At 57.3% G+C, this 115,343-nt stretch carries 102 protein-coding genes (1 of these 102 running past the window's edge); 45 read left to right on the top strand and 57 right to left on the bottom strand.

The annotated features are described in order from the left end of the window. The 3 genes in view from xylH to xylF are tightly spaced (at most 29 nt apart) and all read right to left on the bottom strand, a layout consistent with a single transcriptional unit that may run on beyond the window. On the bottom strand, nucleotides 1-471 hold the 5' end (the start) of the coding sequence (gene xylH / locus V2S86_RS21760; protein WP_330764092.1) for a xylose ABC transporter permease XylH. 714 nt of this gene lie to the left of the window's left edge; the window shows 471 of its 1,185 coding nt (coding positions 1-471); the start codon lies at nucleotides 469-471; its stop codon lies beyond the left edge, outside the window. Beyond that, complete coding sequence (locus V2S86_RS21755) at nucleotides 449-1,990, bottom strand: xylose ABC transporter ATP-binding protein (protein WP_330764091.1); 1,542 nt, start codon at nucleotides 1,988-1,990, stop codon at nucleotides 449-451. The genes xylH and V2S86_RS21755 overlap by 23 nt, the downstream gene beginning before the upstream one ends. A gap of 29 nt (nucleotides 1,991-2,019) precedes the next feature. Continuing rightward, a complete protein-coding gene (gene xylF / locus V2S86_RS21750; RefSeq protein ID WP_330764090.1) occupies nucleotides 2,020-3,015 on the bottom strand; it encodes a D-xylose ABC transporter substrate-binding protein in 996 nt (331 codons plus the stop codon). A 343-nt stretch (nucleotides 3,016-3,358) separates the two neighbouring features. On the opposite strand from xylF, the gene xylA reads away from it, so the two are divergent. The 5 genes from xylA to V2S86_RS21725 all read left to right on the top strand — a co-directional run bounded on the left by xylA (nucleotide 3,359) and on the right by V2S86_RS21725 (nucleotide 9,418). Next, nucleotides 3,359-4,678 (top strand): xylose isomerase, encoded by a 1,320-nt coding sequence (gene xylA / locus V2S86_RS21745; protein WP_330764089.1) that lies wholly within the window; start codon nucleotides 3,359-3,361, stop codon nucleotides 4,676-4,678. 172 nt (nucleotides 4,679-4,850) lie between these two features. Next, entirely contained in the window at nucleotides 4,851-6,302 is a 1,452-nt protein-coding gene (gene xylB / locus V2S86_RS21740) for a xylulokinase (protein ID WP_330764088.1), read from the top strand. 144 nt (nucleotides 6,303-6,446) lie between these two features. After that, entirely contained in the window at nucleotides 6,447-7,841 is a 1,395-nt protein-coding gene (locus V2S86_RS21735) for an amidohydrolase family protein (RefSeq protein ID WP_330764087.1), read from the top strand. 99 nt (nucleotides 7,842-7,940) lie between these two features. Further along, the gene (locus tag V2S86_RS21730) at nucleotides 7,941-8,495 is read left to right on the top strand and encodes a cysteine hydrolase family protein (RefSeq protein ID WP_330764086.1); all 555 of its coding nucleotides are present in this window, start codon (nucleotides 7,941-7,943) and stop codon (nucleotides 8,493-8,495) included. Beyond that, nucleotides 8,495-9,418, top strand: coding sequence for a GlxA family transcriptional regulator (locus tag V2S86_RS21725; RefSeq protein WP_330764085.1), 924 nt, complete (start codon nucleotides 8,495-8,497; stop codon nucleotides 9,416-9,418). The genes V2S86_RS21730 and V2S86_RS21725 overlap by 1 nt, the downstream gene beginning before the upstream one ends. Here the strand turns inward: V2S86_RS21725 and V2S86_RS21720 are convergent. After that, on the bottom strand, nucleotides 9,413-10,405 hold the full coding sequence (locus tag V2S86_RS21720; RefSeq protein ID WP_330764084.1) for an acyltransferase: 993 nt from the start codon (nucleotides 10,403-10,405) through the stop codon (nucleotides 9,413-9,415). The genes V2S86_RS21725 and V2S86_RS21720 overlap by 6 nt on opposite strands. A gap of 344 nt (nucleotides 10,406-10,749) precedes the next feature. On the opposite strand from V2S86_RS21720, the gene V2S86_RS21715 reads away from it, so the two are divergent. Next, nucleotides 10,750-11,997: an MFS transporter gene (locus tag V2S86_RS21715; RefSeq protein WP_330764083.1), complete on the top strand. Its 1,248-nt coding sequence runs from the start codon at nucleotides 10,750-10,752 to the stop codon at nucleotides 11,995-11,997. Between the two features lie 743 nt (nucleotides 11,998-12,740). On the opposite strand, the gene selB is transcribed toward V2S86_RS21715, so the two are convergent. From selB to fdnG, 8 genes are all read right to left on the bottom strand, one after another. Beyond that, the gene (gene selB / locus V2S86_RS21710; protein WP_330764082.1) at nucleotides 12,741-14,582 is read right to left on the bottom strand and encodes a selenocysteine-specific translation elongation factor; all 1,842 of its coding nucleotides are present in this window, start codon (nucleotides 14,580-14,582) and stop codon (nucleotides 12,741-12,743) included. Further along, nucleotides 14,579-15,970 (bottom strand): L-seryl-tRNA(Sec) selenium transferase, encoded by a 1,392-nt coding sequence (gene selA, locus V2S86_RS21705; RefSeq protein ID WP_330764081.1) that lies wholly within the window; start codon nucleotides 15,968-15,970, stop codon nucleotides 14,579-14,581. Before selA ends, selB begins: the two co-directional genes overlap by 4 nt. A 70-nt stretch (nucleotides 15,971-16,040) precedes the next feature. Then, nucleotides 16,041-16,646, bottom strand: coding sequence for a glutathione S-transferase (locus tag V2S86_RS21700; protein WP_330764080.1), 606 nt, complete (start codon nucleotides 16,644-16,646; stop codon nucleotides 16,041-16,043). Between the two features lie 35 nt (nucleotides 16,647-16,681). After that, entirely contained in the window at nucleotides 16,682-17,323 is a 642-nt protein-coding gene (locus V2S86_RS21695; protein WP_330764079.1) for a DcrB-related protein, read from the bottom strand. A 131-nt stretch (nucleotides 17,324-17,454) separates the two neighbouring features. Beyond that, entirely contained in the window at nucleotides 17,455-18,384 is a 930-nt protein-coding gene (fdhE, locus tag V2S86_RS21690; RefSeq protein WP_330764078.1) for a formate dehydrogenase accessory protein FdhE, read from the bottom strand. After that, nucleotides 18,384-19,019, bottom strand: coding sequence for a formate dehydrogenase cytochrome b556 subunit (gene fdoI, locus V2S86_RS21685; RefSeq protein WP_330764077.1), 636 nt, complete (start codon nucleotides 19,017-19,019; stop codon nucleotides 18,384-18,386). Before fdoI ends, fdhE begins: the two co-directional genes overlap by 1 nt. Beyond that, the gene (gene fdxH, locus V2S86_RS21680; protein WP_330764076.1) at nucleotides 19,016-19,915 is read right to left on the bottom strand and encodes a formate dehydrogenase subunit beta; all 900 of its coding nucleotides are present in this window, start codon (nucleotides 19,913-19,915) and stop codon (nucleotides 19,016-19,018) included. Before fdxH ends, fdoI begins: the two co-directional genes overlap by 4 nt. Nucleotides 19,916-19,927: 12 nt before the next feature. Further along, nucleotides 19,928-22,975: a formate dehydrogenase-N subunit alpha gene (fdnG, locus tag V2S86_RS21675; protein ID WP_330764075.1), complete on the bottom strand. Its 3,048-nt coding sequence runs from the start codon at nucleotides 22,973-22,975 to the stop codon at nucleotides 19,928-19,930. A 144-nt stretch (nucleotides 22,976-23,119) separates the two neighbouring features. Here fdnG and fdhD point away from each other — a divergent pair, with 144 nt between their 5' ends. From fdhD to V2S86_RS21650, 5 genes are all read left to right on the top strand, one after another. Next, nucleotides 23,120-23,947, top strand: a complete 828-nt coding sequence (gene fdhD, locus V2S86_RS21670) for a formate dehydrogenase accessory sulfurtransferase FdhD (RefSeq protein WP_330764074.1) — start codon at nucleotides 23,120-23,122, stop codon at nucleotides 23,945-23,947. Nucleotides 23,948-24,074: 127 nt separating this feature from the next. Next, nucleotides 24,075-24,695 carry a superoxide dismutase [Mn] gene (gene sodA, locus V2S86_RS21665; RefSeq protein ID WP_004950661.1) on the top strand — a complete coding sequence of 207 codons (621 nt, stop codon included), beginning with the start codon at nucleotides 24,075-24,077 and terminating at the stop codon, nucleotides 24,693-24,695. Nucleotides 24,696-24,819: 124 nt separating this feature from the next. Continuing rightward, nucleotides 24,820-26,745: a methyl-accepting chemotaxis protein gene (locus V2S86_RS21660; RefSeq protein ID WP_330764073.1), complete on the top strand. Its 1,926-nt coding sequence runs from the start codon at nucleotides 24,820-24,822 to the stop codon at nucleotides 26,743-26,745. Nucleotides 26,746-26,842: 97 nt separating this feature from the next. After that, nucleotides 26,843-27,514: a 6-hydroxyaminopurine reductase gene (yiiM, locus tag V2S86_RS21655; RefSeq protein WP_330764072.1), complete on the top strand. Its 672-nt coding sequence runs from the start codon at nucleotides 26,843-26,845 to the stop codon at nucleotides 27,512-27,514. A gap of 52 nt (nucleotides 27,515-27,566) precedes the next feature. Beyond that, complete coding sequence (locus V2S86_RS21650) at nucleotides 27,567-28,346, top strand: class I SAM-dependent methyltransferase (RefSeq protein ID WP_330764071.1); 780 nt, start codon at nucleotides 27,567-27,569, stop codon at nucleotides 28,344-28,346. A gap of 34 nt (nucleotides 28,347-28,380) precedes the next feature. Here V2S86_RS21650 and V2S86_RS21645 read toward each other — a convergent pair whose 3' ends face one another. Together V2S86_RS21645 and V2S86_RS21640 are read right to left on the bottom strand one after the other, a co-directional pair. Next, entirely contained in the window at nucleotides 28,381-28,743 is a 363-nt protein-coding gene (locus V2S86_RS21645) for a YibL family ribosome-associated protein (RefSeq protein ID WP_064799599.1), read from the bottom strand. 73 nt (nucleotides 28,744-28,816) lie between these two features. Further along, complete coding sequence (locus V2S86_RS21640; protein ID WP_330764070.1) at nucleotides 28,817-30,283, bottom strand: aminotransferase-like domain-containing protein; 1,467 nt, start codon at nucleotides 30,281-30,283, stop codon at nucleotides 28,817-28,819. A gap of 139 nt (nucleotides 30,284-30,422) precedes the next feature. On the opposite strand from V2S86_RS21640, the gene V2S86_RS21635 reads away from it, so the two are divergent. Then, the gene (locus tag V2S86_RS21635) at nucleotides 30,423-31,031 is read left to right on the top strand and encodes a LysE family translocator (RefSeq protein ID WP_330764069.1); all 609 of its coding nucleotides are present in this window, start codon (nucleotides 30,423-30,425) and stop codon (nucleotides 31,029-31,031) included. Here the strand turns inward: V2S86_RS21635 and V2S86_RS21630 are convergent. The 4 genes from V2S86_RS21630 to V2S86_RS21615 form a co-directional block, all read right to left on the bottom strand. Then, a complete protein-coding gene (locus V2S86_RS21630) occupies nucleotides 31,028-31,579 on the bottom strand; it encodes an MltR family transcriptional regulator (protein WP_330764068.1) in 552 nt (183 codons plus the stop codon). The genes V2S86_RS21635 and V2S86_RS21630 overlap by 4 nt on opposite strands. Before the next feature lie 173 nt (nucleotides 31,580-31,752). After that, on the bottom strand, nucleotides 31,753-32,907 hold the full coding sequence (locus tag V2S86_RS21625) for a mannitol-1-phosphate 5-dehydrogenase (protein ID WP_330764067.1): 1,155 nt from the start codon (nucleotides 32,905-32,907) through the stop codon (nucleotides 31,753-31,755). A gap of 58 nt (nucleotides 32,908-32,965) precedes the next feature. After that, nucleotides 32,966-34,885: a PTS mannitol transporter subunit IICBA gene (locus tag V2S86_RS21620; protein WP_330764065.1), complete on the bottom strand. Its 1,920-nt coding sequence runs from the start codon at nucleotides 34,883-34,885 to the stop codon at nucleotides 32,966-32,968. Nucleotides 34,886-35,417: 532 nt separating this feature from the next. Continuing rightward, nucleotides 35,418-36,137, bottom strand: a complete 720-nt coding sequence (locus V2S86_RS21615; protein WP_004950637.1) for a DUF3053 domain-containing protein — start codon at nucleotides 36,135-36,137, stop codon at nucleotides 35,418-35,420. 203 nt (nucleotides 36,138-36,340) lie between these two features. Here V2S86_RS21615 and V2S86_RS21610 point away from each other — a divergent pair, with 203 nt between their 5' ends. Continuing rightward, nucleotides 36,341-36,595: a Fic family protein gene (locus V2S86_RS21610; RefSeq protein ID WP_330764064.1), complete on the top strand. Its 255-nt coding sequence runs from the start codon at nucleotides 36,341-36,343 to the stop codon at nucleotides 36,593-36,595. A gap of 39 nt (nucleotides 36,596-36,634) precedes the next feature. On the opposite strand, the gene glyS is transcribed toward V2S86_RS21610, so the two are convergent. Next, on the bottom strand, nucleotides 36,635-38,704 hold the full coding sequence (gene glyS, locus V2S86_RS21605; protein WP_330764063.1) for a glycine--tRNA ligase subunit beta: 2,070 nt from the start codon (nucleotides 38,702-38,704) through the stop codon (nucleotides 36,635-36,637). Nucleotides 38,705-38,713: 9 nt separating this feature from the next. Continuing rightward, on the bottom strand, nucleotides 38,714-39,628 hold the full coding sequence (gene glyQ / locus V2S86_RS21600) for a glycine--tRNA ligase subunit alpha (RefSeq protein ID WP_006321728.1): 915 nt from the start codon (nucleotides 39,626-39,628) through the stop codon (nucleotides 38,714-38,716). Nucleotides 39,629-39,890: 262 nt separating this feature from the next. Between glyQ and V2S86_RS21595 the strand changes: the two genes are divergently transcribed. After that, nucleotides 39,891-41,234, top strand: coding sequence for an MFS transporter (locus V2S86_RS21595; protein ID WP_330764062.1), 1,344 nt, complete (start codon nucleotides 39,891-39,893; stop codon nucleotides 41,232-41,234). Here V2S86_RS21595 and V2S86_RS21590 read toward each other — a convergent pair. Further along, entirely contained in the window at nucleotides 41,218-43,206 is a 1,989-nt protein-coding gene (locus tag V2S86_RS21590; protein ID WP_330764061.1) for an autotransporter outer membrane beta-barrel domain-containing protein, read from the bottom strand. The two genes, V2S86_RS21595 and V2S86_RS21590, sit on opposite strands and share 17 nt — an antisense overlap. A 197-nt stretch (nucleotides 43,207-43,403) precedes the next feature. Here V2S86_RS21590 and V2S86_RS21585 point away from each other — a divergent pair, with 197 nt between their 5' ends. From V2S86_RS21585 to V2S86_RS21540, 10 genes are all read left to right on the top strand, one after another. Beyond that, nucleotides 43,404-43,970, top strand: coding sequence for a DNA-3-methyladenine glycosylase I (locus tag V2S86_RS21585; RefSeq protein WP_330764060.1), 567 nt, complete (start codon nucleotides 43,404-43,406; stop codon nucleotides 43,968-43,970). Then, entirely contained in the window at nucleotides 43,967-44,401 is a 435-nt protein-coding gene (locus V2S86_RS21580) for an N-acetyltransferase (RefSeq protein WP_330764059.1), read from the top strand. Before V2S86_RS21585 ends, V2S86_RS21580 begins: the two co-directional genes overlap by 4 nt. A 132-nt stretch (nucleotides 44,402-44,533) precedes the next feature. Then, the gene (locus V2S86_RS21575; RefSeq protein ID WP_119804733.1) at nucleotides 44,534-45,193 is read left to right on the top strand and encodes an OmpA family lipoprotein; all 660 of its coding nucleotides are present in this window, start codon (nucleotides 44,534-44,536) and stop codon (nucleotides 45,191-45,193) included. A gap of 156 nt (nucleotides 45,194-45,349) precedes the next feature. Further along, a complete protein-coding gene (locus V2S86_RS21570) occupies nucleotides 45,350-46,366 on the top strand; it encodes a LacI family DNA-binding transcriptional regulator (protein ID WP_330764231.1) in 1,017 nt (338 codons plus the stop codon). A 183-nt stretch (nucleotides 46,367-46,549) separates the two neighbouring features. Further along, nucleotides 46,550-47,302: a sugar phosphate isomerase/epimerase family protein gene (locus V2S86_RS21565; protein ID WP_330764058.1), complete on the top strand. Its 753-nt coding sequence runs from the start codon at nucleotides 46,550-46,552 to the stop codon at nucleotides 47,300-47,302. Between the two features lie 5 nt (nucleotides 47,303-47,307). Next, nucleotides 47,308-48,267 carry a sugar kinase gene (locus V2S86_RS21560; RefSeq protein WP_126527299.1) on the top strand — a complete coding sequence of 320 codons (960 nt, stop codon included), beginning with the start codon at nucleotides 47,308-47,310 and terminating at the stop codon, nucleotides 48,265-48,267. Between the two features lie 108 nt (nucleotides 48,268-48,375). After that, on the top strand, nucleotides 48,376-49,644 hold the full coding sequence (locus V2S86_RS21555) for an MFS transporter (RefSeq protein ID WP_330764056.1): 1,269 nt from the start codon (nucleotides 48,376-48,378) through the stop codon (nucleotides 49,642-49,644). 101 nt (nucleotides 49,645-49,745) lie between these two features. Continuing rightward, nucleotides 49,746-50,723, top strand: coding sequence for a glyoxylate/hydroxypyruvate reductase GhrB (ghrB, locus tag V2S86_RS21550; RefSeq protein WP_330764055.1), 978 nt, complete (start codon nucleotides 49,746-49,748; stop codon nucleotides 50,721-50,723). A 160-nt stretch (nucleotides 50,724-50,883) separates the two neighbouring features. Next, the gene (locus V2S86_RS21545; protein WP_330764054.1) at nucleotides 50,884-52,950 is read left to right on the top strand and encodes an alpha-amylase; all 2,067 of its coding nucleotides are present in this window, start codon (nucleotides 50,884-50,886) and stop codon (nucleotides 52,948-52,950) included. A gap of 134 nt (nucleotides 52,951-53,084) precedes the next feature. After that, nucleotides 53,085-54,338, top strand: coding sequence for a valine--pyruvate transaminase (locus V2S86_RS21540; protein ID WP_006321740.1), 1,254 nt, complete (start codon nucleotides 53,085-53,087; stop codon nucleotides 54,336-54,338). Between the two features lie 177 nt (nucleotides 54,339-54,515). On the opposite strand, the gene ibpB is transcribed toward V2S86_RS21540, so the two are convergent. Both ibpB and ibpA read right to left on the bottom strand, forming a co-directional pair. Then, nucleotides 54,516-54,944 (bottom strand): small heat shock chaperone IbpB, encoded by a 429-nt coding sequence (gene ibpB, locus V2S86_RS21535; protein WP_013810933.1) that lies wholly within the window; start codon nucleotides 54,942-54,944, stop codon nucleotides 54,516-54,518. Between the two features lie 213 nt (nucleotides 54,945-55,157). Then, the gene (gene ibpA, locus V2S86_RS21530) at nucleotides 55,158-55,571 is read right to left on the bottom strand and encodes a small heat shock chaperone IbpA (protein WP_037421174.1); all 414 of its coding nucleotides are present in this window, start codon (nucleotides 55,569-55,571) and stop codon (nucleotides 55,158-55,160) included. A gap of 303 nt (nucleotides 55,572-55,874) precedes the next feature. Here ibpA and V2S86_RS21525 point away from each other — a divergent pair, with 303 nt between their 5' ends. Next, nucleotides 55,875-56,219 carry a YceK/YidQ family lipoprotein gene (locus V2S86_RS21525; protein WP_330764053.1) on the top strand — a complete coding sequence of 115 codons (345 nt, stop codon included), beginning with the start codon at nucleotides 55,875-55,877 and terminating at the stop codon, nucleotides 56,217-56,219. A gap of 35 nt (nucleotides 56,220-56,254) precedes the next feature. Here the strand turns inward: V2S86_RS21525 and V2S86_RS21520 are convergent, their stop codons facing one another. Next, nucleotides 56,255-57,535, bottom strand: coding sequence for a DUF3748 domain-containing protein (locus tag V2S86_RS21520; RefSeq protein ID WP_330764052.1), 1,281 nt, complete (start codon nucleotides 57,533-57,535; stop codon nucleotides 56,255-56,257). A gap of 217 nt (nucleotides 57,536-57,752) precedes the next feature. On the opposite strand from V2S86_RS21520, the gene V2S86_RS21515 reads away from it, so the two are divergent. Both V2S86_RS21515 and V2S86_RS21510 read left to right on the top strand, forming a co-directional pair. Then, nucleotides 57,753-58,721 (top strand): threonine/serine dehydratase, encoded by a 969-nt coding sequence (locus V2S86_RS21515; RefSeq protein WP_330764051.1) that lies wholly within the window; start codon nucleotides 57,753-57,755, stop codon nucleotides 58,719-58,721. Continuing rightward, entirely contained in the window at nucleotides 58,708-59,649 is a 942-nt protein-coding gene (locus V2S86_RS21510) for an ornithine cyclodeaminase family protein (protein WP_330764050.1), read from the top strand. Before V2S86_RS21515 ends, V2S86_RS21510 begins: the two co-directional genes overlap by 14 nt. 44 nt (nucleotides 59,650-59,693) lie before the next feature. Here V2S86_RS21510 and yidA read toward each other — a convergent pair whose 3' ends face one another. From yidA to dnaA, 5 genes are all read right to left on the bottom strand, one after another. After that, nucleotides 59,694-60,509, bottom strand: a complete 816-nt coding sequence (gene yidA / locus V2S86_RS21505) for a sugar-phosphatase (protein ID WP_330764049.1) — start codon at nucleotides 60,507-60,509, stop codon at nucleotides 59,694-59,696. A 123-nt stretch (nucleotides 60,510-60,632) separates the two neighbouring features. Continuing rightward, nucleotides 60,633-63,047, bottom strand: a complete 2,415-nt coding sequence (gene gyrB / locus V2S86_RS21500) for a DNA topoisomerase (ATP-hydrolyzing) subunit B (RefSeq protein WP_330764048.1) — start codon at nucleotides 63,045-63,047, stop codon at nucleotides 60,633-60,635. An 18-nt stretch (nucleotides 63,048-63,065) separates the two neighbouring features. Beyond that, nucleotides 63,066-64,151 carry a DNA replication/repair protein RecF gene (gene recF, locus V2S86_RS21495; protein WP_330764047.1) on the bottom strand — a complete coding sequence of 362 codons (1,086 nt, stop codon included), beginning with the start codon at nucleotides 64,149-64,151 and terminating at the stop codon, nucleotides 63,066-63,068. 145 nt (nucleotides 64,152-64,296) lie between these two features. Then, nucleotides 64,297-65,397: a DNA polymerase III subunit beta gene (gene dnaN / locus V2S86_RS21490; RefSeq protein ID WP_006321766.1), complete on the bottom strand. Its 1,101-nt coding sequence runs from the start codon at nucleotides 65,395-65,397 to the stop codon at nucleotides 64,297-64,299. 4 nt (nucleotides 65,398-65,401) lie between these two features. Then, complete coding sequence (dnaA, locus tag V2S86_RS21485; protein WP_006321767.1) at nucleotides 65,402-66,793, bottom strand: chromosomal replication initiator protein DnaA; 1,392 nt, start codon at nucleotides 66,791-66,793, stop codon at nucleotides 65,402-65,404. 680 nt (nucleotides 66,794-67,473) lie between these two features. Between dnaA and rpmH the strand changes: the two genes are divergently transcribed. From rpmH to V2S86_RS21440, 9 genes are all read left to right on the top strand, one after another. Then, nucleotides 67,474-67,614, top strand: coding sequence for a 50S ribosomal protein L34 (rpmH, locus tag V2S86_RS21480; protein WP_005976668.1), 141 nt, complete (start codon nucleotides 67,474-67,476; stop codon nucleotides 67,612-67,614). 18 nt (nucleotides 67,615-67,632) lie between these two features. Further along, the gene (rnpA, locus tag V2S86_RS21475; RefSeq protein ID WP_004950547.1) at nucleotides 67,633-67,992 is read left to right on the top strand and encodes a ribonuclease P protein component; all 360 of its coding nucleotides are present in this window, start codon (nucleotides 67,633-67,635) and stop codon (nucleotides 67,990-67,992) included. Continuing rightward, nucleotides 67,956-68,213 (top strand): membrane protein insertion efficiency factor YidD, encoded by a 258-nt coding sequence (yidD, locus tag V2S86_RS21470; RefSeq protein ID WP_004933881.1) that lies wholly within the window; start codon nucleotides 67,956-67,958, stop codon nucleotides 68,211-68,213. The genes rnpA and yidD overlap by 37 nt, the downstream gene beginning before the upstream one ends. 2 nt (nucleotides 68,214-68,215) lie before the next feature. After that, complete coding sequence (gene yidC / locus V2S86_RS21465; RefSeq protein WP_311994826.1) at nucleotides 68,216-69,853, top strand: membrane protein insertase YidC; 1,638 nt, start codon at nucleotides 68,216-68,218, stop codon at nucleotides 69,851-69,853. Between the two features lie 101 nt (nucleotides 69,854-69,954). Beyond that, the gene (gene mnmE / locus V2S86_RS21460; RefSeq protein ID WP_330764046.1) at nucleotides 69,955-71,322 is read left to right on the top strand and encodes a tRNA uridine-5-carboxymethylaminomethyl(34) synthesis GTPase MnmE; all 1,368 of its coding nucleotides are present in this window, start codon (nucleotides 69,955-69,957) and stop codon (nucleotides 71,320-71,322) included. A gap of 120 nt (nucleotides 71,323-71,442) precedes the next feature. Beyond that, the gene (locus V2S86_RS21455) at nucleotides 71,443-72,756 is read left to right on the top strand and encodes a lysine N(6)-hydroxylase/L-ornithine N(5)-oxygenase family protein (protein WP_330764045.1); all 1,314 of its coding nucleotides are present in this window, start codon (nucleotides 71,443-71,445) and stop codon (nucleotides 72,754-72,756) included. A gap of 96 nt (nucleotides 72,757-72,852) precedes the next feature. Beyond that, on the top strand, nucleotides 72,853-73,578 hold the full coding sequence (locus V2S86_RS21450; protein ID WP_330764044.1) for a 4'-phosphopantetheinyl transferase family protein: 726 nt from the start codon (nucleotides 72,853-72,855) through the stop codon (nucleotides 73,576-73,578). A gap of 175 nt (nucleotides 73,579-73,753) precedes the next feature. After that, nucleotides 73,754-74,320, top strand: a complete 567-nt coding sequence (locus tag V2S86_RS21445; protein ID WP_330764043.1) for an NADPH-dependent FMN reductase — start codon at nucleotides 73,754-73,756, stop codon at nucleotides 74,318-74,320. 96 nt (nucleotides 74,321-74,416) lie between these two features. Then, nucleotides 74,417-75,466: an alpha/beta hydrolase gene (locus V2S86_RS21440; protein WP_330764042.1), complete on the top strand. Its 1,050-nt coding sequence runs from the start codon at nucleotides 74,417-74,419 to the stop codon at nucleotides 75,464-75,466. Between the two features lie 34 nt (nucleotides 75,467-75,500). Here V2S86_RS21440 and V2S86_RS21435 read toward each other — a convergent pair whose 3' ends face one another. Further along, nucleotides 75,501-76,838, bottom strand: coding sequence for an NCS2 family permease (locus V2S86_RS21435; RefSeq protein WP_330764041.1), 1,338 nt, complete (start codon nucleotides 76,836-76,838; stop codon nucleotides 75,501-75,503). Between the two features lie 223 nt (nucleotides 76,839-77,061). Between V2S86_RS21435 and yieH the strand changes: the two genes are divergently transcribed. Next, nucleotides 77,062-77,727 carry a 6-phosphogluconate phosphatase gene (gene yieH / locus V2S86_RS21430; RefSeq protein ID WP_330764040.1) on the top strand — a complete coding sequence of 222 codons (666 nt, stop codon included), beginning with the start codon at nucleotides 77,062-77,064 and terminating at the stop codon, nucleotides 77,725-77,727. A 10-nt stretch (nucleotides 77,728-77,737) separates the two neighbouring features. On the opposite strand, the gene V2S86_RS21425 is transcribed toward yieH, so the two are convergent. The 23 genes from V2S86_RS21425 to asnC form a co-directional block, all read right to left on the bottom strand. Then, complete coding sequence (locus tag V2S86_RS21425) at nucleotides 77,738-78,478, bottom strand: amino acid ABC transporter permease (RefSeq protein ID WP_330764039.1); 741 nt, start codon at nucleotides 78,476-78,478, stop codon at nucleotides 77,738-77,740. Between the two features lies 1 nt (nucleotide 78,479). Next, nucleotides 78,480-79,193, bottom strand: coding sequence for an amino acid ABC transporter permease (locus tag V2S86_RS21420; protein ID WP_330764038.1), 714 nt, complete (start codon nucleotides 79,191-79,193; stop codon nucleotides 78,480-78,482). 78 nt (nucleotides 79,194-79,271) lie between these two features. Beyond that, nucleotides 79,272-80,111 (bottom strand): ABC transporter substrate-binding protein, encoded by an 840-nt coding sequence (locus tag V2S86_RS21415; protein WP_004950512.1) that lies wholly within the window; start codon nucleotides 80,109-80,111, stop codon nucleotides 79,272-79,274. Nucleotides 80,112-80,280: 169 nt separating this feature from the next. Continuing rightward, entirely contained in the window at nucleotides 80,281-81,015 is a 735-nt protein-coding gene (gene phoU, locus V2S86_RS21410) for a phosphate signaling complex protein PhoU (protein ID WP_006321786.1), read from the bottom strand. 14 nt (nucleotides 81,016-81,029) lie between these two features. Next, complete coding sequence (pstB, locus tag V2S86_RS21405; RefSeq protein WP_369982368.1) at nucleotides 81,030-81,800, bottom strand: phosphate ABC transporter ATP-binding protein PstB; 771 nt, start codon at nucleotides 81,798-81,800, stop codon at nucleotides 81,030-81,032. 54 nt (nucleotides 81,801-81,854) lie between these two features. Then, nucleotides 81,855-82,745: a phosphate ABC transporter permease PstA gene (gene pstA / locus V2S86_RS21400; protein WP_330764037.1), complete on the bottom strand. Its 891-nt coding sequence runs from the start codon at nucleotides 82,743-82,745 to the stop codon at nucleotides 81,855-81,857. A gap of 1 nt (nucleotide 82,746) precedes the next feature. Next, the gene (gene pstC / locus V2S86_RS21395) at nucleotides 82,747-83,703 is read right to left on the bottom strand and encodes a phosphate ABC transporter permease PstC (RefSeq protein WP_330764036.1); all 957 of its coding nucleotides are present in this window, start codon (nucleotides 83,701-83,703) and stop codon (nucleotides 82,747-82,749) included. Between the two features lie 90 nt (nucleotides 83,704-83,793). Continuing rightward, the gene (gene pstS / locus V2S86_RS21390) at nucleotides 83,794-84,834 is read right to left on the bottom strand and encodes a phosphate ABC transporter substrate-binding protein PstS (protein WP_006321789.1); all 1,041 of its coding nucleotides are present in this window, start codon (nucleotides 84,832-84,834) and stop codon (nucleotides 83,794-83,796) included. Nucleotides 84,835-85,168: 334 nt separating this feature from the next. Continuing rightward, nucleotides 85,169-86,998, bottom strand: a complete 1,830-nt coding sequence (gene glmS / locus V2S86_RS21385; protein ID WP_330764035.1) for a glutamine--fructose-6-phosphate transaminase (isomerizing) — start codon at nucleotides 86,996-86,998, stop codon at nucleotides 85,169-85,171. A 280-nt stretch (nucleotides 86,999-87,278) separates the two neighbouring features. After that, on the bottom strand, nucleotides 87,279-88,649 hold the full coding sequence (glmU, locus tag V2S86_RS21380) for a bifunctional UDP-N-acetylglucosamine diphosphorylase/glucosamine-1-phosphate N-acetyltransferase GlmU (protein ID WP_330764034.1): 1,371 nt from the start codon (nucleotides 88,647-88,649) through the stop codon (nucleotides 87,279-87,281). Nucleotides 88,650-88,945: 296 nt separating this feature from the next. Further along, entirely contained in the window at nucleotides 88,946-89,365 is a 420-nt protein-coding gene (locus V2S86_RS21375; protein WP_004950490.1) for a F0F1 ATP synthase subunit epsilon, read from the bottom strand. Between the two features lie 20 nt (nucleotides 89,366-89,385). Further along, nucleotides 89,386-90,768: a F0F1 ATP synthase subunit beta gene (atpD, locus tag V2S86_RS21370; protein WP_311994811.1), complete on the bottom strand. Its 1,383-nt coding sequence runs from the start codon at nucleotides 90,766-90,768 to the stop codon at nucleotides 89,386-89,388. 32 nt (nucleotides 90,769-90,800) lie between these two features. After that, nucleotides 90,801-91,664 (bottom strand): F0F1 ATP synthase subunit gamma, encoded by an 864-nt coding sequence (atpG, locus tag V2S86_RS21365; RefSeq protein WP_006321796.1) that lies wholly within the window; start codon nucleotides 91,662-91,664, stop codon nucleotides 90,801-90,803. Between the two features lie 59 nt (nucleotides 91,665-91,723). Beyond that, nucleotides 91,724-93,265, bottom strand: a complete 1,542-nt coding sequence (gene atpA / locus V2S86_RS21360) for a F0F1 ATP synthase subunit alpha (protein ID WP_004950482.1) — start codon at nucleotides 93,263-93,265, stop codon at nucleotides 91,724-91,726. Between the two features lie 12 nt (nucleotides 93,266-93,277). Beyond that, complete coding sequence (gene atpH, locus V2S86_RS21355) at nucleotides 93,278-93,811, bottom strand: F0F1 ATP synthase subunit delta (RefSeq protein ID WP_004950480.1); 534 nt, start codon at nucleotides 93,809-93,811, stop codon at nucleotides 93,278-93,280. A gap of 14 nt (nucleotides 93,812-93,825) precedes the next feature. Beyond that, nucleotides 93,826-94,296, bottom strand: coding sequence for a F0F1 ATP synthase subunit B (gene atpF / locus V2S86_RS21350; RefSeq protein WP_004950476.1), 471 nt, complete (start codon nucleotides 94,294-94,296; stop codon nucleotides 93,826-93,828). A gap of 55 nt (nucleotides 94,297-94,351) precedes the next feature. Further along, on the bottom strand, nucleotides 94,352-94,591 hold the full coding sequence (atpE, locus tag V2S86_RS21345) for a F0F1 ATP synthase subunit C (protein ID WP_004093904.1): 240 nt from the start codon (nucleotides 94,589-94,591) through the stop codon (nucleotides 94,352-94,354). Between the two features lie 49 nt (nucleotides 94,592-94,640). Then, complete coding sequence (gene atpB, locus V2S86_RS21340; protein WP_119804752.1) at nucleotides 94,641-95,417, bottom strand: F0F1 ATP synthase subunit A; 777 nt, start codon at nucleotides 95,415-95,417, stop codon at nucleotides 94,641-94,643. Between the two features lie 21 nt (nucleotides 95,418-95,438). After that, nucleotides 95,439-95,822 (bottom strand): F0F1 ATP synthase subunit I, encoded by a 384-nt coding sequence (atpI, locus tag V2S86_RS21335; RefSeq protein WP_006321811.1) that lies wholly within the window; start codon nucleotides 95,820-95,822, stop codon nucleotides 95,439-95,441. A 639-nt stretch (nucleotides 95,823-96,461) separates the two neighbouring features. Beyond that, on the bottom strand, nucleotides 96,462-97,082 hold the full coding sequence (gene rsmG / locus V2S86_RS21330; protein WP_330764033.1) for a 16S rRNA (guanine(527)-N(7))-methyltransferase RsmG: 621 nt from the start codon (nucleotides 97,080-97,082) through the stop codon (nucleotides 96,462-96,464). A 137-nt stretch (nucleotides 97,083-97,219) separates the two neighbouring features. Then, entirely contained in the window at nucleotides 97,220-99,109 is a 1,890-nt protein-coding gene (mnmG, locus tag V2S86_RS21325; RefSeq protein WP_330764032.1) for a tRNA uridine-5-carboxymethylaminomethyl(34) synthesis enzyme MnmG, read from the bottom strand. Nucleotides 99,110-99,490: 381 nt separating this feature from the next. Continuing rightward, entirely contained in the window at nucleotides 99,491-99,931 is a 441-nt protein-coding gene (mioC, locus tag V2S86_RS21320) for an FMN-binding protein MioC (protein ID WP_311994808.1), read from the bottom strand. Between the two features lie 96 nt (nucleotides 99,932-100,027). Beyond that, nucleotides 100,028-100,489 carry a transcriptional regulator AsnC gene (gene asnC / locus V2S86_RS21315; protein ID WP_004950461.1) on the bottom strand — a complete coding sequence of 154 codons (462 nt, stop codon included), beginning with the start codon at nucleotides 100,487-100,489 and terminating at the stop codon, nucleotides 100,028-100,030. 155 nt (nucleotides 100,490-100,644) lie between these two features. Between asnC and asnA the strand changes: the two genes are divergently transcribed. Next, entirely contained in the window at nucleotides 100,645-101,637 is a 993-nt protein-coding gene (asnA, locus tag V2S86_RS21310) for an aspartate--ammonia ligase (RefSeq protein WP_330764031.1), read from the top strand. Nucleotides 101,638-101,640: 3 nt separating this feature from the next. On the opposite strand, the gene viaA is transcribed toward asnA, so the two are convergent. Beyond that, entirely contained in the window at nucleotides 101,641-103,104 is a 1,464-nt protein-coding gene (viaA, locus tag V2S86_RS21305; protein WP_006321831.1) for an ATPase RavA stimulator ViaA, read from the bottom strand. A 2-nt stretch (nucleotides 103,105-103,106) separates the two neighbouring features. Next, nucleotides 103,107-104,615 (bottom strand): ATPase RavA, encoded by a 1,509-nt coding sequence (ravA, locus tag V2S86_RS21300; protein ID WP_330764030.1) that lies wholly within the window; start codon nucleotides 104,613-104,615, stop codon nucleotides 103,107-103,109. 283 nt (nucleotides 104,616-104,898) lie between these two features. On the opposite strand from ravA, the gene kup reads away from it, so the two are divergent. From kup to rbsR, 7 genes are all read left to right on the top strand, one after another. After that, nucleotides 104,899-106,767: a low affinity potassium transporter Kup gene (gene kup, locus V2S86_RS21295; protein WP_311994804.1), complete on the top strand. Its 1,869-nt coding sequence runs from the start codon at nucleotides 104,899-104,901 to the stop codon at nucleotides 106,765-106,767. Nucleotides 106,768-106,935: 168 nt separating this feature from the next. Further along, entirely contained in the window at nucleotides 106,936-107,355 is a 420-nt protein-coding gene (rbsD, locus tag V2S86_RS21290) for a D-ribose pyranase (RefSeq protein WP_330764029.1), read from the top strand. Between the two features lie 7 nt (nucleotides 107,356-107,362). Next, nucleotides 107,363-108,868: a ribose ABC transporter ATP-binding protein RbsA gene (gene rbsA / locus V2S86_RS21285; RefSeq protein WP_330764028.1), complete on the top strand. Its 1,506-nt coding sequence runs from the start codon at nucleotides 107,363-107,365 to the stop codon at nucleotides 108,866-108,868. Nucleotides 108,869-108,874: 6 nt separating this feature from the next. Then, a complete protein-coding gene (gene rbsC, locus V2S86_RS21280; protein ID WP_004950441.1) occupies nucleotides 108,875-109,840 on the top strand; it encodes a ribose ABC transporter permease in 966 nt (321 codons plus the stop codon). Between the two features lie 23 nt (nucleotides 109,841-109,863). After that, nucleotides 109,864-110,751 (top strand): ribose ABC transporter substrate-binding protein RbsB, encoded by an 888-nt coding sequence (gene rbsB / locus V2S86_RS21275; protein ID WP_330764230.1) that lies wholly within the window; start codon nucleotides 109,864-109,866, stop codon nucleotides 110,749-110,751. Between the two features lie 61 nt (nucleotides 110,752-110,812). Then, on the top strand, nucleotides 110,813-111,739 hold the full coding sequence (gene rbsK, locus V2S86_RS21270; protein ID WP_330764027.1) for a ribokinase: 927 nt from the start codon (nucleotides 110,813-110,815) through the stop codon (nucleotides 111,737-111,739). A gap of 5 nt (nucleotides 111,740-111,744) precedes the next feature. Further along, nucleotides 111,745-112,746: a ribose operon transcriptional repressor RbsR gene (rbsR, locus tag V2S86_RS21265; RefSeq protein WP_004950431.1), complete on the top strand. Its 1,002-nt coding sequence runs from the start codon at nucleotides 111,745-111,747 to the stop codon at nucleotides 112,744-112,746. Here rbsR and mdtD read toward each other — a convergent pair. Next, entirely contained in the window at nucleotides 112,743-114,158 is a 1,416-nt protein-coding gene (mdtD, locus tag V2S86_RS21260; RefSeq protein ID WP_330764026.1) for a multidrug transporter subunit MdtD, read from the bottom strand. The genes rbsR and mdtD overlap by 4 nt on opposite strands. Before the next feature lie 61 nt (nucleotides 114,159-114,219). Beyond that, complete coding sequence (locus V2S86_RS21255; protein ID WP_330764025.1) at nucleotides 114,220-114,909, bottom strand: FadR/GntR family transcriptional regulator; 690 nt, start codon at nucleotides 114,907-114,909, stop codon at nucleotides 114,220-114,222. Nucleotides 114,910-115,343 lie beyond the last annotated feature (434 nt).

Raw genomic sequence — 115,343 nt, 5'->3', positions numbered from 1 at the left:
GATGCCGATCAGAATGCCGCGAAAGGCCAGCATGCCCGCCAGCGTGACGATAAACGACGGCACCTTGCGGTACGCCACCCACCAGCCGTTCCAGGCGCCCAGCAGCAAGCCGGCCAGCAGTGTAACCACAATGGTCAGCGGCAGCGGCCAGCCGAGCCAGACGTCAAAAATCGCCGCCGCGCCGCCCAATAGCCCCATCATGGAACCGACCGACAAGTCGATCTCCGCCGAAATAATCACGAACACCATGCCCACCGCCAAAATGCCGGTAATCGCCGTCTGGCGCAGCAGGTTGGAGACATTGCGCGCGCTGAGATAGGCACCCTCGGTGGTAAAGGTAAAGAACAGCATAATGACGGCGATCGCCGCCAGCATCACCAGCACCTGAAAATTGATGGATTTCAGCTTCAGGATGGGCTTTTTCTCGGTAATTTCCTGCGCTATCGCGTCAGACTGCGTGCTTTTCGACATCGGTTTCACTCCTCAATGCGGCTTCCATCACCTGTTCCTGAGTCAACCCCCGGTTCTCCAGCGACGCCTTGATACGCCCCTGATGCATCACCAACACGCGGTCACTGAGGCCCAGCACTTCCGGCAGTTCCGAAGACACCACGATCACCGCGATACCCTGCTGTACCAGCTGATTGATCAATTTATAGATTTCCTGTTTTGCGCCGATATCGATACCGCGGGTCGGCTCATCCAGAATGAGGATTTTCGGCTTCAGCAACAGGCATTTGGCCAAAATCGCCTTCTGCTGGTTACCGCCGCTCAGCCTGGCGATCGCCAGCTCGGGCGACGACGTTTTCACCTTCAGCTGCGCCAGCGACTGGCGAATGGTCGCCTGCTCCTGCGCGTCGTCGATCACCGTCAATGCGCCGCTGAAATCGCTCAGCGCCGCCAGCGTCATATTCGCCCCGACGCCCATCACCGGCACAATGCCGTCGCGCTTGCGGTCTTCCGGCACCATGGCGATGCCGTGGCGCATCGCCTGTCGGCAATTGTCGATCACGGCCGGCTGGCCGTTAATGCGGATGCTGCCCTGCCAGCGGCCGGCATAGACGCCGAACAGGCACTGCATGGTCTCGGTACGGCCGGAGCCGACCAACCCGGCGACGCCAAGAATTTCGCCGCGCCGCAGGCTGAACGACACCTCATCCACCCGGCGGACGTGGCGGTTCACCGGGTGCCAGGCGGTCAGGTTATCCACCTGCAAAATCACGTCGCCGATCGTATGTTCCTGCTGCGGATACAGCTCGGTCAGTTCGCGCCCCACCATCATGGCGATAATGTCTTTTTCGCTCATCTCCGCCGCCGGCCGCGTGCCGATAGGCTTGCCGTCGCGGATCACGCAGATCAGATCCGAGATCGCCTTCACCTCGTTCAGCTTGTGCGAAATGTAAATGCAGGCGATGCCGTGATCGCGCAGATCCTGAATGATCGCCAACAGCGTGGCAGTTTCGCTTTCGGTCAGCGACGCCGTCGGTTCATCCAGCACCAGCAGCCGTACCTGCTTGTTGAGCGCCTTGGCGATCTCCACCAGTTGCTGCTGCCCCAACCCCAACTCGCCGACGCGGGTATTGGGATCCACCTCCAGCTTGACCTGCGCCAGCATGCGCCGGCAGCGCAGGTACATGGCGTCGTAATCCATCACCCCACGGCGACACTGTTCGTTGCCGAGAAACATGTTTTCCAGCACCGTCATCTGCTTCACCAACGCCAATTCCTGATGAATGATGGCAATGCCTTTTTTCTCGGTGTCGCGGATATTTTTTGCCGCCAACACATCGTCGGAAAAATAAATATCGCCCTGATAACTGCCGTGCGGATATATTCCGCACAGCACTTTCATCAGCGTGGATTTTCCCGACCCGTTTTCACCGCATAAGGATAATACCTGGCCGGCCTCCAGTTGCAGGCTGACATTATCCACGGCCTTGACTGCGCCGAATTGCATGGTGATATTTTTCATTTCCAATAGGCAGGGCATTATTCCCTCCGCGTCACCGGATATCGGCATTAATTAAGATCGGCTTTTTTATGGAAACCGTCGGCAATAATAGTGCTGTCGATATTTGATTTATCCACCGGGATCGGCGTCAATAACCAGGCCGGCACCGGTTTGACGCCGTTATTCAGGGTCGCGTTGGATTTGGGGTTTTCGCCCTTGCCCAGTTGCACGGCAATGCTCGCCGCCTCATCGGCCAGCTTGCTGATCGGCTTGTAGACCGTCATGGTCTGGGTGCCGGCCATGATGCGCTTCACCGCCGCCAGATCGGCGTCCTGACCGGTAATGCCCACCTTGCCCGCCAATCCCTGTGCAGCCAGCGCCTGGATCGCCCCGCCGGCGGTCGCGTCGTTGGAGGCCACCACGGCGTCGATATGATTGCTGTTGGCGGTCAGCGCATTTTCCATGATTTTCAATGCGTTTTCCGGCAGCCAGCCATCAACCCACTGATCGCCCACCACCTTGATTTTCCCACTGTCGATCAAGGGTTGCAGCACCTTCATCTGGCCCTGACGGAACAGTTTGGCGTTGTTATCCACCGGTGAACCGCCCATCAGGAAATAATTCCCCTGCGGCACCCGCTGCACCAGGCTTTGCGCCTGCAGTTCACCGACCTTTTCGTTATCGAAGGAGATATAGAAATCGATATCGGCGTTATTGATCATGCGATCGTAGGCCAATACCTTAATGCCTTCCCGTTTGGCCTCGCTGATGACGTTGCTCAGCACCTGGCCGTTATAAGGAATGATCACCAACACGTCGACGCCGCGGTTGATCATGTTTTCTATCTGCGCCATCTGGGTTTCTTCATTGCCGTTGGCCGATTGCACGAAAACGTCCGCCCCCAATGCCTTGGCTTTGCCGACGAAAATATCGCGGTCTTTTTGCCAGCGCTCCAGGCGCAGATCGTCGATCGCCATGCCGATTTTGATTTCTTTGCTCAGTGCAGGTTGGCTGGCCAGCGCCAGCAGCGCACAGACCGAAAGGAACAGGGGTTTTAATTTCATCTTATATACCTTTGTTATTTAATGTGTAAGGGTAATAATTGAAACGAACTGGTTAAGGATTGTTGTCGGTTATTTACTCTTCGGCAATTACAGATTTTTACCGGCGAATTATGATTTTTGGTTTAATGTTATTTTTATGATGGCGGTCATGCTTTCACCCTGAAAAGCACTGTCGTGCGCCATAAAATTCAAATGAAACGCGCTTAAATGCCTATTATGAGATCTGCCGCACATTTAATAATTCTGTGAATTTAAGAGTGAAATAACGTAATTGAGCCGCAGGGATCTAACTCCGAAGATAAATGCATCCCGTAAACCGGGCATCGCTACCCAGGAGTCGAAAATGCAATCCTATTTTGATCAGCTTGAGCAAGTTCGCTACGAAGGCCCCGACAGCAATAACCCGCTGGCTTTCCGCCACTATAATCCCGATGAGTTGGTGCTCGGCAAACGCATGGCCGACCACCTGCGCTTCGCCGCCTGTTACTGGCACACCTTCTGCTGGAACGGCGCGGACATGTTCGGCGTCGGGGCCTTCGATCGCCCCTGGCAGCAACCGGGCGATGCGCTGGCGCTGGCAAAACGCAAGGCCGACGTGGCGTTCGAATTCTTCCACAAGCTGAACGTACCTTACTATTGCTTCCACGACGTCGACGTGTCGCCGGAAGGCGCTTCGCTGAAAGAGTATCTGAATAACTTTGCGGTAATGACCGACGTGCTGGCGGAAAAGCAGCAAAGCAGCGGCGTGAAGCTGTTGTGGGGCACCGCCAACTGCTTTACCCATCCGCGCTATGGCGCAGGCGCGGCCACCAGCCCGGATCCGGAAGTGTTCAGTTGGGCAGCCACGCAGGTATTCACCGCCATGAACGCCACTCATCGACTGGGCGGCGAGAACTACGTGCTGTGGGGCGGACGCGAAGGTTACGAAACCCTGCTGAATACCGATCTGCGCCAGGAGCGCGAGCAGATTGGCCGCTTTATGCAAATGGTGGTGGAGCACAAACACAAAACCGGTTTCCAGGGCACGCTGTTGATCGAACCCAAACCGCAGGAACCCACCAAGCACCAGTACGACTACGATGTCGCCACGGTGTACGGCTTCCTGAAGCAGTTCGGGCTGGAGAAGGAGATCAAGGTCAATATCGAGGCCAACCACGCCACCCTGGCCGGGCACTCCTTCCACCATGAAATCGCCACCGCCATCGCGCTCGGCATCTTCGGCTCGGTCGACGCCAACCGCGGCGATCCGCAGCTGGGCTGGGATACCGACCAGTTCCCCAACAGCGTGGAGGAGAACGCCCTGGTGATGTTCGAAATCCTCAAGGCCGGCGGTTTCACCACCGGTGGCCTGAACTTCGACGCCAAGGTCCGCCGCCAAAGCACCGACAAATACGATCTGTTCTACGGCCATATCGGTGCGATGGACACGATGGCGCTGGCACTGAAAGTGGCGGCCAGGATGACGGCCGACGGCCAACTTCCTCAGCAGGTCGCCCGACGTTACGCCGGCTGGAACGGTGAGCTGGGCCAGCAAATTTTGCAGGGCAAACTGTCGCTGGAAGCCCTGGCGCAGTACGCTGAACAACATGCACTGGCGCCGCAGCACGCCAGCGGCCGTCAGGAACAGCTTGAGAACCTGATGAACCGCTACCTGTTCGGCTAACTATGCCCAAAATAATTCGAGTTGCATCATGGCGGCAACGAAGCGCATCCCCGGGAGCGTACAGCCAGTACGTGACAGGGGTGGGCGCAGGTAGCCAACACAGATGCAGCTTGAAGAATGAAGGGCATACCCGCGCGGCGCACCGTCCGCCGCGTTTTAAAGGATCTCAATCATGTACATCGGCATCGATCTCGGCACCTCCGGCGTAAAAATCATTTTGCTCGATGAGCAGGGCCAACTGCTTGCCAGCCAGAGTGAACCGCTGCCCATCTCCCGCCCCCATCCCTTGTGGTCAGAACAGGCGCCGCAGGACTGGTGGCACGCCACCGATCGCGCCATGCTGGCGCTGGGCAAGCAGCACAGTCTGCAACAGGTGAAGGCCATTGGCCTCAGCGGCCAGATGCACGGCGCCACGCTGCTGGATGACCGCCAACAGGTGCTGCGCCCGGCCATCTTGTGGAACGACGGCAGAAGCGCCGCGCAGTGCCAGGCGCTGGAGCGGGCGGTGCCGCAATCGCGGCACATTACCGGCAACCTGATGATGCCCGGCTTTACCGCCCCCAAGCTGCTGTGGGTGCAACAGCATGAACCGCACCTGTTCAGCCAGATCGATAAGGTGCTGTTACCCAAAGATTATCTGCGCTGGTGCATGACCGGCGAGTTCGCAAGCGATATGTCGGACGCCGCAGGCACCGGGTGGCTGAACGTAGCGCTGCGCGACTGGAGCGACGAGATGCTGGCCGCCTGCGGCCTGTCGCGCCGCCACATGCCGCAGCTGTTCGAAGGCAATCAAATCACCGGTCAGACCCACACCGAGCTGGCCAGGCGCTGGGGCATGCCGCCGGTGCCGGTGGTGGCCGGCGGCGGCGACAATGCCGCCGGGGCGATCGGCGTTGGGCTGTATCAGGCCGGGCAAGCCATGCTGTCGCTCGGCACCTCGGGCGTTTACTTTGCGGTCAGCGACGGCTTTCTCAGCAACCCGGCCAGCGCGGTGCACAGTTTCTGCCATGCGCTGCCCGACACCTGGCACCTGATGTCGGTGACGCTCAGCGCCGCCTCCTGCCTGGACTGGGTCTGCAAGCTGACCAATGTCGACAGCGTCGCCACCCTGCTGCGCAACGTCGAACAGGCTCCCCCGGCGGAAGCCCCGCTGTGGTTTCTGCCTTACCTTTCCGGCGAACGCACGCCGCACAACAATCCCACCGCCAAAGGAGCGTTCTGGGGCCTCACCCACCAGCACGGGCCGAACGATCTGGCGCGCGCGGTGCTGGAAGGCGTCGGTTTTGCCCTGGCGGACGGCATGGACGTGCTGCACGCCAGCGGCCTGCAGCCTTCGAGCATCACCTTGATCGGCGGCGGCGCACGCAGCCCGTTCTGGCGGCAGATGCTGGCGGATATCAGCGGCCAACGGCTGGAATACCGCACCGGCGGCGACGTCGGCCCGGCGCTGGGGGCAGCGCGCCTGGCGCAGATCGCCCTGAATCCGCAGCGCCCGCTGAGCGACCTGCTGCCCGAATTGCCGCGGGAACAGCTGCACGAACCGGATGCCGAGCGCCATCGGCACTACGCCGCGCGCCGCAGCACCTTCCGCGAGCTGTATAGCTGTTTGTTGCCGCTGATGTGAGGCCCTGGGGGCAGTAAACCTGCCCCGCATTATTACCAAATCGAATAGTCGCCAGTGGTAAATGTCGCTGCCAACCTGCGGGTTCCTCTCCTAAATTGGTGGATGTTTTTTGACGCACCTCACCTCTGGATTAAGGAACTGAACGTGGAAAAAACCCAACAACAAAGCCGCAGAGCTTTCCTCAGCCAAACCGGCAAGCTAACCACCGCCTGCGCGGTGATCGGGCTGACCGGCGGCGTGGCGCAGGCCGCACCGCAGGCTGGCGGCCACTGTGCGCCGGAGGCCAAACCCATGACCCTGACCGACAATCACTACGTGCTGAGCGACGTGCGGCTGGAGGAGGGTTTCGAATACGATGGCGATACGGTGATCGGCACCCGCACCGCGCTCTACCAGTTGGAAATCAAAGACGGCAACATTGCCGCCATCCACCCGGCGGATGCAGCGCCGATCGCCGGCGTGCCGCGCTATCAGGCCCAGGGCCAGTTGCTGCTGCCGGCGTTTCGCGACATGCACATCCATTTGGACAAAACCTTCTACAGCGGCCCGTGGCAGGCGCCGCGCCCACGTCAGGGCAAAACCATCATGGACATGATCGCGCTGGAACAAACGCTGATCCCCAAGCTGCTGCCGACCTCGCAGCAGCGCGCGGAAAACCTGATCGCCCTGTTGCAATCCAAAGGCAGCACCGTGGCGCGCAGCCACTGCAATATCGATCCGGTCAGCGGGCTGAAAAGCCTGGAGCACCTGCAACGCGCGCTGGAAAATCACCGGGCCGATTTCAGCTGCGAAATCGTCGCCTTCCCGCAGCACGGTCTGTTGCATTCTAAGGTCGACGGCTTGATGCGCGAAGCTATGCAAATGGGCGTGCAATACGTCGGCGGGCTGGATCCGACCAACGTCGACGGTGCGATGGAGGCGTCGCTGGACGCGATGTTCCAGATTGCGCTCGACACCGGTAAAGGCGTCGACATTCACCTGCATGAAACCAGCCCGGCCGGGGTAGCGGCAATTAACTACATGCTCGCCACCGTCGAAAACAACCCGGCGCTGCGCGGTAAAGTCACCATCAGCCACGCGTTCGCCCTGACCTCGCTGAACCCGAATGAGCTGGCGGAAACCGCCACCCGCCTGGCGGCGCAGCAAATCACCATCGCCTCCACGGTGCCGATCGGCGGGCTGATGATGCCGCTGCCGCAGCTCAGTGAAAAAGGGGTATTTGTGATGACCGGAACCGACAGCGTGATCGATCATTGGTCGCCGTTCGGTACCGGCGACATTCTGGAAAAAGCCAATCTCTACGCCCAGCTGTATCGTGGTTCGGATGAGTTCCATCTGTCGCGCGCCCTGTCCATTTCCACCGGCGGCGTACTGCCGCTGAACGACAAAGGCCAACGCGCGTGGCCCAACGCCGGTGACAGCGCGGAGTTCGTGTTGATCGACGCCAGTTGCTCCGCCGAGGCGGTGGCCCGCCTGCCCGCACGCAGCGCCACCTTCCATCGGGGGCGTCTGGTCGCCGGCCAGGTCGGCAAAGCCTGATGCTGGTCCGCTGATGCCATCATGATGGCCGTTTTTGGCCTTCTTCCCTGCAGGATAACGGCGCAGTATGGCGTCATACCCCACAGGCGGAGGCCGAAAATGTCACACAGCGCATTATTGATCATTGATGTTCAGCAATCCTTCCAGCATCGCCCTTTCTGGCAAGAAGACGATCTGCCCGCTTTCCAGCAGGCGCTCACAAGATTAATTGCAGGCTGCCGCCGGCAGGGCGTGGCGCTGGTCGACGTGTTACACGTTTCCCCGCAGGGGCCCTTCTCGCTGGCATCCGGCTTTGTGCAGCGCCTGCCGTTCCTCAGCCACCAGGCGGACGTAACCGTACACAAGCATGTGCACAATGCGCTGACCGAATCCGGGTTGGATGCCTGGCTACGTGAACGGGAGATCAATCACCTGATTATCTCCGGCATTCGTACCGAGCAGTGCTGCGAAACCACCACCCGCGTGGCAAGCGATCTCGGCTATCGGGTAACCTTCGTCACCGAGGCGACCCTGACGTTCCCGATGCAACACCCCGACGGCCAGATCTTTACCACCGAACAGCTCAAGCGGCATACTGAGACGGTGCTGGTCGACCGTTTCGCCCAGCTCGCCAGCGTGGATGAGGTGCTGGCGCAACTGTCACAGGAGTCATAATGCCGCAGGCCGTCTACTTTCTGATGCTGCCCCAGGTGCTGTCGCTGGACGTCAGCGGCCCGGCCGAAACCCTGCGCCTGGCCGGAACGTTCAGCCTGCATTACATCGGCCCGGAGCCGCAGGTAACCTGCTCCATCGGCATGACGCTGAGCCGGCTGGAACCGCTGCCCGCCAGGCTGGAAGACGACGCGATTTTGGTGGTGCCGGGGGTCAGCGATTCGGCGCGCTACTTTGCCAATCCGCAAGCCGAGCAGGCTCGCCGCTGGCTGGCGGCGCTGCAACCCGATCTGCAAAGCCGGCGCATCACGCTGGTCTGCGTGTGTTCCGGCGCGCTGCTGGCGGCGCAGGCCGGCTTGCTCGACGGCTACCAGTGCACCACTCACCATGACGTGCTCGAACGCATGCGCCTGCAGGCACCGGCGGCGCTGGTGAAAGAAAACCGCATTTTTGTCGAAGACCGCAGCGTCTACACCAGCGCCGGCATTACCGCCGGTATCGATCTGGCGCTGCACCTGATCAACCGCCACTGCGGCGCAAACCGGGCGACGGAAGTCGCCCGCGAAATGGTGGTGTATTTCCGCCGTTCCGGCGACGACCCGCAGCTTTCGCCGTGGCTGCGCTACCGCAATCATCTGCACCCGGCGGTCCACCGCGCCCAGGACGTGATGGCCGCCGAACCTGAGGCCGAATGGTCAGTGCCGCAGGTGGCGGAAAAAGCCCACGTCAGCAGCCGCCATCTGGCGCGGCTGTTCCGCAGCCATATCGGCATCAGCGTGCGGGAATATCATGAACAGCTGCGGCTGGCCGTGGCGCAACAGCGGCTGCAACAAGGCTACGGGCTTGAGAAAGCGGCGCTGGCGGCAGGGTTTTCGTCCGGCCGCCAGCTGCGGCGTGCGCAACAGCGCGGGCAAAACCCGCTATGACACCAGCCTTCGAACATCCAGCTTCTGTAGCCCCATCGACAGCAGCAGGCTGAGCGCCAGCGCCACACCGAATACCCAGAAGATATCCAGCAGCGGATAAGCGCTGAGCTCAAGATGCCGGTTGCGCATAAAGTTGACGATAATGGCGTGAAAACCGTAGATCGCCAGCGAATGGCGGGAAAAAATGCCCAGCCAGCCGATCGGATCAGGCAGGCAGTTTTTAAACCACACCAGCAGCGACACCGCCGCGATAAACACCAGCGGGCCGCAGTAGATGTAAAAGGTATCGGCAAAGCTGCCGTTGATGAACATCTGGCTTTTGGTGCCGCGAACAATCAGCGCCACGCTGAGTGCAAAACCCAGCGCCGCCAGCCAGCTGATGCCGCGCCGCCCGGTGTCCATCATGCCAATCGCCCGCCCGGCCAGCGCATACAGCAGGTAATAGAAGGTATCGCCGTAGATATACAGATTGACCGGCAGCAGGTGAGCGTTGCCGACGGTCACCGCACCGGTATTGGGGTTGGCGATCACCGCCAGGATCACCAACACCCCGGCCAGATAACGGCGCGAGACCGGTTTGACGCTGATCAGCGGCGAGAGCAGGTAAATCACCGCAATCGCATAGAAGAACCACAGGTGATAAAACACCGGTTTTTGCAGCATGCCGCGCAGCGACGGCCAGAAGCCGATTTTGGTGAAGGCCGCGATATAGACCAGCGCAATGAGGCTGTAGAACAGGATGCAGCAGCCGATACGGATGAAATGTTTTTTGCCGGCGCTTTTCTCGCCGAAAAACAGATAGCCGGAAATCATGAAAAACAGCGGCACCGAAACGCGCGACATGCCGTTCAGCACGTTGGCGATGTCCCAGTTATGTTCCCCCACCGCCATGCCGTTGGTGACGTAATAGGTGGTGGCGTGGATCATCACCACCATCATGCACGCCACCGCGCGCAGGTTATCTATCCAGCCAATTTTAGTGCTCAAAACGGTGCCCGACGTTGTGTCATATTTTTATGTTAATAAGAGGTTATATACCCGTCATACTTGAAGCTGCATCTGTGTTGGCCGCACCCGCACACCCCAGTCACTTAGTTTACTAAGCTCCTGAGGATGAGCGTGCTTGCCGCCTGGATGCAACGCCAATTATTTAGGGTATAGAGCGCGGGACGCGGCGACAACCCAAAAGCGAAATATCAGAATGTGCTGAAACAACACCTTATCGTTGCTAAGGTGAACAATTGGCGGCAAAATAGCCGCCATAACTCGCTCAGTTTGCGCTTCCCGCCCTGGCAGTTCCTTTTTTCTTCTTCACTATCAGTACTATAAATATGAAAACGACATTACCACCTGCGGCACGCTTGGGCCGACAGGCGCTTTTATTCCCTCTTTGTCTGGTGCTGTTCGAATTTGCCACCTATATCGCCAACGATATGATCCAGCCCGGTATGCTGGCGGTGGTGGCGGAGTTCAACGCCGGCGAAGAGTGGGTGCCGACATCCATGACCGCCTATCTGGCCGGCGGCATTTTCTTGCAATGGCTGCTCGGCCCGCTGTCGGACCGACGTGGCCGCCGCCCGGTGATGCTGGCCGGCGTGGCGTTCTTTATCGTCGCCTGTCTGGCCATTTTGCTGGTGACCAACATTGAGCAGTTTATCTTTATGCGTTTCCTGCAGGGCATTGGCCTGTGCTTTATCGGCGCGGTCGGCTACGCCACGATACAGGAATCCTTCGAGGAATCGGTGTGCATAAAAATCACCGCGCTGATGGCCAACGTGGCGCTGATTGCCCCGCTGCTCGGGCCGCTGGCCGGGGCTGCGCTGATCCACGTCGCGCCGTGGCAGAGCATGTTCGTGCTGTTCGCGGCGCTGGCGGCGATTGCCTTTTACGGCCTGTGGAAGGCGATGCCGGAAACCGCCTCGCTGCAGGGCGATAAATTCTCGGCCGCCAACCTGTGGCGCGACTATCGCCAGGTGCTGGCCAACCGCCGCTTTGTCTGCGGCGCGCTGGCCATCGGCTTCGCCAGCCTGCCGTTGCTGGCCTGGATTGCCCAGTCGCCGGTGATCCTGATCAGCGGCGAATCGCTGTCGACGCTGGATTACGGCCTGTTGCAGATCCCGGTGTTCGGTGCGCTGATCCTCGGCAACCTGACGCTGGCGCGCCTGACCGGCAAAAACAGCGTAGAACGCCTGATCAAGCTGGGCGCGCTACCCATGATGCTGGGGCTGTTGGTCGCGGCGCTGGCTACGCTGTTCTCCAGCCACGCCTATCTGTGGATGACCGCCGGGCTGAGCCTGTACGCCTTCGGTATCGGGCTGGCCAACGCCGGGCTGTACCGCCTGACGCTGTTCTCGAGCTCCGTCAGCAAAGGGACGGTCTCCGCCACCATGGGCATGTTGAGCATGCTGGTGTTTACCGTCGGCATCGAGCTGGCGAAAGTGGCCTATGTCTGGGGCGGCAGCGGGTTGTTCAACCTGTTTAACCTGATCAGCGGCCTGTGCTGGCTGGCGCTGGTGGCGCTGTTCCTCGGCAAACGCCGCAGCGGAGACGCAACGCCTGCGCCTAACGAAGCGCTGTAACGACAAACGGGGCTAACGCCCTAATGCTTGTCAGTTAGCGTTTTTCTGATGGTGTGGTGAAGTTTTCGGTCGATAAAGGTGAAATGCACCATGAAGCTCACTCGTCTCGACCGAGCAATGGGCCGTAGGCGCGGCCCCTTGCAACCCGCGCCTTTGCCCTGTCAGACGGTTGGCTACGCCAACGCCCCTCCCTCCGTCACAGCGCATCACGGCCGGCTACGACAGGCGTCCCTGCCTGTCTCGCCTGAAACCGCCGTCCATGGCGGTTTCACCTATGCGCCGCTCCTGCGTTCGGCGTCTTCAAGGGCGCCCAACACCCTGCTCATCTCATCATTTTCACTGTCTTTCATAACGCAATATCCAACGTTGCCCGGTGGCAGCCGATTCGGGTGTTGACCCTGGCGCGCATCACCGGCTGCCGAGCAAGACGGCGTTGTCAGGGGCAACCCGGCCAGGGAAGGCCGGTTGAGGCGAGACAAACAGGGACGTTTGTCGTAGCCGACCCGCCCGACAACGCAGGTGCAGCGAGGGTATCCGCGTAGCGGACAGACGGTGTTAAGCGAGGGCGCGGGTGGAGGGGCCGCGCCTTCGGCCCCTCCAATTGCCGTTCATGGCGGTAGCAGAGAAATGCGGGATATTTACGGCAATTCCTCCTGCACGGAGCGCACAGAGATTGGATAAAAAATGCCAGTCAGACTTAACTGACAAGCATTAGTCTAACGCCCCGCTTTAGCGTATCACCATCAACGGCCAAACAGCCCGCCATCGCGCAGCAGGTGCTGGTTGCCCTTGCGGCGGGTAAAGCCGCTGCGATCGAAAAATTCCAGCACCTGAATCGCCAGTTTGCGGCCGACGCCGAGCCTGTCGCGGAAATCCGCGGCGTTGGTGCTGCCCTGCGTTGCATCCAGCTCCCGGATCAGTGCGGCGAACTGTTCGATACGCCGGCTGAGATAATAACGGTCCACCACCACCGCCGTGATGTGCCCCAACTGCGCCGCTTTACGCAGCGTCGTCCGCACGACGGCCTCTTCCTCGCCCAATTCGGCGGCCAAATCGCGCACCCACCAAGCTTCGTCACCGAACAGCGGCTCAATACGGCGCCACAGAATCTGTTCTTCAGCGCTGAACGCCAGGCCATGCTCCGGCAAGTGCAGCCAGCCGCGCGTATTGCGCACGCTGCCGGCGGCCAGCAACCGATCGATCATCATAAATACCAGCGTTTCAGGCAACGAAGGCAATGCCATGCGCCGCAGGCGCGCTCTTCCCAACCCAAGCTGATCGGCATGCTGGTGGTGGTACTCGAACAGGACTTGCAGCAAGCGCTGTTCGCTCTGCCGCACGTTATCCTGCGCCAGCGCCCACTCGCCGGCAATCAGCAATTCATGGTCCGCCAACAGCTCGGCCAGACCGCCTTCGGTCAGTTGCCGCGCCCAGGCGAACATCGCCAGATCCAGCGGCCCGTTGGGCAGGTGCAGCGCCAGCGCCTGACGATCGTCGCCGGCCTGCGCCAATGCCGCCAACCAGGCAAGGTAGTCCGGCTGGCGTTTACCGCGTTTCGGCGTCGTCAAACTCAGCACCCGTGCGCCGCCCAGGGTCTGACGCGCGCCGATATCGCGCAGCACCAAACGATCGTTGTCCGCCAGCCACAACGGGCGATCGAGGATCAGTTCCGCCAGGTGTTCATTCAATAACGCAATCCGGCCGGTGATATGGCTGGCGGCATGATGCAGATGCAGCGGTTGCCAATGCTTTATCGGCTGGTCGGCATCCAGCGCCACCAGAATGCGTTCTGCCGCCTGCAACGGTTTTTTCGCCAACAGCCAGTCACCGCGAGCCACCAGCTCTTTGCTGACGTCACCGCTGATATTCAGTGCGATGCGCTGCCCGGCCTGCGCTTGCTCAACCTGTTGATTCTGCGCGTGCAGACCGCGTACCCGCACCGGGGCGTCCGCACCGGTCAGCCACAGCGTATCCCCTACCGCCACCTGCCCACCCAGCGCGGTGCCTGTTACCACCAAACCTGCCCCTTTCACGCTGAAGGCGCGGTCTACCGCCAACCGGAAACGGCGCGACAGCGCATGTTCATCAGGCCGTAACGCCAGCAGATGCGCACGCAGCGCGTCAATCCCCCGATCCCGCACCGCAGCGGTGACAAACTGCGGCGCATCGGGCCAGCCCTGCCGCGCCAGTTCATCGCCAACCTGCCGCCGCACCTCGTCAACCCGCGCTTCGTCCACCCGATCGGCCTTGGTCAATGCCACCGTGAGCGCCGGACGCCCGCTCAGCCGCAGGATCGCCAGGTGCTCACGGGTTTGCGCCATCACACCGTCGTCACAGGCCACCACCAGCAGCGCATGATCGATACCGCCGATGCCCGCCAGCATATTGGCGAGGAATTTTTCATGGCCGGGCACGTCGATAAAACCCAGCACCCGGCCGTCGGGCTGCGGCCAGTAGGCATAGCCCAGATCGATGGTCATGCCACGGCGTTTTTCTTCCGGCAGGCGATCGGCGTTGATCCCGGAGATCGCCTGCAACAGGGTGGTTTTGCCATGATCGACATGGCCGGCGGTGGCGATAATCATGCGTTTAACGCCTCAATCAGCGCCTGTTCCTGCTCCAGGCAGCGCAGATCCAGCCACAGCCGGCCGTCGTTAATTCGGCCGATCACCGGCTGCGGCAGGCGGCGCCAGCGTTCTGCCAGCGCTTCCAGCGTCGCCCCACGGCCGTCGAGCGGCGTAAAGGTCAATGCGTAGCTGGGTAACCTGTCCACCGGCAGCGAGCCGCTGCCAATCTGCGACCAGCACGGCTCGGCGCGCAGTTGGAAGCGTTCGCCAAACTGCGGTTCCAGCGCGTGCAGCAAGCGTTCGGCTGCGGCCTGCATCGCCTGCTGCGGGCGGATCAGCAGCCGCAGCGTCGGCAGTCGCTCCGCCAACAACTCAGGCTGTTGATAGAGGCGCAGCGTAGCTTCCAACGCCGCCAGCGTCAGCTTGCCGACACGCAGCGCGCGTTTAAGCGGATGCTGTTGCAACCGGGCGATCAGCGCCTTTTTGCCGACGATAATCCCGGCCTGCGGGCCACCCAGCAGCTTGTCGCCGGAGAAAGTCACCAGATCCACCCCGGCGGCCAGCAGCCGCTGCGGCATCGGCTCGGCCGGCAGGCCGTACTGCGCCATATCAATCAGCGAGCCGCTGCCCAGATCGGTGACGGTCGGCACGCCATATTCGGCGCCGAGCTGCGCCAGTTCGGCTTCATCCACCGCAGCGGTAAAGCCCTGAATGCTGTAGTTGCTGGTATGCACCTTCATCAGCAACCCGGTCTGTTCGTTGATGGCATTGCGGTAATCTTTCAGGTGGGTGCGGTTGGTGGTACCGACTTCAACCAGCCGGCAGCCCGCCTGGCGCATCACGTCGGGGATGCGGAACGCGCCGCCGATCTCCACCAGCTCACCGCGCGACACCACCACGTCCTTGCCGGGCGCAATCGCCGCCAGCATCAGCAACACGGCCGCCGCATTGTTATTGACGATGCAGGCATCTTCCGCGCCGGTCAGTCGGCACAGTAAATCCGCCACGGCGCGGTCGCGATGCCCGCGCCCGGCGCCGTCCAGATCGTATTCCAGCGTCACCGCCGCCCCCATCGAGTGCGTTACCGCTTCGATAGCCGGTTGCGCCAACAGGGCGCGGCCAAGGTTGGTGTGCAGCACGGTACCGCTCAGATTGAAGACCGGCGTCAGCGCCGAACGCTGCCGTTGCGCCAATCCGGCGCTGAGCGCCTGCGACCAGTCGCTGCACCAGTCGGGCAACCGCTGCTGCAGCTTGATCGTCTCACGCGCCTGCAACTGCAGCTCGCGCAGCAGGTCGCCAATCAGCGTCTGGCCATGCCGGGCCACCAGGGGTTCGATAGCGGGATCGCGCAGCAGGCGGTCGATGGCGGGTAACTGGCTGTAAAGACGGTGGGATTCAGTGCTCATGGTCGCTCGGTTTTTTTGTGTGATGATGTCGGCATAAAACAAAACCCCCGCCAAAGCGGGGTGAGGGAATTCAGGGGGGTGAAGTGCGGGCAAAACTTTCGCGGGCAAACAGCCGCTCGGCCAGTTTGATCAACGCAGGCCGTTCGACGCACCAGTTGGGCAGGATGCGGCGGAAATTAAGGTAGCCCAACGCGCAGCCGGTAGCGATGTCCGCCAACGTCAGCTCGGCGGCGTTCAGCAGCGTCTTTTCCTGTGCCAGCTTCTCCAGCGCGTCCAGCCCGTGCGTCAGCTTGTCGCGCTGGCGCAGTATCCAGGTTTCATCCTGTTTTTCCGGCGCGCGCTTGCTCTCGCGAAACAGCGTAGCGGCGGCTTCGGTTACGCCGTCGGCCAGCGCTTCAACCTGGCGTATACGCAGTGCCGCCGCGCGATCGGCGGGCAAAAATACCGGGGCGGCGGGAAGCAGTTCGAGGTATTCGGCAATGACGCGCGAGTCGTAATACACCGCGCCGTCATCGGCCACCAGCACCGGCACCTTGGCGAGCGGATTCAGCTCCACCACCCGGCTCCCCGGCTCATACGGCGGATCGTTAACGAATTCGAACGCGATCCCCTTTTCCAGCAGCAGCACGGAAATCTTGCGTACAAAAGGGCTGGTATAGCTGCCTATCAGCTTCATTCGTCTTCCCCCCGTGCTGTCGAATCACAGCGTTGTTATTTCACCACCAGCGTGTCGATAATCCGCTGAACCAGCGCCTGGTGCGCCTCGGGCGTTTTGGCCGGTGACAGCATTTGCAACGTCACCACCCTTTTATTCAATACCGTCAACACAAAGGTGGAAATCACCTTTTGCCCATTGACGCTTTGTTCGGTATCCAGCCGATGGAACTTCTGCTTACCGACGACGAAGTTCTCTTCTTTGGTCGTCTTGATATTCTGATAGCGGTCGGCCAGCTCGGTGATGATGCTTTGCGTCAGATCTTTCAGCATTTTATCGCTGGTATTGAGCTTCATGTCGTCGGGCGGGACCACTTCAGAAGAGACGGTGCTCTGGCGTGTCTTGCCGTCGAGGAAACGCTGAATGGTGGATTTGCTGTCGTTGACGATGCCGCTGTTCTGGGTCTGATCGCTGAACCCCGCCGGCAGTAAAAAGGTCACGTTACCCCTTTGCAGCGATACCTTCAGCCCCACAGGCTCGCTTTCCACCGGTGGCGGTGGCGGCGCAATGGGCTGCGTCACGATCGGCTTGGGGTCCGGCTTAGGTACGGCCGGTTTGGTGTCTTCCTTGTTGTCACAGGCCGACAGCCCGATCGCCAGAACGGCGACCGCCGTGAGTTTCGCAATGGTCTTCAACATCGTCCGTCCCTTTTCTTGCGCGTTGCGCGTCATTGCGTAAACGTAGCAACTCGCCCCTGCGAATGCCAGATGCGCAGTCTGAAATTAATCATCTGAGCTCTCGTAAGGGGCAAATACCGGCGTTTTGCGATTTACTCCCCCGGGAACAGGAACGGGTTGATGCTGCTGCGGGCAAAACCTTCATCTTCCAGTTTGGCGTCGAGCACCAGCGAGGCCAGATCGTCGGCCACCGCCTCAACCTGCGGGTCCTTTTCCTGATATAAAATCTTCAGGTAAGTGCCACAGTCACCACAGCTTTCCGCTTTCACCGCCGCCAGCTCGCTGTCCAGCGACCAGTAATTCAGATCGCGGGTTTGCTCGCAGTTGCTGCATTTTATCCGCACCACGTGCCACTCGCTTTCGCACAGGTTGCAGTGCAAATAGCGCAGGCCGCTGACGGTGCCGATATGCACCACGCTGGAGACCGGAATGCTGCCGCATACCGGGCAGAACTGACGGTGCTCGCCATATTCCGCACGCGCCTTGCCGGGGATCAGGCTTGCCATCTGCGCCCAGTAAAGCGACAGCGCGGCCCAGATGAACGGCGCTTTCTCGCTGCCGATCTTGCCGAACTCGCGGTTGAGCAAGGCGTCGGCCATCAGCTCCAGCTCATGCGCCGACGCTTTTTCCAGGTTATCCAGCACCGCCAGAATGTGTTCCGGCGCCAGTGGACGCAGCTCGGCGATCAACGAGCCCAACAGCCGGTGCCAGTGTTCGCTGCGCGGATAGACGCTCAAATCCAGCGGCGGCTTGCCGCTGGCCGCCCCCTGCTGCAGCGCTTCGGTCAGATCCAGCTGCAACGGGTTGTCGTGCAGCGCGTGATGCTGCGCCTCGGCCAGTTGGGCGGCGAAGTTCAGGTAGTCGCCCAGCGGGTTGTCCGTCGCCAGCTTGCGCAGGCGTTCGGCGCGGCGGCTGTAGAGGCTTTTCAAATTGGCGAAAAGTAACGGCGGAATCGTCTCCGCCGTTGTGGACTTCTCGCGCTGTGCCCCTAACTGCTCTTTAGGAACGATGCGGATACTCATCAGGGTTTGTCTTCCTGTTGTTTCTCGCGGACCTCTCGGTACCAGCGCGGATGATGTTTTTTAGCCCAGGCCGCAGGCACCCAGCCTTCGACCATCGCGGTGATGGTGCCTTTTACCCACAGCGCGGCGTAAATGTGCACCATTATCACGATGATCAGGCCGACCGCCGCCAGCGAATGCACCAGCAGCGCGATGCGGATCAGCGGTATCGGGAACGACGGCGCAAAGTACGGCCGCCAGATCACCACACCGCTGGCCAACAGCAGCACCAGGCTGACGATAGCTGCCCAGAATACGCACTTCTGACCGAAATTATAACGCCCAGTGTCGCCCACTTCCTCGTTCATGGCGATTTTGTGGATATTTTTGGCCCAGACGATGTCTTCCCGGTTGATCAGATTATGCTTCCAGTAGCGCAGGAACATCAGCAGGAAGGCCGCAAACATGAAAGCGCCGACAAAGGGGTGCAGGATGCGCGCCAGCTGCGGCGTACCGAAAATATTCATCAGCCAATTGAAGGAGGGGAAAAAGAACCCCAGCCCACTGATGGCGGCGAACACGAAGCAGAACGCCACAATCCAGTGGTTAATCCGCTCCGGTGCGCTGTAGCGCTGAATCCGCTTTTCCTTCTTCATTTGCGCGTCTCCTCATCGTGCAGCTCGTCGTTGTCTTCCTCTTCGACGCGGTTTGGCCCGACGCCGACATAGTGGAACACGCTGGCTGCAAAGGTGGCGGCAAAGCCGATGGCCGCCAGGGGTTTCCACACGCCCTTCCAGAACGTGATCGCCGGGCTGATGGTCGGATTATCCGGCAAACCGTGATACAGCTGCGGTTTGTCGGCGTGGTGCAGCACGTACATCACATGGGTGCCGCCCACGCCCGCCGGATCGTACAGACCGGCGTTCTGATAACCCCGAGAGTTCAGCTCGCCGACGCGCTCGGCGGCAATCTGCTTCATCGCGTCCTTGGTGCCGAAGTGGATGGCGCCGGTCGGGCAGGTCTTCACGCAGGCCGGTTCCTGGCCGACATCGACGCGGTCGACGCACAGGGTGCATTTGTACACCCGGTTGTCGTCCTTGTTCATGCGCGGCACGTCGAACGGGCAGCCGGCGATGCAGTAACCGCAGCCGATGCAGTGCTCGGACTGGAAGTCGACGATGCCGTTGGCGTACTGAATGATCGCGCCTTCCGATGGGCAGGCCTTCAGGCAGCCCGGGTCGGCGCAGTGCATGCAGCCGTCCTTGCGGATCAGCCATTCCAGCTTGCCGTTTTCCTCCACTTCGGAGAAGCGCATGACCGTCCACGACTTGGCGGTCAGATCGGCGGGGTTATCGTACACCCCGACGTTGCTGCCGATTTCATCGCGAATGTCGTTCCATTCGGAACAGGCCACCTGACAGGCCTTGCAGCCGATACAGGTGGTGACATCGATAAGTTTGGCCACTTCTTCCTGATGGTCACGGGCGCGCGGGGCCGGCGTGAAACCATTGGTGGCGGATTTACGAATGATGTCCTGAGATTGCATTGCCATAATTCGTCTCCGTTACACCTTTTCCACGTTAACCAGGAACGCCTTGAACTCCGGCGTTTGCGTGTTGGCATCGCCGACAAACGGCGTCAGCGTGTTGGCGATAAAGCCTTTCTTCGCCACCCCTTCGTAACCCCAGTGAATCGGGATACCGATGGTGTCGACGTCCTGGCCGTTCACCTGCAATGTGCGGATACGCTTGGTCACCACCGCCTTGGCCTTGATATAGCCGCGGTTGGAGCTGACTTTCACCGTATCGCCGTGCTTGATGCCTTTTTTCTCCGCCAGCTTCTCGCCGATCTCCACAAACTGTTCCGGCTGCGCGATGGCATTGAGCTGCGCGTGCTTGGTCCAGTAGTGGAAGTGCTCGGTCAGACGATAGGTGGTGCCGACATACGGGAACTTGTCGGAAGTGCCCATCGCCGCCAGATCGTCCTTGAACACGCGCGCCGCCGGGTTGGAGACCACGTTCGGATGCAGCGGGTTGGTGCCGAGCGGCGTTTCGAACGGCTCGTAGTGCTCAGGGAACGGCCCTTCCGCCATTTTGTCGGTGGCGAACAGGCGGCCCATGCCTTCCGGCTGCATGATAAACGGCCCGACGTCGCTGCCCGGTGCGGCGGCGCTGTAGTCCGGGATATCCACCCCGCCCCACTTGGCGCCGTCCCACTCCAGCAACTGACGTTTCGGATCCCAGGGTTTCCCCTGCGGGTCGGCCGACGCGCGGTTATACAGAATGCGGCGGTTGAGCGGCCAGGCCCAGGCCCAACCCAGCGTGTTGCCGAGGCCGGACGGATCGGCGTTGTCGCGCCGCGCCATCTGGTTGCCGGCCGGCGTCCAGCTGCCGGCGAAGATCCAACAGCCGCTGGCGGTGGTGCCGTCGTCGCGCAGGTGAGCGAAGGTGCTGAGCTGTTCGCCCTTTTTCGCCAGCACTTTGCCGTCGGCGTCGAGAATGTCCGCCAGCGCCTTGCCGTTGCTTTCCATCGCCACTTCTTCCGAAGCCGGGTTTTCCGGCGTCAGGTAATCCCAGGTCATGTTCAGCACCTGTTCAGGCACCGCACCGCCGTCACGCGCGTACATCTCGCGCAGACGGATGAAAATGCCCGCCAGGATTTCCCCGTCGTTCATCGCCTCACCCGGGGCATCCGCGCCTTTCCAGTGCCACTGCAGCCAGCGGCCGGAGTTGACGATCGAGCCGTTTTCTTCGGCAAAGCAGCTGGACGGCAGGCGGAACACCTCGGTCTGAATCTTCGACGGATCGACGTCGTTGAACTCGCCGTGGTTCTGCCAGAAGTTGGACGTCTCGGTGTTGAGCGGATCTATGGTCACCAGGAACTTCAGTTTCGACAGCGAGGCCACGACCTTGTTTTTGTTCGGGAACGACGCGACCGGATTAAAGCCCTGGCAGAGATAGCCGTTGACCTTCCCTTGCGACATCATCTCGAAGTACTGCAGTACGTCGTAGCCTTTGTCCCACTTCGGCAACCAGTCAAAGCCCCAGCCGTTGTCCTTCTGCGCCTTGTCGCCGTAGAAACTCTTCATCATGCTGACGAAGAATTTCGGGTAGTTGCTCCAGTAGTTCACCTGGCCCGGCAGCAGCGCCTTCGGCGTGTTGGCCTTCAGGTAGGTGTCGATATCCGTCTGTTTCTCCGACGGCAGCGTCATATAGCCCGGCAGGCTTTGCGACAGCAGGCCCAGATCGGTCAGGCCCTGGATATTGGAGTGGCCGCGCAGCGCGTTGACGCCGCCGCCCGCCATGCCCATGTTGCCGAGCAGCAGCTGGATCATCGCCATGGTGCGGATGTTCTGCGCACCGACCGAGTGTTGGGTCCAGCCCAGGGCGTACAGGAACGACGCGGTTTTATCCGCCACGCAGGTTTCGGCGATGTATTCGCAGACCTTGATGAAATCCTCGGTCGGCGTGCCGCAGATATTGTTCACCACCTCCGGCGTATAGCGGCTGACGTGCTGTTTGAGCATGTTCCACACGCAACGCGGATCTTGCAGCGTGACGTCGCGCTTGGCGAAGCCGTTCTCGTCGAGCTGATAATTCCAGGTGGTTTTGTCGTATTTGCGGTTTTCCGCGTCGTAGCCGCTGAACAGGCCGTCTTCGAAGGTAAAGTCTTCCCGCACCAGCAGGCTGGCGTTGGTGTAGGCCTCGACGTATTCGCGGTTGATTTTGTTGTTGGTGATCAGGTACAGCAACACGCCCGACAGAAAAGCGATGTCGGTCCCGGAACGGATCGGCGTGTAGAAATCCGCCACCGATGCGGTACGGGTAAAGCGCGGATCGATGACGATCAGCTTGGCTTTATTGTGAATTTTGGCTTCCATCGCCCAGCGGAACCCCACCGGATGCGCTTCCGCCGCATTACCGCCCATGACGATAATCAGATTCGCGTTCTTGATATCAACCCAGTGGTTGGTCATCGCACCGCGACCAAATGTTGGAGCAAGACTTGCTACCGTTGGTCCGTGTCAGACACGCGCCTGGTTGTCTACGGCAAGCATGCCGAGAGCGCGACTAAATTTTTGGGTTAAATATCCGGTTTCGTTGCTGGACGCGGAGGCACACAGCATGCCGGTGCTCAGCCAGCGGTTGACGGTAACGCCCTGTTCGTTGGTTTTCACGAAGTTGGCGTCGCGGTCTTCCTTCATCAGTTTGGCGATGCGGGTAAAGGCATCGTCCCAGGTAATGCGCTGCCATTTATCTGAACCCGGCGCACGGTACTCCGGGAACTGGAGACGGCTTGCACTGTGGATGAAGTCGACCAGCCCCGCGCCTTTCGGGCAAAGCGCGCCGCGGTTTACCGGGTGATCCGGGTCCCCTTCAATGTGGAATATGCTTTCTTTGGCGTTTTTGGCGCCATCACCAAGGCTGTACATCAACAGCCCGCAGCCGACGGAACAATACGTACAGGTATTACGGGTTTCACGGGCGCGCAGCAGTTTGTACTGCCGGGTCTCCGCTAACGCCACGTCCGGGGCAAAGCCCAGTGCAGCTACCGTCGTTCCTGCCATACCGCCAGCGCAGATCTTAAAGAACTGCCTTCTGCTGACCTGCATGGGGATCTCCTTTCACTCTCGATTGTCACATTGTTTCAAATGGCGCTTTCCCCCTTGAAGCGGGAAGCGCTAAAATTGATCTTGTTTTTACGCGGCAATATTACCACAGCGTATATGGGGTTGTTACAAACAGGTGCCAGTTAAGTGAATACTATAAACCCAGAGCAGCACATAAATGAGACCCCGCTCACAGGGGTGACCCAGGCCCAGGTTTATCAGCGCGGGCAACTCGCCACCGCACAGCCGGACTGGCTGGCGGAAGAAGTGCCGGTCGCCCTGGTCTATAACGGCATCTCTCACGTAGTGATGATGTGCACGCCAAAAGATCTGGAGGCGTTCGCCCTCGGCTTTTCGCTGTCCGAAGGCATTATCGAGTCACCGCGCGATATTTACAGTATAGAGATTAACCAAACCTGCAACGGGCTGGAGGTGCAAATAGAGCTCTCCAGCCGCCGCTTTGCCGGGTTGAAGGAACGCCGCCGCGCCATGGCGGGCCGTACCGGCTGCGGCGTGTGCGGCATCGAACAGTTAGCGGACATCTTCCGCCCGCTGCCTGCGCTGCCGTTCACCCAACGCTTTTCTCTCGCCAACCTCGACCACGCGCTGAGGCAGCTCAAGCAGGTACAGAGCGTCGGGCAGCTCACCGGCTGCACCCACGCCGCCAGCTGGATTTCGCCGCAGGGTGAATTGCTGGGCGGCTGCGAAGACGTCGGCCGCCACGTCGCGCTCGACAAGTTGCTCGGCGTGCGCGCAAAGCAAGATTGGCAACAGGGCGCGATTCTGGTCTCCAGCCGCGCCAGCTATGAAATGGTGCAAAAATCCGCGATGTGCGGCGTCGAGATCCTGTTCGTGGTTTCCGCTGCCACCTCGTTGGCGGTGGAAATCGCCGAGCGCAGCAACCTGACGCTGGTCGGCTTCAGCAAACCCGGCCGCGCCACGGTGTTTACTCACCCGCAGCGCATTGTGGATTGATTTAATCCCTTACACTAAGTAGGGCATTGATAATCATTTTCAAGATCATTTAATTAACTATAATGATCCGACTGCTTACGCGGTGCTCGCACCTTGCGCCGCCCATACACCACTGGAGATGATGATTATGAGTTATTCACTGCCATCCCTGCCGTACGCCTACGACGCACTGGAACCGCATTTCGACAAGCAGACGATGGAAATCCATCACACCAAACACCACCAGACTTACGTCAACAACGCGAACACCGTGCTGGAAGCGTACCCTGAGCTGGCTTCGCTGAGCGTTGAAGCGCTGATCCAGGATCTGGATAAAGTGCCAGCCGACAAGCGCACTTTCATGCGTAACAACGCCGGCGGCCACGCTAACCACAGCCTGTTCTGGAAAGGCCTGAAAATCGGCACCACGCTGGGTGGCGATCTGAAAGCCGCTATCGAGCGCGATTTCGGCAGCGTCGAGAAATTCCAGGAAGAGTTCGAGAAAGCCGCAGCGACCCGCTTCGGTTCAGGTTGGGCCTGGCTGGTGCTGAAAGGCGACAAACTGGCCGTGGTGTCTACCGCTAACCAGGACAGCCCGCTGATGGGCGAAGCCGTTGCCGGCGCTTCAGGCTTCCCAATCCTGGGCCTGGACGTGTGGGAACACGCTTACTACCTGAAATATCAGAACAAACGCCCAGACTACATCAAGGCATTCTGGAACGTGGTTAACTGGGATGAAGCGGCAGCACGCTTCGCTGCGAAGAAGTAATTCGCCCCCAGCACTGATGATGCCCGCGTGAAGCGGGCATTTTTTTGCCCAAAATCCGCTAAAGTTTGACCGCCCTTTGCCGATGATTTGTTCAATCGACGTTCGCCCGCAAAGGAAAAATAATATGGCGGCATTGCAAACATTGGCAGGAAAGTTCGTTCATCTTACCGTGGGTAAAAAGCTCGGCCTCGGGTTTGGCCTGATGCTGCTGCTGACGGCGATCATCGCCGGCACCGGCGCACAGTACCTGCATATCATCGAATCCCGCGCCGACCGCATCGATTTCAGCAATCGGCTGAATGACGAAATCAATCAGGCCAAATATAACCGCGCGCTGTTCGGCCAGACCTACCGGCCCGAGTACCTGAAGAATAACCGCGCCAATATCGAAAACGCGGTGCGGTTGATCAACCAGGGCCAGGCGTTAGACTGGGATGCCCAAAGTCGGCAAGACTTGCAGCGCCTGGTGGTATTGATCGGCCAATACCAGCAACAGCAAAACGCCTTCGAAAAGGCGGTAGCGGCGAAAGACGCGGTACGCCAAAGCTGGAACATGTCGGAAGTGCAAGACAGCCTGAATCAGGTAGAGCGCCAACTGACCAATGGCGACCTGCAACTGGCTTTTGTTCAACTGAATCAGAAGTTGACCCTGGTGCGTTACGGCGCACGCGGCCTGTTGCTGAGCCTGAACCGCGAATCTGAAGCGCCGCTGGTAGCGGCAATTGATGACGCACGCAACGCGGCAAACGCCCTCAGCCGACGGCTCAGCGATGCCCAGCGCCCCCTGCTGCAACCGCTGTTGAGCGCGCTCGACGACTACAAAAACCGAATCGAAGCTTACCTGCCGGCCTATGAACAGGAACAGCAGATCAGCCAGCGGCTGGGGGACAGCGCCCAGGAGGTCGGTACGCTGGTCAACGCCTTTATGCAGGACGAACTGGCGCAAACCCATAACGATATTAATGCGGCGCAGCTGCAGATGGGCATCACCACGCTGGTTGCCATTATCGCCGGGTTGCTGATTGCCTGGCGCATCACGCTGCAGATCACCCGGCCGCTGCGCAGCACTCTGGCGCTGGCGGAACGCATCGCCAACGGCGATCTACGCCAGGCGCAAACCAGCACCCGCCGCGACGAACTGGGCCAATTGCTGAATGCGGTGGCGGCGATGAGCCAAAACCTGCGCGATATGATCGAGAAAATCCAAATGGGGGTCAGCCAGGTATCCACCGCCGCGGCAGAGATTGCCGCAGGCAACACCGATTTGTCCTCTCGTACCGAACAACAGGCGGCGGCGGTAGAAGAGACCGCCGCCAGCATGGAACAGCTGACCGCCACGGTAAAACAGAACGCCGAAAACGCCCACCACGCCAACCAACTGGCTACCGACGCTTCGCAAACCGCCCAACAGGGCGGCAAGCTGGTAGAGAGCGTCGTCAGCACCATGCGTGATATTTCCAGCAGTTCGCAGAGAATCGCCGAAATTACCACCTTGATTAATGGCATTGCTTTCCAGACCAATATTCTGGCGCTCAATGCCGCCGTAGAAGCGGCGCGCGCCGGCGAACAGGGGCGCGGCTTTTCGGTGGTGGCCAGCGAAGTACGCAATCTGGCGCAACGCAGTGCCCAGGCGGCCAAAGAGATCGAAGGGCTGATCGCCGAATCGGTCAGCCGGGTGCAAACCGGCACCACCTTGGTGGAGAACACCGGCAGCACCATGGAGCAAATTGTCCTGTCGGTGACCCACGTGCGCGATATCATGGCCGAGATCGCTGCCGCCTCCGACGAGCAAACGCGCGGCATCGCCCAGATCGGCCAGGCGATTGTCGAAATGGACCATACCACCCAGCAGAACGCCGCCCTGGTGGAGGAATCCGCCGCCGCCGCCGACTCGCTGGAAGAGCAGGCTGACATGCTGCTGCAAAGCGTCTCGGTATTCCGCCTGGCGGAGCAGAAAACCCCCGCCGCAGTGCCGACAACCGCTGCGTCAAAGGTTCCGGCGGTTAAAGCGGTTGCCGCAACAGCGCAAGACAACTGGACCAGTTTCTGATGCTTCCTCCCGCCCGGTTATTTTCGGGCGGGATATTCTGTTCCCGCCGATCAACTCAGGCTATGCTGAACCTCTGACGCAAAGAACGGAGGCGTATATGCATCACCCAGAGGTTTACATCGGCAGCATCCAGCCTTATGAAGGCGGGCGGCCCAGCGGCATCGCCAAACGCCTGGTGGACGGCGCCATCAAGCTGACCCCGCTCGGCCTGGAAGGCGACGAGCAAGCGGAAAAAAGCTATCACGGCGGGCCGGACCGCGCGCTGTGCCACTATCCGCGCGAACATTACGCTCACTGGCGCGAACAGTTTCCTGCGCAAACGGAACAGTTCAGCGCGCCGGCCTTCGGCGAGAATATTTCCACTCTGGGGCTGACCGAGCACAATGTGTTTATGGGCGATATCTTCCGCTGGGGAGAAGCCTTGATTCAGGTCACCCAACCGCGATCTCCCTGCTTCAAGCTCAATTACCACTTCGCGATCGACGACATCTCGGTGCTGATGCAACAGAGCGGCCGCTGCGGCTGGCTGTACCGGGTGGTGTCCGTCGGCACCGTCAGCGGCGATCGTCCGCTGGAGCTGGTGACGCGCAACAGCGACGTCTCGGTGGCCGAAGCCATCGGCATTGCCTGGCATATGCCGTTCGATGAAGAGCAGTATCGCCGACTGCTGGCGGTCGCCGGGCTATCCGCAAGCTGGAGCAAAACCATGCTGACGCGCATCACTACCGGCCGTATCGAAAACCTTAACCGCCGTCTGTTGGGGCGTTGAAACAGACCCCAGGCATACTGTTGTGCAAACTCTTCAGGCAGGAGCAGAAGCTATGACCACTCCCTCTCATTCGATCCACCACACCGCAGCCGTTGGCTATCAGGCCAATGCCGACCGCTACGTGAAAGGGCGACCGGATTATCCGCCGGAGATCGCCACCTGGCTGCGTGAGGTTATCGGCCTGCATGCCGGAATGACGGTTGTCGACCTCGGCGCCGGTACCGGCAAGTTCACCCCACGCCTGCTCGAAACCGGTGCGCAGGCGATCGCCGTCGAACCGATAGCGCAGATGCTGGAGAAACTCTCGGCCGCACTGCCGCAGGTGAAAACGCTGGCGGCCACCGCCGAGTCGATCCCGTTGCCGGACGAATCGGTCGACGCCGTGGTCTGCGCGCAGTCCTTCCACTGGTTCGCCACGCCGCAGGCGCTGGCTGAAATTCAGCGCATCCTCAAGCCCGGCGGCAAACTGGGTCTGGTATGGAACATGCGCGATGCGCGAGTGAGTTGGGTACGCAAGCTGAATCAGATTGTGGATCGACACGAAGGCGACGCGCCGCGTTTCTACACTGGCGAATGGCGCAAACTGTTTCCGCTCAAAGGGTTCGAAGCGTTGCAGGAGCAGGTGTTTATGTTCGGCCACCAGGGCGCAGCAGAAGATGTGATTTACAACCGGGTGCGCTCAACCAGCTTTATCGCCGCCTTGCCGCCGCAACGGCAGGAAGAGGTGATCGATCAGATTCGCCAGTTGGTGGCGGAGGAAGGGGAATTGCAGGGCAAGGAAACAGTGACCGTGCCCTATCAAACCAAGGCGTATTTCACGACCAAGCGATGAAATACCGGGCGTCGCAGGGCGGCGCCCGGGTGAATCAGAAGGCTTTTTTGGCATAGCCGGTGACCACTTTCAGGCCCATCTCACGGCCCAGCGCGGTCATCGGGTGCACCACGATCAGGCCGCGCGCACTTTTCTTCAACGAGCCCATATCCGCCTGCTCTTTCTTGGTGATTTCGCGGCTGAAGGGCAATTGGCTCAGCTTCTGCGCTTCCGCGCTCAGCTTCTCGACGCGTACGCCTTTCAGACGTTCGATTTCCGTCGCCAGCTTCTCTTTTTCTTTGGTGTGCTGGGCAATCAGCTCGACGTTGCCCTGTTGGATCACCGCCGTGTCTTTGTGGTTCAGTGCGTCCAGCAGGTCGCTAAGGCGCTTAATCTCTGCCTTTTCTTTCTCTTTCATGGTTTATGGCCTGTTTGTGCCTGTGCGGCACGCTAATCAACGATGCCCACATTGTAGCAAAATGCGCGCACAGTTACTCGCCTTGCTCGATTCCCGGCGGCAACCCACTCATCTCGCAGGCTTTCGCCCCCACGCGCGCCAACGCCTGGGTATAACGTGCATTAAACGGATAACAGCAAGAGAGCCGCAACCCGTTGCGGTAGCGACCGCTGGGGGAATATAAGGTGCCCGGCGTCAGGCAGATTTGTTCCTCCAGCAGCTGATGGAACAGCGCCACGCTGTCGACCCCACCCGGCAACTCAACCCAGAACACAAAACCGCCCGCCGGTTGCGTCGCCCGCGTGCCGCGCGGGAAATGGCGGGCAATCAAGGCCCGTGCCGCCTCCACCTGAGCGGCATAGCGTTTACGCAGGTTACGCAAATGGTGATCGTAGCCGCCGGTTTCCAGGAACATCGCCAGCGTTTCCGACAACAGCTGTGATTCCGCCATCGATGACACCGCCTTCAGCTTGCGCAGCGCTTCGTTAAAGCGCCCGCCGCTGACCCAACCGATGCGGAAATCCGGCGCCAGCGTCTTGGTAAAGCTGGAGCAAAACAGCACCCAGCCGTCGCGATCGAAAGATTTCACCGCCGGCGACAGCGCGCCGCCGAACTGAATCTCGGCGTACAGCCCATCTTCAATCAGCGGTACCCGATGATCGTTCATCAGCCGCGCCAGCCGTTTCTTGGCCGCCAGCGGCATGGTGCAACCCAGCGGATTCTGCACCGTCGGCATGGCGATCACCGCATCCAGCCGCTTCTCATTCAACAACAATTCCAACGCGTCCAGCGACAGGCCATGCTGCGGATCGGTCGGGATTTCCAGCGCCTTCAGCCCCAGGCTGGCCAGCAGCGGTAGCAGATAAAAATAGGTCGGCGACTCCAGCCCGATACAGTCGCCCGGCTTGGTGGTCACGCGCAGCGCCAGCTGCAGCGCCTCCATGCAGCCGTGGGTCAGGGTGATATCGCCAGGCTCCAGCAGCATGCCCAGCGTCATCGAGCGGCGAGCGATCTGCTGGCGCAGCCGCAAACTCCCGGGCGGTAATGCGTACTTGCCGATCAGATCGGGCTGGCGACGCAGCTGCGACGACAGCATCCGCCCCAGCTTGCCGCCGGGATAAAAATCGGAGGTTTGCGGGCAGGCCAACGACAGGTTGGTGAACGCCGGGTTCTGCTGGGCGGCAAACACCCTGTCGATCAGCGCCAGCACGTCATCCGCCGGCGGTTCTATCCGGCTACTGGGCTGCGAGGCGGTTTTCAGAGCCGGCAGCGTGCTGCGCACATAAAAACCGGACTGCGGCCGTGCTTCGATCAGCCCACGGTCTTCCAACGCACGGTAGGCCGCCACCACGGTATTGATGCTGACGCTGTGGGTCTGCGCGCAGCGGCGCACCGAAGGCAAACGGCTGCCGGGCAGCAGCGTGCCGCGGCGAATGGCCTGCGCCAGGGTATCCGCCAGTTGCTGATAACGCGTTTCCGGCATTTCATCGAGCAGGGTCACAGTTTCTCTCCAGGTAATGGGTACAGTTTACGTCTTATAAAACTGTACCCATAACAATAGCGTGTTTCTGGTTCTGTCACCATCCGTCCGCAGGTTTTATGCTGGTTCCCTTGCTACTCTGTCGTTTAAGGAACCCGTTATGCTGGACTCCGCCTTTATCAGTTATGTCACGGTGATGTCGATCACCCCCGGGCCCAACAACCTGCTGCTGGCCTCTTCCGGGGTCAACTTCGGCCTGCGTCGCACCCTGCCGATGGTGTTCGGCATCAGCCTCGGTTGCGGGGTACAGCTGGCCCTGACCACCAGCCTGCTGGCGCTGGTGCTCAGTTGGGCCGGGGCGATACGTTTCCCGCTGGCGGTGATTGGCTGCGCCTATTTACTGTGGTTGTCATGGAAGCTGTTCCAGGCGACCTCGCCGGATGCCAAACAGCAGGCGCAGCCGATGCGCTTGCTCAACGGCGCGCTGTTCCAGGCGGTTAATCCCAAAGCCTGGTTGATGGCCATTAACATCGCGATCCTGTTCACCCCGCGCGAAGGGACCAGCCTTAGCCACACGCTAATGCTCGTTGCCGGTTTTACCGCATTGAATATCCCTTGCGTGCTGGTGTGGGCGGCGCTGGGCGATCGCCTACGCGATGCGCTGCGCGTCACCTGGAAGCTGCGGCTGTTTAACGCGACGATGGCGGGTTTGATGGCGGTAACGGCGCTGTGGCTGTTATTCGATGAGTGGCGCGCGGCCTTTGCTTAACCGCGGCCGAGAGGAGAAAGCCGGGACGGCTGTTTGGCGCCGATACCGGCGATCAGATCGGTAATCGACAGCACCATGGTGGAGCGCACCACCTGCTGGTAACGCTGACGCTGCATGGCGATCAGCGATTCTTCCGCTTCGCCGGGCTGCAGAAAAGTCGGCACCGGCGGCAGCGCGGCCACGCAGTGCAGTTCGCCGAACGGGCCGAGGATTTCATCGTCGACAAAACGGTATTCCGATCCGTCGTGATTGAGCTCTTCGCGCATCGCCATCAGCAGTTCGGCGTCTTCGTATTCGTGACGCGAGATCACGCCCAGCCCGTACATCAGCTTAAGGCGCACCGACAGCTCACCCAAGGGGCCGGCACCGGACAATAGCGGTTCAACGGCATACTTCACCGCATAGTCGTCCTTGCGGAACACCTGCACCACCAGCACGTTGAGCGCTTCCGCCAGCAGCTCTACCGCTGCGATCAGAAAACTGCGCACCGTCTTGCCTGCGTTCAGCTTTTCCAGAACCTGGTTTTCAAATGCCTGTGCTTCTTCCATCGTCGCTTTTCGAATGGCGTGGGAGGGGTGTGCTGTATCGGCCACTAATTTAATACCATAGGCGTTATTGTCGCAGCCAGTTTGCGGGCAGACAGCGCGCAGAACCCGGAGCGTACACGTAGTACGTGAGGAGTTCGAGCACTGCCCAACCGTAAAATGGCAAGTAAAATAGCCTATTGGCGCTGCATGGCGTTATACACAGCAATGGCCTGTTCTACAACCTCACTTTCAACCGGCAGACCGGAAATTTGCGCCAGAGCCGCTTTTGGCCCCAATTTGGCCAGCAACGCCACCAGCTCTTGCGCCTGCGGATCCTGCTCGCTGCGGTAGCTCATGGCGGCGGCAATGCCCTGGATCAGGTTGGCGTGCGGCAGGCCATATTCCAGCGTGCCCAGCAGCGGTTTGATCAAACGGTCACCGGCACTCAGTTTGCGCAGCGGCTGGCGGCCCACGCGCTCTACATCATCGTGCAGGTACGGGTTTTCAAAGCGGCTGAGGATTTTGTCGATATAGGCGGCGTGCTTGTCGGCGTCAAAGCCGTAGCGTTTGATCAGCACCGCACCGCTCTCTTCCATCGCGCCTTTCACCACCCGGCGGATAGCAGGATCGAGGATCGCATCACGGATGGTCAGCAGACCGGCCTGTTGACCAAGGTAAGCGGTGATGGCGTGGCCGGTATTGAGCGTAAACAGCTTGCGTTCGACAAACGCCATCAGATTATCGGTCAATTCCATGCCGGCGATCGCCGGTGGTTGGCCCTTGAACTGGGTCTGATCGACAATCCACTCGCTGAAGGTTTCTACCGTCACTTCCAGCGGATCGCTGCTGCCCGCTTCCGCCGGCGGCACGATGCGGTCCACCGCCGAATCGACAAAGCCGACGTGCTGTTCGACCCACGCCTGCTCGTCTTGCGGCAACGCGTCGAACACGTGCTGTTTTAACTGGCTAGTGCCGCGCACCATGTTCTCGCAGGCAATGATGTTCAGCGGCCGGCTGTTGCCCTGCTGATGGCGTTTGATCAGCCCTTTGGCGATTGTACCGGCAATTTTAGCCAGGATCTGCGGGCCGACGGCGGTGGTCACGATGTCCGCTTCGGCGATCAGCGCCACGGCCTCTTCGCTGCCGCTGTTAACCGCACTGACGTCATTCACGCTCTCAACCCGCGCCTGCTCGCCCACGACGTGAACCTGATAGCTTTTGCGGCTGTTCAGCAGGTCCAGTACGCTTTGGTTAACGTCGGCAAAGGTCAGTTCGGCGTGCGCGTCCGCCAGCAGCTTGCCGATAAAGCCACGCCCAATATTCCCTGCACCGAAATGTAATGCTTTCATATTCCTACCTTTCCAATGTCGAAGGGTGCAGCAAGCTGCACCCCTTAAAATGATTCTGTTATCCGGCTTTTTTGCCACCCAGCAGATCCAACACTTCCTGCACACTGGTGGTATTCGCCAACCGCTCGATGACGCCTTCGTCATCCAACGCGTTGGTCAGGCTGGTGATCACCTGGATATGTTCGTTGTTGCGGGCGGCGATACCGATAACCAGTCGCGCCACTTCATCCTCTTCATCCCCGAAGCGCACGCCCTGCGGATACTGGCAGAACACCACGCCGGTGCGCAGCACCCGATCTTTGGCTTCGATGGTGCCATGCGGTACCGCGATCGACTCGCCCAGGTAGGTGGAGGTGAGTTTTTCACGCTCCAGCATCGCCGGGACGTATTCCGGCTCTACGTAGCCGCCTTTAACCAGCTGTTCGCCGGCGAAGCGGATCGCCTGCTCTTTGTCGCTGGCCTGCAGGTTAAGGAACACGTTGCTTTCGCTCAGTTTGAACAGGTTTTGCTCGGTCGCTTCAAAACTGTCGTCAAGCGTGCTGATGACTTTTTGCTGGTTATCGGTGGTTTTGTTGGCCGCCACCAGACGTTCGGTCAGATCGCTGTACAACTTGCTGTCGAGGAAGTTGGTCAGCGAGATGTGCTGGGCCTGCGGCGCATGGCGCATCGCCCGCTCGGTCAGATCGCGGTGGGTGATCACCAAATCCACATCGTCCGGCAGGCTATTGATGGCGCTGTTGGTCACTGAGATGTTTTTCAGCCCGGCATCCGCCACTTTTTTGCGCAGTACGCCGGCGCCCATGGCGCTGGACCCCATGCCCGCATCGCAGGCGACGATGATTTTACGTACGGTAGTCAGGTCGCCGTCCACCGCCGCCTGAGCCACGGCACCGCCTTTAGCCTGAGATTTCATCTCCTGCATGCGGCGGGTCGCTTCTTCCAGATCGTCCTCTTCCTTCACTTTCGACGTTTTCAGCAAGAAGGCGGAGACCGCGAATGACACGACAAAGGCTGCACCGATCGCCGCCAGGTTAGCAAAGTAAGCGCCCTTCGGCGTCATCGCCAACACCGCCAGGATCGAGCCAGGGGAAGCTGGAGATACCAGGCCCCCATTCAGCAGGGTCAGGGTGAACACGCCGGTCATACCGCCCAGGATCACCGCCAGAATCAAGCGCGGGTTCATCAGCACGTACGGGAAGTAAATTTCGTGGATCCCCCCGAAGAAGTGGATGATTGCCGCACCACCGGCGGACTGCTTGGCGCTGCCTCGGCCAAAGAACATGTATGCCATCAGCACCCCCATGCCCGGGCCTGGGTTAGCTTCAATCAGGAAGAAGATGGATTTACCGGTTTCGGTCGCCTGCTGAATGCCCAGCGGCGAGAAGATACCGTGGTTGATGGCGTTGTTCAGGAACAGGATTTTTGCCGGTTCAACGAAGATGGATGCCAGCGGCAACAGGTTGTTGCTCACCATGATATTTACACCGGCGGCGAGGATATGCGACAACCCTTCGACCAAGGGGCCAATGGCCATAAATGCCAAAATCGCCAGCAGCATACCGATAATGCCGGCGGAGAAGTTGTTCACCAACATCTCGAAGCCGCTTTTGATCTTACCGTCGACCCAGCGGTCAAAATGCTTGATCGCCCAGCCCCCTAGCGGACCGGCGATCATCGCGCCGAGGAACATCGGCATGTCTGCACCGACGATCACCCCCATGGCGGTGATGGCACCGACAACCCCACCGCGTTCGCCCCCTACCAGTCGCCCACCGGTATAACCGATCAGCAGCGGCAACAGATAGGTGATCATTGGGCCAACCAGTTTGGCTAAGGTTTCATTTGGCAGCCAGCCGGTAGGAATGAATAACGCGGTGATGATACCCCAGGCGATAAAGGCGCCAATGTTGGGCATCACCATGTTGCTCAGGAAGCGGCCAAAGTTTTGAACTTTGACTTTGATGTCTGGTGAAAACATAAAACACACCCCTATTGTTACGCGCTGACAATAGAGCGCGTGATTATTGTTGTTACGATCCAGCCGTGTTGGTGCTGTCTGCGAGTGGACTCTATCACGCTGTTTTTACTACGCGAACTTCACGGATTTTTCGTGATCAACATCACACCAAACACCCCATACACCGGGCACTTATAGTGATATACATCACAATTATTCGGTGTAAAAAAAACACAACGCGAAAAAAATCGGCGTAAATTCGCAAAAACAGTGATTTGAATCACACTTTCATGATGCGTGTTTGTTTTTAAATTGTGATAAATATCACAATTTATTTTATCGGTGACTGCCGAATCCTGGTTTGGGGAAGACCTTCCCTGTGAACATTCATCCCGCAGGCAAATAGCGACGTGATGAATGTAAGAAAACTACATGACGAAATACGGTGATTCATTGAAGTGTAGTACAGAAGCGCTGGGGAAGAAGTGAGCAAGCTATTGGAAAGCTGGGGGGATAAATAACAGAAGCCGGCAAGCCGGCCTCTTAAAAACAATTACTGGGTCACGCTCGCGACGGTTTTCTGTGCATTCAGTAAATCCTGCTGCTTGGCCACCAGATTCGACATCATGGTGTTGTACTGCGTTGCCTGCTGCGAAGTACGGAACTGCACGCCGTTATTGTTGAAGCTCACCTGATTGCCCTGGGTCCGCAGGAAATCCCCAACTTGCACCAGATCCTGAACGAAACTGGCGGTGGTAGGGATAACCGGCATCAGCGCATTGGCCGGCCCGGTGACAATCTTGTCATACACCTGATTATAAACGGCTTTCAGATCGTCAGGTTGCTTCAGTGCCGCCCGCGAGGTGTCCGCCTGTGACTTGGCCGACTGAATCTGCTGGCCCAGCAGGTTCAGCGCCCCAACGGATTGCTGCAGCGAATCGCGCTTGCTCATGTAATCCTGGGCGGTGCGGATCTGATTAATCTGATCCAACGCCGGCGTCAGGCTGGCATCCAGCGATTTGGACAACTGCTGTGAAAAACCGACCAGGATGGCGTAATCACCGGCATAGTTGCCGAATTTCTGCTTCTGATCTTCGCTCAGCGTCGGGATTTTCGCGCCGCTGCGCATAACCGTATTCTGTAAGTAATCAACAAACGCCTTGCGTTGTTCCGGCTCTTTATCGCCGCAGGCGGTCAATTGCATGACCACCAACAATGCCAATACCGGGGCCAACCAACGCGCGAAAACTCTGCTCTGGATCCCTACCGCCATGTGACATAACTCCTGTTATAAACCTGCTTTCTCATCGGACTCCGTCCCTTTTGTTGCACTCCTTGCGCCTATAAGAATAGATCAACTGAATGCGTTCCGATACGCGATTCACCATTCGGTTGCGATTCTGTGGTGAAAGGCCGCTCATGGGCGGTAACGGGGACTCTGTCACACGCACCGACTGCGCACCCTTTGTGGAATTTATGCTGGAGATGATTTTGCGGGCGCTGGAGCAAAGCCTTACCCCCCAAGTCGGCGAGCTGTTAGCGGCGCTAAAGGGAGAGATGTCGCGCGAGGCCATTCAGAGCGAGCTGCAACGGCAGGATCGGAAATCTTTCCGCGAACGTTATCTGCAACCTGCGCTGAATGCAGGATGGATCGAAATGACGCTACCGGATAAACCCAACAGCCGTCTGCAAAAATACCGGCTCACCGCAGCACAGCGCCGCCAGCAATAAAAAAGGCGCCCGCAGGCGCCTTTTTCACGGCAGAACCGCTTACTGCAATACGGAGATATCCGCCACCTGCAGGAACAGCTCACGCAGCTTGCTCAGCAGCGTCAGGCGATTGACGCGCACGGCGTCATCCTCAGCCATGACCATTACGTTGTCGAAGAATGCATCCACCGGCTCGCGCAGGGCAGCCAGTTGCACCAGCGCATCCTGATAGTCGCCTGCCGCGAACACCGGCTCCAGTTTGTCGCGCAGCACCACCAGGTGGGTCGCCAGTTGGATCTCGGCCGCTTCCTTCAATACCGCTGCATGAACGCGATCGTTCAGCGTATCGGTGGATTTAGCCAGGATATTGGACACCCGCTTGTTGGCCGCCGCCAGCGCTGCCGCTTCTTCCAGGGTACGGAAGTGGGTCACGGCTTTGACGCGCGCGTCGAAGTCTGCAGGTTTGGTCGGACGACGTGCCAACACCGCCTGAATGGTGTCGACGGCGTGACCTTCTTCCTGATACCAGGCGCGGAAGCGGCCCAGCATGAACTCGACAACCTCGTCGACGACCTTGGCATTGCTCAGCTTGCTGCCGTACAGGCGCACGGCCTCTTCGGTCAGGGTCTGCAGATCCAACGGCAGGTTTTTCTCAACGATGATGCGCAACACACCCAATGCAGCGCGGCGCAGAGCGAACGGATCCTTGTCGCCTTTCGGATGTTGCCCGATGCCGAAAATACCGGCCAGGGTGTCCATCTTGTCGGCGATCGCCAGCGAACAGGCCACCAGCGATTCCGGCAGCGCATCACCGGCAAAGCGCGGTTGATACTGCTCGTTCAGCGCAACGGCAACGTCTTCCGCTTCGCCGTCGTGGCGCGCGTAGTGCATGCCCATCACGCCCTGGGTGTCGGTGAATTCGAACACCATGTTGGTCATCAGATCGCACTTCGACAGCAGGCCCGCGCGGGTAGCGTGGTTAACGTCGGCACCAATTTGGCCGGCAACCCAGCCCGCCAGCGCCTGGATGCGATCGGTCTTGTCGCGCAGGGTGCCCAGTTGCTGTTGGAACAACACGGTTTCCAGACGCGGAAGATTGTCTTCCAGACGTTTCTTGCGGTCGGTATTGAAGAAGAATTCGGCATCGGCCAGACGCGGGCGCACCACCTTCTCGTTACCGGAGATGATTTGCTGCGGATCTTTGGATTCGATATTCGCCACGAAGATAAAGTTCGGCAACAGTTTGCCCGCAGCGTCATACACCGGGAAATACTTCTGGTCGCCCTTCATGGTGTACACCAGCGCTTCCGCCGGCACCGCCAGGAATTTCTCTTCGAATTTGGCGGTCAGCACCACCGGCCATTCCACCAACGAGGCCACTTCTTCCAGCAGGCTTTCGCTCAGATCGGCCTTGCCGCCAATCTGCTGCGCCGCCAGCTCGGCGTCGCGCTTGATCAACGCCTTGCGGGCTTCGTAATCGGCAATCACCTTACCGCGCTCCAGCAGGATCTGCGGGTATTGGTCGGCGTTGTCGATAGTGAACTCGGCTTCACCCATAAAGCGGTGGCCGCGCAGGGTGCGCGCAGATTCGATGCCCAGCACGGTGCCCGGGATCAGTTCTGAACCCAGCAGCAGGGTCACGGTGTGTACCGGGCGCACGAACTGCACATCGGAGTCGCCCCAACGCATCAGTTTCGGGATCGGCAGTTTGGACAACGCAGTGCTGACCATGCCCGCCAGCAGCGCTTGCGCGGACTGGCCTTTGACATGGGCGCGATACAGCAACCACTCGCCTTTGTCGGTCACCAGACGCTCGGCCTGATCGACAGTGATGCCGCAGCCACGCGCCCAGCCTTCGGCCGCTTTGCTCGGCTTGCCTTCTGCGTCGAACGCCTGGGCAATCGCCGGGCCGCGTTTTTCGACTTCGCGATCGGCCTGCGCGGCGCTCAGATTGGCCACTTTCAGCGCCAAACGGCGCGGAGCGGCAAACCAGCTCACTTCGCCGTGCTCGAGGTTGGCGCTATCGAGCTCGGCGGTAAAATTCGCGGCAAAGGATTCTGCCAGTGAACGAAGAGCCTTCGGCGGCAGCTCTTCCGTGCCGATTTCCACCAGGAAAGTCTGTTGAGTCATGGCTGCCTCTTAGTTCTCGTTCTTTTTGCACATCGGGAAGCCCAGCGCTTCACGGGAAGCGTAGTAGGCCTCGGCAACGGCTTTGGTCAGCGTGCGGATGCGCAGAATATAGCGCTGACGCTCGGTCACCGAGATCGCCTTGCGCGCATCCAACAGGTTGAAGGTGTGGCCGGCCTTCAGAATACGTTCGTAAGCCGGCAGCGGCAGCGGTTTTTCCAACGCCAGCAGCGACTGAGCTTCTTTCTCGTACTGCTCGAAGCAGGAGAACAGGAAGTCGACGTCGGCATACTCGAAGTTGTAAGTGGACTGCTCCACTTCGTTCTGGTGGAACACGTCGCCGTAGGTGGTCACACCCAGCGGGCCGTCGCTCCAGACCAGATCGTAGACGCTGTCCACGCCCTGAATGTACATCGCCAGGCGCTCCAGACCGTAAGTGATCTCGCCGGTCACCGGTTTGCACTCCAGGCCGCCGACCTGCTGGAAGTAAGTGAACTGCGTCACTTCCATGCCGTTCAGCCACACTTCCCAGCCCAGGCCCCAGGCGCCGAGCGTCGGGTTTTCCCAGTTATCTTCTACGAAGCGGATATCGTGGATGGTCGGATCCAGACCCAACTCTTTCAACGAACCGAGGTACAGTTCCTGAATGTTGTCCGGCGACGGTTTAATGATCACCTGGAACTGATAGTAGTGTTGCAGGCGGTTAGGGTTTTCACCGTAACGGCCGTCGGTCGGGCGACGGGACGGCTGCACATAGGCGGCGGCAATCGGCTCTGGGCCGAGTGCGCGCAGGCAGGTCATCGGGTGAGAGGTTCCCGCGCCGACTTCCATGTCCAATGGTTGAACAATGGTGCAGCCCTGGCGCGCCCAATAGTCCTGCAGTGTCAGGATCAGGCCCTGAAAGGTCTTGGTATCAAACTTTTGCATGTTGAATTCGCACGCGATACAAGTGGATTTATATGGAATGGGCCAGTATACCCGTTGACCGTAAGATATACAGCCAGAATCCGGCAACAACTGCGAATCGGCAAAGAAGCGCCGCCTTTTCATGCACTCTTTTAGGGCAAATGCGCCTACCAAGCGCCCGTTCGATGCCCTCGCCCCCCGCCGCATCCCGTCCCGCAACGGCCAACGAGACTGGCACCAACCTTGCAGCGTCCTGATATCAAACGTTTCAGGAGGTTCGCTGATGACCAACGCCTTAACCGACAGCCGCTATCGCTACCGTATTTTCGCCATGGTGTTTTTTATAGCGCTGATCAACTACGTCGATCGCGGCGCGTTATCTTTCGCCGCCAACGACATCTCGCATGAATTCAACTTCAACAAGGCGCAACTGGGTGCCGTACTGGGCTACTTCGGCTTCGGTTATTTGTTCGGTTCGCTGTGCGGCGGCTTTTTGGCCGACCGTATCGGCACCAAAAAAGTCTGGCTGATGGCCGGGGCGCTATGGTCGCTGCTGGAGATCGCCACCGCCTGGGCCGGCGAGTTGGGGGTGGCGCTGTTCGGTGGCTCGGCGATCATGGGTTTCGCCGCGCTGCGGATCATGTTCGGCTTTGCCGAAGGCCCGGCCTACGCGCTGATGAACAAAACCATCGCCAACTGGGCACCGCGCAAGGAGCGGGGATTTTCATTGGGCATCGGCCTGTTGAGCACCCAGGTAGGCTCGCTGCTCACCGCACCGCTGGCGGTGGGGCTGCTGCTCTTGACCGATGACTGGCGCAGCATGTTTATCCTGCTGGGCCTGTTCTCGCTGATCGCCATTTTGCTGTTCGCCCGCTTCTTTACCGATACGCCGCAGGAGCATCCTCAGGTTAACGCCACCGAACTGGCGGCCATCGACGCCGATCAGGAGCCGGACAGCCGGCAACCGCACCTGCCGTGGTGGGCATTTTTCACGAACCGCACGCTGGTGTTTAACGCCCTGGGTTACTTCTCTTTCCTCTACGTCACCTTTGTGCTGGTCACCTGGGGGCCGAAATACCTGCAGGACACCTTTAATTACGATCTGCACTCGCTGTGGTATGTGGCGATGATCCCGTGGAGCGGCGCCTGCTTTACCGTGCTGCTCGGCGGCCGCATCGCCGATGCTTTGCTGAGACGTTTCGACAACCTGCGGCTGGCGCGCAACCTGTTTGCGGCGGTGACGCTGCTGCTGACCGCCACCTGCTTCCTGCTGATCCCGTTTATGAGCACGGCGACCGAAATCATTCTGTTGATGACGCTGGGCAATGCGCTGAATGCGCTGGTGAATAACGTGTATTGGTCGGTGGTGATCGACGTCACGCCGAAGGCGTCGGTGGGCGCTTACAGCGGCATGACGCTGGCGATCGCCAATATTGCATCGATCACCGCGCCGATGCTGAGCGGTTGGTTGGCGCAGCACCACGGCTATGGCGCCATGTTCTTCGCCACCGCCGCGGTATCCTTCTGCAGCATGCTGTGCATGACCCTGCTGCAACCGGAAAGGAAGATGCAGGAAACCCGCACAGGCGCTGAATCTGTGCCCCTAAGCGTCAAAACCGCGCGCTGACGCCGACGTTATACATAAACTGTTCGCCGCTGCTCAGGCCGCCGGTTTGCGAAACGGTGGCGAACGCCGCTACCTGGTCAGTCAGCGGCATGTTCGCCCCCAGCGTCACATCCACCCAGTTTTTATCCTGGCCGGCGCTGTCGCGGGTGAACGAGGTCTGCGTGGACTTCAGCCCGCCGCCGGCGCGGTAGACATCATCGCCAAACTGATGCTGATAGCTGACTTCGGCGTACGGATTAAACACACCGAATTTGCTGTCCAGCCGCCAGCCCAACGCGCCGATCTGCGAATGGTAGGTCTGGTCGTTAAAGCGCATTGAGGTGCTGTTGTTGCCATCCTCGCTGTAACCGGAGACGTTGCTGTAATCCCAGGCAAATTGCGCCATCGGGCCGCTAGTCAGGTAAGCGGTAATGGGGAAGTCGTATCCGGCGGTAAGGCGCGCGCCCCACTGCTTGCCGGAAGTCGAGCCGGTTTCGGTGCGGGTTAGCGGCCCAAGCTGCATGCTGCGGCGAATATCGTCGTAATCCATCGTCGCGTAGTGCAGATCGGCATTCACCCAGCCGTGCTCAAACAGATCAAGGGCGGTAAAGGCCGACAACAACAGACCGCGTGCCTTATATTCATAGCGGCTGGACGGCTGTTGATCGTCATTGGAGCCGGATATCAGCGCGCCAATCAGCCAGCCTTCGGTCAACTGATAATCTACCCCAACCGTCAGATTATGGGTGGTGGCGTTGCCATCGCCCGCCGCCTTGTTGGCCGAATAATCATAATGCTGCCCGGCATAACCGCCGAAGACGCCCAGCGCTCCCTGTGGGTTGTCGTCATTGCGCAGTTGCTGGAAACGGCTGTCGAGCGTTGCACGGCTGTCACGCGCCATCGCCGCCGTCGCCTGATTCAGCGCCACCACCTGCGCCGGACCGTCCAGCACCGCCTGAATGTAATCGGCAATCAGCAGATGCGCCTGCGGGCTGGGGTGAAAATGGTCGGAGAACAGATAGGACTGGTTGGCGTCGAAACCCGGCGTGGCGGAACTGCACACCGCCGACGACACGCCGGCCGGACAGGCCATACCGGCGGTATTGGCGAAGCCAAACTGCGCCGGGTTGGCTATCGCCTCGGCGAACAGCTTGTTCACGTCGACGCGAACAATATTACCGCCGCCCTGCGCCAGCAGGCGATCCTCACTCTGGTTATAAAAATCGGTCAGCTGCGCGGCCTGAGCACTCAGGCTGTCGTAGGCGGCAATCAGCTGCGCGGCAATCGCCTGCTGCACCTGCGGGATTGCGCTGGCCTGTGCGGCGGCGGAAGTCAGCGCCTGATGAATTGCCTGGGTGCGCGAAGCGCTATCCGGCGTGGTCAGCGAATTGAGGGTCGCGTAGGCCGCCTGCACTGCGGCGCCCTGCACCGGCGTCAACGCCTGCTGGATAATCAGCTCCATCAGCTGTGGCGTTGAACCAATATTCGGTACCGTCGGCACGATCACCGTACCGGCGCCGGCATTCAGCAGTGAACGAACCTGCATTGCGGCGGCCGCTGCACTGTTATAAGCCACGTCCGGCCCGGTCGCTGGGTTTAACGCCGCCGCCGCCAGATCGTTGCCGCCAATCCAGTGAATATAGAGACCGTCGCCATCGGCCCTGCCATCGACCCGACCAAGGTAGCTCTGCACCTGATCCTGAGTATTGTCCGCCGGGTTGAGCGCCGGCACTGCCACGCCGCCGCCGGCGGCATAGTTGTAGCCACCGTCGTTCGACGCCACCAGCGCGGCGCCGATGCGTTGCGCCAGGACTTCGTCATACAGCAGGTGTTTATCGCTATCGTAGGTAAAGCGGCCATTGTTGCCGGTATCGCTCAGGCTATCGCCAAATACGTAGACCTGGTCATAAGCCGGCGCCGGGGTAGTCATACTGCATAATATCGCCACTGCAAGCGCCGCCGGGCGGGGCATGCGAGTTATTTTTAGAGGCATGAAGAGACTCCTGAGAGCCAGCAAATGAAGGAAAACCGTTTCTTATCATTGACCTTTTTTACCTTCGGCCATCTAGTAAATATTGCTGGCTTTTTCGCCACGTCAAGTCGCTTGATGATAAAACAATCATGGGCTTGCCAAGTTTACCGCTTCAGGCGATGATTACTGTAAATAAACACAGCTTAAGGACAGGCAGTATGACCAGCGAACGTTGCGGTTGGGTGACGGCAGATCCGTTATATCTCGACTATCACGATAAAGAATGGGGCGCGCCGACCACCGATGCGCGCGAACTGTTTGAAATGCTGTGTCTGGAAGGCCAGCAGGCCGGGCTTTCCTGGATCACGGTGCTGAAAAAGCGTGAAAATTACCGTCGCGCCTTCCACAATTTCGATCCGCACCGGGTGGCGGCCATGACCGAACAGGACGTGGAAAGGCTCCTGCAGGACAGCGGCATCATCCGCCATCGCGGCAAACTCGAAGCCATCATCACCAACGCCAAAGCCTATTTGGCCATGGAAGCGGCCGGCGAAGATTTTTCCGCCTTTATCTGGGGCTTTGTCGGCGGCAAGCCACAGCTCAACGGCTGGCAAGCGCTGAGCCAGGTGCCGGCGAAAACCGAGCTGTCCGATGCCTTGTCCAAAGCGTTGAAAAAACGTGGCTTCAAATTTATCGGCTCCACCATCTGTTACGCCTTTATGCAGGCCTGCGGGTTGGTGAACGATCATCTGACCGGGTGTATTTGCTACCCAAAGCAGAAATGATCCGCCCCTGCCGCCCGGCCGATATGCCGCGGCTGATGGCCCTGTGGTTGCCCAGCACCATCGCCGCACACCCGTTCGTGGTGGAAAGCTATTGGCGAGAAAGCGCTGCGCTGGTGCGGGATAGCTATCTGCCGCGGGCGCAAAGCTGGGTGTATTGCCACGCTGGGGAGATCGTCGGGTTTATCAGCGTGCTGGATGACCGTTTTATCGGCGCGCTGTTCGTCGAACAGGCCTTTCACGGCCACGGCGTCGGCCAGGCGTTGATGACGCACGTACAGCAGCGCTACCCCCGGTTGAGCCTTGAGGTGTATGAACAAAATCTGCGTGCCTGCGCGTTTTACCGTAAACAGGGTTTTCAGGCAGCCCAACGGCTGTTCAATGAAGAAACCCAGGCTTATACGCTGATCATGAACTGGCCACCGGCCGTCTGAACCCTGTCGATTTCGCTTAAAAATAACGCATCCCGCACCGGGGTGCGTTCAATTCGGAATCCGCTGCATGGTATTCCCTTGATTTTTCCCTGATAACAGGCTCAGCTTCTATCCGCTTGTTAAGGAAAAAACATGAAACGCATTGCGATTATTGCCGGCGCGGTGAGCGTTGCGCTCACGCTGTCAGCCTGTACCACCAACCCGTACACCGGGGAATCTGAAGCCGGTAAAGCCGGTATTGGCGCCGGCCTTGGTGCGGCACTGGGTGCCGGTGTGGGCGTGCTCTCCTCGTCGAAAAAAGACCGCGGCAAAGGTGCTCTGATCGGCGCAGCAGCCGGTGCGGCCCTGGGCGGCGGCGCGGGATATTACATGGACGCGCAGGAAGCCAAACTGCGTGACAAAATGAAAGGCACCGGCGTCAGCGTCACCCGCCAGGGCGACAATATCGTGCTGAATATGCCGAACAATGTCACCTTCGACAGCAGCAGCGCTACCCTGAAACCGGCGGGCGCCAACACCCTGACCGGCGTAGCCATGGTGCTGAAGGAATACCCAAAAACTGCGGTTAACGTGATTGGCTACACCGACAGCTCCGGTTCCCGCTCCCTGAACATGACCCTGTCGCAGCAGCGCGCCGACGGCGTGGGCAGCGCCTTGATCACCCAAGGCGTGGCGGCAAACCGCATCCGCACCTCAGGCGCAGGCCCGGATAATCCAATCGCCTCCAACAGCACGGCGGAAGGCAAGGCGCAAAACCGCCGCGTCGAGATCACCCTCAGCCCGCTGCAGTAATCCCGTGCGGGGCGCCAAGCCCCGCCGCTTCTCGCTTTCCGCCCATCCCTCAGTCACACACAACCTGCCATTCAGCATTCCCGGCCCCGCGCCGGGTGTGGTAGTCTCCTTGGCAATTAACCGCAGGGGAGATCGGCAGTGAGCACTGTTAAGGCAATGCGCGCCTCGGGGCGCGCCACCATCAGCGATGTGGCGAAAACCGCCAAAACCGGCAAGACCAGCGTATCGCGCTATCTCAATGGTGAGCAGCACCTGCTTTCTGACGATCTCAAACAGCGCATCGAACAGGCAATCCACCAGCTCGACTACCGGCCGAGCCAGATGGCCCGCAGCCTGAAGGGCGGGCAAACGCGCCTGATTGGCCTGATCATCGCCGATATCACCAACCCCTACTCGGTGGACGTCATGCGCGGCATCGAAGCCGCCTGCCGTCAACACGGTTTTACCCTGCTGGTGTGTAATACCAATAACGAGGTCAATCAGGAGCAACACTACCTGCAGTTGCTCAGCAGCTACCGGGTAGAGGGCATCGTGGTCAACGCCGTCGGCATGCGTGAAGAAGCGCTGTCGACGCTGCAACAATCCATGCTGCCGATGGTCCTGATCGACCGCAAAATCCCTGATTTCGCCTGCGATGTGGTCGGCCTGAACAACCATGAGGCGGCGACCACCGCCACCGAACATCTGTTGCAGCAGGGATTCGAAGCCATCCTGTTTCTCAGCGAACCTATCGGCACGGTCAATACCCGGCTGGAGCGGCTGCACGCCTTTAATCAGACTATGGCGCAACATGACGGGCTGCTGGCTGAACAGGCCGAGACGCCGCTTAACGACCTGAAGCAACTCGAACGCGTGCTCAGCGGCTTTAACGCTCGCCACCGCGGTATGCGCAAGGCGGTGATTTCCGCCAACGGCGCGCTGACGTTGCAGGTCGCACGCGCCATGCGCCGGCTGGGCATTCAATGGGGCAGCGATATCGGCCTGCTCGGCTTTGACGAGCTGGAATGGGCCGAGCTGGCGGGGGTAGGCATCACCACCTTGAAGCAGCCGACCTATCAAATGGGCCACGCGGCACTGGAACAACTGGTGCAACGCATTCAGGGCCTGGATACGCCTAGCGGCGAACAGATGTTCTCCGGTGAACTTATCGTGCGCGGCTCCACCACCCGCTAATCTCCCTTTCCCCCAGCTGTGGCGCGGTTTACGGCGCCTTTCCACCTCCCCTGAAAGACTATTTTTTGCTCATGTTCGTGATTGCGATCATATTTTTACATTCTGTCGCTTTCACCTGGAACCGGTTCCATTTAACGTACCCTTAACAGCAGCAGTGGGAATAACGCCACCTCAGGAGCCAAAATGAAAAGAGAAATTATCGTAGTGACCGGCGCATACGGCACCGATGTGGTTCAGCAATACGGTGGGCAAGTCGCTTTACTGCCGATCATCGCCGGCGCGGGCGCGGATGGCGTGGAGATCCGCCGCGAGCTGTTTTCCGCCCAGGAGTTGGAAAGCCTGCCGGCGCTGGCTCAGGCGATTGAACAACAACAGCTGTTTGCCGTTTATTCCGCTCCTGAAGCGCTGTTTACCCCACAGCATACGCTGAACCCAAACCTGCCGGCGCTGCTGGTGGAAGCCCAGTCGCTGAAGGCACGCCAGTTGAAGCTTTCCCTTGGCCACTACCAACCGGGTTTCGATTTTACCGAACTGAAAGTGGCACTGGAGCAGCACCCGGTCAAGCTGGTGGTGGAAAATGACCAGACTCCTGACTGCGGCATCCTGTCGCTATTGAATGCCTTTTTCCATGCGGCGGAAGACAACCACCTGCCGGTCAGCATGACGTTCGATATGGCCAACTGGCACTGGGTGGGGCAAGACGCCTTCGCCGCCGCAGAACGCCTGGCGCACCACGTCAGCTATGTCCACGTCAAAGCCGCTACCCACGGCCTGCGCGGCTGGCGCGCGGTGGCATTGGACGATACCGACGGCAGCTGGCGCGACCTGCTGGCCCGCCTGCCGCTGGCTGCACCGCGCGGCATCGAATTCCCCCTGCAGGGTGACAGCCTGGAAGCCGTTACCCGCCACTACGTTAACCTTCTGCGTGCGGAGTAAACATCATGACAACGCTGACAGCGGCGCGTAACGCGCCATTGGACGTAGTTACGCTGGGTGAGGCCATGGCGATGTTCGTGGCCACACAAACCGGCGATCTGGCTGAAGTCGAGACCTTCACCAAACGCATCGCCGGTGCCGAACTGAACGTGGCGATTGGCCTTGCGCGCCTTGGCCTGAACGTGGGCTGGGTCAGCCGGGTCGGCAACGACGCTTTCGGCCGTTTCGCCCTGCAACAGCTGAAAAAGGAAGGCATTAACTTCCAACAGGTCACGGTAGACGGCAACTATCCGACCGGTTTTCAGATCAAATCGAAAACCACCGATGGTACCGATCCCAGCGTGGAATACTTCCGCAAAGGCTCAGCGGCCAGCCATTTGTCGACCGCCGACTTTAACCGCGATTACTTCGGCTCCGCACGCCATCTGCATCTGAGTGGCGTGGCTGCCGCCCTGTCCGGCCAGTCGCTGGAGCTGTGCAACCATGCCGCCCGTGAAATGCGCGCCATGGGCAAAACCATTTCATTCGACCCCAACCTGCGCCCGGTACTGTGGTCCAGCCAACAGGTGATGATCGATCAGTTGAACAAACTGGCATTCGCCGCCGACTGGGTGCTGCCGGGGCTTAAAGAGGGGCAAATTCTTACCGGCCAATCCACGCCGGAAGGCATCGCCGATTTCTACCTGGAACGCGGCGTGCAAGCGGTGATCATCAAAACCGGCCCGGACGGCGCCTGGTTTAAAACCGCCGCCGGCGATCGAGCCACGGTGCCGGCGATCAAAGTCAGCAACGTGGTGGATACCGTAGGTGCGGGAGACGGCTTTGCCGTCGGGACAATCAGCGCCCTGCTGGAGGGCAAAACGCTGAAACAGGCGGTGCAACGCGGCAATAAAATCGGCTCGCTGGCGATCCAGGCCATCGGCGACAGCGAAGGGTTGCCAACCCGCGCGGCACTGGCTGAATAAAAATAACAAACATAAAACAGTTAACAGCCTTCTCCGAACGGCACACGCCTCTGGCCCTACAACCAGACTCGCCGGGAGAGCACCACTCCGACACTGAGGAATCTGAACATGAATACAGTCACTCTCGCGGCCAAACGCTGGTGGTACATCATGCCCATCGTGTTTATCACTTACAGCCTGGCCTACCTCGATCGCGCTAACTTCAGCTTTGCTTCAGCCGCCGGTATCAACGACGATCTGGGCATTACCAAAGGCATGTCCTCGCTGCTGGGCGCACTGTTTTTCCTTGGCTATTTCTTCTTCCAAATTCCCGGTGCGATTTATGCCGAACGCCGCAGCGTAAAAAAACTGATCTTCTGGTGCCTGATCCTGTGGGGCGGCTGTGCCTCGTTGACCGGCGTGGTCAGCAATATCCCGATGCTGGCCGCCATTCGCTTTATTCTCGGCGTGGTGGAAGCCGCCGTGATGCCGGCGATGCTGATTTACATCAGCAACTGGTTCACCAAATCAGAACGTTCACGCGCCAATACCTTCCTGATCCTCGGTAACCCGGTCACCGTGTTGTGGATGTCGGTGGTTTCCGGCTACCTGATCCACGCCTTCGGCTGGCGCGAGATGTTCATCATCGAAGGTATTCCGGCGGTACTCTGGGCCTTCTGCTGGTGGGTGCTGGCGAAAGACAAGCCGGCACAAGCCAAATGGTTGAGCGAAGACGAGAAATCGGCGCTGCAGCGGCAGCTTGACGAGGAGCAGAAAGGCATCAAGGCAGTACGCAACTACGGTGAAGCCTTCCGTTCACGCAACGTGATCCTGCTGTGCGTACAGTATTTCGCCTGGAGCATCGGCGTATACGGCTTCGTGCTGTGGCTGCCGTCCATTTTGCGCAGCGGCATGCAAATGGGCATGGTGGAAGCCGGTTGGCTGTCGGCGGTACCTTACCTGGCGGCGACCATCTCCATGATCCTGGTGTCCTGGGCTTCGGACAAAATGCAGAACCGCAAACTGTTCGTCTGGCCGTTGCTGCTGATCGGCGCGTTGGCGTTCTTCGGTTCCTATGCCATCGGCACCAACCATTTCTGGGTTTCCTACGGCCTGCTGGTGATCGCCGGCGCGGCAATGTATGCCCCGTACGGACCCTTCTTCGCCATCATTCCGGAAATGCTGCCGAAAAACGTCGCCGGTGGCGCGATGGCGCTGATCAACAGCATGGGTGCGCTGGGCTCCTTCTTCGGCTCCTGGTTCGTCGGCTACCTGAACGGCGCGACCGGCAACCCGTCAGCGTCCTATATGTTTATGGCGATTGCGCTGGTGGTGGCGGTGGTGGTGACGCTGATCGTCAAACCCGCCCGCAACGAGGTTCATCCACAAGTAGCCTGATCTCGTTATACTTTATTTTCTGTTGAACATACCCGATGGATTTCAGGTTGCAGCCAACAACGCTGCAGCCTGAAAGACAAAGGGTATTGCTGGAGTTCGTGATGAAACCTTCTATCGTATTGTACAAAAGCATTCCCGCTGAGCTGCGTGAACGACTGCAACAGCACTTCACCGTGCACGCCTTCGATGGCCTGTCGCCGGATAACCGCGACGAGCTGAAACAAGCGCTCGCGCAGGCGGAAGGGATCATAGGTTCCGGCGGCAAGATTGATGAAGCTTTCCTGCAACAGACGCCCAAGCTGCGCGCCGCCTCGACCATTTCCGTCGGTTACGACAATTTCGACGTCGACGCGCTTAACGCCCATAACGTGGTGCTGATGCATACCCCGACCGTGCTGACCGAAACCGTCGCCGATACCCTCATGAGCCTGGTGCTGGCGACGGCGCGCCGCGTGGTGGAAGTGGCCGAGCGGGTCAAAGCCGGTGAATGGCAGGGCAGCATCGGGCCGGATTGGTTTGGCGTCGACGTGCACCATAAAACCCTCGGCATCCTCGGCATGGGCCGCATCGGTCTGGCGCTGGCGCAGCGCGCGCATTTCGGCTTCGGTATGCCGATACTGTACAACGCCCGCCGCACCCACGAAGAGGCCGAGACCCGTTTTAACGCCCGCCGCTGCGATCTGGACACCCTGTTGGCCGAGTCCGATTTCATCTGCATCACGCTGCCGCTGACCGAAGAGACCTTCCATATGATCAGCCGCGACCAACTGGCGAAGATGAAAAAGAGCGGTATTTTGATCAACGCCGGCCGTGGCCCGGTGGTGGATGAAGCCGCGCTGATCGAAGCGTTGCAGAACGGGACGATCCACGCCGCCGGGCTGGACGTCTTCGAGAAAGAGCCGCTGCCGGTCTCTTCGCCGCTGCTGACGCTGCCGAACGTGGTGGCACTGCCGCACATCGGCTCCGCCACGCATGAAACCCGCTATGGCATGGCCGAATGTGCGGTGGATAACCTGATTGCCGCACTGACCGGTACGGTAAAAGAAAACTGCGTCAATCCGCAGATACTGAAGAAATAGTCATAACGGGCGGGAGTTTTCCCGCCCATCTTCTTCCCTCCTCTCCCCCTTCTCCCTCCTCCCTGAAAATACGCCATCGGGATGAGGCTATTTTTTCTTCATTTGTCACACTGGCCTTACCCCAGAATAAAAACGCTTCCTGCCGCGCGTAAGGAGAGCCATGAAACGCCTGACCCTGCCCCTGCTGATGCTACTGTCACCGGCCGCAACAGCAAGCTGGACGCTGCAAAGCTTCCCGGCCTTTGACGAATCCACCGCCGGGCTGTTCACCAGCCAGGCCACGCTATCCAAGGGCGAACTGCCACTGAAAATTTATCAGGATCGGCAATGCTGGCAGCCGACCGCTGCGGCCAGGCTGAATCAAACCCTGTCGCTGCAACCTTGCGGCGATGGCCCTCCGGTCAACTGGCGGCTGTTCCGCGACGGTGAATACCAGGTGCGCGTCGATACCCGCAGCGGGACACCGACGCTGCAACTCAGCCTGAAAACGCCCCCGCAGGCCACCGCATCAGCGGCACCCCGCACCTGCCAGCGCTGGGACGGCCAGCCCGTCACCCTTGAGGTAGCGGCAACCTTCGCCGACGGCGAAACGGTGCGCGATTTCTATTCCGGCCAAACGGCCAAGGTCAACCAGGGCAAAGTGACCCTTCAACCTGCCGCAGGCAGCGGCGGCATGCTGCTGCTGGAATCCGCCGGCACGGAAAAACCGGCGCCGTTCAACTGGCACAACGCCACGGTCTATTTCGCACTGACCGATCGCTTTGAGAACGGCAACCCGGCCAACGATCACAGCTATGGCCGCCGCAGCGACGGCATGCAGGAGATCGGCACCTTCCACGGCGGCGATCTCGCCGGGCTGACGAAAAAGCTGGATTACCTGCAACAACTTGGCGTCAACGCACTGTGGATCAGCTCGCCGCTGGAACAGATCCACGGTTGGGTCGGCGGCGGCACCAAGGGCGATTTCCCGCACTACGCATATCACGGCTACTACGCGCTGGACTGGACCCGGCTCGACGCCAACATGGGCAGCGAGCAAGAGCTGCGCAAGCTGGTCGAACAGGCGCACCAACGCGGTATCCGCATTCTGTTCGACGTGGTGGTAAACCATGTCGGCTACGCCACCTTGGCCGATATGCAAACCTTCCAGTTCGGTTCGCTCTATTTGAAGGGCGCGGAGATCGAAAAAACGCTGGGTAAAAACTGGGGTGACTGGCGACCGGGCCCAGGCCAAAACTGGCACAGTTTCAACGATTACATTAATTTCAGCGACAAGGCAGGCTGGAGCCCGTGGTGGGGGAAAAACTGGATCCGCACCGATATCGGCGACTATGACTCGCCGGGCTATAACGACCTCACCATGTCACTGGCTTTCCTCCCGGACATCAAAACCGAAGCGCCAGGCGCCAGTGGGCTGCCACTGTTTTATCGCCACAAACCCGACACCGCTGCACGCGACATTCCCGCTGCCACGACCCGCGACTACCTGACCACCTGGCTCAGCCAATGGGTGCGCGATTACGGCATTGACGGCTTCCGCGTCGATACCGCCAAGCACGTGGAAAAGCCCACGCTGGCGCTGCTGAAACAACGAGCCACGGCGGCGCTGGCGCAATGGAAAGCCGCTAATCCGCAACAGGCGCTGGATGACGCTCCGTTCTGGATGACCGGCGAAGCCTGGGGCCACGGCGTGATGCAAAGCGATTATTATCAGAATGGTTTTGACGCGATGATCAATTTCGATTTTCAGGATCAGGCTTCGCAGGCGCTGAGCTGTTTCTCCAGTATCGATGCCACTTACCAGCAAATGGCCGGCAAACTGCAGGATTTCAACGTACTGAGCTATCTCTCCTCGCACGATACCCGGCTGTTCTTCGCCAGCGACGCCAAAGGTTCGCTGCCATTGCAGCAACGTGCGGCAGATCTGCTGCTGCTGGCGCCGGGAGCGGTGCAAATTTACTACGGTGATGAAAGCGGCCGCCAGCTCGGCCCGACCGGTTCGGATCCGCTGCAGGGCACGCGTTCGGATATGAACTGGAGTGAACTGCAAGGCACCAAAGCTCCGCTGCTGGCGCATTGGCAGCGGCTTGGGCAGTTCCGCGCCCGCCATCCGGCGATCGGCGCCGGCACGCAGCAGTCGCAGCAAACCGCAGCCTACTATGCTTTCAGCCGCCGGCTCGGCGACGACAAGGTGATGGTGGTGTGGGTCGGCGATCGGTCACATTAATTCAGCACAATATGCTGGCAAAATATCGCCGGGCGGCGTTTATTCCCGGCGGTTGTTTTATGTACCGCATTGCGCCGAAAATTATCTGACGGTATGGTGGGCGATTACCTGCTAAAAACAATACTGTTGCACCTATGACTTTTTCACTTTTCGGCGACAAATTTACCCGTTACGCGGGCATTACCCGTTTAATGGATGACCTGAACGAAGGCCTGCGCACGCCCGGCGCCATCATGCTCGGCGGCGGCAATCCGGCGCAAATTCCAGAGATGGAAAGCTACTTCAAACAGCTGTGTCAGGACATGCTCGACCAGGGCAAACTGACCGAGGCGCTGTGTAACTACGATGGCCCGCAGGGCAAAGACGCCCTGCTGAAAGCGCTGGCTACTTTGCTGCGCGACGAGCTGGGCTGGCAGATTTCACCACAGAATATTGCACTAACAAACGGCAGCCAGAGCGCATTTTTCTACTTGTTTAACCTGTTTGCCGGGCGTTATGCCGACGGCAGCCGCCGCCGCGTGCTGTTCCCGCTGGCGCCGGAATATATCGGCTATGCCGACGCCGGGCTGGACGAGGGGCTGTTCGTTTCGGCCAAGCCCAATATCGAACTGCTGCCGGAAGGCCAGTTTAAATATCACGTTGATTTCGAACATCTGAACATCGGCGACGATATCGGCATGATCTGCGTTTCGCGCCCGACCAACCCAACCGGTAACGTGATCACCGACGAAGAGCTGATGAAGCTCGATCTGCTGGCGCAACAACGCAATATTCCCCTGGTGATCGATAACGCCTACGGCGTGCCGTTCCCCGGAATTATTTTCAGCGAAGCGACGCCGCTGTGGAACCCGAACATCATCCTGTGCATGAGCTTGTCCAAGCTCGGGTTGCCCGGCTCACGCTGCGGTATCGTGATTGCCGATGAGAAAGTCATCAGCGCCCTGACCAACATGAACGGCATCATCAGCCTGTCACCGGGCAGCATGGGGCCGGCGATGGCAGCGGAAATGATCGAACGTGGCGATCTGCTGCGCCTGTCGAACGAGGTGATCCGTCCGTTCTACAAACAGCGAGTTGAACACACCATCGAGATCATCCGCCGTTATCTGTCGCCAGAGCGTTGCCTGATCCACAAACCGGAAGGGGCGATTTTCCTTTGGTTGTGGTTCAAGGATCTGCCAATCACCACCGAGTTGCTGTATCAGCGCCTGAAAAAACGCGGCGTGCTGATGGTGCCGGGCCACTACTTCTTCCCGGGGCTGGAGCATGAATGGCCGCATACTCACCAGTGCATGCGGATGAACTACGTGCCGGATCCGGAGAAAATTGAGCGTGGCGTAGCGATTTTGGCGGAAGAGATCGAACGCGCGCATCAGGAAGCGGGTTAACGCCTGAACCGGGGGTGCTGCTGGCAGGTAAAAGCTGCGCCCCGGCTTGCGGTTAAAGTCACAAAACCAGCAAGGTTTTTGACATAAGCAGGAAAGGGTAACGTAGGCTGCGCCACAGAATGCCACGGGGGAAGCCCTTTTGGACTTCCCCCGTGTTATTACCGTTTTTTCAGTCGGTTACTGTGCCTCTAACCCCGGTGTGGTGCCGATGGCAATACGTTGTGGCTGCAAGGCATCCGGCACCTGACGCACCAGATCGATATGCAACAGGCCGTTTTCAAACTGCGCCTCGGAAACCTGCAGGTGCTCGGCCAGCGTGAAGGTCAGAGTAAACTCTTTGCACACCAACCCCTGATGCAGGTATTCCACCTGTTTTTCCGGCGGCGTCGGCTTACCGCTCACGGTCAGACGTGGGCCTTCGACTTCAATATTCAGTTCGCTTTGTTTGAACCCGGCCAGCGCCAGAGAAATGCGGTAGTGGTTATCGTCGCTTTTCTCGATGTTATAAGGCGGGAAGCCCTGCGGCTCCTGACCGCCCATTGAACTGGCCAACTTGTCAAAACCAATCCACTGACGCAGCAAAGGTGACAGATCGTAATTACGCATAATGTAAAACTCCTTCTATGAAGCGAGATTTTACCCGTCGCCTTCCAGTTACAGCGTTGTTACCTGTACGCCTTCACCCCAGTGACTCACTAGAATGAACGGCGCGCCTGGCTGCAACTTAAAGTTCATAGGGTAAGTTATTAAGATATGCCCCCTGACGGCGGGCAAGTTATCATTTAACACCAGCGAGACGTTTCGCTGATGAAATAAGAATTATTTGATTTCAATCCGACGCGGTTTTAATGTTTCCGGCACGATGCGCTCCATGTCGATATACAACAACCCATTTTCCAGCTTCGCGCCTTTAATTTTGATATGCTCGGCCAGCTGGAATTTACGCTCGAAGTTACGCTCGGCAATACCTTGATATAAGTAGGTTCTTTCAGCAGGCTCATTATTATGGGCACCACGCACAATCAGCAAATTGTCCTGGGTGGTGATCTCCAGCTCCTGTTCGGCAAACCCGGCCACCGCGATCGCAATGCGATAATGGTTTTCATCCACCAGCTCAACGTTATAAGGTGGGTAGCCGCCATTCCCCTGACTCTGCCCGGCCTCCAGCGCGTTAAACAAACGGTCGAAACCAATGGCGGAACGGTATAGCGGGGAAAGATCGAAATTGCGCATAAAACAGCCTCCTAAGGCACTTCAGCGAGGTTTAATAATTAAGCCTTCCACTAAGGACAGACTAATAATAAGAATTTCCTTACGGCAAATTCTTAATTTGGTTCTGATAAGAAAATGGGGGGTGATTTCATCATTTCAACCGGCGGCGATCAAAAAAATGACAATCAGTTCGGCGAAAGTTTTTTTATCCCTTACAATAAAGTGAGAAAGCCGCCACAGAGCGTGACCTTGCTCCTTTTAAAACATCGACAAGATGTTATAGATCAGCAAATTTTGGGGAACAGCACCCTGCAGGATGGAATAATGAAAACGATAAAAGTGATAGCAACCAGTTGCATACTGCTGGCAACCAACGGCTGCTCCAGCGTCATGAGTCACACCGGCCCGAATCAGGGCTACTATCCGGGTACCCGCGCCAGTGTAGGTATGCTGAAGGACGACAACACCAGCTGGGCGATGATGCCGTTGGTGGCATTGGATCTGCCCTTCTCCGCCGTGATGGACACCGTGCTGCTGCCTTACGACTATATGCGCTCCGGCAGTGATGACACCGCAGACTCACCGAAAGCACGCATCCTGCGCGGCGAAGAACAGAACCTGGCAGCCAGCGGCGATCCCAGCCATGCAGCCAACGTCGCCGCACATTAAGACGCCTTGCGCGGGCTGCCCGGCCCGCGTCCTGATCACACCTCAGCCACAAAAATCTGGCTGAATCCCTCCACCTCGCGCATAAATGCCACGTGGTTACCGTCCGGCGAAAAGACGATGGCATCACCCGACGGCGGCAGCGCAGTGCGTCGCGTCAGCCGCTGCATGCGGCCACTGGTCACTTCGCACAACATCAGGCTGTTATCACACACCAGTGCGATCCGCCCCCCCTGCGGGTGCCAACTGAACGCAGACTGGATCCCGTGTTCGCCCCGGGTAATTTGGCGCGGCTCACCGCCGTTCGGCGAAACCGTCCACAGTTGCACTACGCCCTCGTCATCCTTCATCAGAAAAGCAATCATGCTGCCATCAGGCGAGCTGCGCAGCCAGTGGCGCGGCGCGGTGACGACACCCGGATAACGACGCCGGCCGGTAAAGGTCAGGCGACGCTGGCGCACACCCAAAGGGGGAGCGGGTAAATGGGTCGAGGTGCCCTGCAGCGGTCGAGAGCCGGCTTTGGCATAGTCGGCGTCGTCGTGCGGCAGGTCGACAATAAACACTTCCGGCAACTTTTCGTCGGCAGCGGAACGCGTATCGCCGATAAACGCCAGTGCCCAACGCTGTTGGCGTCCATCGGGCCGGGTATAGCCGCGTTGCCCGACCCACCCCTCTTCATAGGCACGGCTAATCTGGTCACTGCCCGGCTGCGGTTGTGGCGTGGTTTCGCTGACCAGCACGCAGTAATGGCTGCCATCATATTCACGCGGATGCTGCTTGGGTGGATTTACGCCCTGCAACGGCACAGCCACGCCGACGTTACGCAGATCCAGTGCCGGATCCAGCTCATGCATCACATGGTCGTTATAGGTAAAACTCAGGCGGCTGCCGTCCGGGCTGAATACGTGAACATGAGTGCCGCCGCGCAGCGCCCCGGGGGTATAGGGCGCGGTGATATCCATCGCATCGAGAGTAATGGCCAGTTCACGATCCGGTTCGCTGACGACCACGCCACGACGGTGATGAAAATCGTAATGCCAAACGCTGTCCGGGTGTTCCGGGCCGTGAATAAAAGCATAACGGGCCGGCGCGTCCGGACTGACGGTCACCACACCCACATGTGCGCCGTGTTGGGCGCTATATACTACCTCTACCTTGCCGCTTTTGGCATTCACCCGTTCAATACTCAGACCGGTAAAGGAAGCGCCGTTCGGGCGCACGTCGTAAGCCAGCCACTGGCTGTCTGGCGTCCAGACGTTGATATTGGTTAACTGGTGTCCACGCGGATCAAAAGTCAGCTGTTTTTCCCGATAGCTCATGGCGGCTCCCCTGCACATGTTGGCACTCAGTCACCATCTTACCGGATTGGACAATGGCTTCACATCGCACATCAGGGCACTTTTCGCCGATGAAGGGGTTTACAGAAAATACAAAAAAGTACAATATGGATTTATAGTCTAAATCAACCGTTAATGTCTCCAAGGTAACTCGGGCCAGAAACGGTCATCAACGCAATGAAAAATAAAAGGAACCGGCATGAGCAGCTTATTTGACGCAATTGTTTCCGCCCATCAGACGTTGCGCCCACAGGTTCGCGTGACCCCACTGGAGCGCAGTGTGCTGCTGTCGCAACAACTGGGTTGCGAGCTGTATCTGAAATGCGACCATCTGCAGCCAACCGGTTCATTCAAATTTCGCGGTGCCAGCAATAAACTGCGGCTGCTGAGCGACGAACAGCGCCAACGCGGGGTGATCGCCGCCTCCAGCGGTAATCACGGCCAGGCGATGGCGCTGGCGGGCAAACTGATGGGCGTCAGCGTGACGGTCTATGCGCCGGAAACCGCCGCCGCGATCAAGCTTGAAACCATCCGCGCTTTGGGCGGTAAGGTCGTGACGGTGCCGGGGGATGCTCTGAAAGCGGAACAGGCAGGCGAGAAGGCGGCCCAGGAACAGGGCAAAGTGTATGTTTCCCCTTATAACGACGAGCAAGTGATCGCCGGCCAGGGCACCTGCGGCATGGAACTGGTCGAACAGCAACCGGATCTGGATGCGGTAATTGTCGCCGTGGGCGGCGGTGGCTATATTTCAGGTATTGGCACCGTACTGCAGCAATTGTCGCCCAAAACCCAACTTATCGCCTGTTGGCCCGAGAATGCCACCAGCATGTACAGCGCGCTGGAAGCCGGCCATATCTTCCCGGTAGAAGAGCAGGAAACCTTGTCCGACGGTACCGCCGGCGGCGTGGAGCCGAACGCCATTACCTTCCCGCTGTGCCAGCGGCTGATCGATCGCAAAATTCTGGTCAGTGAAAAGGAAATCAAACGGGCGATGCGCCAGATTGCCGCCAGCGATCGCTGGATTATTGAAGGCGCTGCCGGGGTGGCCCTGGCGGCGGCCATCAAGCTGGCACCGGAATTTCAGGGAAAAAAAGTGGCGGTCGTGCTGTGCGGAAAAAACATCGTGCTGGAGAAATACCTCAAGGCCATTGCCGATGAAAATCATTAACCAGCAACAGATAATTGACAGTTTCGACGCAGATAGCATCATGCCGCTGCTTAAATCGGGATTTATTGCTTACTCGCGGCAGCAGGTACAACAGCCGCCGGTCCAGCATTTTCTGTTTGAGCAAGCCGCAGGCGACTGCTGTATTAAATCGGCGTGGCTGGAAGGCGATGAACAGTTTGTCGTCAAGGTGTCCGCCGGTTTCTACCGCAACCCGGCGCACGGGTTGGCCAGCAATCAGGGGTTGTTGATGGCCTTCTCTGCGCTGACCGGCGAACCGCAGGCGCTGTTGCTGGACGAAGGCTGGCTGACCGCGTTGCGCACCGCGCTGGCGGGCCGTATTGCCGCCGAGCTGTGCGCCCCGGCGGACATCCCGGCGATCGGCATCGTCGGTTGCGGCATGCAGGCCCGGTTGCAGCTGCAGCAGCTAAAACCGCTCACTCCGTGTCGCGATGTCTGGCTGTGGGGACGTAGCGAACCGGCTCTGCAAGCCTTTCGCCAGGACGCCGAAGCCGAGGGTTTCCGGGTGCAGACCACCCAAAACGCGGCAGAGCTGGCGGCGCATTGTCGGCTGATTGTCACCACCACCCCCAGCCGCGAACCCATTTTGCAGGCGGCGGATATTCAGCCGGGCACACATATTACGGCGATTGGCGCAGACGCCAACGGCAAGCAGGAGCTGGCGACCGATTTGGTGGCCAAAGCGGATCTGTTGCTGGTTGATGCTTTGTCGCAGTGTGTAGATTATGGCGAGATCGCCACCGCTTATCGACAAGGTTTGCTGACATCGAAGCCGATCGTTGAATTTGGCGCAGCTCTGGCGCAGGGGGGAACGCTGCGCAGCAGCCCGCAGCAAATCACTATTGCCGATCTTACCGGGCTGGCGATTCAGGACGTCCAGATTGTGAAGGGTATTTTAGCGCGGCTGTAACGCGCCTCAGGGGCGCTGGTGCGCCCCTGGGATGCAACAACGCCTCAGGCATTCAGCACAAACTTCTCAATGGCGCGCGCCACGCCGTCTTCAGTGTTGGTGGTGGTAACGAACTGCGCCACCGCTTTCAGTTCCGGGATGGCATTGCCCATCGCTACGCCAACGCCGGCGTATTCGATCATCGCAGTATCATTGGCCTGATCGCCCAACGCCATCACGTTTTCCTGCGCAATGCCGAGGTGTTCGGCCAGCATTCTGACTCCGGCACCTTTATCGACGTTTTTGTGCAGAATTTCCAGGTAATAAGGCGCGCTTTTCATGATGGTGTAGCGCTCCCGAGTCTCGGGAGGAATGCGCGCAATGGCGTGATCCAAAAGTTCCGGCTCGTCTATCATCATCACTTTCGGGAAACGCATCTGGCGATCCATTTCTTCCACGCTGCGGTATTTCAACGGGATGCCGGTCATCTCCGACTCGTGCACGGTGTATTTGCCGATGTCCTTGTTCGGGGTATACAGGGTATCGAAATCGAACGCCTGGAAGTGGACGCCAAACTGCCGCGCCATCTGCTCGAAGTGAAGGTAGTCTTCAAAGCCCAGGGTTTCCTGCAGGATGCAGGCGCCGTCTGTTGCCTGTAAAACCAGGGCGCCGTTATAGGTAATGCAGAAATCACCGCTGCCCTGAATGTCCAATTGACGCAGATAGTCCTGCACGCCGACGTAAGGCCGCCCGGTAGCCAACACCACGTGTACCCCGTTGCGCCTCGCCTCGGTGATGGCCTGCTTCACCGCCGGCGTTATCTGGTGCTGCGGATTAAGCAACGTGCCGTCCATATCGATCGCAATCAGTTCAATAGCCATTCGAGCTTCTCCCAGTGGTTTTTTCCCATGCTAACGCGTTTCAGCCCGTGCTGTCAGCGCCAAAAAAGGCGTAAAAAAATCCGCGCAAGTCACCCGGCGCGGATTTTCACAGCCATTAATGCGTTAGATATCGATGTTCGCCGCCTTCAGGGCGTTTTCTTCGATAAAGGCGCGGCGCGGTTCGACCGCATCTCCCATCAGGGTGGTGAACAGCTGATCGGCAGCGATGGCGTCCTTCACGGTCACGCGCAGCATGCGGCGGCTTTCCGGATCCATGGTGGTTTCCCACAGCTGCTCAGGGTTCATTTCGCCCAGACCTTTATAACGCTGTACCGACAGACCACGGCGTGACTCTTTCACCAGCCACTCCAGCGCTTGCTCGAAGCTGTCTACCGGCTGACGGCGCTCGCCGCGTTCGATGAAGGCATCTTCTTCAATCAGGCCACGCAGTTTTTCGCCCAGCAGGCAGAGTTTGCGGTATTCGCCGCCATGGAAGAACTCGAAGTCCAGAGGATAGTCGGTATCCACACCATGGGTCCGGATGCGCAGCACCGGCTCAAACATCTGACGTTCGCGATTTTCGAAGATCACAGAGTCATAGCTGCTGCCGTGCTGCTCCTTATCGTTCAGCAGTTTTACCAGCGATTCAATCCATGCCTGGACTTTGCTCTGATCGCTCAGATCGCTTTCACTCAGGGTTGGCTGGTAGATCAGGTTGTTCAGCAGCGCGCGCGGGTAGCGACGTTCCATACGACCGATCAGCTTCTGCACGCTGTAATGCTCGGCTACCAGTTTTTCCAGTGGTTCACCGGCAAGCGCCGGCGCGCTGGCATTGGTGTGCAGAGTTGCGCCGTCCATCGCGATGGCGATCTGGTACTGATCCATCGCCTCGTCATCTTTGATGTACTGTTCCTGCTTGCCTTTTTTCACCTTGTACAGCGGCGGCTGGGCAATGAATACGTGGCCACGCTCAATGATTTCCGGCATCTGGCGGTAGAAGAAGGTCAACAGCAGCGTACGGATGTGCGAGCCGTCGACGTCGGCATCGGTCATGATGATGATGCTGTGGTAGCGCAGCTTGTCCGGGTTGTATTCGTCGCGGCCAATGCCGCAGCCCAGCGCGGTGATCAGCGTCGCCACTTCTTGCGAAGACAGCATCTTGTCGAAGCGCGCCTTCTCAACGTTGAGGATTTTACCTTTCAGCGGCAAAATCGCCTGGTTTTTACGGTTACGCCCCTGCTTGGCGGAGCCGCCCGCAGAGTCCCCTTCCACCAGGTACAGTTCAGACAGCGCAGGGTCACGTTCCTGGCAGTCCGCCAGTTTGCCCGGCAGGCCTGCCAGATCCAACGCACCTTTACGACGGGTCATTTCACGCGCTTTACGCGCCGCTTCACGGGCACGCGCCGCATCGATGATTTTACCGACGACGATTTTCGCATCGCCCGGGTTTTCCATCAGATAATCGACCAGCTTCTCGTTCATCAGCGTTTCAACCGCGGTTTTCACCTCGGAGGAAACCAGCTTGTCTTTGGTCTGAGAAGAGAACTTGGGATCCGGCACCTTCACCGAAACCACGGCAATCAGGCCTTCACGCGCATCATCGCCGGTGGCGCTGATTTTAGCCTTTTTGCTGTAGCCTTCTTTATCCATATAGCTGTTCAGGGTACGGGTCATCGCGGTACGGAAACCGACCAGATGGGTACCACCATCACGCTGCGGGATGTTGTTGGTGAAGCAGTAGATGTTTTCCTGGAAACCGTCGTTCCACTGCAACGCCACTTCCACACCGATATCGTCTTTCACGGTGGAGAAATAGAACACGTTGGGATGGATCGGGGTTTTATTTTTGTTCAGATACTCAACAAACGCCTTGATACCGCCTTCGTAGTGGAAGTGGTCTTCTTTGTCCGTGCGTTTGTCTTTCAGGCGGATAGACACGCCGGAGTTAAGGAAAGACAGCTCACGCAGGCGCTTGGCCAAAATATCGTACTCAAATTCGGTATTGTTGGTGAAGGTTTCATAGCTTGGCCAGAAACGCACCGTGGTACCGGTCTGATCGGTTTCACCGACCACTTTCAGCGGTGCCTGCGGTTCGCCCATGGCATAGGTCTGCTCATGCACCTTGCCTTCACGGCGGATCACCAGTTCCAGTTTCTCCGACAGGGCGTTAACAACGGAGACGCCTACGCCATGCAGGCCACCGGATACCTTGTAAGAGTTGTCGTCAAATTTACCGCCGGCATGCAGCACGGTCATGATCACCTGCGCTGCGGACACCCCTTCCTCTTCGTGAATACCGGTCGGGATACCGCGACCATCATCCTGTACCGAAACAGAGTTATCGGCATGGATGACCACCTGAATGTCACTACAGTGGCCAGCGAGTGCTTCGTCGATAGCGTTGTCCACAACCTCGAATACCATGTGGTGCAGACCGGTGCCATCATCGGTGTCGCCGATATACATGCCCGGGCGCTTACGCACCGCATCCAGCCCTTTTAATACCTTGATACTTGAGGAGTCATAAGAATTCGACATCAACGTTTCTCGCTCATTTTAGTCCTGTGGTTGAACCTCTATTTTACCTTGTTCCACGCGGAACATCTTGCCCTTTTCACCGGCCATATCGGTCACTTGCTCAGCGCTCACGGCGCTGACAAAGACCTGGGCCTGGGTGGCTTTCAGGCGATCGGCCAGTAACCGGCGACGGCCGGTGTCCAGCTCGGAGGCAAAATCATCAATCAGATACAGGCAACGCCGCCCGCTCTGCCGGGTGAGAAACTCACCCTGCGCTAAGCGCAACGCGCACATCAGCAGTTTCAGCTGACCGCGCGATAACAAATCCTCTACCGGCGTGCCGTCGGCACGTATGCGGAAGTCCGCCTTATGCGGCCCCACTGCGGTATAGGTTAACGCCCTGTCGCGCTCAAACTGGCGCTCCAGCAGCTCTCCGTAGTCGCTCTCTTTGTCCCAGCCGCGCTGGAAAGAGAAACTCAGGGCAAATTCGGGCAAAAACTGCGCGCATGTCGCGGTGATATCCGCGGCAATCGCGTCGCTGTAAGCTGCCCGCCACTCGCTGATACGCTCGGCCAGCGGGATCAATTCCTGATCCCAGGCGCGGATCTGCGCATAGCGACTGACCTGGCGCAGCGCGGCATTGCGCTGCTTCAGTAACCTTTTCAGGTTGCTCCAGGCGGTGAAAAAACCGGGTTCGTTATGAAAACACCCCCAGTCCAGGAAGGCGCGCCGGAATTTCGGCCCGCCGTTTAGCAGGGTAAAACCTTCGGGGGTGATCAGCTGCATCGGCAATAGCTGCGCCAGTTCAGCCACTTTGTGGCCGTCGCTGCCATCGATACGAACCTTGCTGTCCCCCTGACGGCTCTTGCTTAATCCTACGGATATTTCACGTTCTGCGCCGTCAATGCGGCCGTGCAAAATGAACTCCGGCTGGTCGTGGCGGATCACCCTGCCGGCCTGCAGGCTGCGAAACGCGCGCCCGTGGCCAAGGGTATACACCGCCTCAAGTACGCTGGTTTTCCCACTGCCGTTGGCCCCAACCAGGAAATTGAATCCCGGTGCCAGATCCAAATCCGCCGCTTCAATATTGCGGAAATCTTTAATCAGTAAACGCGTCAGAGCCATGCCATTATTTCTTATGATCGAGGGCGTAATTGTCGCAGGCAGATTGGGTGCGGCCAGCGCACAGCCACCGGAGCGTACTTAATGTACGTGAGGATGGCGAGCCCTGCCCAATCCCAAGCCGGCAAGTAAAATGGCCCGCCATCGATCACAGACGCATTGGCATGACGACATAGGCCGCAGCCTGACTCGCACCGTCTTCGATCTGCACGCTGGAAACCGAATCGGTCAACAGCAGACGCACATCTTCACACTTGAGCGCATTCAACACGTCCAGCACATAGCTGACGTTGAAACCAATTTCCATCTCGGTGCCGTCGTAGCTGACATCGAGGATCTCTTCCGCTTCTTCCTGCTCAGGGTTGTTGGCGGTGATCTTGAGCTGGTTCTGGCTGACATACAGACGCACGCCGCGGAATTTTTCGTTCGACAAAATGGCCGCTCGGGCAAACGCCTGCTTGAGCAGATCGCAGCCGGCTTCCAGCGTTTTGTCCGGGTTCTTCGGTAATACGCGGCGATAATCAGGGAAACGGCCGTCAACCAGCTTGGAGGTGAAGATAAAATCACCGACGTGAGCGCGGATGTTGTTGCTGCCGATCTGCAACTGCAACAACGTATCGCCACCGTCCAGCAGACGCACCAGCTCCATTACCCCTTTGCGCGGCACGATCACCGAATGCGAAGGCAGTTGCTGCCCGATAGGCATTGAGCATACCGCCAGGCGGTGACCGTCGGTCGCCACGGTACGCAGTTCTTCACCTTCGGTTTCGAACAGCATGCCGTTTAAGTAGTAGCGCACGTCCTGATGAGCCATCGAGAACTGCGTGGCCTCGATCAGACGCTTCAACGTCGCCTGCGGCAGAGTAAATTCAACTTCACTCTGCCAGTCGTCCAGGTTCGGGAAATCCGCCGCCGGCAGCGTAGAGAGCGAGAAGCGGCTGCGGCCGGAACGCACCAACATACGTTCGCTTTCAAGCGTTACGGTGATCTCGGCCCCTTCGGGCAGACCACGGCAGATATCAAAGAATTTACGCGCGGGGACGGTAGTCGCGCCCGCCTCATGGGGCTGGGACAGGGCAACGCGCGCCACCATCTCCATCTCCAGATCGGTACCGGTCAGCAGCAGGGAGCCTTCCGTCACCTGCAACAGCAGGTTACCCAGAATTGGCAGCGTTGGGCGGCCGCCCAGCGGGCTGCTCACCTGTTGCAGCGGTTTTAGCAGATGCTCACGTTCAACGATAAATTTCATAGCGCTAGGAAGATAATGTTCTGATTAAATTGGAGAAATCTTCTTTGATGTCGTGACTTTCCTCACGCAACTGCTCAATCTTCCGGCAGGCGTGCAACACCGTGGTATGGTCGCGGCCACCAAACGCATCGCCGATTTCTGGCAGGCTGTGGTTGGTGAGTTCTTTTGCCAGCGCCATCGCCATCTGGCGTGGACGGGCAACCGAACGCGAACGCCGCTTGGACAGCAAATCCGCGACTTTAATTTTGTAGTACTCCGCCACCGTCTTTTGAATATTGTCGATGGTGACCAGCTTTTCCTGCAGTGCCAACAGATCGCGCAGCGCTTCACGCACGAAATCAATGGTAATGGCACGGCCGGTAAAGTTTGCGTTGGCAATCACGCGGTTCAGCGCCCCTTCAAGCTCACGCACGTTGGAACGCAGGCGCTTGGCGATAAAAAACGCCACTTCGCCCGGCAGACGGATATCGTTCTCGTCGGCCTTTTTCATCAGGATCGCCACGCGGGTTTCCAGCTCCGGCGGTTCGATCGCTACCGTCAGACCCCAACCGAAGCGGGATTTGAGGCGATCCTCAACCCCGTTAATCTCTTTGGGATAACGATCCGAGGTCAGGATAATCTGCTGATTGCCTTCCAACAAGGCGTTAAAGGTATGGAAGAATTCTTCCTGAGAACGCTCTTTGTTGGCAAAAAATTGGATGTCATCGATCAGCAGCGCGTCGACCGAACGGTAGTAACGCTTAAATTCTTCAATGGCGTTGTTTTGCAAGGCTTTAACCATGTCCTGAACAAAGCGTTCAGAGTGCATATAGACCACTTTGGCATTGGCCTTGCGCGCCATGATGCCGTTACCGACCGCATGCAACAGGTGAGTTTTACCCAGGCCGGTGCCGCCATACAAAAACAGTGGGTTATAGGCACCACCCGGGTTATCCGCCACCTGTCGAGCCGCCGCGCGCGCCAGTTGGTTGGATTTACCCTCTACAAAGTTATCAAAGGTGTGCTTTGGGTTAACGTTGGAGCGGTAAGAAAGTTCGGGCTGGGGCGCCGCGTTATCCCAGCTTGGCCGGGAAGGCGCCACGGTGCGCACCACCGGCGCGCTTGGCGCGCTGCGGCTTTCGGTGACGGTCTGGCTGATGATTTGGGTGAGCGGTTTGCTGCCGACTTCAAAACGCAGCAAAGGGACATCCGTACCGCAGAAGTCATTCAACAGGCCATTGATATTGTTTAAGTATTTATCGCGAACCCAATCCAGCACAAAGCGATTGGGCGCATAAAGCGCCAGGGTGTTGTCACTCAGTTCCGCCTGCAATGGGCGTATCCACATACTAAATTCTGTGGCAGGTAACTCATCCTGCAATCGGGCAAGACACTGCTGCCAAAGCGAAAGTGACACGGCGGACTCCACTCGAACAAGATCAATAAAAGAAAAGAATCAGGCTACTTTTTTATAACTCATGATTTTTGACACATGCCCGGCATCGGCTGAACACCAGTGGGGCATGCGAACCGCCTTTCACGGTTTATGTCCCCCACGATCCCCGCTTGAGAGATCGCGATCGGAATGACGGATCATAGCGCAATCCGAGCAAGAGATCCTCCCCTTCATCACAGATTAGATCCATTTTATCCACAGGCCCCGGCCTGCGGCGATCTTTTCGCCACCCGCGTTAAATTACAGGCGAGATCCCGCCCGGGGAACGCCGTTTTTTACATTGTCAACCGGTTATACCCTGTTATCCACGAAGGATCCTGGGCTTTAACCACAAGGATCGCTTCAGGATCCTTGCGGTTTCCCCCCGAGTCCGTATAATATTCGCCCTACGTGTGATACCTGGTTCCTTATGGTGAGTCATTAGCCAGACAGGATTCAGCTGTGACCACGAGCCAAGACCGGATTTTACTCCGTATTGGCAGACAACCAGGTAGGCTCGCGCGATGTGAATTGACTCAGGACTGTACAATTATTACAATCCCGCCTCTTTATATATTGCGATTGAGGCGTCGGTAGCTTTCACGCCGAGTAGCCAAACGCATTTGACTTATGTCCTTATTTAAGTTTAGGTAGAAATCGCCATGAAACGCACTTTCCAACCGTCCGTATTGAAGCGCAACCGTAGCCACGGTTTCCGTGCTCGTATGGCCACCAAAAATGGTCGTCAAGTTCTGGCCCGCCGTCGTGCGAAAGGCCGTACTCGTCTGTCTGTTTCTAAGTAATAAAAGCTAACCCGCTGAGTGGTTAAGCTCGCTTTTCCCAGGGAGTTACGTTTGTTAACTCCCACTCATTTCACTTTCGTCTTCCAGCAGCCACAACGGGCCGGCACGCCGCAAATCACCATCCTCGGCCGCCTGAACCAGCTGGGGCATCCCCGCATCGGTCTTACCGTCGCCAAAAAACACGTCAAACGCGCGCATGAACGCAACCGGATCAAACGCCTTACCCGCGAGAGCTTCCGTTTACGCCAGCACGAGTTACCGGCGATGGATTTTGTCGTGGTGGCCAAAAAAGGGATAGCGGATTTGGATAACCGCGCGTTGACGGAAGCTTTGGAAAAATTATGGCGTCGCCACTGTCGCCAGGCTCCCGCATCCTGATCGGGCTGGTGCGGGCTTACCAGCTCGTCATCAGTCCGCTGCTTGGGCCTCGTTGTCGCTTCCAGCCGACATGTTCTCATTACGCAATTGAGGCATTAAGCAGGTTTGGCATGATAAAAGGCAGTTGGTTAGCATTGAAACGCGTATTAAAATGCCACCCCTTGAACCCAGGTGGCGATGATCCCGTGCCGCCGAAAACCGACGATAACAGAGAACACTAACGATGGATTCGCAACGCAATCTTCTCCTCATCGCTCTGCTGTTCGTGTCTTTCATGATCTGGCAAGCCTGGCAAACGGACAACGCTCCGCAACCAGTCGCCCAGACCACGCAACAGACTTCGAACACTGCTACCGGTGATGCCGCAAGCCAGGCTGTGCCCGCCAGTGGCCAGGGTAAACTGATTACCGTTAACACTGACGTGCTGTCGCTGACCATCAACACGCGTGGTGGTGATATCGAGCAGGCTAAACTGTTGGCCTACCCGGATACCCTGGGTTCATCGACTCCATTCCAACTGCTGGAAAACACCCCGTCGTTTGTTTATCAGGCGCAAAGCGGCCTGACCGGCAGAAACGGCCCGGATAACCCGGCAAACGGCGATCGTCCTCTGTTCCAGGCGGCGCAGGACAGCTACACCCTGCCGGAAGGCCAGGATGAGTTGCGCATTCCGTTGACCTTCACCGGTAAAGACGGTGCGGTTTACACCAAGACTTTCGTGCTCAAGCGTAACCATTACGCGGTTGGCGTTGACTACAACGTCGACAACAAAAGCACCGCTCCGCTGGAGCTGACCCTGTTCGGCCAACTGAAGCAGACTACAGAGCTGCCTAAGCACCGCGACACCGGCAGCAATAACTTCGCTCTGCACACCTTCCGTGGTGCGGCGTATTCTTCCAGCGAAGACAAGTATCAGAAATACGCGTTCGACAAGGACGAGAACCTGAATGTCACCACTCAGGGTGGTTGGGTTGCGATGCTGCAACAGTACTTCGCCACCGCATGGGTGCCGGCAACTCAGGGCAGCAATACCTTCTATACCGCTAAACCTGGCGACAACCTGTCCACCATCGGCTTCAAATCTACCCCGGTTGTGGTGCAGCCTGGTGCGCAGCAGCAGCTGAACGCTACCCTGTGGGTTGGCCCGGAGCTGCAGGATCAGATGGCCCAACTGGCGCCGCATCTGGACCTGACCGTGGATTACGGTTGGTTGTGGTTCATCTCCCAGCCGCTGTTCAAACTGCTGAAGTTCATCCACGGCTTCATCGGTAACTGGGGCTTCTCGATTATCATCATCACCTTCATCGTGCGCGGCATCATGTACCCGCTGACCAAAGCGCAGTACACCTCGATGGCGAAAATGCGCATGCTGCAGCCAAAACTGCAGGCGATGCGTGAGCGTATCGGTGATGACAAACAGCGCATGAGTCAGGAAATGATGGCGCTGTACAAGTCCGAGAAAGTGAACCCGTTGGGAGGTTGTCTGCCGCTGGTTATCCAGATGCCAATCTTCCTGGCGCTGTACTACATGTTGATGGGTTCGGTTGAGCTGCGCCATGCGCCGTTCGCCCTGTGGATCCATGACCTGTCGGCACAAGACCCGTACTACATCCTGCCAATCCTGATGGGCGTGACGATGTTCTTCATTCAGAAGATGTCGCCAACCACCGTGACTGACCCGATGCAGCAGAAAATCATGACCTTTATGCCGGTAATCTTCACAGTGTTCTTCCTGTGGTTCCCGTCCGGTCTGGTGCTGTACTACATCGTCAGTAACCTGGTTACCATCCTCCAGCAGCAGCTGATTTACCGCGGCCTGGAAAAACGTGGCTTGCACAGCCGCGACAAGAAAAAGACCTAAGCGTATTGTAAGGGTTCGGCGCGCTGAACCCTTGCAGCGAAAGATAAGAGGCGGTCATTTAGACCGCCTTTTTGCATATTGAATCGTCAGAGAGAACCGTTATGAGCAGCACTACCGATACCATCGTAGCCCAAGCCACCCCGCCGGGACGCGGCGGCGTCGGCATTTTGCGCATTTCCGGTCGTGGCGCGAAAGACGCCGCCCAGGCCCTGCTTGGCAAATTGCCAAAGCCACGATACGCCGATTATCTGCCGTTCCGCGACGCCGCAGGTGCCACTCTGGATCAGGGCATCGCGCTGTGGTTCCCCGGCCCAAACTCGTTTACCGGTGAAGACGTGCTGGAACTGCAGGGCCACGGCGGGCCGGTAATCCTCGATCTGCTGCTGAAACGCGTTCTGGCGCTGCCCGGCGTGCGCATTGCGCGGCCCGGCGAGTTTTCCGAACGTGCCTTTCTCAACGACAAGCTGGATTTGGCGCAAGCCGAGGCAATTGCCGACCTGATCGACGCCAGTTCCGAACAGGCAGCGCGTTCCGCGATGAACTCATTGCAGGGGGCGTTTTCCACCCGCATCCACCAGCTTGTGGAAGCACTTACTCACCTGCGAATCTACGTGGAAGCGGCGATCGACTTTCCCGATGAGGAAATCGACTTCCTGTCTGACGGTAAAATCGAAGCACAGCTCAACGGCGTGATGGCCGATCTGGATAACGTACGTGCCGAGGCGCGCCAGGGAAGCCTGCTGCGCGAAGGGATGAAGGTGGTGATCGCCGGGCGGCCAAATGCCGGTAAATCAAGCCTGCTCAATGCGTTAGCCGGCCGCGATGCGGCGATCGTCACCGACATTGCCGGCACCACCCGCGACGTTTTACGCGAGCATATTCACATCGACGGCATGCCGCTGCACATCATCGACACCGCCGGCCTGCGTGAAGCCAGCGACGAAGTGGAGCGCATCGGCATCGAACGTGCGTGGAACGAGATTGAACAGGCAGACCGCGTACTGTTTATGGTTGACGGCACCACCACCGCCGCGACCGAACCGGCAGAGATTTGGCCAGAGTTTATGGCACGCCTGCCACACAGCCTGCCGATCACCGTGGTGCGCAACAAAGCCGATATCACCGGTGAAACGCTGGGCATGACCGAAGTGAATGGTCACTCACTTATTCGTCTTTCGGCGCGCACCGGCGAAGGCATCGACCTACTGCGTGATCATTTGAAACAGAGCATGGGTTTCACCAGCAATATGGAAGGCGGCTTCCTGGCGCGCCGTCGCCACCTGCAAGCACTTGAACAAGCGGCCCAGCATCTGGTCGAGGGCAAAGAACAGTTAGTGAGCGCTTACGCGGGGGAGTTACTGGCCGAGGAACTGCGCCTGGCGCAGCAAGCGCTGAGTGAAATCACCGGCGAATTTACCTCAGATGACCTGCTGGGACGTATTTTCTCCAGTTTCTGCATCGGAAAATAATCGGCAACGGGTGCTGGAAACGGCACCCGCATCCAACAATCCCCCCGTCATTTCCCCTTTATCCGCCCAAACTAGCCTAAGCTTACCTCAGCGATTTCCGACGGGAGGCCATAAGCATATATGAACAAACCATTGGATTTACTGGGTGTCGGTTTGGGGCCGTTCAATCTCAGCCTGGCTGCCATGGCCTTTGAAAGCGGTGCGGTGAACTATGCCTTTCTTGATCGCAACGCCAGCTTTCGCTGGCATCCCGGTATGCTGCTACCTTCAGCCTATATGCAGACTTACGTGCTGCAGGACTTAGTGACTGCTGTTGCACCGCGCAGCCAGTTTTCGTTTATCAATTATCTGGTCGAGCAGAAAAAAATTTACCGTTTTCTGATCACCGAACAGCAAATTATCAGCCGCGAAGAGTTCTCTGACTATCTAAGCTGGGCCTGCGATAGATTGGATGGGCTGCAGTTTTCACAGTCGGTTGAAAGCATTGATTTTGACGATGACCAGCAGTTATTTGAAGTCCGTACCCTCAACCAAACCCTGTGGGCAAAAAACATCTGCCTGGGTACCGGCCACGATCCCTGGATCCCCGATGAGTTTTACCCGGCGCTGGGAGAGAATTGCCTGCATGCCGCAGAGATCGCCCTCCGTAACCCGGATCTTACCGGCAAACGGGTGATGGTGGTGGGCGGTGGCCAAAGCGGCGCCGACATCTTCCTCAATGCGCTGCGCGGGCATTGGGGTGAACCCGCTCAGTTGGATTGGCTTTCCCGCCGACCCAACTTCCAGCCTCTGGATGAATCCGCCTTCACCAATGAGTATTTCACTCCGGAATACGTCGATTACTTCTATACGCTGCCGCAGGATATCCGCGAACGGGAAATCAAGGCGCAAAAGCTGCCCGCCGACGGCATCAGTAACCATACGCTGCGCACTCTGTATCGCGAGCTGTATATGCGTTTTGACGTGATGCACCAGACGCGCAACGTACGCCTGTTGCCACACCGTACGCTGCTGGCGATCGAGCCAACGGGGAAGGATTTCCAGTTGCGCACCCGGCACGGCCTGGAGAATCGCCAGGAGGGATTTAATGCCGACGTGGTCATTTTAGCTACCGGCTACCGCCCTTCGCTGCCTTCCTGTCTGAAACCGCTGTTGCCGCGCATCCCGTTCGACAATCAGCAACACCTGCCGCTGTTACCGGATTTTAACCTTGAGTGGCAAGGGCCGGAGCAGAACCGGATTTATGCGGTGAATGCCGGCATCCACAGCCACGGCAGCGCCGAAGGCGGCCTGAGCCTGATGGCCTGGCGCTCTGCCCGCATCCTCAATCATTTGCTCGGCAAACCGCATTTTGATCTGACGCCTAATGCCTCACTGATACAATGGTGGAGTGACGCGGCGCCGGACAATGACATTCAAAAAACAGATAAATAGGATAAACCTCATACTGTTTTTTAATGATAAATCCGCGACTTATGCTTAATCTAACACTCCTGCGTTATCAGAGCGCTCTCTGTCATGGAGTGAACAATGGCATGTCATTTTGCCCGATGGATCCCCGCCAGCGCCGCCCTGGATACCCACAGATTATCCGTCGAGGTGTTGACCGCAACCGCTGATTTTTCCGTTAAACGCCGCCAGCGTTTCCTTCAGGGGCGCATCCTGCTCGCCGAGATGATGTTTTATCTTTATGGGCTGCCGACACTACCGCCGATAGCCACCACACCCACCGGGCGCCCCTGTTTTGCCGACAACCATCTGCCTGACTTCAGTCTGGCCTATGCCAGCGATACGGTAGGCGTCCTGCTCAGCAATGAAGGCAAGGTAGGGCTGGATATAGAGGTCATGCGCGCGCGCGGCGGCCAGCAAAAAAAACTGCAACACCAATATCAGTCACCGGCAGAGACCGCCTGGATCAGCGCACAAGACGATCGGCTGGAAGCGGAAACCCAGTTGTGGAGCATCCGTCAGAGCGTGTTGAAACTTTCCGGTCTGGGCAATAGCGGGCAATCCACGCTGCTGCTGCACCCCTTTTCCGGCCATCTTCGCTCCAGTGCCACGCCTCAGGTTCAGGTGATGAGCGATGCCGACGAGTATCTGAGCTGGGCCTGCGCGCATGAACCCAATCTTGACCAGCTAGTGTGCTGGCAGTACGAAGAGCACAAAGGTCTGCAAAAATACGGCGAGATTTCATCACGCGCCCCCGCCGTCTCTACCCGCTTTGTAAAGCTGACCAGCCTGGCTCATCACCGCTGACATCGGTGGTTTATGGCGAAAAAAATAAGATAAAACTTTTTTTAACCTATTAATTTCTGAATAAAATTGTAAAAGCAGGCAAATATGCAGGAATTGGCTATTCTCACCGCCAAGTTTGCCCTACTATCGGCCGGTGTTCTAAGCTGAATCTGTTCATTCGAAAGGGAGAATCACCATGTCAGACCAAGCCTTAAAAATAGTCACCCTGCTCGGCAGCCTGCGCAAAGGTTCTTACAATGCCATGGTGGCCCGGGCGCTGCCTGACCTCGCCCCCCAGGGGGTGATCATCGAAGCGCTTCCCTCTATCCGTGATATCCCGCTGTATGATGCCGATGTGCAACAAGATGAAGGTTTCCCCGCCGCGGTTGAAGCTATCGCCGCACAAATCCGTCAGGCTGACGGCGTGATCATTGTGACCCCGGAGTATAACTACTCGGTGCCGGGCGGATTGAAAAATGCCATTGACTGGCTATCCCGCTTGCCGAACCAGCCGCTGGCCGGCAAACCGGTCGCGATTCAGACCAGCTCGATGGGGCCGATTGGCGGTGCGCGTTGCCAATATCATCTGCGTCAAATTCTGGTGTTCCTCGACGCCATGGTGATGAACAAGCCGGAGTTTATGGGTGGGGTCATCCAGAACAAAGTGGATGCACAAGCCGGGCAATTGATCGAACAAGGCACGCTGGATTTCCTGACCGGCCAGCTGTCCGCATTCAGCGACTATATCCGCCGCCTGAAGTAAATTCTATTTTTGACGCCTTCGGTCGCGAAGAGATTGAAGGCGTTATAACAGTAAGAGAACGCCCCCTAATCCATTAAGAAATAAAGCTATGCAATTATGTATTTTTTTATTTTAGCCTTATTACTGGCTTTGTTTACCAGACCTTTGTTCGCCGCAGAAATGCGTTATCCCGCCGGGGAAGAGCCAATCGAGCTGCCTGCGCATAGCCCGCTGAACACCCAGTTGCCGCGTACCGCCCAAAGTCACGAAGACAAGAAAATCGGGGCCATGTCGCTTTATTTAACGCTGATGCGCGAAGATGAACGCAACGTATGGGCCCCCTATCAGTTAGCGGCCTCTTCGGCTGAAAAGGGCCAGACAGAGCTGGCTGAACGCTATCTGCAACTGAGCGCCAATCGTGGGCTGTGGTATTACTACACGTTGCTGGAAGACGACGCCTTTAACAGCATCCAGCACCGCGCCATCTATCGGTCGATCCTCGCCACCACCAAGGCTCGCTACCTGCAGCACGCCCATTTATTCGAAGGCAAGGCCATCTATGCCATACCGAAGGGCGCTCCTCCGTCAGGAGGATGGCCAACGGTGGTGTTCCTGCACGGCTATGGCAAAGGTGCCAATATCAGCCCGGAAGAACGCTTGTTGTTCAGTGAAATGGGCGTCGCCTATATCGAGATCAACGGCACCCAGATGCTGTCGGAAAACAGCTTCCGCTGGTCGAATTACAGCGAGGAAAGCACCCAGAGCGCCATTCAACAGGCCCTGCGGCCGCAGGAAGAATTAAAGCTTAATCCGCAAAAGATCTATCTCACGGCCCGTGGACAAGGGGCGTTGCATGCCGCCAATCTGCTGAGCAGGTATCCGCAGTTTTATGCCGGCGCAATGCTGATCGCCCCCAATGGCGGGATCAAACCGGCGCAGCAATCGCTGGCCGCGCACAAAAAGGTGGTGGTGGCGTACTACGATCGGCAAAACTTCAGCGATCAGGCGCTGGCGCTGCACTTCGCCAATCTTTTCAGCGAGAACAATCAGGTAGAGACGCTGCATTTTCCCCAGGGGGAGAACGCGGAAGGCGGCTGGCAGGCGCGTTTCAAACGGCCATTGCAGTGGGTATTGAATCAGGCGCCGGACGCGACACCTGGGGCATAGATAACAGGGCCGGCAAGCGTCGGCCCTTGTCGTATTAATGACCGTCCACAAAGACAATCTTCAGCACAAACAACAGCGCCACGACAACCACGCAGGGGCTGATTTCACGCCAGCGGCCAGTACCGAGTTTCATCACGCAGTAAGAAATAAAGCCCAGCGCGATGCCTTCGGTGATCGAGAAACTGAATGGCATCATCACCGCAGTGACAAACGCCGGCACTGCCTCGGTCAGATCGTCCCATTTCACGCGCGCCAGGCTGGATGTCATCAGCACGCCAACGTAGATCAACGCGCCGGCGGCGGCATAAGCCGGCACCATGCCCGCCAGCGGCGACAGGAAGATCACCAGCAGGAACAAAATGCCGGTCACTACCGCAGTCAGGCCGGTGCGGCCGCCAACGGATACGCCGGCAGAGCTTTCAATGTACGCGGTGACGGAAGAGGTACCGACATACGAACCGGCGACCGAACTGATGCTGTCCACATACAGCGCCTGTTTCATACGCGGAAACTTGCCCTTGTCGTCGGTCAGCCCAGCCTTGTCGGTCACGCCAATCAAGGTACCGGAGGAGTCGAACAGGTTAACCAGCATGAAGGAGAAGATCACCCCGGCCAAGCCGATATTCAGCGCCCCGGCCAGATCGACCTGTCCCACCACCGAAGTAATGTTCGGCGGCATGGAGAACAGGCCCCCGTATTTGACATCGCCCAGCGCCCAGCCGATCAGAGTGGTTACCACGATGGAAACCAGCACCGCCGCATGGAAGTTGCGTGATGACAACACGGCGATGATAAAGAAGCCCAGCGCGCCCAACAGCACATTGTGCGAAGTCAGGCTACCGATGGTGACCAGAGTGTCCGGGTTGGCCACCACGATACCGGCGTTTTTCAGCCCCATCATGCCGATAAACAGGCCGATACCGCTGGTGATCCCCACCCGCAGGCTCATAGGAATGTTGGCAATCATCCAGTAACGAACACGGAAAATGGTCAGCAGCAACAAACCGACGGCACCCCAGAAAATAGCGCCCATGCCGATCTGCCATGAAATGCCCATAGCGCCAACTACCACAAATGCGAAGAACGCATTCAGGCCCATCGCCGGTGCCAGCGCCACCGGCAGGTTAGCCAGCAGGCCCATAAAAATGCTGCCAAAAGCGGCAATCAGGCAGGTTGTCACGAACACCGCCTGCGTATCCATGCCCGCCGCGCCCAGGATCTGGGGGTTAACGAACACGATATACACCATGGTCAAAAAGGTAGTAATACCGGCAATCGTTTCCGTACGCGCCGTGGTTCCATGTTGCTTGAGTTTAAACACACGCCCAAGCAAGCCTTGTTCAACGTCAAGGCCAGATACTGGTTTGCTCATTATCAGAATTCCGAAGAAGGGAATGGACAGTCGCTGGCTATCCTATAACAAAAAGTCTGGCTTTTGACGTCGGTCACAGGTTTTTTTCGCCGTCTTTACGGCCAAAGTAGTCAACAGTCTGTATTTATTGATCTTCATCGGCAAAGTGGATTAAGGAGTCGCAATCTTTCCTGATGCGGTTAAAGTGGTTTTATCGCCGCTTAACCGAAGGACGCTTACCCTGATGAATCAGATTGACTGCATTTTGTTTGATTGCGATGGCACGCTGGTAGACAGCGAGGTGCTGTGCAGCAAGGCTTATGTGCATATGTTCGCCCACTATGGCCTTGAGCTGTCGCTGGAAGAGATGTTCAGGAAATACAAAGGAATAAAACTGTACGAGATCATCGAGCAGGTTAATGCGGAACACGGCGTAGCGCTGCCGAAAGAGGAATTGGAACCCTTATATCGCAGGGAAGTGGCTCGCCTGTTCGACAGCGAGCTGCAGGAGATCGCCGGTGCACGCGAGCTGCTGGCGCAGGTAGCTGCGCCGATGTGCACCGTCTCCAACGGCCCGGTCAGCAAAATGCAGCACTCGCTCGGCCTGACCGGCATGCTGAACTATTTTGATGACCGATTGTTCAGCGGTTATGACATCCAGCGTTGGAAACCTGACCCCGCGATCCTGTACCACGCCGCCGAAAAAATGCAGGTCCCCATTGAACGCTGCATTCTGGTCGATGACTCCGCTGCCGGTGCCCAGGCCGGGATCGCCGCCGGTATTCCGGTGTTTTACTTCTGTGCCGATCCGCACAACCAGCCTATCGAAAGCCCGCTGGTAACGCCGTTTGACGACCTGGCCCAACTCCCGGCGTTATGGCGAGAACGCGGCTGGCAGTTGACCCGTTAATCGGCCCCGATCAACTCGCCGGCAGCGGCGGTTTGTTGCGCCACCAGCGCCAGGAGCGTTTCATTGCCTTGGCCTGCGGGCTGAGGCGGCGGTTGACCGCATTGGCCAGCAGATCGAGCGCCAGGCAGAACACGAAGTACACCAACGCGACAAACAGGAAGACTTCCATCGGGTACACCATGCTGCGGTTATTGACCTGGGTTGCCAGAAAGGTCAGTTCGCTGACGCCGACGATATAAGCCAGCGAGGTGTCCTTGATCAGGGAAATCCATTGGTTGATAAACGACGGCACCATCATGCGCAACGCCTGCGGCAGCACGATCATGCGCAGCGTTTGCCAGCGGGTCAGCCCCAGCGACAAACCGGCCTGCCACTGGCCGGGGCCAATGGCGACAATACCTGCCTTCACCGCATGGGCCAAATAGGCCGAGGCGATCAGTGCCAATGCGCAGACCACGGTGGTGATTTCCGGAATATCCACGCCAAACAGGATCGGCAGCAAGAAATAAGTCCAAAAAATCAGCATGATAACCGGGATGGCGCGGAAAAAACCCAGCACCGCAGCCAATAACCCGGCGGCTACACCGCGCGACATCGCCAAGGCCACGCCCAGCAGCGTACCGAGGACAGCCGAAGCCAGGCCGGCCATCAGGCTGATCGCCAGCGTCAACGCCGCCCCGCCCAACGGCCCCTCCGGCCAGGTGCCCCACAGCAAATACCCCAGGTTGTCGTATATAACGCCGAAATCCATGTTAGTGCCCTCTCAGGGGTTTACGCTGCTGTCGCCACATGCCCCAGCCTTCCAACAACGCAATGATGGCGATGTACAACACCGTCGCGACGCCGAACGCCTGGAAGGTGCGCAGCGTTTCGGTTTCCACCTGACGCGAGGCGTAAGACAGCTCGGCAACGCCGATCGCCATGGTCAACGAAGAGTTTTTTATTACGTTCATGTATTGGCCCAGCAGCGGCGGAAAGGCAATTTTCAGCGCCTGCGGCAACACCACATAGCGCATGGCCTGCCACCCGGTCAGCCCCAACGCGTTAGCGGCGTATTTTTGTCCGCCGGCAACGCCGCGAATGCCGGAACGGATCTCTTCGGCGATAAAGGCGGCGGAATACAGCGTCAGGCCGAAGAAGCCGGCGAGGAATTCGAACGACGGCCAGGCGATTGGCCCAATTTGATGCGAAGTGTTCAGCCATTGCATGGCGGCGGAAGGCAAGATCTGCCCAGCGGCAAAATACCAGAAGAACAGCTGTACCAGCAGCGGCGTATTGCGAAATAACGAACTGTAACCCACCGCCAGCCAGCGCAGCGGACGCAGGCTACTGTCGCGCATCGCCGTCAATATCAAACCCAACAGCGTGGCCGCCAGGCTCGCGCAAGCGGAAAGCCACAGCGTCAGCAGGAAGCCATCCCATAACCAGCCCAGATACTGAGGCGCCAGCAGCCAGTCCACCTTCATGTTCAATCCTTGTTTTGCCAAATGCATCAGGGGCGCAGCAAGCTGCGCCCCTCCGTTCAGACCCGGCACTTCAAATCGTCAGGCTTTTGGCTGTTGATCCAAAGGCGCGATCTTGAAATCGCCGCGCGGCTGGGCGGTTTTGGTTTCCGGACCGAACCAGCGGTCGTAGATCTTAACCGCTTCGCCGTCTTTTTCCAGCTTGATCAACGTGTCGTTAATGCTGGCCGTCAGGCGATCTTCCCCTTTTGGAATACCGACACCCTGGTACTCTTTGGTGATGCTGAACGGCGAGATCTCAAAATCGGCTTTCTGCGCCGCCGGCAGGTTACCGAGCAGGCCAACCAGCTTGGCGTCATCCTGAGTGATCGCCTGTACGTTACCGTTACGCAACGCCACAAAGGCCAGCGGGGTATCGTCGTAAGAGATCACTTTTGCGGTTGGGTAATGTTCACGCAGGGTGATTTCCTGCACCGTCCCTTTATCCGCACCGATACGCAGCTTTTTAATGTCTTCCGGGGTTTTCAGTACGCCTTTACGGGCGATAAATTTCTGGCCGGTGGCGAAATAAGGCACGCTGAAGTTCACTTCCTTGGCGCGCTCGTCGGTAATGGTGAAGTTGGCGGCGATCAAATCGACCTTCTTGGATACCAGCAAGGGAATGCGGTTAGCCGGGTTGGTGGCGCGCAGCTCAACTTTTACGCCCAGCGCCTTGCCGATCGCGTCTGCGACATCAACGTCATAGCCGACCAACTTTTTGCTTTGCGGATCGATATAGCCGAACGGCGGGTTGCTGTCGAACACCGCGATACGCACTACGCCGGCTTTTTTGATGTCGTCGAGTTTGTCCGCATGTGCGGCACCGGTGGCGAGGCTGGTCAGGCTGGCTAACAACGTTAAGGCCAAAGCGCGATGTTTCATGAAAAGCTCCTAAGTGGGTGATGTCCTGCTGGCTGCTAAGCTAGCAAGAGCCACATAGGTCAGGAAATAATATAAAAAGCTATATTTATAACCTTTTTATCTTTGAGGGTTTTAAACAGCATAAAGGCGCAGTTTTCTGCGCCTTCCGGGGAGTAACTCGCGGGGAAAATTACTCTTTTTTTTCTTCTTTGCCGTCGGAAGACAGCAGTTTTTCCAGCGCATCACCGCCAATGTGGCGGAAATCCTGACCTTTCACGAAGTAGAAAATAAATTCGCAGATGTTCTGGCATCGATCACCGATACGCTCGATCGAACGGGCGCAGAACAGCGCAGTCAGCACGCTCGGAATAGTGCGGGTGTCTTCCATCATGTACGTCATCAACTGACGGACAATGCCCTCATACTCCTGATCGACCTTCTTGTCTTCGCGGTATATCCGGATTGCTTCATCCAGATCCATACGCGCAAAGGCGTCCAGCACGTCATGCAGCATCTGCACGGTATGGCGGCCAAGCGACTCCAGGCTGACCAGCAACGGCTGATGCTGGTGCGAGAATTTCTCGAGCGCGGTACGACAAATTTTATCCGCCACGTCGCCGATACGTTCCAGCTCGGAGATGGTCTTGATGATCGCCATCACCAGGCGCAGGTCGCTGGCGGTCGGCTGACGCTTGGCAATGATGCGCACGCAGGCTTCGTCGATCGCCACTTCCATCATATTGACCTTGGCGTCACCTTCAATAACGCGTTTGGCCAGTTCGCCGTCCTGATTATGCATCGCGGTAATGGCGTCGGTCAGTTGCTGTTCCACCAGCCCGCCCATGGTCAACACCTGGGTACGGATGTGCTCAAGTTCTGCGTTGAACTGGCCGGAAATGTGTTTATTTAAATTCAGGTTGTCCATTTGGGTTCCCGTAATCAACCGTAGCGGCCGGTGATGTAGTCTTCGGTCTGTTTTTTCTGTGGCGCGGTGAACAGGTTATCAGTATCACTGAACTCGATCAGTTCGCCCAGATACATAAATGCCGTGGAGTCAGAGCAACGCGCGGCCTGCTGCATGTTGTGGGTCACAATCACCACGGTGTAGTCAGACTTCAGTTCGCTGATCAGCTCTTCGATTTTGCCTGTGGAGATAGGATCCAGCGCCGAGCAAGGCTCATCCAACAATAAAACGTCCGGACGGATGGCGATGCCGCGTGCGATGCACAGGCGCTGTTGCTGGCCGCCGGACAGGCTGTAACCGCTCTGGTGCAGCTTGTCCTTGGTTTCGTTCCACAACGCCGCTTTGGTCAGCGCCCACTGTACGCGCTCATCCATATCGGCACGCGACAGCTTTTCAAACAGGCGCACGCCGAAGGCGATATTGTCGTAAATCGACATCGGGAACGGCGTGGGTTTCTGGAACACCATGCCGACCTTGGCGCGCAACAGAGCGATATCCGAGTTATCGGTCAGAATGTTCTGCCCATCCAGCAGGATGCCGCCTTCGGCACGCTGCTCGGGATACAGCTGGTACATTTTGTTGAAAGTACGCAGCAGAGTGGACTTGCCGCAGCCGGACGGGCCGATAAACGCGGTGACCTTGTTCTTGGCAATGTCCAGCGTGATGTTTTTCAGCGCATGGAATTTGCCATAGTAGAAGTTCAGATCGCGTACCTGAATTTTGCTGCTGGAAGCGTCAGTAACCATACTCATCAAGACTTCTCTCTTTTCATCAGCGCCGCCACGGCAGCGCTCAAAATTTTATGAATGCTTCTGCTTGGCGAAAACCACACGCGCCAGGATATTCAGTAACAGTACGCACAGGGTGATCAACAGCACCCCGGCCCAGGCCAACTGTTGCCATTCGGCGAACGGGCTCATGGCGAATTTGAAAATGGTGACCGGCAGGTTGGCGATCGGCTGCATCAGGTCGGTGCTCCAGAACTGATTCGACAACGACGTAAACAGCAGCGGTGCGGTTTCCCCGGCGATACGCGCAATGGCCAGCAACACGCCGGTGATAATGCCGGAGATCGAGGCTTTCAGCGTGATGGCAGAAATCATGCGCCATTTCGGCGTACCCAGCGCGTAAGCCGCCTCACGCAGCGTATCCGGCACCAGCTTCAACATATTCTCGGTGGTACGGATTACGATCGGCACCTGCAGCAGCGCCAGCGCGATGATCCCGGCCCAGCCGGAGAAGTGCTCCATCTTCGCCACCACAATGGTGTAGACGAACAGGCCCACGACTATCGATGGCGCCGACAGCAGAATGTCGTTAATAAAGCGGATGACTTCCGCCAACCAGGATTTACGGCCGTACTCCGCCAGGTAAATGCCGGCCATGATGCCCAGCGGCGTACCGAACACGGTGGCCCACAGGATCAGCAAGCCGCTACCGGCGATGGCGTTAGCCAAGCCGCCGCCTGCGGTGTTCGGCGGTGGCGTCATTTCGGTGAACAGCGCCAACGACATGCCGTCGATGCCTTTGGTCACGGTTGAGAACAGGATCCACACCAGCCAGAACAGGCCGAATACCATGGTCGCCATCGACAGGAACAGCGCCAACCGGTTTTTCTGGCGGCGCCAGGCCTGCATTTTGCGGCGGCTTTCCAACAGCGCCAGGTCGTTTTGCATATCCATAGTCGCCATGTTAGCGTCCCTCGTTCTTGGCCAGACGCATGATCATCAACTTCGACAGCGCCAGGACGATAAAGGTGATAACAAACAGAATCAGCCCCAGCTCCATCAGCGCGGCGGTATGCACCCCTGACTCAGCTTCGGCAAATTCGTTGGCCAACGCCGAGGTGATACTGTTGCCCGGCATATACAGTGAAGCGCTGTCGAGCTGGTAGGTGTTACCTATGATGAAGGTCACCGCCATGGTTTCCCCCAGCGCGCGGCCCAACCCCAGCATCACGCCGCCAATCACGCCATTCTTGGTAAACGGCAGCACGATACGCCAAATCACTTCCCAGGTAGTGCAGCCGATACCATAGGCCGACTCTTTCATCATCACCGGCGTCTGTTCGAACACGTCGCGCATTACGGCGGCGATGTAAGGAATAATCATGATCGCCAGGATCACCCCGGCAGCCAGAATACCGATACCGAACGCCGGGCCGGAGAACAGCTCACCGACAATCGGAATACCGGACAGCACATCGCCGACCGGGGTCTGGAAATATTCGGCAAACAGCGGGGCGAACACAAACAGGCCCCACATGCCGTAAACGATACTCGGGATTGCCGCCAATAGCTCAATAGCGATGCCCAAAGGGCGTCTCAACCAGTTTGGCGCCAATTCAGTCAGGAACAGTGCAATACCGAAGCTCACGGGTACGGCAATAATCAGGGCAATCAACGAGGTGACGACGGTGCCGTAGATGGGTACCAGTGCACCGAACTGCTCGGCAGGCGCATCCCACTCTTTGCTCCACAAGAAGGAAAAGCCGAATTTCTGCATGCTCGGCCAGGAGGCGAAAATCAGCGAAACAATAATGCCGCCCAGCAACAATAGGGTAATCAGCGCCGCCAGTTTGACCAGCGCGCTGAAGATGACATCACCATTTCTACTCGGTGCTTTAATGGTCGGCTTATACTCAGCCATAGATTACTCTCTGTTTTAACCCTGGCGAGCTCAATGGGTGAGCCCTGCAAAATAGGCTGGAGCGCGGTGAACCCGCGCCCCTGCGTTCTTTTAGTACAGTGCTTTACCGGAACTGTCTTTTACGTTGGTTTTCCATGCTGCACGCACCTGCTCAACCACTTCGTCAGGCAGAGAGGCGTAATCCAGATCGTTGGCCTGTTTGGCGCCGGTTTTGTACGCCCAGTCAAAGAACTTCAGCACTTCTGCGCCCTGAGCCGGGTTTTTCTGCTCTTTGTGCACCAGGATGAAGGTGGTGGAGGTGATTGGCCACGCATCATCGCCTTTCTGGTTAGTCAGGTCCTGCGCGAAAGTTTTGCTCCAGTCCACACCTTTAGCCGCGTTACTGAAGCTCTCTTCAGTCGGGCTGACCGGCTTGCCGTCGGCAGAAATCAGCTTGGTGTAAGCCAGGTTGTTTTGCTTGGCGTAAGCGTATTCGACGTAGCCGATAGAGCCAGGCAGACGCTGTACGAACGCGGCGATGCCGTCGTTGCCCTTGCCGCCCAGACCGGTTGGCCAGTTAACGGTAGAGCCTGCGCCGATTTTCTCTTTCCACTGCGCGTTGGCTTTAGCCAGATAGCTGGTGAACACGAAAGAGGTGCCTGAACCGTCAGCGCGGCGCACCACGGCGATATTCTGATCCGGCAGCTTGACGCCCGGATTCAGCTTGGTGATTGCCGGGTCATTCCATTTCTTCACGTTGCCCAGGTAGATGTCGCCCAGCGTTTTACCGTCCAGGGTCAATTCGCCGGATTTGATGCCCGGGATGTTAACGGCCAACACTACGCCACCGATCACGGTAGGGAACTGGAACAGACCGTCAGCCGCCAGTTTGTCGTCAGACAACGGGGCATCAGAGGCACCAAAGTCAACGGTGTTGGCGATGATTTGCTTCACGCCGCCAGAGGAACCGATCCCCTGATAGTTAACTTTGTTGCCGGTTTCTTTCTGATAAGAATCTGCCCACTTGGCATACACCGGAGCGGGGAATGTCGCACCTGCACCGGTCAGGCTGGCAGCAGCGAACGCGGACACGGCGGTCAGGGAGAAAGTCGCTGCCACAATACTGGCGACGGTGGTACGCATCAGTTTCATAATCCCTCCTAATGGGATATTCAAAAATCGACTTCAAGTCGTTTTCATCAGAGTAAGTATTGCTGCAGGAGGGAAAATAGGACAGTTTGGTGACAGTAAAATGTACGAAATATGACAGTTATATTACAACGCAAAACAAGTAACTAATATAGTATAGAAATCATGATGTTAAATACAAAAACACACAATAATTAATCAATGAAAAACCGTTGCCGACGCAGCTATCCGCTTGAAAACGACAACGTTTATCCCCTGTGTCACAGTATTGTCATCGTTAATTTGGTAATGAAAAAGCCGGCTCTCAGGCCGGCTTTTCAAACATAACAGAAGCTGATTACTCTACTGTGACGGACTTCGCCAGGTTACGCGGCTGGTCAACGTCGGTGCCTTTGATCAGCGCTACGTGATAGGACAGCAGCTGCAACGGCACGGTGTAGAAGATGGGCGCCACGATTTCTTCCACGTGCGGCAATGGAATGATGGTCATCCCTTCGCTGCTGACGAAACCGGCATCCTGATCGGCGAACACGTACAACTGGCCGCCGCGCGCGCGCACTTCTTCGATATTGGACTTCAGTTTTTCCAGCAGTTCGTTGTTCGGCGCCACCACGATGACCGGCATATCGGCGTCGATCAACGCCAGCGGGCCATGTTTCAGCTCGCCCGCCGCATAGGCTTCCGCATGAATGTAAGAGATCTCTTTCAGCTTCAGCGCGCCTTCCATGGCGATCGGGTACTGATCGCCACGGCCAAGGAACAGCGCGTGATGCTTGTCGGAGAAACCTTCCGCCAGCGCTTCAATGTTTTTGTCCAGCGACAACATCTGTTCGATACGCGCCGGTAACGCCTGCAAAGCATGCACAATTTCATGCTCAACGCTTTCCGCCATGCCTTTCAGACGACCCAAACGCGCCACCAGCATCAGCAATACCGCAAGCTGGGTGGTGAAGGCTTTGGTAGAGGCTACACCGATTTCAGTGCCGGCTTTGGTCATCAGCGCCAAATCGGACTCACGCACCAGCGAAGAGCCGGCCACGTTACACACCGCCAGGGAACCGAGGTAACCCAGTTCTTTAGACAGGCGCAACGCCGCCAAAGTATCGGCGGTTTCACCGGACTGCGACAGCGTGATGATCAGGCTGCCCGGGCGCACGGCCGATTTGCGGTAGCGGAATTCAGAGGCGATTTCAACGTCGCAAGGCACGCCGGCCAGCGCTTCGAACCAATAACGCGCCACCATACCGGAGTGGTAGGAGGTGCCGCAGGCGATGATTTGCACGTGCTGCACTTTAGCCAGCAATTCATCGGCACGCGGACCCAGCTCGCTCAGGTTGATTTGGCCATGGCTGAAACGCCCTTCCAGGGTGTTTTTCAGCGCCAGCGGCTGTTCGTAGATCTCTTTTTGCATGTAGTGACGGTAAGCGCCTTTGTCACCGGCGTCATACTGCACTTTGGATTCGATCTCAGGACGCTCGATGGCGTTCCCCTGCTTGTCGAAAATGCTGACGTTGCGGCGAGTCACTTCCACCACGTCGCCTTCTTCCAGGAAGATAAAGCGACGGGTCACCGGCAGCAAAGCCAGCTGATCGGAAGCGATAAAGTTTTCACCGACGCCGCGGCCGATAACCAACGGGCTACCGGAACGCGCAGCCACCAGCACGCTGGGATCGCGGCTGTCCATGACCACGGTGCCGTAGGCGCCACGCAACTGTGGGATCACGCGCTGAACGACTTCCAGCAGCGTACCGCCCTGGCGCTGTTCCCAATGCACCAGGTGCGCAATCACCTCGGTGTCGGTTTCAGAGCTGAAGTGATAACCACGCTCGATCAGCAATTCACGCAGCGGCTCGTGGTTTTCGATGATGCCGTTATGCACAACGGTGATGTAATCGGAAACATGCGGGTGCGCATTTGCTTCGGTAGGTTCACCGTGCGTTGCCCAGCGGGTATGCGCAATACCGGTGCCACCGTGCAGTTCGTGTTGTTCTGCGGCTTCGGACAATTTATGTACTTTGCCTACGCGGCGTAAACGGCTTACGTTGCCTTCGGCGTCAACCACCGCCAGACCGGCGGAGTCGTAACCGCGGTACTCAAGACGGCGTAACCCTTCCAACAGAATTTCTGCAATATCACGTTGCGCTACTGCGCCTACAATTCCACACATCAGTTGTATTCCTAATTAAACGCCTTTCGGGGCGCTTTCGATGTCTTGACCTGATTTTGCCGGTTTTTACCGTGCCTCCCCGAGCCTGTAGATGGTGGGGATTATCCTCTTCATCTTTCGAGCTGCTGCGTTGTTGGCTGCGAGTGCTTATCCCAGTCACTTAGTGAACTAAGCTCCAGGGAATTCACACTCTTGCCGCCTAGCAGCAACTCGAAATCTATTGAGGACTTTTATGTTTTGTATTGGGCTCTTGTGCAGAACCCAACGCAAAACACACGGGCTATTTCTTTTTAACCGGACGCTGCCAGCCCTGGATATGCACCTGCTTCACCCGGCTCAGCACCAATTCATTTTCAGCGATATCACGGGTGACCGTAGTGCCCGCGGCAATGGTGGAACCTTTGCCAACGGAAACCGGTGCCACCAGTTGGGTGTCGGAACCGACAAACACGCCGTCGCCGATAATGGTTTTATGCTTATTGGCGCCATCATAGTTACAGGTAATGGTACCAGCGCCGATATTCACATCATCGCCAATTTCGGCATCGCCCAGGTAGCTCAAATGGCCCGCTTTGGAACCTTTGCCCAGACGCGCTTTTTTCATCTCGACGAAATTGCCGACGTGAGCGCCTTCCGCCAACTCTGCGCCCGGGCGTAAACGGGCAAAAGGCCCCACCGTACAGGCTGCTTCCAGCACCGCGTCTTCCAGCACGCTGTACGGGCTAATTTCGCAATCATCGCCGATCACGCAGTTTTTCAGTACGCAGCCGGCACCGATCTTCACCCGGTCCCCCAGCTTTACCGATCCTTCGATGATGACATTAGCATCAATAGAGATATCGCGGCCGTGCACAAGTTCCCCACGCAGGTCAAAACGCGCCGGATCCAGCAGCATGACGCCGGCCAGCAGCAATTTTTCAGATTGTTCTGCCTGATAGATACGCTCAAGCCGTGACAATTGCAGGCGGTTATTCACGCCTTCCACTTCGCTCAGGCGTGACGGATGCACCGCTTCAATTTTCTTACCGTCGGCATGGGCCAGCGCAATGATATCTGTGATGTAGAATTCACCCTGCGCATTGTCGTTGTTCAGCATCCCCAGCCAGCGCTTCAGATCGCGCCCATTAGCGACCAAAATACCGGTATTGATTTCACTAATCTGCCGCTGGTCTTCGCTGGCATCCTTGTGCTCAACAATACCCACCACATCGTCGTTCTCTCGCACGATGCGGCCGTAACCGCTTGGGTCAGCCAGCTTCACCGTCAGCAGGCCAATGCCACCCTGCGGCTTCGCCGCCAGCAGGCGCGTGAGCGTATCTACGGAGATCAGCGGCACGTCGCCGTATAGCATCAGTACGTCTTCATCATCGGCAAAATGCGGCGCAGCCTGCTGCATGGCATGGCCGGTACCCAGTTGCTCGGCCTGCAATACCCAATTCAAGGCTTCGTCGGTCAGGGTGCTTTTCAGCAGGTCACCACCGTGGCCGTACACCAGATGGACGTTTTTCGCGCCCAGTTTCATCGCGGCATCAATGACGTGCTGCACCATCGGCTTACCGGCCAACGGATGTAACACTTTGGGAAGATCGGAATACATGCGTGTTCCCTTGCCTGCGGCGAGGATCACCACACTCATTGCGCTGTTCGACATAAGCAACCTGATAACTCCATTTTGATAGACGAAAGTAGAACTCTTTAATGACGATATTACTACATATTTCTCTGCACGAACCCGGCGCAAGCCATGCGGCACTAGGCGTGTCTAAGCTCAGGCTGACACCCTGCAATCCTGGGCATAACTGTCGGCAATCGGAGACATTTTTAGCCTGTGCCAAGAGTTATACCTCACAATGTCCAGCAGGCTGAAACGCTTATTTTAAAGCAAAAAAAAAGCGACCCTATAGGCCGCTTTCTTAATTTTAGCTGCGTTATGCACGCGCTAAAATATTACATCGATCTTCTGGTAAGCTCGATAACGCGCAGTTTCGCGATCGCTTTCGCCAGTTCTGCAGATGCCTGAGCATAGTCGACATCGCCATGAGAGCTGCTGATATGCTCTTCAGCTTTACGCTTAGCTTCCAGCGCTCTCGCTTCGTCGAGGTCCGTTCCACGGATAGCAGTGTCAGCCAGCACGGTTACCACGCTCGGTTGTACCTCAAGGATACCACCGGACAGGTAGATGAACTCTTCTTCACCGTGCTGTTTAACAATACGCACCATGCCAGGCTTGATGGCAGTCAGCAGCGGCGCATGGCCAGGGAAAATCCCCAGTTCGCCTTCGCTACCTGTCACCTGGATCTTTTGCACCAGGCCGGAAAACATATGTTTTTCCGCGCTGACTACATCCAGATGGTAAGTCATAGCCATATCACCCTCCTCTCAAGACGTTACAGTTTCTTGGCTTTTTCCACTGCTTCTTCAATGGTGCCAACCATGTAGAACGCTTGTTCAGGCAGGTGGTCATAGTCGCCGTCCATAATGCCTTTGAAACCACGAATGGTGTCTTTCAGCGATACGAACTTGCCCGGAGAACCGGTAAAGACTTCTGCCACGAAGAACGGCTGAGACAGGAAGCGTTGGATTTTACGCGCACGGGATACGACCAGCTTGTCTTCTTCTGACAACTCGTCCATACCCAGAATTGCGATGATATCTTTCAGTTCCTGGTAACGTTGCAGAATGGACTGCACGCCACGCGCTACATCGTAGTGCTCCTGGCCAACTACCAGCGGATCCAATTGACGGCTGGTGGAATCCAGCGGGTCAACGGCCGGGTAGATACCCAGAGAAGCGATATTACGGCTCAGTACCACGGTTGCGTCCAAGTGGGCAAAGGTGGTGGCTGGTGACGGGTCAGTCAAGTCATCCGCAGGAACGTAAACGGCCTGTACGGAGGTGATAGAACCGGTCTTGGTAGAGGTGATACGTTCTTGCAGAACGCCCATCTCTTCCGCCAGCGTTGGCTGATAACCTACCGCAGATGGCATACGGCCCAGAAGTGCGGACACTTCGGTACCGGCCAGGGTATAACGGTAGATGTTATCAACGAACAGCAGAACGTCGCGGCCTTCGTCACGGAATTTCTCCGCCATGGTCAGACCGGTCAGAGCAACGCGCAGACGGTTACCCGGTGGCTCGTTCATCTGGCCGTAAACCAGGGATACTTTGTCCAGTACGTTGGAGTCGTTCATTTCGTGGTAGAAGTCGTTACCCTCACGAGTACGCTCACCCACACCTGCAAACACGGAATAACCGGAGTGTTCGATCGCGATGTTACGGATCAGCTCCATCATGTTTACAGTTTTACCCACGCCCGCACCGCCGAACAGACCGACTTTACCGCCCTTAGCGAACGGACAGATCAGGTCCATAACCTTGATACCGGTTTCCAGCAGATCCTGGGAGTTGGCCAAATCTTCGTAGCTTGGCGCCGGACGGTGAATTGCCCAACGTTCTTCTTCGCCGATCTCGCCTTTCATGTCGATTGGTTCACCCAATACGTTCATGATGCGGCCCAGGGTAGCTTTACCTACCGGTACTTCAATCGGGTGATCCAGGTCGATCACTTTCAGACCACGACGCAGACCATCAGAGGTCCCCATCGCGATACAGCGAACCACGCCACCGCCCAGCTGTTGCTGAACTTCCAGCACCAGCTTATCGGTACCGTTTTCTACCTCAAGAGCATTGTACACTTTCGGTACGGCATCCTGAGGGAACTCGACGTCCACTACGGCGCCGATTACCTGGATAATCTTTCCAGTAGCCATCTTGAATCCTCTACGTAATTCGTAAACCTAGCTTAAACCGCGGAGGCTCCCGAAACGATCTCGGTGAGTTCCTGAGTGATGCTGGCCTGACGAGCCTTGTTGTATACCAACTGCAGCTCTTTGATCAGGCTACCGCCGTTATCGGTTGCGGCTTTCATCGCTACCATTCGTGCGGCCTGCTCGCTGGCCAGGTTTTCCACGACGCCCTGATAAACTTGCGATTCCACATAGCGGCGCAGCAAGGTATCAAGCAGCACTTTTGGGTCGGGTTCATACAGGTAATCCCAGGATGTTTTCTTCAGTTCACCGTCATCGGAAGGCGGTAACGGCAGCAACTGAACGATCTGTGGTTCCTGGGACATCGTATTGACAAATTTGTTGCTGACAATGTACAGCTTGTCCAAACGACCTTCGTCGTAGGCTTGCAGCATCACTTTCACCGGCCCGATCAGATCCGACAGGGAAGGTTTATCCCCCATGCCGGTCACCTGGGCAACCACGTTGCCGCCCACGGAACCAAAGAAAGAAGCCGCTTTAGAGCCAATCAGCGCCAAATCAGCTTCGACGCCTTTTTCGGACCAGCCTTTCATCTCTGACAACAGCCGCTTGAACAGGTTGATGTTCAAACCGCCACAGAGACCACGGTCAGTAGACACCACCAGATACCCGACGCGCTTAACGTCACGCTCATCCAGGTACGGGTGCTTATATTCCAGATTACCCAACGCAAGGTGACCAATCACTTTGCGCATGGTCTCTGCATAAGGACGGCTGGCCGCCATGCGTTCCTGCGATTTACGCATTTTGGAGGCGGCGACCATTTCCATCGCTTTAGTGATCTTTTGCGTGTTTTGCACGCTCGCGATCTTACTACGTATCTCTTTTGCGCCGGCCATCTCTGCTTCTCCTCATTACCAGACGGCCTGCTGTCTTTCAACAGCAGGACCGTTAGGCGTTACCAGGACTGGGTTTTCTTGAAGGTCTCGAGGATAGCTTTCAGCTTGCCCTCGATCTCGTCATTGAAATTGCCAGTTTGGTTGATGTGGTTCAGCAACTCGGCATGCTCGCGGTCTGCGTAAGCAACCAGCGCGGCTTCGAAGCTCACGACTTTCGCGACTTCAACGTCGTTCAGGTAGCCACGTTCAGCGGCAAACAGCACCAGAGACTGTTGTGCGACAGACATCGGCGCATACTGTTTCTGTTTCAGCAGCTCGGTCACTTTCTGACCGTGGCTCAGCTGTTTGCGGGTCGCATCATCCAGATCGGAAGCGAACTGAGAGAACGCAGCCAGTTCACGGTACTGTGCCAGCGCGGTACGAATACCACCGGACAGTTTTTTCATGATCTTGGTTTGCGCTGCACCGCCCACACGGGATACAGAGATACCCGGGTTAACTGCCGGACGAATACCGGAGTTAAACAGGTTGGATTCCAGGAAGATCTGACCATCGGTAATCGAGATTACGTTGGTCGGAACGAACGCGGAAACGTCACCCGCCTGAGTTTCAATGATCGGCAGAGCGGTCAGTGAACCGGTTTTACCTTTGACTTCACCTTTGGTGAAGGCTTCGACGTAGTCGGCGTTTACACGCGCAGCACGCTCCAGCAAACGGGAGTGGAGGTAGAATACGTCGCCTGGGTAAGCTTCACGACCTGGCGGACGACGAAGCAACAGGGAGATCTGACGATAAGCAACAGCCTGTTTGGACAGGTCATCGTAAACAATCAGTGCATCTTCGCCGCGGTCACGGAAGTATTCACCCATTGCGCAACCGGCATAGGGCGCCAGATATTGCAGTGCAGCGGACTCAGACGCGGTAGCAACCACAACGATGGTGTTTGCCAATGCGCCGTGCTCTTCCAGTTTGCGAACCACGTTAGCGATGGTGGACGCTTTCTGGCCGATAGCCACGTAAACACATTTGATACCGGAGTCGCGTTGGTTGATGATCGCATCGATGGCCAGAGCGGTTTTACCGGTCTGACGGTCACCGATCACCAGCTCACGCTGACCACGGCCGATTGGAATCATCGCATCAACAGATTTGTAGCCAGTCTGAACAGGCTGATCAACGGATTGACGCTCGATAACACCAGGGGCAATAGCTTCAACCGGGGAGAAACCGTCGTTATCAACCGGGCCTTTACCGTCGATAGGTGCGCCCAGGGTGTTAACTACACGGCCCAACAGGCCACGGCCAACCGGAACTTCCAGAATACGGCCGGTACATTTTACCTTCATGCCTTCGGCCAGATCCGCGTACGGACCCATAACCACGGCACCTACGGAGTCGCGCTCCAGGTTCAATGCGATTGCGTAACGGTTGCCTGGCAGCGCGATCATTTCGCCCTGCATAACTTCGGCCAGACCGTGTACGCGGATGATCCCGTCACTGACGGAAACAATAGTACCTTCATTGTGAGCTTCGCTCACCACATTGAACTGAGCAATGCGCTGCTTGATCAGTTCGCTGATTTCGGTGGAATTCAGTTGCATGCTCCAGTCCCCTTAAGACTGCAAGACGTCTGTCAGGCGTTCAAGACGACCGCGAACGCTGCCATCAATCACCATATCGCCAGCGCGGATAATCACGCCGGCCAGAACAGACTTGTCAATTTTGCAATTCAGCTTAACTTTGCGTGACAGACGTTTTTCCATCGCAGCGGCAATTTTAGCCTGCTGTTCGTCGTTAAGTACGCTCGCAGAGAGCACTTCGACTTCGACGGTGGATTCCAGCAAAGCGCGCAGTTCGATGAACTGCTGCAGCACCGCAGGAAGAACCAGTAAACGTCCATTTTCGGCCATTACACGGATAAAGTTCTGGCCATGTTCGTCGAGCTGCTCGCCACAAACAGCGATGAACGTTTTGGACAGCGTCTCCGGCGCGACAGCACCAGACAGCAGTTCAGAAATTTGTTCATTGCGAGTGGCAACAGCGGCAAACGCCAGCATATCCTGCCAGCGTTCTACGCTTTGGTGCTCAACGGCAAAGTCAAAAGCTGCTTTGGCGTAGGGGCGAGCTACAGTTACAAATTCAGACATCAGCCCCTCCCTCCTTACAGTTCAGCGACCAGTTTATCAACGATGTCGCTGTTAGCAGCTTCATCCACGGAACGTTCGATGATCTTCTCGGCGCCGGCAATTGCCAGCATCGCGACTTGCTTACGCAACTCTTCACGAGCGCGCTTACGTTCGGCTTCGATCTCAGCCTGAGCCTGCGCCACGATTTTGTTACGTTCCTGCTCGGCTTCGGCTTTCGCTTCATCCATGATCTGAGCTTTGCGTTTGTTTGCTTGCTCGATGATCACCTGAGCTTCTGCTTTAGCAGTTTTCAGCTGGTCGGTCGCATTGGCTTGCGCTAAGTCCAAATCTTTTTTGGCACGCTCTGCAGAAGCGAGACCGTCAGCAATTTCTCCCTGACGCTTCTCGATGGCAGCCATAATCGGCGGCCATACATACTTCATGCAGAACCAGACAAACAGAACGAACGCGATGGCCTGGCCGAGGATTGTTGCGTTAAGATTCACAGCACAATGCCTCTTTAAAAGTTAATAGTGGTTTCAGTGTAGAGAAATTCTCTACTTACGCGACAGCAAACATCACGTACAGACCCAGACCAACAGCGATCATCGGGATGGCGTCAACCAGACCCATAACGATAAAGAACTGTGTACGCAGCAGAGGAATCAGGTCAGGCTGACGTGCAGCGCCTTCCAAGAATTTACCACCCAGGATGCCGATACCGATCGCAGCACCGATTGCCGCTAAACCCATCATCACAGCGGCAGCCATGTACAGCAGATCCATACTCAGGTTTTCCATGACAGTCTCCAGTTTGTTTCAGTTTAAAAGTGCAAGTGTTTTAAGAAAATCAGTGCTCTTCAGATGCCATCGACAGATAGACAATCGTCAGAACCATGAAAATAAAGGCTTGAAGCGTAATGATCAGGATGTGGAAGATAGCCCAAGGCAAGCTCAGGACCCACTGTGACCACCACGGCAACAGGCCGGCAATCAGGATGAAGATCAACTCACCCGCATACATGTTGCCGAACAGTCGCAGGCCCAGTGAAACAGGCTTGGACAGCAGGCTGACACCTTCAAGAATCAGGTTGATAGGAATGAATACAGGGTGGTTGAACGGCTGCATGGTTAACTCTTTAACGAACCCGCCAACGCCTTTCATTTTGATGCTGTAGAACAGAATCAGGATAAATACGCCCAACGCCATCGACAAGGTCACGTTCACGTCCGCGGTTGGTACTACACGCAGCGCAGGCAGACCAAGATGAGCCCCGATGAACGGCAGGAAGTCTACCGGAATCAGGTCCATCATGTTCATCAGGAATACCCAGACGAACACGGTCAACGCCAGCGGAGCAATTACCTTGCTCTTGCCGTGGTACATATCGCGCACGCTGCTGTCGACAAACCCGACGACCAATTCCACTGCGGTTTGCAGTTTACCCGGCACGCCGCTGGTGGCGTTTTTGGCAACCCTGCGGAAAACCACCAGGAACAGAACCCCGAGGACAACGGAGAAAAACATCGAGTCGAGGTTAATCGACCAAAAACCAGTCCCGACCTGAAGCTGCGTCAGGTGGTGACCGATATACTCCTGTGGACTGTTGTATCCCTCTGCAGACATGATGCCTCTACCCTTATTTAGTTAATTTCGGTAACTGTTAATCACGGCGGGTGCCAAAATTTGCACCACTAACACCGCTAAATAGGTCAGGCCAAGCGGTATAAACTCCGCCTTGAACACCCCAAGCGCCACGATCAGCAAAACGATGGTGATCACGACCTTTAGCCCCTCGCCTATGGCGAACGACCAGGCAACCCGACCGGGCGCCGGCGTCTGCGCCTGATGGCGCAAGGCAAACAGCATAAACATTGCACTCGGCAACCAGGCGGCGAGACCACCTGCCAATGCCGAAGCGCTCCATTCCAGGCTTTTCAGCAAGAAAACAGCGCTGATCAGAACAAAAGTCATTAACTGCAGGAACAGCAGTTTGCGTGCTACTTTTCCGCTGTAAAGGGACACAGACATGACGTTTGTTCTCTCCGTACCCCAGAGGGGGTATGCTGAGTGACGTATAAAACTGTCTTTGCTGTTCTGAGTCAAGCAGCAAAAAACGAGCAAATTATACGGGGCATACCAACGAATTCAATCGATAAGTAGCGAAAAGGTGAACAATTATTTAAATTCCCCTATTTGGGGCCATTTTCACAAGAAAACGGTCGGAATAATAGGGCTGATTTAATTGTCTGATTATTCCAGCATTGCACCAAGAAACGCGAAGCCGCTCACAATAATGCCTCGTAATGATTTATAGCTCATCGTAGCCTAAACTGTCTTTAGCTAATTGAGCGTTCAAAAGACATTATAAATCAAAACATTACATGTTAACTGTTCAAAAACAATCCATACACCCGATAAAAACCTTTTATTGACAGCTTCCGGGCTAATATTACAACAGCCAATTAACATTAGCAGCAAAGCAGAATCGTCCGCCTATCGTTGCTAACGTGACTATTTCAAAATGCAATTACCTTATTGTCGCTAATTTACGGCGCTTTTTGTGTTAATAAAAAGTAAATTAACTAAAAAAACCGCTATTTAATTAGCCTGCTTACTTTTACTTAAGGCACTATTTTTTAATTCACGCTTATTTGATCGAAAGCAAAATCAGTTTGCCTTAAGTACCACCAAATGGCGTTCACCTTCGAGTTCAGGCACCTGCAGACGCACCACCGTCTCCAGCACTATGCCTTCAGGCAATCGTGCCAGCTCTTCATCCGGGCGTACCCCTTTCAGCGCGTAGAACCTGCCCTGCCCTTTTGCCGGCAGATGATGGCACCAGGACAGCATATCCTGCAGCGAAGCGAAAGCGCGGCTGATGACGCCGTCAAACGGCGGTTCGGCCGGGAACGCCTCGACACGGCTCTGCACCGGCTCGACATTGGCCAATCCCAGTTCATGCTGCACCTGGCGCAGGAAGCGCACGCGCTTGCCCAAGCTGTCCAACAGGGTGAAATGTGAATCAGGACGGACGATGGCCAACGGGATACCAGGCAGACCGGGCCCTGTGCCTACATCGATAAAACGCGAGCCTTGCAGATGCGGATTCACCACGATGCTGTCGAGAATATGGCGCACCAGCATTTGCTGCGGATCGCGCACGGAGGTGAGGTTATAAGCCTTGTTCCACTTATCCAGCATGCCGACATAACCCAACAGCTGCTGTTTTTGCTGATCGGGAAGCGCAATACCTGCCGCCGAGAGCAGCGAATCTAATTTTTTCTGCACAACGTGTCCTCTGACAGGCGCGGAACGGCAAGCCAAATCAGGGCTGGCCAATGAGGCGACCATGATAATTCAGGCCCGGGATGATGTCAGCGGTCGTTTGCTCACAGAGTAAACAAACGACCGCCCAGAAACAGGATTTATGCGCTGCGGCGCAGCAGCCCCTGCTTTTTCAGCCAAATCAGCAGGATCGATATCGCCGCCGGAGTGATGCCGGAGATACGGGAAGCCTGGCCGATAGAGTTCGGTTTATGATCGTTCAGTTTGGCGATCACTTCATTCGACAAGCCGGACACCTGCTGATAATCGAGATCCAGCGGCAGCACGGTATTCTCGTTGCGCTGTTGCTTTTCGATCTCTTCCTGCTGGCGAGCGATATAACCTTCGTATTTTACCTGGATCTCAACCTGTTCGGCGGCCTGAGTATCCGCCAGCGGCGGTGCGAAAGCGGCAACGGTGGTCAGCTGCGCGTAATCCATTTCAGGACGGCGCAGCAGTTCCTCGCCGTTAGCCTCACGTGACAGCGGTGCTTTCAGCAATGCGTTGACCTGCTCGACGTTTTCAGCGTGAGGATGCATCCAAATGTCACGCAAGCGCTGGCGCTCTTGTTCGATATGTTCCAACTTCTCGCTGAAACGTGCCCAGCGGGCATCGTCAACCAGGCCCAGCTCGCGGCCTTTTTCGGTCAGGCGCAGGTCGGCATTGTCTTCGCGCAGCATCAGGCGGTATTCGGCGCGTGAAGTGAACATGCGGTACGGTTCTTTGGTCCCGAGAGTACTGAGATCGTCCACCAGTACGCCGAGGTAAGCCTGATCGCGACGTGGCGACCAGCCTTCGTCTTCATTGGCGTAGCGCCCGGCATTCAGACCGGCCAGCAGGCCCTGGGCCGCGGCTTCTTCGTAGCCGGTGGTGCCGTTGATCTGGCCGGCGAAGAACAGGCCCTGGATGAATTTGCTTTCCAGTGTGGGTTTCAGATCGCGAGGATCGAAGAAATCATATTCGATGGCGTAACCCGGGCGAACGATACGGGCATTCTGCATCCCTTCCATCGAACGAACGATCTGCATCTGTACGTCAAACGGCAAGCTGGTGGAAATGCCGTTTGGATAAATTTCATTGCTGGTCAGCCCTTCCGGTTCTAGGAAGATCTGATGCGCGTTACGATCGGCAAAGCGCATCACTTTGTCTTCGATCGACGGGCAGTAGCGTGGGCCGATCCCTTCGATGATCCCGGCATACATCGGGCTACGATCGAGGTTATTCCGGATCACGTCATGGGTTTTTTCATTGGTATGGGTGATGTAGCACGCCATTTGTTCCGGATGCTGATTGGCATTCCCCATGAACGAGAAAACCGGAATCGGTGTATCGCCATGCTGCGGAGCCAGTACGCTGAAATCGATGGTACGTGCGTCAATCCGCGGTGGCGTGCCTGTTTTTAAACGGTTTACGCGCAGTGGCAGCTCACGCAGACGCTGTGACAGCGAGATCGACGGAGGATCCCCGGCGCGGCCACCGCTGTAATTTTCCAGGCCAATGTGGATCTTGCCGTCCAGGAAGGTGCCTACGGTCAGTACTACCGCTTTGGCACGGAATTTCAGGCCCATCTGGGTAACAGCGCCGACGACGCGATCGTTTTCCACAATCAGATCTTCGACCGGTTGTTGGAAGAGAGTCAGATTAGGCTGGTTCTCCAGAGCGGTGCGAACTGCCTGGCGATACAGCACGCGGTCTGCCTGAGCACGAGTCGCTCGTACCGCAGGGCCTTTACTCGCGTTTAGTATCCTAAACTGGATGCCGGCATGGTCGATCGCCGTGGCCATAAGGCCGCCAAGTGCATCAATTTCCTTAACCAGATGCCCTTTACCAATACCGCCAATCGCCGGGTTGCAAGACATCTGCCCCAGCGTATCGATATTGTGTGTCAATAATAAAGTCTGACGCCCCATGCGTGCCGCAGCCATAGCGGCTTCGGTACCGGCATGGCCACCACCGATGATGATGACGTCAAATTGCTCTGGATAAAACATGGAACTGCACCTCGCCGTATTGCGAACGATCGTTGTTTGCCCTGGGGTGGGGGATTCTACTCAAGTTTAGTCGATCGACCAAGTGGTCAGGATCTTAGGTAATTAAAAGAAGATCTTTTTTATTTAAAGATCTCTTTATTAGATCTCTTATTAGGATCGCGATCCTCTGTGGATAACTGATTATTCGCGAGTGAGATCAGCGGATTAAGGAGGATCGTTAGCTGTGAATGATCGGTGATCCTGTTGCTTATAAGCTGGGATCTAAATGGCATGTTATGCACAGGACAAAAAGCGACCTAGGGTTGTTATTGGGATAACTACTGCTTTTACCCTGCTTTTAAGCATAGTTATCCACAATCGTTCGCGTGATCTTTGTGCAAATTAGAGCAAATTAACCCAGTTTTTTACCCATTCCTCTGCCGGATCCTCAGGAATTTCGTGTTTGGTCACGTCGATCTCCAGCCGATCGCCGATCCTTTTCGCTCCACAGGCGATCAAAAGATCGTTGATCCGTTGGATCGCGCCGCAAAAGGTATCGTATTCAGAGCTGCCTAAACCGACGGCACCGAACTCTACCTGCGATAAGTCAGGCCGCTGTTCTTCTATTTGTTCCAGAAGCGGCTGCAGATTATCCGGCAAGTCGCCGGCGCCGTGGGTTGAAGACACCACCAGCCAGCGCCCGGAGAGGGTCAGTTCATCCAATTCAGGGCCGTGCAGCATTTCGGTAGTGAAACCCGCTTCTTCCAGTTTTTCAGCCAAATGTTCGGCTACATACTCGGCGCTGCCAAGCGTACTGCCACTGATCAGAGTTATGTCTGCCATGAATGCATGATCCCAGCCTTCTTAAAGTCGCAGCATTGTACGCTGTGAATCGGCTGGGATCTACCTGTGGATAATATGGGTATACTAATTAACTGACTAAGGCGTGATGGTACGCATGATGGGGTTCTGCAGCGAGATCAGGGTTTCGGTGGACTGGATCTCGTCAATCGTCTGGATCTTGTTGATAAGTACCTGTTGCAACGCATCTATGGAGCGGCACATCACTTTGATAAATACGCTGTAATGGCCAGTGGTGTAGTAGGCCTCGACCACTTCTTCCAGGCTTTCGAGTTTTTTTAGCGCGGAAGGATAGTCTTTGGCACTCTTTAATATAATGCCGATAAAACAGCAGACGTCGTAACCCAGCCGTTTGGGGTTTACGTCTACCCGTGCGCCGGTAATGATGCCGGCCTGCTTCATTTTCTCTACCCTTACATGAATGGTGCCGGGACTGACGGCAAAGTTCTTCGCCAGTTCGGCATAAGGCGTGCGTGCGTTCTCCATAAGGGCGTTGAGAATGCCGCGATCGAGATTATCGATCTGGTAATTTTCCGCCATTTAAACCCCCGTTAATTGCTGATTGTTTAATTATCACCGTCTAAAAATGAACGATTAAAATTGAAAAGGCAATATTGATTATCGTATGTTGAATTTAAGTGCCGTTATGTTGCTTAATCGATGACAACAGAGACAGATTTATAAGAGAAACGGCAATGAAAAAACAGTTTATCCAAAAACAACAACAAATCAGCTTGGTTAAATCCTTCTTCTCTCGCCAACTGGAACAGCAGCTTGGCCTGATCGAAGTGCAAGCGCCTATCCTCAGCCGCCTGGGCGACGGCACTCAGGACAACCTGTCCGGCAGCGAAAAAGCGGTGCAAGTAAAGGTGAAAACCTTACCGGACGCCACCTTCGAAGTGGTGCATTCGCTGGCCAAGTGGAAACGCAAAACCTTGGGCAGCTATGATTTCGGCGCAGGTGAAGGCCTGTATACCCATATGAAAGCGCTGCGCCCGGATGAAGACCGTCTTAGCGCGATCCACTCGGTTTACGTTGATCAATGGGATTGGGAACGGGTGATGGGCGATGGCGAACGCAACCAGGATTACTTGCAAAGCACCGTGCGCAGCATTTATGCGGCTATTAAGGCTACGGAAGCCGAAGTGAGCCGCGAATACGGCTTAGCCCCATTCCTGCCGGAGCAAATCCACTTTGTTCACAGCGAAACCCTGTTGCAACGTTACCCTGAGCTGGATGCCAAAGGTCGTGAGCGGGCTATTGCCAAAGAATTGGGTGCGGTATTCCTGATCGGTATCGGCGGCAAGCTGTCGCATGGCAAATCTCACGATGTGCGTGCGCCGGATTATGATGACTGGACCACGCCGGCAGCAGAAGGGCTGGCTGGCCTGAACGGCGATATTGTGGTGTGGAACCCGGTATTGCAGGATGCCTTTGAACTCTCTTCTATGGGGATCCGCGTTGACGCCGACGCGCTGAAACGCCAATTGTCGCTGACTGGCGATGAAGATCGCCTCAAGCTGGAGTGGCATCAGTCGCTGCTGCGCGGCGATATGCCGCAGACCATTGGCGGTGGCATCGGACAGTCGCGTTTGGTCATGCTGTTGCTGCAACTGTCGCATATCGGCCAGGTGCAATGCGGCGTATGGTCGCCGCAAGTGCGTGAAGCGGTCGAAGGGCTGTTGTAATCTTCAGCGCCGCCAGCGGCGCATTAAACGGCTTTTTAACCCGGTATCAAAGCGCCAGATATGATCGAAGATGCGCATTATGCCGGGTTTGCCATAGGCGGACATCGCCACGGCATGAAAGCGCTGCTGGTGGCTTTGCTGCTGCTGTTTCACCTTCTTTATTACTTCCTCCGGCAACCGCTGGGCAATAAAGTCAGAAATGATCACTGCGTCGGCGTCAAACCAGCCGCTGTCTGCCATTTTGGTGACGGTGGCGTTCAGGCAAGCGGCCAGATCGGTGCCGCCGCGAAAATGCTGGCCGAGAAATCGCACCGCCTGCTCGATGCCGCTGGCGGCGGTAAGCTCGTAATGTACGATTTGGTTGGCGAACAGCATGATGTAACAACGGCGGTTATCCGCCAACGCTATGCGCAGCAGTGCCAGGCAAAAGGCCTTGGCGCACTGCTCATTGAAACCGCCCATCGAGCCTGAAGTATCCACGCAGACGATAAACGGCCCGCGTGGTTGCTGATCTTGCTGCTGGTGGGTGACCTGTCGGATCAAGATTTGCTCCTGCCAGACGTCACCCTGCAGGCGATACGTCAACAGCCGCTTTTCCAACAAGCGGCGGTAAAATTCAAACTCCAGTTCTTCGATGCCCAGCGTGGCCAGTTCCGGCGGCAGCAGGCGCAGAATATCGTCGCTTTGGTGAATGCCGCTGACCTCTTCCGGCAGCGTGGCCGGCACCTGGACCATTACGCGGAACGGTTCCGGCAGCGCGTCTTGCTGTTGCACCGCCTTGGCCTGATAACTGCGGCCCAATTGCTGCGCCAGTTTTTTCAGCTCCGGCTGCTGTTGCAGGAAATTGCCGTATTCCACCAGCCGTTGGTAGTCGCCGCGTTGCAGATGGCCTTTGCTCATATCCCACAACCGCCCGGCGGCGGTGTCATTTTCCGACAACAGCGGCTCCAGCGCGCCGCTCAGCGCCAGACGTTCCTGCAGCTCTGCCATCAGTTGCTCTCGCTCCTGTTCCAGTAGCTGGTGGTGCAGCATGGTGGCCTGTAGCGTCAGGCTGATGCGCCAGCGCTGCAAAAACAGGGTCTGGAAGCTGTCGTCCAGCGGATGATTGGGCAGATCGGCGGCGTCCACCAGCGAACGGGCCTGCTCATAAAACGGAGAAACCAGTTGGCGCAGCAGATCGAGGGTATCGTTCAGGTGGTGATAGAACTGGGTATTGTTCTCCAACTGACACTGTTGATAGCGATAAAACTCCTGCGCCAGCGCCGGGGGAACCATGGCTTCATGAATACGCTCTTTCAGTTGCAGCTTCCAGCGCGGCAGATCGCGATCCAGCGCCCGGCGGATGGCCGGAAACTTCTTGAAAAAAACCGTCAACTGCGGTGCTGCCAACATGCCGACGATCATCTCCTCGATCAGCTCGCCTTCGGTGATCGCCAGCAGCAGATCGAGCGTTTCCAGGCTGAGCATCGTTATTGGCCGCGCATCTGCTGGTGCTGCTGCTTGATCTGCTCTGCCACCTGCAACAGGCTGGCTTCAATTTTTGCCAGGCCGCCGGCAGGAGTAAACAGGCAGGGTTGGTGTTGGCTGAACAACCGACGCTGTTCTGCCAGGCGTTGCGCCAGCGCGTCCATTTCGTCCAGCATCGCCTGCGGCGTTCCGCCGGTCTGTTTGCCGGGCAAGGCCAACAGAGAAGGCTGGCGGCTGACGTCCAGTATCGTCAGGTGCAGTTGCTCGTCCACTTCCAGATCGATCTGCTGGGCAAAGCCGATGCCGTTCAGTTTGGCGCGCACGTCGCCACCCTTTTGCAGCCAGTTTTCCAGCGCGCTGCTTTCAATGCTCAGATGGTTGACCTGAATATCATGCAGCTGCAGCGGTTTTTGCAGTAGCAGGGTCAGGGTACCGGTGCCTAAGGGCGCAGCCGGCATAAACTGGGGTTTTCTGCTGAACATGGCGCCTTTTTTCACCAGCGCTATTGCCTGACGATCGCTTTGTTGTTGTTGATGTTGTAGCCAGCGGGTGTGGATCTGCTGTAGCTGGATCAACAGCGTTTGCTGCTGATAGGCCGACTCGGTCAGTAGCTGGTCGATTTGCTGTTGCAGCAGCTTTAGCGAAGTGAGGTCATGCCACAGGCAATCCTTCAACAACATCAGATCGAGCGGGGCGACGGCGTCGCGGCCGCTGAAGAAGGCGCAAGCCTGCAACAGCCGCAGCGCTTTTTTCCAACGACGGTCGGAGACGTAGGGGGCGCTTTCTAGCGCATCCAATCGTTGGCGCAACTGGAATATCAGTTCAAAGCAGCCTTCGGGCAGTTTGACCTTGTCGATCTGCGGCTGCCATTGGTGAAATTCTTCGTCGCTGATGCTCAAGGCTTCAGGGACCGGGTTGTCATTCTCATTCTGGCGGCTGACCAGCAGCGAGCGGAAATTCTGTTTATCCTGAACTTTGTCCAGCCACAGGCGGATCAGCATGCGGTCGTACAGCGCTTCCAGGCTGTTGTCGGCCTCAGGCAGTTCGTTAGAGGCGGTAACCAGTAATCGCAGCGGGATCGGTTCTTCGCTGTTGCCGTTGCGGAAGCGGCGTTCGTTGATCGCCGTTAGCAGGGTATTTAGGATCGCCGGGCCGGCTTTCCAGATTTCATCCAGGAACACGATCTCCGCCTCGGGCAGATAGCCGGCGGTCAGACGCTGATAGCGGCCTTCATCTTTTAATGCCTGGATAGACAGCGGACCGAACACTTCTTCCGGCGTCGAGAAGCGTGTCATCAGGTATTCGAACGAACGCGCGCGGCGAAAGGCGAATTTTAACCGGCGGGCAATCAGGCTCTTGGCGATGCCGGGTGGGCCGAGAAGAAACACGCTTTCACCGCTCAGGGCCGCCAGCAAACACAGGCGAATTGCTTCCTGCCGTTCATAAAGACCGCTCTCCAGCGCGCTGCTGAGGCGGGAAATCCGTTCTGCCAGAAGTGATGATGGCGCCATATTATTGTCGTGTTGTCCGAGAGTTAGCCAATCTTGGTGGATAATTCGATGATAAACCACCATTATTTTTAATGGTATAGCTTGTTGATTAGTAAAATCTTTCTATTATCAAAAGGGTGGCTGGTTCACATTTTGTTTATTTTTCGGGGCTGATATAAGAGTAGGCAAGCAGTATAAATCGTGCATACTGTGCGCCTTTTAGTGGGCGTAACGGATCTTAGAGCCCGTATCTCTGGCTGATGCGGATGCATCGCTAACGGATGTTCTAATAAAGAAACGAATTATGAGCACAGAACATAAACAGTCCTTATCAGCGGTAACTCTGGCGGCAATTGGGGTGGTTTACGGTGATATTGGCACCAGCCCTCTTTATACCCTGAGAGAATGTTTCTCCGGCCATTATGGCTTCGATGTTCGTCCTGACGTGGTGTTTGGCTTCCTGTCCCTGATTTTCTGGATGCTGATTATCATCGTTTCGCTTAAATACCTCAGCTATGTCATGCGTGCGGATAATGCCGGCGAAGGCGGTATTCTGACGCTGATGTCGCTGGCCGGGCGCAATACTTCCGCGCGTACCACGGCGGTGTTGGTGATTCTTGGCCTGATTGGCGGCAGTTTCTTCTATGGCGAGGTGGTGATCACCCCGGCGATATCGGTGATGTCGGCGATAGAGGGGCTGGAGATAGCCGCGCCGTCGCTCGATGGCTATATCGTCCCCTTATCCATTCTGGTGCTGACGCTGCTGTTCGCTATCCAAAAACACGGTACCGGCAGCGTCGGCAAACTGTTTGCCCCGGTGATGCTGCTGTGGTTTATCGTGTTGGCGGTGCTGGGCGCGCGCAGCATCATCGCTAACCCGGAAGTGCTGCAGGCGATGAACCCGAAATGGGCGCTGAACTTCTTTATGGAATATAAGAAGGTCTCGTTCTTTGCGTTGGGCGCAGTGGTACTGTCGATTACCGGCGTTGAGGCGCTGTATGCCGATATGGGGCACTTCGGCAAATTCCCTATCCGCCTGGCCTGGTTCACCGTGGTGTTGCCTTCGCTGGTGCTGAACTATTTCGGCCAGGGCGCGTTGTTGCTGAAAAATCCCGAGGCGATCAAGAACCCGTTCTTCCTGTTGGCGCCGGATTGGGCGTTGATCCCGCTGCTGATCTTGGCGACGCTGGCTACGGTCATTGCCTCGCAAGCGGTGATTTCCGGCGTATTCTCTCTGACCCGCCAGGCGGTGCGCCTGGGGTATCTGTCGCCGATGCGCATTATCCATACCTCGGAAATGGAATCCGGCCAAATCTATATTCCGGTGATCAACTGGACGTTGTATATCGCGGTCGTGCTGGTGATTGTGGGCTTTGAACACTCCAGCAACCTGGCGGCGGCGTACGGCATCGCCGTTACCGGCACCATGGTGCTGACCAGTATTCTGGTGACCTCGGTGGCGATCAAAAATTGGCACTGGAACCGTTTCATCACCGTTGGCATCCTGATTATCCTGCTGATTATCGACGTGCCGATGTTCTCCGCCAACGCCCTGAAACTGTTCTCCGGCGGTTGGCTGCCGTTGATGCTGGCGCTGGTGATGTTCATCATCATGACCACCTGGAAAAGCGAACGTTTCCGTCTGTTGCGCCGCATGCATGAGCACGGTAACTCTCTGGAGGCGATGATTGCCTCGCTGGAGAAATCGCCGCCGGTGCGGGTGCCTGGCACGGCGGTATTTATGTCGCGCGCCATTAACGTGATCCCTTTTGCGTTGCTGCATAACCTGAAACACAACAAGGTGCTGCATGAGCGGGTGGTGCTGCTGACGCTGCGTACCGAGGATGCGCCTTACGTACACAATGTGCGCCGGGTGACCATCGAACAGCTGTCACCGACTTTCTGGCGGGTGGTGGCCAGCTACGGATGGCGCGAAACGCCGAACGTTGAAGAAGTGTTCCACCGCTGTGGGTTGGAGGGGCTGCCGTGCCGCATGACGGAAACCTCGTTCTTTATGTCGCATGAGTCGTTGATCCTGACCAAACGGCCTTGGTATCTGTTCCTGCGCGGCAAGCTGTTTATCGCGCTGAGTCGCAACGCGTTGCGCGCGCCGGACCAATTTGAGATCCCGCCTAACAGGGTGATAGAGCTGGGAACCCAGGTCGAGATTTAACTCCCTCTCAGGGGCTCAGCCATGCTGGGCCCCTTTTGTTTCCGCTTTTCAGTTGCACGAGCGAAACGTTTCGATAGCGATCACATTTCTGCATTATCCCGGTTGCCTTCCCCTGCCTTTTTTTTAAACTCATCCGATAGCGAAACGTTTCGCTGCTGGAGTGAGAAGATGAAAAAAGGCGTACTGCTGAATGCTGAGGTTTCTGCCGTGGTTTCCCGGCTCGGCCATACCGATCAGATTGTCATCTGCGATGCGGGGCTGCCGATCCCGGCGGTGACGCAGCGTATCGATCTGGCGCTGACCCAGGGAGTGCCGACGTTTTTGCAGGTGGTCGGGGTAGTGACGCAGGAGATGCAGGTTGAAAGCGCCATTCTGGCGGAAGAGATGGTGCATCAAAATCCGCAGCTCCATCAAGCCTTGTTGGCTCAACTGACACAGCTTGGCCAACACCAGGGAAACACCATTAGCGTGAGTTATATCAGCCACCAAGCTTTTAAAGCGCAAACTGAACACAGCCGGGCGGTGATCCGCAGTGGTGAATGTTCGCCGTACGCGAACGTCATCCTCTGCGCCGGCGTAACTTTCTGAGGCATTTATGCAACCTTTACTGCAACTGAAAGGGATCGATAAAGCCTTTCCCGGCGTGAAGGCGCTTTCCGGCGCCGCACTCAGCGTCTATCCCGGTAAGGTGATGGCGCTGGTGGGCGAAAACGGCGCCGGGAAGTCCACCATGATGAAAGTGCTGACCGGCATTTATAACAAAGATGCCGGCAGTCAGTATTTTCTCGGCAAAGAGGTGGCGTTCAACGGGCCAAAGGATTCGCAGGATGCGGGCATCGGCATTATCCATCAGGAACTGAACCTGATCCCTCAACTGACGATTGCGGAAAACATTTTCCTGGGGCGTGAGTTTGTTAACCGCTTTGGCTGCATCGACTGGAAGCGAATGTACGCCGAAGCCGACAAGCTGCTGGCGCGGCTGAACCTGAGTTACAGCAGCCACCGGCTGGTGGGCGAACTGTCGATCGGCGATCAGCAGATGGTGGAAATCGCCAAGGTGCTGAGCTTCGAGTCGAAAGTCATCATTATGGATGAGCCGACCGATGCGCTGACCGACACGGAAACCGCGTCTTTATTTAACGTGATCAACGAACTGAAGGCCGAGGGGCGCGGCATTGTTTATATCTCGCACCGGCTGAAGGAGATTTTCGAAATCTGCGATGACGTTACGGTGTTCCGTGATGGGCAGTTTATCGCCGAGCGACCGGTCAGCGAGCTGCAGGAAGATCTGCTTATCGAAATGATGGTCGGCCGCAAGCTGGAGGAGCAATATCCGCGGCTTAACCTGCCGCGCGGCGAAAAGCGGCTGGAGGTCAGCCAGCTTTCCGGCCCCGGCGTGGATGACGTCAGCTTTACTCTCTACCGTGGTGAAATACTGGGTGTCGCTGGGCTGATGGGGGCCGGGCGTACCGAGTTGATGAAGATTCTCTACGGCGCCGCGCCGCGCAAAGCCGGCACTGTCAGCCTCGATGGCCATGAGGTGGTGACTCGCTCCCCGCAGGACGGCCTGGCTAACGGCATCGTGTATATCTCCGAAGACCGCAAGCGCGATGGACTGGTTCTGGGAATGTCGGTGAAGGAAAACATGTCGCTGACTGCGCTGCGTTATTTCAGCCGCGCCGGCGGTAGCCTGAAACAGGCTGATGAGCAGCAGGCGGTAGGGGATTTCATTCGCCTGTTCAATATCAAGACCCCTTCGATGGAACAGCCGATTGGCCTGCTTTCCGGCGGTAATCAGCAGAAGGTGGCGATTGCCCGCGGTTTGATGACGCGGCCAAAAGTGTTGATCCTCGATGAGCCGACGCGCGGTGTCGATGTCGGCGCAAAAAAAGAAATCTATCAGTTAATCAACCAGTTCAAGCAGGAAGGGCTGAGCATCATTCTGGTGTCTTCGGAAATGCCGGAGGTGCTGGGCATGAGCGACCGCATCCTGGTCATGCACGAAGGGCACTTAAGCGGTGAATTCCCGATTGAACAGGCCACCCAGGAAGTGTTGATGGCAGCGGCCGTCGGCAAGCAATACGGCGTAAAGCAGGAGTAATCAGATATGAGTTCCCAGAGTGTCGCAAAGCGCTGGTTCAGTAAAGAGTGGCTGTTAGAGCAAAAGTCCCTGATTGCTCTGCTGGTGCTGATTGCCGTGGTCTCTTCAATGAGCCCGAATTTCTTCACCCTGAACAACCTGTTCAATATTCTCCAGCAAACTTCGGTGAACGCCATTATGGCGGTCGGGATGACGCTGGTGATCCTGACTTCCGGTATCGATCTGTCGGTGGGATCGCTGCTGGCGCTGACCGGTGCGGTGGCGGCGTCGATCGTCGGTTTTGAAATCAACGCGGTGGTGGCCGTTGCAGCGGCGCTGGCGTTGGGTGCTGCGGTGGGCGCCTGCACCGGCGTGATTGTCGCCAAAGGCAAGGTGCAGGCATTTATTGCTACCCTGGTGATGATGTTGCTGCTGCGCGGCGTCACCATGGTGTACACCAACGGCAGCCCGGTGAATACCGGTTTTACCGACGTGGCCGATACGTTCGGCTGGTTCGGTATCGGCCGTCCGCTGGGGGTGCCAACCCCGATCTGGATCATGGCGATAGTGTTTATCGCCGCCTGGTACATGCTGCACCACACCCGCTTGGGCCGCTATATTTATGCCCTGGGCGGTAACGAAGCGGCGACCCGCCTTTCCGGCATCAGCGTCGATAAAGTGAAGATTATCGTTTATTCACTGTGCGGGCTGCTGGCGGCGCTGGCGGGTGTTATCGAAGTGGCGCGCCTGTCTTCTGCGCAGCCGACAGCCGGTACCGGTTATGAGTTGGATGCCATCGCGGCCGTCGTGCTGGGTGGTACCAGCCTGGCGGGCGGCAAGGGCCGCATCGTCGGCACGCTGATCGGGGCGCTGATCCTTGGCTTCCTGAACAACGGCCTGAATTTACTGGGTGTTTCTTCCTACTACCAAATGATCGTGAAGGCAGTGGTGATACTGCTGGCGGTTCTGGTAGATAACAAAAGCAACAAGTAACCTCCCCTACAGGAATCACGATGATGAAAATGAAAAAACTGGCAATCCTGGCTTCGGCCTTCGCTCTGACTGCTACCCTGAGCGCTAACGCGTTGGCGAAAGACACCATCGCGCTGGTGGTGTCCACACTGAATAACCCGTTCTTCGTTTCCATGAAAGAAGGCGCGCAGCAGGAAGCCAACAAGCTGGGTTATAACCTGGTGGTGCTGGACTCGCAGAACAATCCGGCGAAAGAGCTGGCTAACGTGCAGGATCTGATGGTGCAGGCGCCTAAACTGCTGCTGATTAACCCAACGGATTCCGATGCGGTGGGTAACGCCATCAAGATGGCCAATCAGGCCAAAATCCCGGTCATTACGCTGGACCGCGTGGCGAGCAAGGGCGAGGTGGTCAGCCATATCGCTTCGGATAACCGCGTTGGCGGCAAAATGGCCGGCGACTTTATCGCTAAAAAAGTGGGCGCAGACGCTAAAGTGATCCAGTTGGAAGGGATCGCCGGTACCTCCGCCGCCCGCGAGCGCGGCGAAGGGTTCAAACAGTCTCTGGATCAGAACAAATTCAAACTGCTGGCCAGCCAGCCAGCAGATTTCGATCGTACCAAGGGTCTGAACGTAATGCAGAATCTGCTGACTGCGCATCCGGACGTGCAGGCGGTGTTTGCGCAGAACGACGAAATGGCGCTGGGCGCACTGCGCGCGCTGCAAACCGCCGGTAAAACCGATGTGGTCGTGGTAGGCTTCGACGGCACCGCCGACGGCGTGAAAGCGGTTGAAGGTGGCAAGTTGGCGGCGACCGTGGCGCAGCGTCCGGACCAAATCGGCGTGATTGGCGTGGAAACGGCGGATAAAGTCTTGAAAGGCGAGAAAGTGCCGGCAACCATCCCGGTTGATTTGAAACTGGTCACTCAATAAGTCATACCAGCGCCATCGAAACGGGGCGTTTATGATGGCGCGCAATTCAGGAATCAATGCGATGGAAACAGGTAAGCTGGTGGTGCTTGGCAGTATCAATGCCGACCATATCCTCAATATTGAGCAGTTTCCCCACCCGGGTGAAACGGTGATCGGGAAACAGTATAAGGTGGCATTTGGTGGTAAAGGCGCGAATCAGGCGGTGGCGGCAGGGCGCAGCGGTGCGGAGATTGCCTTTATAGCCTGCGTCGGCGCAGATGACATCGGAGAGCGCATCCGCTTGCAACTGGCGACCGATCGCATTGATACCCAACCTATTGAGGCGATTGCCGACAACACCACGGGCGTGGCGCTGATTTTTGTCAATGCTGAAGGCGAGAACGTGATCGGCATCGATGCCGGTGCCAATGCCGCCGTAACGCCCGACTATCTGGCGCGCTATCAGCAGAAAGTGATCCAGGCCGATGCTTTGCTGATGCAGCTCGAGTCACCGCTGGAAACGGTGATGGCCGCCGCACGTCTGGCGAAGCAGCATCAAACGCAGGTGATCCTCAATCCGGCACCGGCGCGTGAGCTGCCGGATGAACTGCTGGCGATGGTCGATATGATTACGCCCAATGAAACGGAAGCCCAGCGCCTCACCGGCATAGCTATCGCTAATGATGATGATGCGGCGCGTGCGGCGCAAGCCTTGCACGATAAAGGCATCGGCACGGTGATCATTACCCTTGGCAGCCGTGGCGTTTGGCTGAGTGAGAACGGCAACGGCAAGTTGGTGCCCGGCTTCAAGGTTAAAGCGATAGACACCATAGCTGCCGGTGATACCTTCAACGGGGCGTTGGTGACGGCGCTACTGGAAGGTAAAACGATGGCAGATGCGGTGCGCTTCGCCCATGCGGCGGCGGCAATCGCGGTAACCCGCCCTGGCGCTCAGCCTTCCGTGCCCTGGCGTGAAGAGATCGACGCCTTCTTGCAGCAGCAGGAGTAACGCCTTTGGCCACCATGAAAGATGTCGCCCGCCTGGCGGGCGTTTCAACCTCGACGGTTTCACACGTTATCAATAACAATCGCTTTGTCAGCGACAGCGTGCGCGACAAGGTCATGGCGGCCGTAGAACAATTGAACTACGCGCCTTCCGCGCTGGCGCGCAGCCTTAAGCTCAACCAGACGCGGACCATTGGCATGCTGGTGACGTCCAGCAACAACCCGTTCTATGCCGAAGTGGTGCGTGGCGTTGAACGCAGTTGCTACGAGCGCGGCTACAGCCTGATCCTGTGCAATACCGAAGAGGATGCCGCGCGCATGAACCGCAGCATGGAGACGCTGTTGCAAAAACGCGTCGATGGCCTGCTGTTGATGTGCACCGAAAACCATCGACCGTCACAGGACGCGCTGAGCCGCTATCCGTCACTGCCTATCGTGATGATGGACTGGGCACCGTTCGAAGGGGCCAACGACATCATTCAGGATAACTCGCTGCTGGGCGGAGAGATGGCGACCGATCACCTGATCGCCCGCGGTTATCGCAACATTGCCTGTATCGCCGGCCCGCAGGATAAAACCACCGCTCGCCATCGTTTGGAAGGCTACCGCCGCGCCATGCAACGCGCCGGGCTGGCGATTTTGCCCGGGTACGAAGTGCACTGCGACTTTGAATTTGAAGGTGGCGTTGCCGCGATGAAACAGCTGCTGGCGTTGGCCGAACCGCCGCATGCGGTATTCGCCGGTAACGACGCGGTAGCGGTAGGTGCCTATCAGGCGCTATACCAGGCCGGGTTGTCGGTACCGCAAGACATGGCGGTGATGGGCTACGATGATATCGAACTGGCCAAGTATCTGGCACCGCCGTTAAGTACTATTCATCAGCCGAAGGATTCTCTGGGGGAACTGGCGATTGATGCGCTGATCAACCGCCTGCAGAATCCGGAACGTGAAGCCCAGGTTCTGGTGCTGACCCCTGAGCTGGTGGAACGTGCTTCGGTGGGCCACCGCTAGCCCGCCGCTTTCGCTTCTTTCTTCGCTTCCCGGCCGCCGATCAGATTGCGGCCATCCTTCGTTCTCAATAGCATGAAGACAAACGCCGACGCGACGGTGACAATCCCCATCGTAATAAAGGTGTAGTGGAAGTGATCGATCATGGTGCCGAGCGACATCGATTCGTAGAAACGCAAAACTGCTGCGCTGATCGCCACGCCGAAGCTGATGGAAAGCTGTTGGGTAACCGCCAGCACGCTGTTGCCGGAGCTGGCATTGGCATCGTTTAAATCCGCCAGACTGATGGTATTCATGGCGGTGAATTGCGTAGACATAGCCATGCCGAGAACGAATAACGGCAAGATCATCAACCACAGCGGCATCCCAGGGCTTTGCAGCGCGAACTGGGCAATCAACACGCCGATAATTACAGTGATCCCAACCAACGTCTTGCGGTAACCGAACCAGCGCAGCACCTGTGTGACGGTGGATTTTGCCATCAGCGAACCGACGGCAGTCGGTGCCATCATGCAGCCGGCGATAATCGCAGAATAACCGAAGCCCACCTGTAGCATCAGTGGCATCAGAAACGGCACACAACCTGTGCCCAGGCGCGAGGCGACGTTGCCGGCAATGCCCACCGAGAAGGTGCGTGTCTTGAACAAATCCAGATCAATCAGCGGTTGGGGATGCCTGCGGGCATGAGCGATATAACCGAACAGCATCACCACGCCGCTCAGCAGGATACCTAGCGAGATATAGCTGGCCAGCACTCGTTCGCCGAACAACTCAAGCCCGGTGGAAACCAGCACCAGACTTAGGCCAAACAACATAAAGCCAATGAAATCGAAACGGCGCTTGGGGGTGGTGAAGTCCGGCATGTATTTACGCGCATAGAAGATGCCGAGCAGGCCAATCGGGATATTAATCAGGAAAATCCAATGCCAGGTGGCGTAAGTCACCAGCCAGCCGCCCAGCAGCGGCCCCATGATTGGCCCAACCAACCCCGGCATGGTCACGAAGTTCAGTACTGGTAATAGTTCGCTGCGCGGGTAGGCGCGCAGCAGCGCCAGACGCGCCACCGGCATCATCATCGCACCGCCGATCCCCTGAATGACGCGTGAAGTCACCAGCACGCTTAACGTAGGGGAAAGCGCACACAGCAATGAGCCCAAGGTAAACAGCGATACCGCGAGGATAAATACCCGGCGGGTGCCGAAGCGGTCCGCCAGCCAACCGCTGACCGGGATGAGCATGGCGACCGTCAGCGTATAGCTGATGACGGCGGACTGCATCGCCAACGGCGAGCGATCCAAACTGTGGGCGATCGCCGGTAATGCGGTGTTGAGGATGGTGGCGTCCAGTGCCTGCATAAAGAACGCCATTGCGGCGATCCAGGGTAGCCCTGCCATACTGCGCGCGGATTTGGTCATTGTCGATCCTGGTTAGCTGTCGTATTCGTCCCTCTCATCTTTCTTATATAAGAAAGATGAGTCAGTCTTTCTCTTTGAGTAAAACCTGGCATGCGGCTAACGCCTGGGTGCCGTCACCGGCCAGTATCGCATCCACGATTGTCTGATGGTGTTGGAGCTTAATCACTTCATTACCGGTAATGGCGCGGAAGTAGCTTTGATACACCGAACTGAACAGGTTGGCGAATGATGTCAGAAACGGGTTACCGCTGGCTTCATAGATAAGCTGGTGGAATTGGGTATCAACCTGGATCCAGCGCTCGCGGTCAAATTGGATATGCAGTGCGCGCATCTCCGCCATCAATTCGGCCAAGTGTGCAGTTTGCTGAGCGCTGGCGTTGGCCGCAGCTAGCGAACAGGCCTGCGGTTCCAATGAAGTGCGCAATATAAGGAAGTGTTGCATCACCTGATCGAAGTTTTCCCGCGTCATCCACCAGGTCAATAAATCCTGATCGAGGAAATTCCACTGGCTTTGCGGCATCACCCGGGTACCGATGCGCGGGCGAGGCAGCAGCATACCTTTGGCTGCCAGCATCTTTACTGCTTCACGCACTGCCGTGCGACTCACGCCGAATTGTTCTCCCAGTTCCATCTCTCCGGGCAAGATACTGCCTGCCTGATAATCGCCTGCCAGAATTTGTTGGCCGAGTTTCTCTGCAAGCAGATAAGAAAGGTTGCGTTGGGCGGCCTGTTGTTGAGCGTTAAATTGCATGGCTGCGAGTCCTTACTGACATTGTTACTCTTATTTTACTCTACGGATCGCCTGCTTTTGTGGCTGTTTGCCGGAAAAAGTGACGGAATTGCTGGCTTGTGCAGCGTTTTGCCGAAAAAATCCGCGCTTGAAAAGTTTTTTGCATTTAGGGGTTGCGGCCTTCTGAGAACTCCCTATAATGCGCCTCCACTGACCGGGAACAACGACTGACAAGTCGCCGGGTCAGGAAGAGAAAAGCAAAATAAATGCTTGACTCTTCGGGTGAAAAGCGTAGTATACGCCACCTCGAGTTAACAAGCGAAAGCGACTAACTCACTGCTCTTTAACAATTTATCAGACAATCTGTGTGGGCACTCCACAAGACGATATCCAGTACCTTCGGGTACGAAAAAATATCAAGTCTTGAAGAGTGACTACTGAAGTAAAATTCATTT

It is taken from the genome of Serratia sp. C2(1) (assembly GCF_036352655.1).
GTDB classification, from domain to species: domain Bacteria; phylum Pseudomonadota; class Gammaproteobacteria; order Enterobacterales; family Enterobacteriaceae; genus Serratia; species Serratia inhibens.
Note: the sequence above shows the minus strand (reverse complement) of the source record. Positions and strands in the feature narration are given on the sequence as shown.

What these genes read in the sequence shown, in the direction of transcription:
- V2S86_RS21755 (WP_330764091.1), bottom strand. Translation starts at nt 1,990, where the DNA reads ATGCCCTGCCTATTGGAAATGAAAAATATCACCATGCAATTCGGCGCA.
- xylF (WP_330764090.1), bottom strand. Translation starts at nt 3,015, where the DNA reads ATGAAATTAAAACCCCTGTTCCTTTCGGTCTGTGCGCTGCTGGCGCTG.
- xylA (WP_330764089.1), top strand. Translation starts at nt 3,359, where the DNA reads ATGCAATCCTATTTTGATCAGCTTGAGCAAGTTCGCTACGAAGGCCCC.
- xylB (WP_330764088.1), top strand. Translation starts at nt 4,851, where the DNA reads ATGTACATCGGCATCGATCTCGGCACCTCCGGCGTAAAAATCATTTTG.
- V2S86_RS21730 (WP_330764086.1), top strand. Translation starts at nt 7,941, where the DNA reads ATGTCACACAGCGCATTATTGATCATTGATGTTCAGCAATCCTTCCAG.
- V2S86_RS21725 (WP_330764085.1), top strand. Translation starts at nt 8,495, where the DNA reads ATGCCGCAGGCCGTCTACTTTCTGATGCTGCCCCAGGTGCTGTCGCTG.
- V2S86_RS21715 (WP_330764083.1), top strand. Translation starts at nt 10,750, where the DNA reads ATGAAAACGACATTACCACCTGCGGCACGCTTGGGCCGACAGGCGCTT.
- selB (WP_330764082.1), bottom strand. Translation starts at nt 14,582, where the DNA reads ATGATTATCGCCACCGCCGGCCATGTCGATCATGGCAAAACCACCCTG.
- selA (WP_330764081.1), bottom strand. Translation starts at nt 15,970, where the DNA reads ATGAGCACTGAATCCCACCGTCTTTACAGCCAGTTACCCGCCATCGAC.
- V2S86_RS21700 (WP_330764080.1), bottom strand. Translation starts at nt 16,646, where the DNA reads ATGAAGCTGATAGGCAGCTATACCAGCCCTTTTGTACGCAAGATTTCC.
- V2S86_RS21695 (WP_330764079.1), bottom strand. Translation starts at nt 17,323, where the DNA reads ATGTTGAAGACCATTGCGAAACTCACGGCGGTCGCCGTTCTGGCGATC.
- fdhE (WP_330764078.1), bottom strand. Translation starts at nt 18,384, where the DNA reads ATGAGTATCCGCATCGTTCCTAAAGAGCAGTTAGGGGCACAGCGCGAG.
- fdoI (WP_330764077.1), bottom strand. Translation starts at nt 19,019, where the DNA reads ATGAAGAAGGAAAAGCGGATTCAGCGCTACAGCGCACCGGAGCGGATT.
- fdxH (WP_330764076.1), bottom strand. Translation starts at nt 19,915, where the DNA reads ATGGCAATGCAATCTCAGGACATCATTCGTAAATCCGCCACCAATGGT.
- sodA (WP_004950661.1), top strand. Translation starts at nt 24,075, where the DNA reads ATGAGTTATTCACTGCCATCCCTGCCGTACGCCTACGACGCACTGGAA.
- V2S86_RS21660 (WP_330764073.1), top strand. Translation starts at nt 24,820, where the DNA reads ATGGCGGCATTGCAAACATTGGCAGGAAAGTTCGTTCATCTTACCGTG.
- yiiM (WP_330764072.1), top strand. Translation starts at nt 26,843, where the DNA reads ATGCATCACCCAGAGGTTTACATCGGCAGCATCCAGCCTTATGAAGGC.
- V2S86_RS21650 (WP_330764071.1), top strand. Translation starts at nt 27,567, where the DNA reads ATGACCACTCCCTCTCATTCGATCCACCACACCGCAGCCGTTGGCTAT.
- V2S86_RS21645 (WP_064799599.1), bottom strand. Translation starts at nt 28,743, where the DNA reads ATGAAAGAGAAAGAAAAGGCAGAGATTAAGCGCCTTAGCGACCTGCTG.
- V2S86_RS21635 (WP_330764069.1), top strand. Translation starts at nt 30,423, where the DNA reads ATGCTGGACTCCGCCTTTATCAGTTATGTCACGGTGATGTCGATCACC.
- V2S86_RS21630 (WP_330764068.1), bottom strand. Translation starts at nt 31,579, where the DNA reads ATGGAAGAAGCACAGGCATTTGAAAACCAGGTTCTGGAAAAGCTGAAC.
- V2S86_RS21625 (WP_330764067.1), bottom strand. Translation starts at nt 32,907, where the DNA reads ATGAAAGCATTACATTTCGGTGCAGGGAATATTGGGCGTGGCTTTATC.
- V2S86_RS21620 (WP_330764065.1), bottom strand. Translation starts at nt 34,885, where the DNA reads ATGTTTTCACCAGACATCAAAGTCAAAGTTCAAAACTTTGGCCGCTTC.
- V2S86_RS21615 (WP_004950637.1), bottom strand. Translation starts at nt 36,137, where the DNA reads ATGGCGGTAGGGATCCAGAGCAGAGTTTTCGCGCGTTGGTTGGCCCCG.
- V2S86_RS21610 (WP_330764064.1), top strand. Translation starts at nt 36,341, where the DNA reads ATGCTGGAGATGATTTTGCGGGCGCTGGAGCAAAGCCTTACCCCCCAA.
- glyS (WP_330764063.1), bottom strand. Translation starts at nt 38,704, where the DNA reads ATGACTCAACAGACTTTCCTGGTGGAAATCGGCACGGAAGAGCTGCCG.
- glyQ (WP_006321728.1), bottom strand. Translation starts at nt 39,628, where the DNA reads ATGCAAAAGTTTGATACCAAGACCTTTCAGGGCCTGATCCTGACACTG.
- V2S86_RS21595 (WP_330764062.1), top strand. Translation starts at nt 39,891, where the DNA reads ATGACCAACGCCTTAACCGACAGCCGCTATCGCTACCGTATTTTCGCC.
- V2S86_RS21590 (WP_330764061.1), bottom strand. Translation starts at nt 43,206, where the DNA reads ATGCCTCTAAAAATAACTCGCATGCCCCGCCCGGCGGCGCTTGCAGTG.
- V2S86_RS21585 (WP_330764060.1), top strand. Translation starts at nt 43,404, where the DNA reads ATGACCAGCGAACGTTGCGGTTGGGTGACGGCAGATCCGTTATATCTC.
- V2S86_RS21580 (WP_330764059.1), top strand. Translation starts at nt 43,967, where the DNA reads ATGATCCGCCCCTGCCGCCCGGCCGATATGCCGCGGCTGATGGCCCTG.
- V2S86_RS21575 (WP_119804733.1), top strand. Translation starts at nt 44,534, where the DNA reads ATGAAACGCATTGCGATTATTGCCGGCGCGGTGAGCGTTGCGCTCACG.
- V2S86_RS21570 (WP_330764231.1), top strand. Translation starts at nt 45,350, where the DNA reads ATGCGCGCCTCGGGGCGCGCCACCATCAGCGATGTGGCGAAAACCGCC.
- V2S86_RS21565 (WP_330764058.1), top strand. Translation starts at nt 46,550, where the DNA reads ATGAAAAGAGAAATTATCGTAGTGACCGGCGCATACGGCACCGATGTG.
- V2S86_RS21560 (WP_126527299.1), top strand. Translation starts at nt 47,308, where the DNA reads ATGACAACGCTGACAGCGGCGCGTAACGCGCCATTGGACGTAGTTACG.
- V2S86_RS21555 (WP_330764056.1), top strand. Translation starts at nt 48,376, where the DNA reads ATGAATACAGTCACTCTCGCGGCCAAACGCTGGTGGTACATCATGCCC.
- ghrB (WP_330764055.1), top strand. Translation starts at nt 49,746, where the DNA reads ATGAAACCTTCTATCGTATTGTACAAAAGCATTCCCGCTGAGCTGCGT.
- V2S86_RS21545 (WP_330764054.1), top strand. Translation starts at nt 50,884, where the DNA reads ATGAAACGCCTGACCCTGCCCCTGCTGATGCTACTGTCACCGGCCGCA.
- V2S86_RS21540 (WP_006321740.1), top strand. Translation starts at nt 53,085, where the DNA reads ATGACTTTTTCACTTTTCGGCGACAAATTTACCCGTTACGCGGGCATT.
- ibpB (WP_013810933.1), bottom strand. Translation starts at nt 54,944, where the DNA reads ATGCGTAATTACGATCTGTCACCTTTGCTGCGTCAGTGGATTGGTTTT.
- ibpA (WP_037421174.1), bottom strand. Translation starts at nt 55,571, where the DNA reads ATGCGCAATTTCGATCTTTCCCCGCTATACCGTTCCGCCATTGGTTTC.
- V2S86_RS21525 (WP_330764053.1), top strand. Translation starts at nt 55,875, where the DNA reads ATGAAAACGATAAAAGTGATAGCAACCAGTTGCATACTGCTGGCAACC.
- V2S86_RS21520 (WP_330764052.1), bottom strand. Translation starts at nt 57,535, where the DNA reads ATGAGCTATCGGGAAAAACAGCTGACTTTTGATCCGCGTGGACACCAG.
- V2S86_RS21515 (WP_330764051.1), top strand. Translation starts at nt 57,753, where the DNA reads ATGAGCAGCTTATTTGACGCAATTGTTTCCGCCCATCAGACGTTGCGC.
- V2S86_RS21510 (WP_330764050.1), top strand. Translation starts at nt 58,708, where the DNA reads ATGAAAATCATTAACCAGCAACAGATAATTGACAGTTTCGACGCAGAT.
- yidA (WP_330764049.1), bottom strand. Translation starts at nt 60,509, where the DNA reads ATGGCTATTGAACTGATTGCGATCGATATGGACGGCACGTTGCTTAAT.
- gyrB (WP_330764048.1), bottom strand. Translation starts at nt 63,047, where the DNA reads ATGTCGAATTCTTATGACTCCTCAAGTATCAAGGTATTAAAAGGGCTG.
- recF (WP_330764047.1), bottom strand. Translation starts at nt 64,151, where the DNA reads ATGGCTCTGACGCGTTTACTGATTAAAGATTTCCGCAATATTGAAGCG.
- dnaN (WP_006321766.1), bottom strand. Translation starts at nt 65,397, where the DNA reads ATGAAATTTATCGTTGAACGTGAGCATCTGCTAAAACCGCTGCAACAG.
- rpmH (WP_005976668.1), top strand. Translation starts at nt 67,474, where the DNA reads ATGAAACGCACTTTCCAACCGTCCGTATTGAAGCGCAACCGTAGCCAC.
- yidD (WP_004933881.1), top strand. Translation starts at nt 67,956, where the DNA reads ATGGCGTCGCCACTGTCGCCAGGCTCCCGCATCCTGATCGGGCTGGTG.
- yidC (WP_311994826.1), top strand. Translation starts at nt 68,216, where the DNA reads ATGGATTCGCAACGCAATCTTCTCCTCATCGCTCTGCTGTTCGTGTCT.
- mnmE (WP_330764046.1), top strand. Translation starts at nt 69,955, where the DNA reads ATGAGCAGCACTACCGATACCATCGTAGCCCAAGCCACCCCGCCGGGA.
- V2S86_RS21455 (WP_330764045.1), top strand. Translation starts at nt 71,443, where the DNA reads ATGAACAAACCATTGGATTTACTGGGTGTCGGTTTGGGGCCGTTCAAT.
- V2S86_RS21450 (WP_330764044.1), top strand. Translation starts at nt 72,853, where the DNA reads ATGGCATGTCATTTTGCCCGATGGATCCCCGCCAGCGCCGCCCTGGAT.
- V2S86_RS21445 (WP_330764043.1), top strand. Translation starts at nt 73,754, where the DNA reads ATGTCAGACCAAGCCTTAAAAATAGTCACCCTGCTCGGCAGCCTGCGC.
- V2S86_RS21440 (WP_330764042.1), top strand. Translation starts at nt 74,417, where the DNA reads ATGTATTTTTTTATTTTAGCCTTATTACTGGCTTTGTTTACCAGACCT.
- V2S86_RS21435 (WP_330764041.1), bottom strand. Translation starts at nt 76,838, where the DNA reads ATGAGCAAACCAGTATCTGGCCTTGACGTTGAACAAGGCTTGCTTGGG.
- yieH (WP_330764040.1), top strand. Translation starts at nt 77,062, where the DNA reads ATGAATCAGATTGACTGCATTTTGTTTGATTGCGATGGCACGCTGGTA.
- V2S86_RS21425 (WP_330764039.1), bottom strand. Translation starts at nt 78,478, where the DNA reads ATGGATTTCGGCGTTATATACGACAACCTGGGGTATTTGCTGTGGGGC.
- V2S86_RS21420 (WP_330764038.1), bottom strand. Translation starts at nt 79,193, where the DNA reads ATGAAGGTGGACTGGCTGCTGGCGCCTCAGTATCTGGGCTGGTTATGG.
- V2S86_RS21415 (WP_004950512.1), bottom strand. Translation starts at nt 80,111, where the DNA reads ATGAAACATCGCGCTTTGGCCTTAACGTTGTTAGCCAGCCTGACCAGC.
- phoU (WP_006321786.1), bottom strand. Translation starts at nt 81,015, where the DNA reads ATGGACAACCTGAATTTAAATAAACACATTTCCGGCCAGTTCAACGCA.
- pstB (WP_369982368.1), bottom strand. Translation starts at nt 81,800, where the DNA reads ATGGTTACTGACGCTTCCAGCAGCAAAATTCAGGTACGCGATCTGAAC.
- pstA (WP_330764037.1), bottom strand. Translation starts at nt 82,745, where the DNA reads ATGGCGACTATGGATATGCAAAACGACCTGGCGCTGTTGGAAAGCCGC.
- pstC (WP_330764036.1), bottom strand. Translation starts at nt 83,703, where the DNA reads ATGGCTGAGTATAAGCCGACCATTAAAGCACCGAGTAGAAATGGTGAT.
- pstS (WP_006321789.1), bottom strand. Translation starts at nt 84,834, where the DNA reads ATGAAACTGATGCGTACCACCGTCGCCAGTATTGTGGCAGCGACTTTC.
- glmS (WP_330764035.1), bottom strand. Translation starts at nt 86,998, where the DNA reads ATGTGTGGAATTGTAGGCGCAGTAGCGCAACGTGATATTGCAGAAATT.
- glmU (WP_330764034.1), bottom strand. Translation starts at nt 88,649, where the DNA reads ATGTCGAACAGCGCAATGAGTGTGGTGATCCTCGCCGCAGGCAAGGGA.
- V2S86_RS21375 (WP_004950490.1), bottom strand. Translation starts at nt 89,365, where the DNA reads ATGGCTATGACTTACCATCTGGATGTAGTCAGCGCGGAAAAACATATG.
- atpD (WP_311994811.1), bottom strand. Translation starts at nt 90,768, where the DNA reads ATGGCTACTGGAAAGATTATCCAGGTAATCGGCGCCGTAGTGGACGTC.
- atpG (WP_006321796.1), bottom strand. Translation starts at nt 91,664, where the DNA reads ATGGCCGGCGCAAAAGAGATACGTAGTAAGATCGCGAGCGTGCAAAAC.
- atpA (WP_004950482.1), bottom strand. Translation starts at nt 93,265, where the DNA reads ATGCAACTGAATTCCACCGAAATCAGCGAACTGATCAAGCAGCGCATT.
- atpH (WP_004950480.1), bottom strand. Translation starts at nt 93,811, where the DNA reads ATGTCTGAATTTGTAACTGTAGCTCGCCCCTACGCCAAAGCAGCTTTT.
- atpE (WP_004093904.1), bottom strand. Translation starts at nt 94,591, where the DNA reads ATGGAAAACCTGAGTATGGATCTGCTGTACATGGCTGCCGCTGTGATG.
- atpB (WP_119804752.1), bottom strand. Translation starts at nt 95,417, where the DNA reads ATGTCTGCAGAGGGATACAACAGTCCACAGGAGTATATCGGTCACCAC.
- atpI (WP_006321811.1), bottom strand. Translation starts at nt 95,822, where the DNA reads ATGTCTGTGTCCCTTTACAGCGGAAAAGTAGCACGCAAACTGCTGTTC.
- mnmG (WP_330764032.1), bottom strand. Translation starts at nt 99,109, where the DNA reads ATGTTTTATCCAGAGCAATTTGACGTCATCATCATCGGTGGTGGCCAT.
- mioC (WP_311994808.1), bottom strand. Translation starts at nt 99,931, where the DNA reads ATGGCAGACATAACTCTGATCAGTGGCAGTACGCTTGGCAGCGCCGAG.
- asnC (WP_004950461.1), bottom strand. Translation starts at nt 100,489, where the DNA reads ATGGCGGAAAATTACCAGATCGATAATCTCGATCGCGGCATTCTCAAC.
- asnA (WP_330764031.1), top strand. Translation starts at nt 100,645, where the DNA reads ATGAAAAAACAGTTTATCCAAAAACAACAACAAATCAGCTTGGTTAAA.
- viaA (WP_006321831.1), bottom strand. Translation starts at nt 103,104, where the DNA reads ATGCTCAGCCTGGAAACGCTCGATCTGCTGCTGGCGATCACCGAAGGC.
- ravA (WP_330764030.1), bottom strand. Translation starts at nt 104,615, where the DNA reads ATGGCGCCATCATCACTTCTGGCAGAACGGATTTCCCGCCTCAGCAGC.
- kup (WP_311994804.1), top strand. Translation starts at nt 104,899, where the DNA reads ATGAGCACAGAACATAAACAGTCCTTATCAGCGGTAACTCTGGCGGCA.
- rbsD (WP_330764029.1), top strand. Translation starts at nt 106,936, where the DNA reads ATGAAAAAAGGCGTACTGCTGAATGCTGAGGTTTCTGCCGTGGTTTCC.
- rbsA (WP_330764028.1), top strand. Translation starts at nt 107,363, where the DNA reads ATGCAACCTTTACTGCAACTGAAAGGGATCGATAAAGCCTTTCCCGGC.
- rbsC (WP_004950441.1), top strand. Translation starts at nt 108,875, where the DNA reads ATGAGTTCCCAGAGTGTCGCAAAGCGCTGGTTCAGTAAAGAGTGGCTG.
- rbsB (WP_330764230.1), top strand. Translation starts at nt 109,864, where the DNA reads ATGAAAATGAAAAAACTGGCAATCCTGGCTTCGGCCTTCGCTCTGACT.
- rbsK (WP_330764027.1), top strand. Translation starts at nt 110,813, where the DNA reads ATGGAAACAGGTAAGCTGGTGGTGCTTGGCAGTATCAATGCCGACCAT.
- mdtD (WP_330764026.1), bottom strand. Translation starts at nt 114,158, where the DNA reads ATGACCAAATCCGCGCGCAGTATGGCAGGGCTACCCTGGATCGCCGCA.
- V2S86_RS21255 (WP_330764025.1), bottom strand. Translation starts at nt 114,909, where the DNA reads ATGCAATTTAACGCTCAACAACAGGCCGCCCAACGCAACCTTTCTTAT.